This window comes from Glycocaulis albus (genome assembly GCF_014639075.1).
Taxonomy (GTDB): domain Bacteria; phylum Pseudomonadota; class Alphaproteobacteria; order Caulobacterales; family Maricaulaceae; genus Glycocaulis; species Glycocaulis albus.
In genome coordinates this window covers 56,315-148,382 of the sequence record NZ_BMFS01000007.1, presented here as the reverse complement: position 1 = coordinate 148,382, position 92,068 = coordinate 56,315, and the positions used below count along the sequence as shown (strand labels likewise).

The window sequence follows — 92,068 nt, the reverse complement described above, 5'->3', positions numbered from 1 at the left end:
CACCCCCACACCCCGGGCCCGCGCCCCGACACCCCCACGCCTTCCACCTCCCCCTCTCGTCTCCCGCCCACTGCTTTCGACCTATTGTATTATCGCGCTAACACGACGAGATGGGTGACGCGAAGCGTCGTGAGCCATCCCTGATCTCTGAACCGATGCGCGCCCAGGGGGGCAGGGCAGAGAGGTAGCTCGGCCAGGGTGTGGACTTCGCCCCGGAGTACCGGACGGTCTCCCCAAGTTCCGCCCCGCGCTTCCGATCCCCACCCCACGCCCCGACCGCTCCTTTCCCTCCCCGCTGCGCACACCCCATTGTGTTATCGCGATAACACGTTATATGGATGCCATGCCCCGCGCCCCGGCCCGTCCGGGTGGTGTGGCGCAGGATAAAACAAGGGAGGGCGGTCATGCGCCTCGACAGGGAAACAAGGACGCGGGACTTCAACGCGCTGTGCGAGGCGCTGCTGGCCGCGAAGGATGCAGGCGAGATGGCGCGCTTCCTGACAGACCTCACCACGCCGGGTGAGCGTGACGCGCTGGCCGAGCGCTGGCGGGTGGCGCAATTGCTTGAAGCCGGCAAGTCCTATCGCGAGATCAGTGCCGAGACCGGCGTTTCCACCACCACCGTCACCCGCGTCGCGCGCTTCCTCGCGCAGGAGCCCCACCAGGGCTACCGCCTGATCCTCGACCGCATGAAGGAAAAGACCCGATGAACGCCGGACGCCTCACCCTTGCCGTACAGAAAAGCGGCCGGCTCGCCGAGGGCGGGTTTGACCTGCTCAAACAGTCGGGCGTGAAACTCGCCTATGCGCGCGACGCGCTCATGCGCCGGGCGGAGAATGTGCCGCTCGACCTGATGCTGATCCGCGATGATGATATTCCCAGCTTCGTCGCATCGGGCTCGTGCGGGTGCGGCATTGTCGGCGAGAACGTGCTGGCCGAGGCCGCTGCCCGTTCACCCCGCGTGGCGGGCCTGGAGATCGTCCAGCGGCTGGGCTTTGCCAAATGCACGCTCAAACTCGCCGCGCCTCTGGAGGGTCCGGTGCAGTCGGTGGCGGACCTTGAGGGCCGCGCCATCGCCACTTCCTATCCCGCGCTGACGGCGAAATTCCTGGCAGAGCGCGGCATCACAGCCGAGATCGTGGAGATGGGCGGCTCGGTCGAGGTCGCGCCGCGCATGAAGATTGCTGATGCGATCTGTGACCTGGTTTCCACCGGTGCGACGCTGGAGGCCAATGGCCTCGCCGCCTTCGAGACGGTGCTGGAAAGCGAGGCCGTGCTGATCGCCAACCGCGAAGCGCTCAATGGCGGGGGCGCGACGCTGGAATTGCTGGTGGAGCGCTTCAAGGGCGTCATCGCCTCGCGCCAGACCAAATACATCCTCCTGAACGCCCCGAAGGACCGGCTGGACGAGATCCGCGCCGTGCTGCCCGGCGCCGATGCGCCAACCGTCGCGCCCGTGGTCGGCCGCGATGATGTGGTCGCCATCCATGCGGTCTGCACCGAGGAGGTGTTCTGGTCGACGCTCGAACAGATCAAGGCCGCAGGCGGGCGCTCCATCCTCGTCCTGCCGATCGAAAAGATGATGGCGTGATGGCTTTGCTGACCCGATATGTGTGGGCGGAGCTGTCTGCCGATGAACGCGCGGCCCTGATGGCCCGGCCCAGCGACAGCTCGGATGCGTTTGAAGTGGCCGCAAAGATTTTGGCCGAAGTGCGCGCCGAGGGCGAAACCGCCGTGCGCCGCTATGCGCAGGAGCTCGATCGTTATGCGCCGGCCGATTTCCGCGTGCCGGTGAGCGAATTGAAGGCCGCGGCGGACGCGCTGGACCCGGAGGACGCAAAAGCCATCCTCACCGCCGCTGACGCCGTGCGCCGCTATCACGACTGCCAAGGATATAAATCCTATAGCCTTGAAACATGGTCCGGCGGGGTGGCGCAGCGCCGCGTCACGCCGCTGGACGTGGCGGGGCTCTACGTGCCTGCGGGCACCGCGCCTCTGGTCTCAACGCTGGTCATGCTGGCCATCCCGGCGCAAATCGCTGGCGTCGGGCGCATCGCTGTCCTCACCCCGCCCATGAAAGGCGCTGGCCCCGACCGCACCATTCTGGGCGCGGCGGGCCTGCTTGGCCTTGATGAGGTGTATGCGCTTGGCGGGGCGCACGGCGTGGCCGCGCTCGGGTTTGGCGTTGCGCGCCTGCCCCGCGCCGACCGTATTTTCGGTCCCGGCAATGCCTATGTCGCGGCGGCCAAGGCGCTGCTTGCCCAGACGCCGGGCGGCGCGGCGGCCGACCTTCCCGCCGGACCGTCCGAGGTCATCATCATCGCGGACGATTCCGCCGATCCCGATTTTGTCGCCCTTGATCTTCTCGCCCAGGCTGAACATGACAGGCTGGCGCAGGTCGTCCTCATCGCGTTTTCCGAGCGGTTCATCGGCCTGGTGGAACGCGCTCTCAAAGCCCGCCTTGATGGTCTTCCGCGGCGTGACATTGCGCTCTCGGCGCTTTCCGCGTCCAAGGCATTCCTCGTAAGGGATGAAGCGGAAGCGGTGGCGGCGGCGAATGCCTATGCGGGCGAGCACCTCATCATCCAGACAGCCGATCCGGAAGCGATCTGCGGTGAGATCCGCCACGCCGGGTCCATATTCATCGGTCCATGGACGCCGGAGGCCGCTGGCGACTACGCCGCCGGGCCGAACCACGCCCTGCCGACCGCCGGGGCGGCCAGAGCCTATGGCGGGGTCAGCGTCGAGATGTTCCAGAAGACGACCAGCATTTTGCGTTTCGATGGCCACGGTGCGGCCGCCATCGCGCCTACTGTCGAGCGGCTCGCGGCCCTCGAAGGGCTCGATGCGCACCGGCTCGCCATGGCCGCGAGGCGGATCAAGGCGGAAGAGGAAGGGCTGTGACATGAGCGCCATTATGGACCTGTCGAAGGGCCCGGGGACAAGATTGGATCTATCCCGCAAAACCCTCCTCGCCCGGCTGGGGGATATTCTGGGCTGCGACCCTGCCGCGCTCGTCCTCGCTCCGAACGCCGCTGCGGCGCAGCAAGCGCTCACAGCAATGGATATATCCGTCGATACCAGCCGTCTGGCAGAGGGCCTCGCGGCGCTGGAAAGCCCGTCGAAAGAAGGCGTTACGCTCTACCGGCTGGGCCGCGAGATCAGCGATTATGTGGTGATAGATGCGCGCGTTCCGGCGCTGGCGGCGAGACTCACCCCGGAATCGGGCCTGCCATACCCCGTTTTCGGCCCTGAAATGCTGTCCCGCCTCTCGCCGGCCGCGATTGCATCGGCGAAAGCTGAATGGGATCAACATGTTTCGCTAATGTACGCCTGTGCTGCGCGAATGGGTGAATTGACCGGCGCGAAGGTGGATAGAGAGGGGGATAGGCTCACCCTGTCCGGCCTTGACCGGGGCGCGCTTGCCGCACGCCTCGCCGCTCTGGGGCTGAAGCTGGAAGAGACGCAAGGCGGCTTCACCGCCTGGGTACTGTCGCTCGCCGATGCGAAGGCCGTGGCGGCGTACCTGGGCGGTCTCAAGGCCCCGCGCACCGCCTCCATCCGCCGCACGACGAAGGAAACCGACATCGCGCTTTTCATCGATCTCGATGGTGAGGGCGGGCGTTTTGAAACCGGCGTCCACTTCTTCGATCACATGCTCGAACAGGTCTCGCGCCATGGCGGCTTCCGCCTCGATGTGGTGTGCGAGGGCGATATCGAGGTCGACACCCACCACACGATCGAGGATGTGTGCCTGGCGCTCGGCGAAGCGATCCGCGTCGCGCTCGGCGACAAGGCCGGCATTGCCCGCTTCGGCTTTGCCCTGCCTATGGACGAGACGCGCGCCGGTGTCTGGATCGACCTTTCGGGGCGGCCCTTCCTGCGCTTTGACGGCGAAATCCCCGGCGAGCGGGTGGGGGATTACCCGGTGGATATGTGCGCGCACGCTTTCCGCTCGATTTCCGAAACCTTGAAAGCGGCCATCCATGTCGAGGTGAGCGGGGATAATCCCCACCACATGATCGAGGCCTGCTACAAGGCGTTTGGCCGCGCGCTGCGCCAGGCCATCGCGGTTGAAGGCGCCGCTATCCCCTCCACCAAGGGGGTATTGTGATGGGTGGCACCGCTTTTCTATCCCGCGTTTCACCGGCGCAAGCCGGTGCCCAGATTTTTGGCTGGATCCCGGCGTTCGCCGGGAAAACGCAAAGGAAAGACTTTCAAACCTCGTCATTCCGGAAACGCCGTCAGGCGTTATCCGGAACCCAGCTATCTTTTTGTAAAGACTGGGTTCCGGGTCTCCCCCGGATCAAGGCCGGGCTCGCCCGGAATGACGAGGGTGGGGCGGGTGGAATAATGCAATGACCCTCGCCCTCATCGATACCTCCACCGCGAATATCGCCTCGGTGCGCTACGCCTTGAACCGGCTGGGCGTGGAGCCTGTCCTCGCCGCGACACCGGGAGAGGCGGCAGGCGCGAAGAAACTTATCCTGCCAGGTGTCGGCGCGGCTGGCCCCGCAATGCGTGCGCTGGAGCGCTCCGGCTGGGCCGATGCGCTGCGCAATGACACGCGTCCGCTGCTGGGCGTGTGCCTGGGTATGCAGCTTCTGTTCGGAGAAAGTGATGAGGATAGCGGCACAGGCAATCCCGTTTCCCTGCTGGGGCTTATCCCTGGCCGGGTGGAGCGCCTGGCCCCGTCCGATGCGGGGCCCTGGCCGCATATGGGCTGGAATACCCTCTCTTTTTCGCCCGGTTCAGACCCGCTTCTCACCGGGATAGAGGAGGGGGACCATGTCTATTTTGTCCACGGCTTCTACGTGCCCGAAGGCGCATCGACCCTCGCCACGACCAGCTACGGGGCGCGGATAAGCGCGATGGTGCGCCATGGACATATTGCCGGCTGCCAGTTCCATCCTGAACGCTCCGGCGCTGTTGGTGCGCGCATATTGTCCAATTTTATCAAGGGATAAGACGTGAAACTTTATCCAGCCATAGATGTCCTCGAGGGGCGGGTAGTACGCCTGGCAAAGGGGGATTTCGCCGCCGTCACCGACTATGGCGGTGACCCTGCCGCCGTGGCTCGCAGCTATCTCGAAGCGGGGGCAGAATGGCTGCATCTGGTTGATCTCTCCGGCGCGCGCGACGGCAGGAGGCGCCAGCTATCCCTCGTCGAAAGCGTCGCCGCGACCGGCATCAAGGTGCAGACCGGCGGCGGGGTCCGCACGGGGCAAGACATTGAATCGCTTTTGGCTTCCGGCGCATCGCGCGTGGTGATCGGCTCGCTGGCCGTCACTGATCCGGGAAAAGTTTCGGGCTGGCTTGTCCGCTATGGGGCTGAGGCCATTGCCGCCGCTTTTGATGTGCGCATGAAGGGGGATATCCCGGTGCCGGTCGTCAAGGGCTGGACCGAGGAAGCGGGGATAACATTGGGGGAACTTCTTCAGGCCTATCAGCGCCACGGGCTGCGCCATGCCCTGGCCACCGACACAGGCCGTGACGGCATGCTGGAGGGTATAAACATCGCGCTCTATCAAAACCTTGTCACCGCCCGGCCCGAGATTGCCTGGCAGGCCTCCGGCGGGGTGGCAAGCCTTGAGGATATCCGGCAGGCGAAAGCCCTGAAAATGGGCGGAGTGATTATCGGCCGGGCGCTCTTTGAGGGCCGCTTCACCTTGGAAGAGGCGCTGGCATGTTAGCACGGCGCATCATTCCCTGCCTCGATGTGCGCGACGGCAAGGTGGTCAAGGGCGTGCGCTTTAAAGACCACGAAATCGTCGGCGATATCGTAGAGCTGGCAAGGCTTTACGCCGGGCAGGGTGCCGACGAGCTCGTCTTCTATGACATCTCCGCCAGCCCTGAAGGGCGCGAGGTGGAGCCCGCCTGGGTGGGCCGCGTCGCGCAGGTGATCGACATTCCTTTTTGCGTTGCCGGGGGCATACGCTCGGTAGCCGCCGCCCGTGCGCGCCTGCATGCGGGAGCCGACAAGATATCCATCAACACGCCTGCGCTGGAAAACCCTAGTCTGATCAACGCGCTGGCCGACGAATTTGGCTCCCAGTGTGTGGTTGTCGGCATGGATAGCCGCAAAATTGGGGGGATATGGCGCCTGCACCAATATACGGGCGACCCGGACCGGACGCTGACCAGCGAGCGTGATACGCTGTCATGGATAAAAGAGGTGACAGAGCGCGGCGCAGGCGAGATCGTGCTCAACTGCATGGATCAGGACGGCGTGCGCCAAGGCTATGATATTGAACAGCTAATGGCCGCCAGAGAGGTGTGCCCGGTGCCCCTTATCGCGTCGGGCGGGGCGGGCGCCATGGAACATTTCGCCGATGTGTTCAAAAAGGCCAATGTTGACGGGGCGTTAGCTGCCAGCGTCTTCCACAAGGGCGTTATTGCCATCCCCGATCTGAAAAACTATCTCGCACAATCCGGTATCGAGGTGCGCCCGTGAACGATGATCTCTCCCCGCTTTCCGCGGACGCCATCGACTTTGAAAAAGCGGGCGGGCTGGTGCCTGCCATCGTCCAGCATGAGCGCACCGGCGAGGTGCTGATGCTGGGCTATATGAATGCTGAGGCGCTGGAGGCGACGCAGGAGAAAAAGCTCGTAACCTTCTGGAGCCGTTCAAAAAACCGGCTCTGGACCAAAGGCGAAACCTCCGGCGATGTGCTGCGCCTTGTCTCGATCGCGGCGGACTGCGACCGTGACGCGCTGCTGGTGCAGGCCCTGCCGGAAGGTCCGACCTGTCATCTGGGCACGCGCTCCTGTTTCGGAGACTATCCCGGCCCGGCGCTGGCTTTCATCGGCGAGCTGTCCGCCATCGTGGACAAAAGGGGGGAGAGTTCACCGGAGGAAAGCTACACTGCCCGGCTATTGGCCAGGGGAATCAACAAGATAGCGCAAAAAGTGGGCGAAGAGGGCGTCGAGACGGCGCTGGCGGGCGTTTCGGAGGATAACTCCGCCCTCACCGGCGAGGCGGCGGATCTGATTTTCCACCTCATTGTCCTCCTGAAAGCGCGCGGACTATCCCTCGGCGATGTGGCGCAGGAACTCAAGCGCCGCCACGAGAAACCGTGATGGCGCCTGGACTTGCCGCACCCCGGCTATTGCGCCGTGCGGTACGGGTTGCGGAATGTATCCCCGAAGAAGACCGCATTTGTCAGCACCCGTGCAGAGCCGCGGAAATAGGCCCGGTAATAGGGATTGTCGGCAAACAGGATCACCGAGCCGCGTCCGCGCCGCTCCGCGTAAACTGCGCCAAGTCCTTGTAACACCTCGATATTTGTCTGCGACGCATAGCCCGACAGCAGGCCGCTTTCCGCATAACGCACTGGAATCGCAAAGGGGTTGTCGCCCAGGGCAAAGGCCTGCGTGCTCTCGCGCTGCACCGGCAGACGGTTCGAGGTCAGCCCGTAGAGAAGCGGATGGGACAGATCCACATCCGTGCCGAAGATAGCGCCGGAAATACGCTCCTCGGTATCCCAGCGTGACAGGGTGGCATAGGCCAGCGGATTGGTCTCCGCGCTCTCCCCGCCCGTGGATGCATAGCTAGCGCTGGTGAGCTCGTTGCGGATAGCGAAGCTGGCGCCGCCCTGGATACCGATCAGCACACCGCCTGCGCGCGTCCATTCGCCCAGCCGCGTGGCGTCGGATTCCCCGAGCCCGCCATAGCTGCCATTGGGCAGAATGATGTGCGTGTAACGCGACAGGTCGGCGCGGGCGAACTCGCTGATATCAATCATGGAAACGGGCATGTTCAGCGCATGATCGAACAGATGCCAGATCTCGCCGGCTGCGCCCATATCCTGCCCGCGGCCGGTAAGCAGCAATATCTCCGGACGGCGTACATGGCTCAGCCCAAATCCGCCAAGGTCCGAGCCTCGCCGCGTGGCGCCGCTGGTTGCTGCGATCACGCGCACGCCGTCTCCAGCTGCCCTCTGGACAAGAGCGTGGACCGTGTCGGCATCCACGTCCTGCTGGCGCACCGGAATGACGACCGAACCGCGCGGGACAGACACCTCGCCATCCGCCGTGGTTACGCTGATGGCATCGGGCACCATGCGGGCGCGCACCCCGGCTTCCAGGAAGCGGTAGAGCGCGCGCGGCGCATAAAAGTTATTCCAGTCAATGAGATAGGCGTAATCGGTGCGGGCAGGGGCCGGCACGGCCCGCTCAACTGCCGTCACCCGCTCACCGGTCAGGTTCGGCGCAAAGAGTCCGGGCCGTACGGCAGCAAAATCAAGGCCATAGGCCAGAGGCTGCGTCCATCCGGAGACATCGTAGAACTCCGTCATGCCCTCTACGATTCGGGTTTCAAACAGGGCCTCGACCACGCGGAACTCGCGCTGACGCACGGGGACTACATAGCTGTTTGCAGGGTCGAAATCTGTACTGTTCAGACGGGTACGCTGGCTCAGGCGATAAACCTCGATGCCATGAACATCCAGCATCTCGAGGAAATCATTGAGCCTTCCGCTATCGGCTGAGCTGAAAACATAGGCCAGGTTAGGCGCCGCATTCGCCAGCCGCACACCCTCCCGGTAGAAGTCGCGCTGGAAGGACAGAAGCTGCTCGCGATTGGCTAGCCCGGCCCGGATCAGGGCAAGGCCCACACGCGCCTGCTGACCGATCTTGTCGTCGTAACGCAATGTTCCAAATTCGGTTTCCTGGACAAGGCCGCGTACCGAGCTCTGCTCGAACAGATAGGGGATCGAGCCGACCAGTCCGGGATAGCTGGAGCCGTAACCGAGATAGAAATCGTCAAACAGCTCCTCGCTGACATAGAGCGCGCCTTCTCCATCCAGCTGCTCGTTCAGAAAACTGTTCATGCGCTGGTTGAGAGCAAGCCCGTCCGTCGACAGTAGAGGGTGCAGGCCATCGGGCGGCCCCGGAGAAAAGAAATAGGTGGAATTGGTACCCATCTCGTGAAAGTCGGCGGCTATATTGGGCATCCATTCACGCGTCGCCTGCACCAGCGCCACAGCCTCGGGCTGGGTGACGGGCAGCCATTGGCGGTTCAGGTCAAACCAGTAATGGTTGGTCCGCCCCCAGGGCCATTCATGATAGTGCTCGCGGTGCTGCGGGTCGGCTACCGGCACGCGCGCCCGGTGCATGTTGGTCCAGCTGGCAAAGCGCTCGGTACCGTCCGGGTTGATCGGGCCGATCAGATGAATGACCGAACGGTCAAGCATATCAATTACTTCTGCGCCCTGACCTGCGGCGAGGAAATACAGAAGCGGCATGATCGCGTCATAGCTGGACGGCTCGGAGCCATGCACGCCGTGGGTGAACTGGATCACGACCGGGTGGTCTGCCGCGATGGTGCTCGTATTGCCGGCAGCAGAAATGGCCTGCTGCGCTTCGCGGATATCCTCCAGCCGGGCATGGTTCTCCGGCGAGGTGACCGTTACGCGCATGATTCTGCGGCCAAAATGGGAACGGCCCACGCTGTCTACCGTTACCCGGTCGGAGGCCGCGGCCACCGCCTGCATGTACGACGCGATCATGTCGGGTGTGTAGATGATCTCGCCGGTGGCAAACCCGGTCACGTCTTCGGGCAGGGGAATCGCAGGATCATACTCGACATTCTGGCCGATCAGCTCAGTTAACGGCTTGGGCTCATAGGCCTCGGCCACCGAAAGCCCTACACAACCCGCCAGTACACCCGTCAGCACCAACCGGCAAAACATCATGGTATCAACCCCCGCAAGAAACGGCGTAACCCTAGGCTGGCAAGGCCTTGCGTCAAGCGCGATGCGCGCCTGTCTGGCTGCTCCGGCGGTGCTGGCGGCGTGGCCGGCCATGGCGACTGCGCAGCCTGCCCCCGGCACGCCCGACGAGGTGATCGTGGTCAGCGCCACACGCACGGCACAGGCGCGTGACAGGTCGGCTGTTCCGGTAGCCGTGCTGGATTCCGGAACCATCCGCACCGTAGGCGCCCAGCACATTGCCGAGCTGCTGAACCGGGCGCCCGGTGTGTACGTCCATCGCGGTAATGGCGCAGAGCATCTGACTGCCATCCGCTCCCCTGTCCTGAGCGCCGGCGCCGGCGCGGGATCATTCCTGTATCTGGAAGACGGGATTTCCCTTCGCGCACCGGCCTTTGCCAATATCAATGGCCTGTTCGAGGCAGTCGACGAACTGGCCTCACGCGTTGAGATCATTCGCGGGCCGGGCGGCGCGGTATACGGCTCCAACGCCCTGCATGGACTGGTCAATGTCATCACGCCGGACCCCTCCATCGCGGCCCGGCGTGCCGAGCTGGAGCTCGGCAGCTATGGCCGCGCACGCCTGACGGCAGAAGTCAGCGGCCAGACACGCCTCGGCGACGGCTATATCGGCCTTTCCGTGCGTTCAGAGGATGGCTGGCGCGATGATGCCTCGCTCTTCCGTGCGGGCATTCAGACGCGTCTGGACTGGGGACAGGGCGCGACCCGCTGGAGCCTGCGCGCCAGCGCGATCCATCTGGAGCAGGAGACGGCGACCTTCGTGAACGGATTTGAGGCCTATCGCGATGAAGTGCTCTCGCGCCGCAATTCAAATCCGGAAGCCTTTCGCGATGCGCGCGCTTTCCGGGTGAGCGTTCACGCCGATCACCGGATCTCGGAGCGGTGGAGCTTTTCCGGCGCGGCGTATGGGCGCAGCAACGACATGGAATTCCGCCTCCACTTCCTGCCCTCGCGTGCCCTGGAATTTACCGGGCATGACAGCGTTGGCGTTCAGTCTGCCGTCACGCGCACTACCTCGCATGGCAGCCTGACTGTCGGCGCGGATGGTGAATGGACGCGCGGCTATCTGATCGAGGATCAGACGCTCCCCGGCTTCGGCGCGTTTCCGCAAGGCATTCATTACGATTACGAGGTGGACGCACTCACCGGCGCTGTGTTCGCGCATGGCCGTCACGCGCTTACAGACACGCTTGAGCTGGAAGGCGGGGCGCGTCTGGAAACCACCCGCTTCGACTACACGAACAATACCGCGAATGGAGCCATCGGCCGCTTTCTGCGCTTGCCGGACCGGTCTGACAGCTTCACGACATTTGCGCCCCATGCCGGGCTGGTATGGCGGTTTGCCGATGGCTGGCGAGCGTTTGCCCGCGCTGCGCGCGGCGTGCGCGCCCCGCAGACTGACGAGCTCTACCGGTTGCAGCCCGGACAGGAGATTGACGGCATCGAGCCAGAAGTGCTCGACAGTCTCGAAGCCGGGGTGCGCCTGTCGCGCCCGAACGGGCTTACCCTTGAGGCAACCGCTTTCACCATGGTCAAGCGCAATGTTTTCTTCCGTGATGCTGATGGCATCAATGTCACGGACGGACGCACCACGCATGAAGGGCTGGAGCTGGAAGGCGTCTGGCCGGTAACAGGCGCGCTGACAATTTCCGGCGCGCTGACCTGGGGCATCCACCGCTATGATTTTGACAGGCCGGTGGGGCAGGCGTCGGAGGCGATTGCGCGCGGTAACCGTGTCGATACCGCGCCGGAATGGCTGTGGAATGTCCGTGCCAGCTGGCGGCCCGCAGATGCGCTGCGCCTGGAAGCCGAATGGGTGCATGTGGGCGAGTATTTTGCCGATGCGGCCAATGATGCGGTCTATGCCGGGCATGATCTTCTGAACTTGCGCGGCGCGCTGCAGGTGCGTGACGGGGTTGAGCTTTTCGCCTCGCTGCGCAACGCCGCCAACACGCGCTATGCCGAAAGGGCGGATTTCGCCTTTGGCGGATACCGCTATTTTCCCGGCGAACCGCGTACGGTTTCGCTCGGCGTGCGGCTGGGGGGATAGCCGCCAGATGGCCGCATGCGCTAGCCTTTGGCGCTATGCCGGTCAGGGGAAAGGAAACGCCATGAGACACGCATTGATAACGGCTCTACTGGTGACGGCTCTGCCTGCCGCCGCGGTCTCACAGGACTATTTCCCGCCCGCCGGCTCCGAAAGCTGGGAGCGTGCGGCGCCCGCCGAGGCCGGGTTTGACGCTGAGGGCTTGCAGGCTGCGGTCGATTTCGCGATCGCTAGTGAAACGCGCAACGAGGCCCCGCTGGGCGATGTGGTCAGCGCGCGCGAACTGACCATCATGGTGCCGCTGCAATGGGCCGCCGAACCCTATTCCGATCCGCTGGGGCCACTGGCCGACCGCGGAGAACCCTCCGGCCTCATTATCCGTGGCGGGCGTATTGTGGCCGAGTGGGGCGAGCCGGAACGCGTCGACATGACATTCTCCGTCACCAAGACGTTCCTCTCCCATGTGGTCGGTATCGCTATTGATGACGGACTGATCGGCGATGTTCACATGCCGGTGTCGTCACAGGTCAGTGATGAGCGGTTTCATACCCACCACAACGCCCCGGTCACCTGGGACCAGATGCTGCGTCAGACCAGTGGCTGGTGGGGCGAGCTCTGGGGCAAGCCGGCCTGGGCCGACCGGCCGGGTGATAACGCCTTTGACGATCTGGTGGCCGGGCCGCCTGAACCCGGCAGTGCGTATCAATATAACGATGTGCGTGTGAACGCGCTGGCGCTTGCCGCCACCCATGTTTTCCGCCGCGAACTGCCCGATGTGCTGCGCGAGCGGATCATGGATCCGGTAGGCGCATCAGACGGCTGGGTCTGGCATGGCTATCACAACAGCTATGCTGACATTGACGGTGAGCGCCTGCTGTCGGTTTCTGGCGGCGGGCATTGGGGCGGCGGCATGTTCATTGACGCCTTCGACATGGCCCGCCTTGGCCTGCTGGATCTCAATCGCGGGGTTTGGGACGGCGAACGTCTGCTCAGCGAGGCATTCTACGCCGCAGCACTGACACCCGGTGAACACAATCCCGGCTATGGCTATATGAACTTTTTCCTCAATGCGCCCGGCACCCGCTTTCATTCGGGAACCATTCCGGCCAATGCCTATTTCCATCTGGGAGCCGGGACCAATGTGATCTTCATCAGTCCGGATCATGATCTCGTCGCGGTCGTCCGCTGGATAGACGGCGCGGCCATGCCGGAATTCTTCGAGCGCCTGATCGCCGCCATCGAGTCCTAGCCGGTGCCTTCCCGCCCTTGCAGGGGCGGGGGAGTATGGCTAGCAGTGACACGAAAAATTTTTCTGAAAGGAAACCCCATGCCCCGTCAGACTGGTGCCCGGCACCTTGCCGATGCCCTGCTTGCCAATGGTGCCGATCTGGCTTTCGGCGTGCCGGGGGAAAGCTATCTGGCGCTGCTGGATGCGATCTATGAAAAGGGCAAGGATTTCCGCTTCATCACCTGCCGCCAGGAAGCGGGTGCTGCCAACATGGCCGAGGCCCATGGCAAGCTGACCGGGCGTCCCGGCATCTGCATGGTCACGCGCGGTCCCGGTGCGACACAGGCCAGCGTGGGCGTGCACACGGCCTTTCAGGATTCCACGCCGATGATCCTGCTGATCGGGCAGGTCGCGCGTGACATGAAAGACCGCGAGGCCTTTCAGGAGATCGACTACACCCATTTCTTCCGCGACCAGTGCAAATGGGTCGCCGAGATCAGTGATCCTGCCCGCGTGCCCGAATACATGGCACGCGCCTTTGCCACGGCCATGAATGGCCGGCCCGGTCCGGTGGTGCTGGCCCTGCCCGAAGACATGCTGACAGAAGTGGCCGACGCGCCCGCCATCCGCCGTGTGGAAATCGCCCACGCCGCCCCGGCGCCCGGTGATATCGCGAAGCTGGAGAGTCTGCTGGTAAAAGCCAAGCGGCCCTTCGTGGTCTATGGCGGCACGAAGTGGAGTGGCGAGACGGTTGAGAAGGCGCGCCGCTTTGCCGAAAACAACGATCTGCCGGTGGCCTGCTCCTTCCGGTCGAAAGACCATTACAACAATATGGGCCCGAACTATGCCGGTGATCTCGGCGTCGGTCCCAATCCGAAGCTGGTGGAGCGGGTAAAGGCTGCAGACCTTCTGATCGTTTTCGGCCCGCGTCTCGGCGAGATGACGACCTCAGGCTACTCCATCCTGAAACCGCCCGTGCTGGAGGGGCAGACGCTTGTCCATATCCATCCCGGCGCGCAGGAGCTGGGCCGTGTCTACCAGCCTGATCTGGCGATCAACGCCACGGTGGCGGCCGCTGCGGACGCGCTGGCCCACATCAAGGTGGATTCGTCGGCCTGGGCGGGGGAGGCGGCCGCCGCGCACGAGGAGTTTCTGGCGTTCTCGTCGGTGGTGGAGGTGAAGCGCGGCTTCAACCTGTCAAAAATGTTCTGCTGGTTGTCGGACAATCTGCCCGAGAACGCCATCATCACGAACGGGGCTGGCAATTACGCGGCCTGGCTGCACCGCTTCTACCGCCACCGCCATTGCCGCACGCAGCTGGGGCCGACCTCCGGCGCGATGGGCTATGGTGTACCGGCCGGCATTGCCGCCAAGATCGCCCAGCCGGATGCGCTTGTCGTGTCAGTGAATGGCGATGGCTGTTTCCTGATGTGCGGGCAGGAGCTGGCGACCGCGGCGCAATATGGCGCCAACGTCGTCTTCATCGTCGCTGACAATGGCGCCTATGGCACGATCCGCATGCACCAGGAGCGCGAATATCCCGGCCGGGTCTCTGGAACCGAGCTGAAAAATCCGGACTTTGCCGCCTATGCCAGAAGCTTCGGCTGCGAAGGCATCCGTGTAGAGTCGTTTGACGATTTTCCCGCCGCGTTCGAGCAGGCGAAGAATTGCGGCAAGCCAGCGCTGCTGCACCTGATCTGCGACGTGGAAGAGATCGCGCCGGGCCGGACGATTTCGGGGCTGAGGGGGACGTAGGGCGGCGTAAGCTCGCTTTCCGCCTCCACTGTCGTCGTTCCCGCGCAGGCGGGAACCCAGAGCCACTTCGCAACTGACAGAGCTTTATGATCGTCTGGATTCCCGCCCGCGCGGGAATGACGAGGAAAAGGCGGCTGCGAGCTACTCCCGCTTCTTGCCGTCCAGCTCACGCGCGGCCTTGTCCGTTTCCGCCTTGCGCTTTTGTGTCTCAGCTTTCGTCTGGCCAAAGGCGGCGCGATTGGCGGCAGCGTGCCTGTCTGCCGCCTCTTTCGCCTTGCGCTTGCGCGCGGTACGCAGATTGACGATTTCGGCCACTAGCGCGGGCCAATCATCTGTTCGGGGCGCACCACCTCGTCAAATTCCTCCGAGGTGACAAAGCCGAGCTTGATCGCTTCCTCGCGCAGCGTGGTGCCGTTCTTGTGTGCGGTCTTGGCGACGGTGGTGGCATTGTCATAGCCGATCTTCGGGGCCAGCGCCGTTACCAGCATGAGCGAGCGCTCCATGATGTCGGCAATGCGTGCCTCATTGGCCTCGATTCCGTTCACGCAATTTTCCGTGAAGCTGATGGCCGCGTCGGCCAGCAGGCGCGTGGAGGTCAGCACGTTGTAGATCATCACCGGCTTGAACACGTTGAGCTGGAAATGGCCCTGGCTGCCGGCAAATGTCACGGCGGCGTTATTGCCCATGACCTGCGTGCAGACCATCGTCATCGCCTCGCACTGTGTTGGGTTCACCTTGCCCGGCATGATGGACGAACCCGGCTCGTTTTCCGGCAGGGCGAGCTCGCCAATGCCGCAGCGCGGGCCGGAGCCCAGCAGGCGGATATCGTTGGCGATCTTGAAAAGCGACACGGCCAGCGAATTGAGCGCGCCATGGGCCTCCACCAGCGCGTCCTTGGTGGAGAGCGCCTCGAACTTGTTGGGCGCGGTTATGAAGGGCAGGCCGGTGAGGTTTGCCACCTCCTCGGCAAACTTCACATCAAAGCCGGGCTTGGCGTTGAGGCCCGTGCCGACCGCCGTGCCGCCCTGAGCGAGCTCATAAAGGGCGGGCAGGGCCGCTTCTACGCGGCGAATGCCATTGTCGACCATGGCGACATAGGCGGAAAACTCCTGACCCAGCGTCAGCGGGGTTGCGTCCATCAGATGGGTGCGGCCGATCTTGATGATGTCCTTGAAGGCCTCAGACTTGGCTTTCAGCGCGTCGCGCAGCGTCTTCAGGGCAGGCACCAGCGTGCCGTGAAACTCGCGCGCAGCGGCAATATGGGTGGCCGTCGGGAAGGTGTCGTTGGAGGACTGGGAACGGTTCACATGGTCGTTCGGGTGCACCGGGTCTTTTGATCCCATCTCGCCGCCCAGCATCTCGATGGCGCGGTTGGAGATCACCTCATTGGCATTCATGTTGGACTGCGTGCCCGAACCGGTCTGCCAGACCACGAGCGGGAAGTGATCATCGAGCTTGCCCTCTGCCACCTCGAGTGCGGCGGCGGCAATTGCATCGCCGAGTTTCGCGTCCATATTGCCCAGCGCCATATTGGCCTTGGCGGCGCAGTGCTTGACGACGCCCAGCGCGTGCACCAGCGGGACGGGCATGGTCTGTCCGCCAATCTTGAAATTGATCAGCGAGCGGGCCGTCTGCGCGCCATAATACTTGTCGGCAGGAACCTGAAGCGGGCCAAAGGAGTCGGTCTCGGTGCGCATGGCAGACATGGTGTTCCTCAGCGGGTCTGATTTGTCCGCCCGGCTTGCCACAGGGCCAAAGCGCGCGGACACTGGTGAATATGACGAATCGGGTGTGTAGCATCGGGCGATGACGGATCAAGCCGCTGACCGCTATGTGCTGCAGGATGAGGGCCTCGAATGGTCCGGGAGGGGTAAGGTGCAGGTAGCCACACCAACAGGATCGCTTCACTTGCGCGTCGATGCGCTGACCTCGCAATCGCGCCGCTTCAAGACGCTGATCGGGGAGTTTTTCCGCACCGAGTTCAAGCGGGTACGCCCGAAATGGGGACCCTATGAGGTTACCATCATCATCGAGCGCACCGAAAACTCGCCCGTCCACGATGTCGACAATGTCGCCAAGGCGGTGCTGGATGCCCTGACGGGCGTCGTCTTCCATGACGACAGCCAGGTGGAACGCCTCCATGTCGAGAAGGTGATAGGCGAGCGCGCAAGGGTGCGCGTGCGTGCTGTTCCGCTGGTGCCCCAAGCCGCCTGATGTCGCCCAGCTGAGGGGAGGACCGGTCATGGCCCCCACCGATGCCCCGCCGGATACGCCCCGGCTTCCGCCTGTTCTGTGCTTTGCCATGGACGGGCGCGGTGCGGCCGAGCCGGCAAGGCTTGAAATGGCCGCCGAGGATGCCGGGTTGCCGGTCCGGCCGGAAACCAAGGGCAAGGCGCGTCCGCCGTTTGTCTGGGTGCATCTTCACCGGGGCGATCCGCAAACCCGTCCATGGCTGGAAAATGAGAGCGGGCTGGATCCGGTACTCGTTACGGCCTTGCTGGCTGAGGACACCCGTCCGCGGTGTACAGTGCATGGCGACGGGGCCATCATAATATTACGCGGCGTGAACCTCATGGAAGGCGCGCAGCTGGAAGACATGGTGTCGGTGCGGCTCTGGGTGGAGCGTTCACGAGTCATCGGGGTCTGGGTCCGGCCCTTGCGGGCGGTCGGGGACCTGGTCGGGGCGATTGAACGGGGGCTCGCGCCCGTCAGCCCGGGCGAGCTGGTCGCCAAGCTGGCGCAGAGACTGGCTGACCGGATGGAACCGACGGTTGCCGAACTGCACGACAATATCGACGATTTCGAGGATGCCTTGCTGGACGGTGAGGAGGTCGGGCGCGGCGCATTGGCCGATCTGCGGCGGCGCGCGATCCGCTTGCGCCGGCATATCGGGCCCCAGCGTGATGCGCTGACGACTTTGGGGATCGAGGATTTGAGCTGGCTCAACGAGCAGGACCGCTCGCGTATCCGCGAAGCGGCTGACAAGACCACGCGCATTCTCGAAGAGCTTGAGGTCGTGCGTGAACGGGCCGGAGTGGTCCAGGACCAGATCATGGAAGCCCGGGCGGAAAAGATGAACCGCTACACCCTGTTGCTATCAGTCGTGGCAGCCATCTTCCTGCCTCTCGGGCTGCTTACCGGGCTGCTCGGGATCAATGTGGGCGGAATACCCGGAGAGGCCAATCCCTGGGCTTTCGCCATTGTAACAGGCCTGCTGTTCGTGATCGCCGGATTTCAGGTGGCGCTGTTCCGCGCAATGAAGCTGTTCTGACGGCCCGTTGAGCGCCGTTGGCCCGGTCAGTCCTTCTTGCGGAAGGCGTCCAGGCTGACGACAGTGCCCTCTTCGCCGTCTCCGCCGCCACCGCTGGCAACAGCGCCGGGCACGGCTCCGTTTGCAGCGTCGGGTGCCTCATAGTCGAAATGCAGGTGGAAACCGACAGCCGGATCATGGAAGCGGGTGACCGCGCGATAGGGCACCTTGAGGTATTTCGGAACGCCGCCGAATTTCAGTGTCACTTCGAAGAAGTCGGCCTCGGCGGCAAGATCCCAGAACTGGTGCTCGAGGACGACGGTCATTTCGTCCGGATAGGCTTCCGCCAGGCTCGGATCGATATCGCATCCCGGATCGGAGGTCTTGAACGAAATGTAGAAATGATGGGCGCCGGGCAGACCCTCCGGGCTCGCCGCTCGGGTAAGCGCCTGACGGATCACGCCGCGCAAAGCATCCTGCGCCAGCCGGTCATACCGCATCAGGTCCTTGCTCACCGCGTCTCCCCCTGCCTAGAGCTTTCATGTCCGAGCCTAGCCGACGCGTTCCTTGCGTCAATCGGTCAGCACTGCTGCGCCACTCTTCAATAGCCGTGCGGTCCTTGCTGGGCTAGTTATCCGGATATGGAAAATCCCATGCCAGCCCAGCGTGACACCGATATGACGGACGGCTTTCGGCCAGCGCGGGTGACACCGCTCCTCAGGCCAACGAATCTGCTGAAAACCGGTCTGATGATGCGGGAGAACCCGCTTTCCATCCTTCCGGCGCTGCTTTTTGAGAAGACGATCCTGACGGGGCCGTATCTCGGGCGGTCGGTGCATCATCTGTCCGGACCCGCCGAAATGAAGTCCGTCCTCCACGACAATTTCAATGACTGGCGCAAATCCCCGCTGATACAGCGCATGCTGAAACCGGTGCTGGGCGATGCGATCCTCACCGCGCACGGGGAAAGCTGGCGGCGCCAGCGCATGACGTTGCAGCCGGCCTTCCTCAAGCGCCGTCTCGATCCGTTCGCCCCCATCATGGCTGAGGCCGCCGCGATGGCGGTGGAGCGGCTGAAGCATCCGCAAAAACCCGAAATCATGAGTGTCATGAGCGACGCGACCTTCGCCGTTATCGAGCGTGTGCTTTTTTCCGACGTGGAAGGGTTCGACAGGGGCGAGGTAAGGCTGGCTATCGAGGTGTTGCTGGAGGAAATCGGGCGCATGCGCCTGTCTGATCTGGCGCCGGTACCCGAATGGATGCCGCGCCCGATGACCGCGCGCGCCGCGAAGGCACGAAAGGTTTTCCGCACGGCGGTAGAGGGGCAGATTGCCCGGCGGCGGGCGGCGTCCGACCCCGGCAACGACCTTCTGGGGCTGCTCCTGACTGTTCGGGACGAGGAAACGGGCAAGGGCCTGTCTGACACGGATATCCGCGACAGCGTGATGACGTTTGTGGCAGCGGGTCATGAAACCACCGGCATCGCCCTGACCTGGGCGCTCTACCTGCTGGCCAACCAGCCAGAGGCACAGGTGCGCCTGCGCGAGGAGGCGAAAGCCGTGCTGGGCGGCGGGCCCGCAACCGCAGAGCATGTGGGGCAGCTCTACTTCACCCGGCAGGTGCTGGAGGAGGCGATGCGGCTTTATCCGCCCGCGCCGATGGTGGCGCGCCGTGCCGTCCGGGCGACGGAGATTTGCGGGCGTCCGGTCCGCAAGGGAGATGTGGCCCTTCTCGCCTTCTATTGCCTGCACCGCCACACAACGCTGTGGGACGAGCCCGACCGCTTTGACCCTGACCGTTGGCTGCGCGACCGGCGGCCAACAGACCGCTACCAGTTCCTCGCCTTCGGGGGTGGGCCGCGCGCCTGTATCGGCATGGGGTTTGCCATGATGGAGGCTGCCATCATGCTGGCGACGCTGGTGCGCGAGCTGGACATCTCGCCACGTCCCGATGCGCCGCCGGTCGAGCTGGCCATGCAGGTCACTTTGCGTCCCGCTGGCGGACTTCATTTGAATGTCAAACCGGCCTGATAATCCGGGTGCAACAGTCCCGGAGATTTAAGGCCGCGCGGCTTTCGTGGCGCGGGTGATGGCGTTAACGTCACAAACAGGTCGCAGATCAGGGGATGGCGGTATTGGAACGGCTGACCGAGCTTGAACATGAACCGGCACGCGCGCTCGCTGCCGAATACATGCAAGAGGCGGATATCCTGCTGGGCCGCCTGCCGCGAAGCGTGGCCAGACATTACCGCCGCGAGGTCGAGCTGCGGGTGATTGACGCCCTGAATGGCGGCCGCAATGCGAGCGCCGAAACGGTTGCGCGCGCGCTCGATCTTGTCGGTCCGCCCGGACATTACCTTCCGTCGGAGATAGCCGCCCAGGCCGCGCGCCTGGCGGCGCGATCGCTCAATCCTCGGCGGGTGGTGGAGGCTCTGCGCTACGGAGCCATGTCCGGGCCGGGTACGGCAGCAGCGGTCAGCGTGCTGGGTCTGCTCTATGCTGCGGCCGTTTTTGCGGTAATTGCCGGTATCGCCCGGCTGATCTCGCCCGACGCAGCAGGTATCTACCAGCTGGCCAACGGCGCCTATGTGCTGGGGCTGGGCGGTAACTACGCTGATGCGCGTGACGTGCTGGGCATCTTGTTCGTGCCGCTCAGCTGGGCCGTGGGGGCGGGCCTCTACACGGCGCTGACGCAGCTCTTGCCGGTGCTGATCGGGCAGCGATCCCGCAAACGATAACAAGGTGTTCAAGGTCGGATGAAGTGGGGGGCTTCTGTTGCCAGGCGCCCCCCGAACCCCGCCTGCGGCTTGCTAGAGCCGAGGACTTAAGATGCGAAATGATCGCGCTGCTTACGCAGCGAGACGCACTTCTTCAGCAAAGTTGTCGTTGGCAACTTTAACAATGGGCTGATAACGGAGCCCATGCGGGCGAAAGCAACGTCTTTACCCATCCGTCGATCCTGATCGGCCCCATGCTCACCGCCCAACGCAGCGGAAGAAGATTGGTGGAGCCGCCGGGAATCGCACCCGGGTCCGGTCTGGTTATTACACGCACGTTTATCGCCATAGACCGCCGAAGCGGACACCTTGAATATAGAGCGTTCGGGCGTGGTATGAAAGGGCATGACCCGTCTGACGCGCCTGATTTGTCTGCTGGCGGCTTTCATTCCGGGACTGGCCGCATGCACGCGGCCCGAACCGGTTGCCGCTCCAGATGCCGCTGACTGCCACCTGATAGCTGTCAGTTCCAATGGCTGGCACGCCAATTACTACCTTTCTTCGGAGGCGTTTGCGGAGGACGGACCCCTTCGCGCGGCCTTCCCCGGTGCGCGCTGGTTCGCCATCGGCTGGGGCGACGCGTCGGCCTATGTGACCGGCGTGAACCCGCTTAACAGTATCGCTGCCATTGGCTGGCCGACGCCGTCTGTCATGCATGTTGCTGCCCTGCAGCGCGACCCCAGAGATGCCTATTTGAGCGAGTATCGCGACGTGGCGCTTTCCGGTGAGAGCCTGGCCATTCTGGCAAGTGCGCTCGAGAGCGAACTGGCGCTGGACGGGCAGGGCTATCCGTTACGGGTAGCGGACGGGCTGGACCTGCGCGGGGGCGCCTTCCTGGCTGGCCGCTCGTCCTATCACGCCTTCCAGACCTGCAATGTCTGGACGGCGGCGCGCCTGCGCGAGGCGGGTCTGGACGTAGGCTGGGCAGGCGGGCATCTCCTGCCCTCCAGCCTCCTGAACCGGCTGGAGCGGACAGCGCCATCACGCTGCCCGCCCTCCGGGGAGGAAGCCCGCTAGCCGAGCGGGCCAGTCATCAGAAAGGCATTCAGCTTGTTGCCGTCCGGGTCCCGGAAATAGGCAGCGTAGAAATTATCCCCGCGCGGGCCGGGCTTGCCCTCGCACGTGCCGCCATGGGCAAGCGCAATATCGTAGAGCCGGTGAACCTGCTCTTTGTCCTTCGCTTCCAGCGCCACCATCACGCCATTGCCGACTGTAGCGGAATTGCCATCATAGGGCTTCGTTGCGGCGATGCCGGCCTGACCACCAGGCTTGCCCCAGGCCACGAATGTGTCGAACTCCATCATGCGCGGCGTGTCGAGTTCCTTGGCGAGGGCATCGTAGAAGGCACACGCCTTTTGGAGGTCATTCGTGCCGAGCGTTACATATCCGATCATTGAAATATTCCCTGTTTGTTCCGGTTCGGGCAAGTTGGCACCGGTGCGAGGGCAGGGCAAGCGGGATTTGATGTCCGGAGCATTAAATCCTGTTCATAAGTGCTGCTGATGGGGTTGTGCGGCGGCAAGCGGTGCGGTCGAATCGGATCACAGTGCAACATGCACCAAATCCGGAGCGCTCTATGGCCCTTGCCGAACATCATCCCGCGCAGACGAACCGCCACGGCATCGAGGCGGCATATCTCGATTTGTTGCGCGATGTGATGGCCAATGGCACGCCGTCAGACGACCGCACCGGGGTCGGTACGCGCACCGTGTTTGGCCGTCAGATACGCTGTGATCTCGCCGATGGTTTTCCGCTGCTGACGACCAAGAAAGTGCATTTCCGCTCCATCGCCATCGAGCTCCTCTGGTTCATCAAGGGGATGACCAATGTGAAATGGCTGCAGGAGCGCGGTGTCACGATCTGGGATGAGTGGGCAGATGAGAACGGCGAGCTTGGCCCCGTCTATGGCAAGCAATGGCGCCGCTGGACCGCCCCTGACGGGCGCGAGATCGACCAGCTGGCTGACCTTGTGGAGCAGATAAAGGCCAATCCGGCTTCACGCCGGCTTGTGCTCTCTGCGTGGAACCCGGCCGATGTGCCCTCCATGGCGCTGCCGCCCTGCCATACCCTGTTCCAGTTCCATGTCGCCAACGGGCGGCTCTCCCTGCAGCTGTATCAGCGCAGCGCGGACCTGTTCCTCGGCGTGCCGTTCAATATCGCGAGCTATGCCCTGTTGCTGGCTATGATGGCGCAGGCGACGGGGCTGAAGCCCGGCGAGTTCGTCCACACATTTGGCGATGCGCACATCTATTCAAACCATGTCGAGCAGGTGCAGCGCCAGCTGGCCCGCGACGCGCGCCCGCTGCCCACGCTAAGGCTCAACCCCGATGTCACCGATCTCTTCGCGTTTGAGTACGAAGATATCGAGATCGTCGGCTATGACCCGCATCCGGGCATTTCCGCGCCGGTGGCGGTGTGACCATCCCGCTTACAATCGTCGTCGCGGTCGCGAAGAACGGCGTCATCGGGCAGGGCAATGACCTGCCATGGCGCATCCCGTCAGACTTGAAGAACTTCAAGGCCACCACGCTTGGAAAGCCGGTCATCATGGGCCGCAAGACTTGGGACAGCCTGCCGCGCAAGCCTTTGCCCGGCCGGGCCAATTTCGTTGTCTCACGCAGCGTCACGGCACTGGAAGGCGCGCAAGTTTTCGCCAATGCGGGCGATGCGGTGGCGGCTGCGCGGAAGGTCGCGGCGAAGGACGGCGCGCAGGAAGTATGCCTGATTGGCGGTGCGGCGCTCTATGCAGCGCTCCTGCCGGAGACAGGGCGCATCTGCCTTACCGAAGTAGACCTCGAACCCGAGGGCGATGTGCACTTCCCCATGCTTAATCCGCTTGAATGGCGCGAGGTCAGCGCCGAGCATTTTGACCCCGCGCCCGGTGACGATGCAGGATTAGTGGTGCGGGTTCTGGAGCGGGTGTGACGCATCGCCCACTGCGCTGCGTGCCGGTTTTCCTTGAACCGGCGGGCTGATCCGTCCACATATCATCGCAACACGAGACGAATTCCATTCCGTTACGAGGAAATACATGCCCTGGAACGATAATGCAGGCGGCGGCGGGGGGCCTTGGGGCTCTGGCGGCGGCGGACGGCGCGGCAACAATAACAACCAGAATCCGTGGGGGCAGGGCCCCGGCGGCGGACGGCGCGGCTCTGGCAATGGCCAGGGTGGCGGCGAGCCCGATCTGGAACAGTTCATTGCCGGCCTGCAGGCCCGCATCCGGCGCATGTTCGGCGGCTCTGGCGATGGCAAGGGCTCTGGCGGTCCCGGCCTTGGCCTGATCGCAGCCGGTATCTTCTTTGTCTGGCTCGCCTGGCCCGGTTCGGCCTGGTATGTCGTCGGCCCGCAGCAGGCGGGCGTTGTCCTGCGCTTTGGCGAATATGTCCGCACGACGGGCGCAGGCCTGCAGTTCAAGCTGCCCGTACCGTTCGAGACGGTGCTTCTGCCGGAAGTGACGACCACCAATGAGGTCGCTGTCGGAGCGACGCCGCAGGAAGCCCTGATGCTGACGCGCGACGAGAATATCGTCGAGATCGACTTCGTTGTTCAGTGGCGCGTCGACCTGACCTATCCCGAGGGCGTGCGTGACTTCCTGTTCAATATCCGCGATCCGCAAGGTACGGTGAAGGCGGTTGCCGAAAGCGCGATGCGCGAAGTGGTCGGCACGACAGAGCTTCAGCCCATCATCACACAAGGCCGTACCGAAGTGGCCCGGCGCACCCGTCAGATCATCCAGGATACGCTTGGCAGCTATAATTCGGGCATACAGGTGCTGGAGGTCCAGCTGCGTGAAGCATCTGCACCGGCCAGCGTGATCGACGCCTTCCGGGATGTCGATGCCGCCCGCCAGGACGCCGAGCGTGCGGCGCTGCAGGCAACGGCCCATGCCAACCAGGTCGTACCGGAAGCCCGCGGTACAGCGGTGCGTCTCCAGGAAGAGGCTCGCGGCTATCGTGAAAGCGTGATCGCGGAAGCTGAAGGCCAGGCCTCACGCTTCAACCAGATCTACACCGAGTACCGTGTGGCTCCGGATGTTACCCGCCGCCGCATCTTCCTTGAAACCATGGAGCAGGTGCTGGGCCGGTCCGAGCTGATCATTCTCGACCAGCAGAGTGGAGGAGGCGCAGTGCCCTATCTTCCTCTCGACCAGCTGGGCCGTGACCGCAGTCCGGCCCGCACCCAGTCCGGTTCATCCTCCAGCACGGGAGGCCGCTGATATGCCCCGTTTCGTATTGATCAGCCTCGCCGTCATCCTCGCCATCGCGGTGATTGTCGGCCTGTCGGCGACTTTTACCGTGTCAGAACGCGAGTCTGCGCTGGTGCTGCGTCTGGGTAATCCTGTTGCCGTCATCAATGAGCCGGGTGACGAAGAACCCGGCCTCCATTTCAAGATCCCGTTCGTCGATGACGTTCTGCATTTCGACAAGCGCAATATCGAGTTCAACATGGCGCCGGCGGAGATTCTGGCCGCTGACCAGGAACGCCTCGTGGTGGATGCCTTCCTGCGCTACCGCATCGTCAATCCGCTGCGCGTTTACCAGACGGTGCGCGACGAGCGCGGCCTGCAACAGCGCCTGTCGGCCATCATGGACGACTCGCTGCGCGGTGTTATCGCGTCGATCCCGTCCAGCGAGGTCATCTCCGGCCAGCGCGCCGAAGTGATGAACCGGATCCGCCTCGCCGCCGAAGCGCAGGTCGCCACCCAGGATATCGGTATCCAGGTGATTGATGTGCGCATTCTGCGGGCGGACCTGCCTCAGCAGATCACTGACCGGGTCTTCGAGCGCATGCGTTCGGAACGTCAGCAGGAAGCGGCCCTTATCCGTGCGCAGGGTGAAGAGCGTGCCCGTCAGATCCGCGCCGAGGCGGACCGTGAAGCGGTGGTCATTCTGGCCAACGCCCGGGCTGAAGCCGAGCGCATCCGCGGTGAGGGCGATGGCCGCCGTACGGCCATCTTTGCCGAAGCCTACGGGCAGGACCCTGACTTCTTCGCCTTCTACCGGTCCATGCTGGCCTATGATCAGGCATTGCGCGACAATACGCCGATCGTGATCAGCCCGGATTCGGAATTCTTCCGCTACTTCCAGAACCAGGCGGGATCGCCCGACTAGAGGGAGATAAAGGGGCCATGCTCGTATGGATTGTCCTGGCCATCGGCCTTGTGCTGGTCGCCGAAGGCCTTCTTTACGCGCTGGCCCCCTCGCTTGCCCGGAAAATGGCCGAGACGGCCGCCAGCGTTCCGCCTGCCACGCTCCGCCTGGCCGGTATTGGCGCGGTAGCGGCCGGTGTCATTCTGGTCTGGCTGGGCCGGTCCATGGGCTGAATGCCACCTGCAATGGGGGGTGTTGGCAGGCAAACAACGCGTTAAGCTTGATAAAGTCCGCCTCGCTACCGGAGTCGCCCATGCGTGCCGTTCTGGCTGTTCTCGCTGCCGCTTTCCTGCTTTTCGTACCTCCGGCGCTGGCCCAGCCCCGTGAGGGGTTTGGCGATCTGGCCGATCAGCTGTCTCCGGCCGTGGTCAATATTTCCGCTGCCCAGCGCATGCGCGCAGATGCGAGCCTGCCAACCTTTCCCCCCGGTTCGCCTCTTGAGCGCTTCAACGATCTGCTGGGTGACAATCCACGCGTCGCAAACTCGCTGGGCTCAGGCTTCATTGTCGATGCGCGCGGACTGGTCGTGACGAACAATCACGTCATCGAGGAAGCGGACGAGGTGGAGGTCGTCTTCACGGACGGGCGTACCCTGCCGGCTGACATAGTCGGCGTGGATCCGGCAACAGACCTGGCTGTCCTGCGTATTCGCGGCGGTGGCGGCAATTTCCCCTTCGTGCGCTTTGGCGACTCCGACGCCGCGCGGGTCGGAGACTGGGTAATCGCCATCGGTAACCCGTTCGGCCTTGGCGGCTCGCTCACCGCGGGTGTCATATCCGCGCGGGGCCGCGAGATTGGCGGGCGCTATGACGACTATCTGCAGACAGATGTAGCCATCAATCGCGGCAATTCGGGCGGGCCGCTGTTCAACATGGACGGGCAGGTCGTGGGCGTGAACACGGCCATCTTCTCGCCGACCGGTGCGAGCGTGGGTATCAGCTTTTCCATCCCGTCCAACATTGCCGCGCCCATCGTCCGGCAGCTCGCAGAGTTCGGCGAGACCCGCCGCGGCTGGCTGGGCGTGAACGTGCAGGCTGTCACCGCCGACACCGCCGAGGCGCTGGGCCTGAACAGCCCGCGCGGCGCCATTGTCAGCCGGGTCGATCCTGACGGTCCGGCCTATGCCGCCGGCATGGAGCGCGGTGATCTCATTCTCGCCTTCAACGGCGAACTGGTGCCTGACGACAGGCGTCTGCCGCGCATGGTCGCTGATACCGCCATCGGGTCGCGTGTCAGCGTCGATGTTCTGCGCCGGGGCGAACCCTTGACACTGGAAGTCGAGGTGCAACGGCTTGATGAGCCGGACGCTGCGCCGCCGCGCCCGGTGGGATCCGACGCAGATACGCCCGGCATAACGCCTTCATCGCGTACGGTCTTCGGGCTGACACTGGCCCCGGTAACCGATGCGCTCCGCCGTACCCACCGCCTGCATCCCGACGCACGCGGGCTGGTTGTCACAGCCGTTGAGCCGGGGTCTGACGCCGCAGGCAAGGTGCGTGTGGGCGATGTCGTTGAAGAGATCGCGTGGACGCAGGTCAGCACAGTGGATGAGGCACGCCAGATTGCGCGGGCAGCGGCAGGCGAGACCGGCCGCCCGGTCCTGTTCAGCCTGAACCGTCAGGGCCAGTTCATTCTACAGAGCCTTCGGCCATAAGGCTTTGCCGGAGGTGGCCATGCCGCCCTTCATCCTGATTGGCGGCCCGACCGCATCCGGCAAGACCGCGCTCGCGGTCACGCTGGCCCGGCGCATCGGCGGCGAGATCATCAATGCTGATTCCATGCAGCTCTACCGGGGGCTGGACATATTGTCCGCCCAACCCGGTGAGGCCGAACGCGCAGGCGTGCCGCATCACCTGTTCGGCGTTGCCGATCCATCAGAGCGCTGGTCCGCGGGCCGGTGGGCGCGTGCCGCCCTTGATGTTGCGGGGTCTCTTCGCGCACGCGGCGCGCCAGCAATTTTCGCCGGTGGCACAGGGCTTTATTTCAAAACCCTGATAGATGGCATCGCCCCCGCACCGGACATTCCGGCCAATGTGCGCGCCGAGGTCAGCGCGCTGGAGCAATCGGGAAGCGCTGCGCTGCGGGCGGAGGCGGAGCGGCTCGACGCCGAAGGCGCCGGCCGGATCAAGCCCGGTGACCGCCAGCGCCTGGTCCGGCTGATCGAGCTGGTGCGGACTACAGGGCAGCCGCTGAGCGCGCTTCATGCGGATACGCGCCCGCTGATCGCGCCGGACAGCTGGACCGGCTTTGCGCTGCGTCCGGATCGCGACGTGCTGTATGCGCGCATAGAACAGCGGTTCGACAGTATGATGGAGGCCGGAGCGTTGGCCGAAGCGCGAGCCCTGCATGCGCGCGGGCTGGATCGCCAGCTGCCCGCCCTGAAAGCGGTTGGTGTCCGGCCGTTACTGGCGCACCTGGACGGCGAGCTTGGCCTCGCCGAAGCGGTCGAGCGCGCGAAGACCGACTCCCGGCGTTATGCCAAACGCCAGTTCACCTGGTTTGCCAACCAGCATGCCGACTGGACTCGCCTGGATGCGCCCGGCCATGACGAAAATTTTGCCCGCATGATTGCCAGCCTCGAGAATATGGATACGCCATGACCCTGCCCGACGCGCTCTACGACCGCGATATTGACCTTGCGCCGCTGCAGGCGTGTGCGCTGGCCATAATCGGCTACGGCAATCATGGCCGCTCCCACGCGCTGAACCTGCGAGATAGCGGCGTGGAGCACATACTGGTGGCGCTGCGGGACGGTTCACCGTCCCGAGCGAAGGCACGAAGCGACGGGTTTGAAGTGGTCAGTCTCGACGAGGCGGCCGCGCGCGCTGATTATGTATCCATCCTGGCCGCGGACGAGGCACATGGCGCGATCTGGGACAGCCATATCGCGCCTAACCGCAAGCCGGGGCAGGGGCTCATCTTCTGTCACGGCTTCTCCATCGAATACGGCCTGATTGACCCGCCAGCCGACTGTGACGTCATTCTGGCCGCTGCCAAGGGCCCCGGTGGCGCTGTGCGTGACAGCTTTGAACGGGGTGGCGGGCTGACAGGATTCTGGGCCGTTCATCAGGACGCGTCAGGGAGAGCCGGAGCGGTCGCGAAAGCCTATCTCAAAGGGCTCGGCTGCGGGCGTGCAGGAGTGTTTTCCACCAGCTTCCGCGAGGAGGCGCTGGCCGACATTCTCGGCGAGCAGGCCGTGCTGGTCGGGGGGATGTGTGCGCTCGCCCGGCAGGGATATGAAACGCTGGTCGCCGCCGGCATCAGCCCGCTCATGGCGTATATCGATACGGTCCACGAGCTGAAATATATCGCTGAGCTGATCCATACGCGCGGGATTGCCGGCATGTACGCGGCCATCTCGGACACCGCCGAGTTCGGCGCCCACGGCGTCGAGGCGCGGATTGCAGAGGCCGTAAAGCCGGTCTTCGAGGATATCGTTACCGACGTCACATCGGGTGATTTTGCCCGGCGCTGGGTCGCCGATTTTGAGAAGGACCGGGCGGGCCTGCATGCCGCGAGGTCCAGTGCCGGGCGGCACGAGCTGGAAGCGACGGGCCGGTATTTGCGAAAGGCTCTGGGGCTGGAATAGCTGCCAGCGGTATGCACCGTGCATGGCAACGTGACAGCGAACAGTCTATGAGAGTCTCATGAACCAGCTGACCCGTTTTGTGACGCGCATGGATGCGCAGGCCGCGCGCGCCATCGGCGTTTCCATCGCGCTGTTCGCCCTCGTCATGGCGATATTCCTGATCGGGCGCTTTGTCTTCAATATCGAGCCGGGCGATGTCCAGTCCTGGCTTGCAGACGCCGCGTCGCGCTGGTACGCCCTGCCGCTCACCATCCTTGCTTTCACGGTCCTGTCCTATGTCGGCGCGCCCCAGTTTGCGCTCTTCGCCGCGGCGGTTCTGGCGTTCGGACCCGTTGCCGGCTTCATCTATTCGTGGGCCGGCACCATGGTCTCGGCAGCGGCCAATTTCTGGACCGGGCGGTTTCTGGGTGCCGATGTCGTGCGCCGCTATGGCGGGGAGACGGTGAACCGCATCTCCGCCTTTGTCGGTAAGAACGGGTTCTGGGCAAGCGCCATTATCCGCAACGTGCCCTCTGCCCCCTTCATCGTCGTGAACATGGCGGCAGGCGTGTCGCATATGACGTTCCTCGCCTTCATGGGCGGGACCGGGCTTGGCATTCTGCCCAAGATTGCGCTTGTCACCTTTGCCGGCGGCGGGGTCATAGCGCTTCTCTCAGGCAGCGGTCTATGGGTGGCGGCCATCCTTGCACTGACGGCGTTTGGCTGGCTGGTGGCCATGCTGATGGCGCGCAAATGGCTGCGCTCGACCTCTACAGGACAGGCTGCCGAAGCTGTGTCGGATGTGCCCGCAGATACCAGCGACGGCACGTCGTCTCTTGCAATCCGCGACGGCGCATCGCACAAGGGTAAATAGCGCACCGCCTTTAGTGTTCGGGCGGCCCATAGCCACCGGCTCGCAGGTATTTTCAGGATGTTTTCTAGCGTTTTCGGGCTTCTTTCCGCAGATATCGCCATCGATCTGGGCACCGCCAACACGCTCGTTTACGTGAAGGGCCGCGGCGTCGTTCTGAATGAACCGTCCGTGGTGGCCTACAAGATCGAAAAAGGGCGCAAGCACGTTCAGGCCGTCGGTGCAGAAGCCAAACTCATGCTGGGCAAGACGCCGGGCAATGTAGAAGCGATACGCCCCATGCGTGACGGCGTGATCGCCGACTTTGATGTCGCCGAGGAAATGATCGCGCATTTCATCCGCAAGGTGCATAACCGGCGCAGCTTCGTCTCGCCGCAGGTCGTTATCTGTGTTCCGTCCGGTGCGACCGCCGTGGAGCGCCGCGCCATTCACGAGAGCGCGCTGGGCGCCGGCGCGCGCAAGGTTTACCTGATCGACGAGCCGATGGCGGCAGCGGTCGGTGCAGGCCTGCCGATCGATGAGCCCACCGGCTCGATGATCGTGGATATTGGCGGTGGCACCACCGAAGTGGCCGTGATGTCGCTTTCGGGCATTGTGTATTCGCGTTCGGTCCGCGTGGGCGGTGACAAGATGGACGAGGCCATCATCAACTATATCCGCCGCTCGGCGAACCTGCTGATCGGCGAAACCTCTGCCGAGCGTATCAAGAAGGAAATCGGCTCCGCCAGCCCGCCCCCGAAGGGCGAGGGGCTAACGCTGGAGATCAAGGGCCGCGACCTGATGAACGGCGTGCCGCGCGAGATCGCGGTCACCGAAGCCATGATTGCCGACGCGCTGTCAGAGCCCGTCGAGCAGATCGTCGAGGCAGTCAAGCAGGCGCTGGAAGCCACACCGCCGGAACTGGCTGCGGACATTGTCGACAAGGGCATCGTACTGACCGGGGGTGGCGCACTGCTGCGCAATCTGGATACTGAGTTGCGTGATCGCACGGGATTGCCGGTAAGCCTCGCCGACGAGCCATTGTCCTGCGTTGTGCTGGGCTGCGGCAAAGCGGTGGAAAATCTCAAGATTTGGCGTCCCATATTGTCAGAAGCCGTTTAGGCGGCGCGGGAATGATTCTCTAGAGGAGGTGCCGGGCGGTGGCGCAATGGCGTTCAGCGCGGCAGGGGGCAGATGACGCGGTCCGTTTTTCGCGGACCCTTCTCCTCATGTTCATGGCGATATCGGCGATCCTGATCGCGGCCGACCGGACCGAGGACCGGGTAGAGGCCGTGACGGTGTTCCGCGCAGCGTTCAACGATCTGTCCATTCCCGTGCTTGAAGCCGCTGCCCAGCCTCTGCGCGGGCTGTACAATATCGGCCCGTGGTGGCGCCGCCAGATCGAGCTGGCTGGCGAGATCCGGGAGCTGCGTCAGGAGATGTCGGAGTTGCGGGCCTGGCGCGACGTGGCGCTCAACTATTCAGAACAGATGCGCCGGCAGCAGGAACTGCTCAATCTCGACCCGCCTTTGCCGCGCCAGCGCATTACGGCCTGGGCCGTCACCGAAACAGGCGGGCCTTTCGTGCGCACGCGCCTGGTCGGTGTGGGCACCGAGGACGGTGTGGCGCCAGGCTACCCCGCATTGAACATTTACGGTGTGGTAGGGCGCACGATTGATGTGGGCGCGCGCTCGTCGCGTATCCTGTTGCTGACCGACCTGAACAGCCGGGTGTCGGTCATGGCCGACCGCTCCAATGCCAGGGCCATGCTGGTGGGTGACAATACCGACTTTCCGCGCCTGGACTATCTGGGCCGCGCGCCTGATCTCCAGGAAGGCGACCGGATCGTCACCTCGGGCGATGACAATATTCTGCCGCGTGGACTGCCTGTCGGCGAAGCCGTTCTGGACCGTAATGGCGCCTGGCGGGTTGTTCTCTATTCCAGCGCAACTCCGATCGACCTGATCTGGATCTGGCCTTTCACGCCCGTGGAAGCGCCCGTGGACGAGGCGCCCGCGGATAGCGTGCCTCCCGCCGCAGCGCCGCCCCAGCTTGGGGCAGAGCCGGAGCAGGCGCCGGCCAGCGATACGGATGTACCGGTCGTTGGCGCGTCGCAAAATGACACCGGGGACGAACCCGATAGCGGGGAGGGGCGGTAGATGCGCGCATCGCTGGAACGCAATTCCACCTGGCCGGTCCTCACTGCCATGGCACTGACACTGGCCCTGAGCCTGCTCGCGGTGGCCGCGCCCTTGCGCCTGCCCGAGGGGCAGGGATTCCCCGCGCCGTTCTTTCCGCTGATCGCGCTGTTTGTCTGGTCGGTCCGGCACCCGCACTTCGTGCCGCCCTGGCTGATCTTTATCACCGGCCTGTTCCAGGATCTGCTCACCGGTGGCCCGCTCGGCATGTGGGCCTTGTCCTATCTTCTGGCATTCGCCATCGCGCGCTTGCGCTCGACAGAACCGTCCGCACGCGAATTCATTCTGCTGATCGCGCGGTTCTCGGTCATGACCGGCATCGCCACCCTGGTTGCCTGGATTGCCGGCTCCTTGTCCATCGGCCAGCCTGCAGACCCCACAAGCCTTGTAACCGAAGCTGTGATAACGCTTATCGTGTTCCCGGCCTTTTGCTGGCTGTTTGCGCGCAAGCGCGAACGCACCACATTCTCATGAGGGTTTGACAAAAGAGCGACCATGCGCCGCGACAAGCAGGAAGCCCAGGCCCAGTTCAACCGGCGCACCTTCATGGTGGGTGCAGGCGGTGTTGCCGCGTTTGCCGGCATCGGTGCCCAACTCTACACACTGCAGATACTGCAGGAGGACGAGTACCGGGTTCTCTCCGACAACAACCAGTTTTCGTTCCGTATCCAGTTGCCGACTCGCGGCCGGATACTGGACCGCTTTGGTGAAACGATCGCGGAAAACCGGGACAGCTACCGCATCTATCTGATCCGCGAGCAGGCAGGTGATCCCGCGCTTGCCCTTGACCGTCTGTCGCGTTTCATGCCGATCAGCGATGCCCGCCGTGAACGCGTGCTGCGCGACCTCGCCCGTACGCCCCGCTTCCAGCCGGTAACGATCGCGGAAGGCGTGGACTGGGAGACGTTTTCGCGGGTCAATCTGCACCTTCCTGAACTGCCGGGTGTCATGCCGGATGTGGGCGAGGTGCGTACCTACCCCATGCCTGCGGCGTTTGCGCATGTGGCAGGCTATGTGCAGTCGGCTCCGCCCGAGATCGCCGGTGACGATCCGCTTCTGCGCCATCCCGCCTTCCGTGTCGGACGGTCCGGAGTCGAGATAGCGCGTGATGCCGAACTGCGCGGTTCTGCCGGCTCACTGAAGGTGGAGGTGAATGCCTTCGGCCGTGTCATCCGCGAACTGCCCGAACAGTCCCGGCCGGCGGAGCCGGGGCGCGATGTTGCTCTTACGATCGATGCCGAAGTGCAGCGCTTTGCTACCGACAGGCTCGGCACGCAGAGCGCGTCCGCCGTGGGAATTGATGTCCACACCGGAGAGGTCGTGGTGTTGGCATCAACCCCGTCATTCGATCCCAACCTGTTCGTTTTGGGTATCCCCTCGCGTGAGTTCAGCGATCTCAACGAGAACCCGCTTCGCCCCCTGTTCAACAAGGCGACGAACGGCCTTTACGCGCCGGCCTCGACTATCAAGGGTGTCATATCGCTGGCCGCGCTACGTCACGGGGTCATGCGTCCCGGCGAACGCGTGACCTGCCGGGGTTCGGTGCAGCTGGGCAACCGGCGTTTCCATTGCTGGCGGCGTGAAGGGCACGGTCCGGTCAATATGCACGACGCCATCAAGGTGTCGTGCGATACCTATTTCTACGAAGTTGCCTCCCGGCTGGGAATTGAGCGTATTCGCGAGGCGGCGCTGGAGCTCGGCTTCGGCCAGCTTTTCGAGGTTGGCATCCCGATGCTCTCCCAGGCCGGTGGCCTGTTCCCCAGCCCGCAATGGAAGCGCGCGCGCACCGGGCAGGGCTGGTCCATGGGCGACACCTATAATGTCGGGATCGGGCAGGGCGCGGTTCTAGCGTCACCTTTGCAGCTGGCCGTGATGACCGCGCGCATGGCGACGGGCCGCGCCGTGGAGCCTACCCTGTACCCGCGCAGCGCGCCTGCGCAGTTTGCCCGCCTGGACTTTGAAGATGCCCATATTGAGGCGGTTCATAACGCCCATGTCGGCGTCGTGCACGAGCCGGGCGGCACGTCATACTGGTCGCTTGGCGGACTCGGCGTTGAGGGCGTGCGCATGGCGGGCAAGACCGGCACCAGCCAGGTTTACTCGATCAGCGCAGAGGAGCGTGCGCGCGGTGTACGCGATCAGGATGACCTGCCCTGGCGCTTGCGCAATCACGGCCTTTTCATCTGCTATGCCCCGGCAGAGGCGCCGCGCTACGCGGTCGCTGTGGTGGTGGAGCACGGTGGAGGCGGGGCCCGTTCCGCTGCACAACCGGGACGCGATATTCTGCGCGAGCTGATTTTGCGTGACCCGGCCGGGCGTTCAGGCGTGATTGCTGCCCGGCACGCACCTATAAATCTGGCGCAGGGAGGCTAGCCATGCCGGTGTTTACCCAGCCAGTGCCGCGTGATCTCAGGGCGAAGCTGTTCGAGCTGAATTGGGCGTTCGTCCTGCTTATCGTGCTGACAGGATGTATCGGCGTCCTGATGCTCTACTCGGTGGCAGGGGGCGCTTGGGATCCCTGGGCCATCCGTCATGCCACACGTTTTGCCGCCGGCTTCCTGGTGATGCTGATTGTGGCGATGGTGCCGCCGCGCATGTGGATGAGCCTGGCCTATCCGGCCTATCTGGGTGCGCTTTTCCTGCTCGTCATGGTGGAGCTGTTCGGAGCGACCGCGATGGGCGCGCAGCGCTGGATCGATATCGGCCCGTTGCGCATGCAGCCTTCTGAGATCATGAAGATAGCGCTCGTTCTCGCACTGGCCCGGTATTATCACGACCTGCCGCCGGAAAAGGTATCCACACCGGGCGGCATGATCGTACCGGCATTGGCTATTGCGCTTCCCGTCGGCCTGATCGCCAAGCAGCCTGATCTTGGTACGGCGGTGCTCACCGGAGCCACGGGCGCAGTCATGGTGTTTCTGGCCGGGCTGAGCTGGAAAGTCATCGTGCCTGGAATGATTGCCGGCGTCGTGGGCGGCATCACCTTCCTGCGTTATGGCCTGGAAGAGTATCAGCGCGCGCGTGTGATGACCTTCCTCAATCCGGAAAATGATCCGCTGGGCGCTGGTTATCACATCATGCAGTCCAAGATCGCCCTGGGTTCAGGCGGTCTGACAGGCAAGGGGTATATGCAGGGCACACAGGCCCATCTGAATTTCCTGCCTGAAAAGCAGACCGATTTCATCTTCACCATGTTGGGCGAGGAGTTCGGCTTCATTGGCGGGATAGCCGTGCTTGCGCTCTATGCGCTGATCCTGGGCCATTGCCTGATGACCGCGATGGCGTGCCGCTCTGTCTTCCTGCGACTGGTGACGATGGGCGTCACCACGACCTTTGCTTTGTACGTTTTCATCAACGCCGCGATGGTGATGGGGCTGGTGCCGGTTGTGGGCGTGCCGCTGCCGATGATTTCCTATGGTGGCTCGGTCATGTTCACGGTGCTGATCGGGCTCGGGCTTATACTCGGCGCACACATTCACCGGGCGGCAGAGCCACCCAAAGGTGCAGGCATTTTCGGCTAAGCGCGCTTGACCTTGAAGGCTCGGTGGGGAAGTCTCCCCGCCAAATCATCCATAACAATCAGCTTCAAAAGCGGGGGAAATCACATGGCCATCGGCGGCGGCGCACACAGTACCTGGGGAACGCGGTTCGGATTCCTGATGGCGGCCATCGGCTCGTCAGTGGGCCTGGGCAATTTCTGGCGCTTTCCTTACGTGGCGGGCGAGAATGGCGGGGCTGCGTTTATCGTCATCTACCTGCTTTGCGTGGTGTTTATCGCCCTTCCGATCCTGATGGCCGAACTCTCTGTCGGCCGCCACGCCCGCCGCTCGGCCGTGGGTTCGGTCCGCAAGATGGCATTTGACGCCGGTGCTCCAGGTCTCTGGGCGGTAGCGGGCTGGGTGTCCATGGTGGCAGCCGTGCTCATCTTGTGCTTCTACTCGGTCGTTGCCGGCTGGGTGGTTGCCTATGTGTTCAAGATGGGAGCCGGGGAGTTTGTCGGCGCCGCGCCGGAAACGGTGGCTGCCGCCTTTGGTGAGCTGACCAGCGATACCAACACCGTAATCGGATGGCACTCGGCCTTCATGATCGTGACTGTCGGCATCGTATCGTTGGGTGTCACCAAGGGCATTGAGCGTGCTGTCACCATCCTGATGCCGATCTTCTTCCTGACGCTCATCGGCCTGGTGGTATATGCGGCCTTCACGGCGGACATGGGCAGCGCGCTGGAATACCTTTTCACGCCGGACTTCTCCGAGCTGGGCCCGCAAACCTTCCTCGCAGCACTGGGGCAAGCTTTCTTCTCGATCGGCGTCGGCGGCGCCATCATGATTACCTACGGCTCCTATCTGCCGCGTACCGACAATCTGGCGGGCTCTTCGGTAATCATTGCAGGCGCTGACACGATGGTTGCCATCGTGGCCGGCCTTGCCATTTTCCCGTTTGTGTTCGCCTTCGCGCTCAGCCCGGATGCCGGACCGGCCCTGTTCTTCCAGACCCTGCCTTCGGCCTTTGCCCAGATGCCCGGCGGTGAATATGTCGGCACGGCCTTCTTCATCCTGGCTTTCATCGCGGCGCTTACCTCATCCATCTCGCTGTTGCAGGTCGTGGTGGCCTTTGCCGAGGAACACACCGATTTCGGCAAGACCGGATCGGCCGTGTTCTTTGGCATCATCATCTGGCTGGTAGGCTGCGGCGCTGCTTTCTCGGGAGGCTATTTCAATCTGCTCGATGTACTGTCGGGCCAGGTCTTCCTGCCGCTGGGCGGCCTGCTGATCGCCCTGTTCACCGGCTGGGTGGTCACCCGCTCGCTGATGCGTCACGAGCTGGCCGGGGCCTCCGATACCGTGTTCGCGGTATGGCGGTTCATCATCCGCTTCCTGGCACCGATTGCCGTGTTTGCTATCCTCGCCGGCGGCATTGCATCGGCCTTCGGCGTACCGCTGCCCTTCCTTCAGGGGTAGGGTCTGTCCAACGCAGAACCCGGAGCGCAAGCCAGCGCGCTCCGGGGTTTTCCATTCGGTGAGTTTTCAGCCCAGTTTCGCGCCAAGCCGGTCAGTCGCGCGCACCAGCGCGTCGACTATTCCCGGTTCGCCTGCGGCATGTCCGGCATCGGGCACAATGTGCAGCTCGGCTGACGGCCAGTTCTGACGCAACGCCCAGGCCGCGCGCACCGGCGTCACCATGTCGTAACGCCCCTGGACGATCACGCCGGGAATGCTGGCGAGGTGGCCGGTATCGTCGATCAGCACGCCGTCGCGCTCAAGAAAGCCCTTGTTGACGAAGTAATGGGTCTCCATCCGCGCCAGTGCATCGGACCGGCGCGGGTCAGGGGCGATCGCGCCACTGTCCGGCACCAGGCTGATCAGCGCATTTTCCCACTGCGCCCAGGCCAGGGCATCCTCGCGGCGTGTGTCCAGGTCATCAATCTGCAGGCGGGCATGATAGGCACGCAGCACGTCTTCGCGCTCTGCTGCGGACAGCCGCCCTGTGAGCGCTTGCCACGCATCGGGGTATATCTGGTTGGCACCGTCCCGGTAGAACCAGTCGAGCTCGGCCTGCGTGCATCCGAACACCCCGCGCAGGATCAGTCCCATCACCCGTTCAGGGCAGGCGCGCGCATAGGCGAGCGCAAGCGTCGCGCCCCACGATCCGCCGAACACAATCCACCGGTCTACGCCCAGCGCGGCCCTTATGGTTTCCATGTCGGAAATGAGGCGCTGCGTATCGTTGGCACGGGTATCGGAAAACGGTCTCGACCGGCCGCAACCGCGCTGGTCAAAGATAATGATGCGATAGACATGCGGGTCAAAAAAGCGGCGCATGGACGGTGCCGCACCGCCACCAGGCCCGCCATGCAGCGCAATAATTGGAACGCCATCGGCCCGCCCGCATTCTTCATAGTAGAGCGTATGCCCTTCGCCGACATCCATCATGCCGGTACGGTAGGGCTCAATGGCAGGGTAGAGGCCGATCCGTTCCCGTTTGCGCAAAGTGTCCATGGGCGGCCCTATAAACAGTCAAGGATGCGATTTCGCTTTGAGTATCGGAACACTATGAGGTTTTATTCAATTGCGGAAGCGATACGCCTTCGTATCGCAGCACAGCCATCGGCCGGGGCCCTTGTGACCGTAACGCGCGCGCTACGTGGACTGACATTGATGTTGTCGGCGGCGGTACTGGTGACAGGCTGCGTCAGCCAGCCTGTTGATATCGCCTCACGTTCCCCTTCGGAGATGCCGGTCAGCGCGCAGGAAGATCTGCGGACCGCTGTTGCCGCCTTCCGTATGCGCCAGGAAGAGGCGGGCGGCTGGACGCTCGGTGCTGACGGTTCCGCCCGCGGCCTTTTGGGACGGCTCGTGGGCGGCGCACCGGAGCGCAGTGATGCGGCCGGAGACTATATTCGGCAGGCGGGCGATGCTCTGCCGTCCTATCTGGCTGGCGATATCGTTCTGGCCAGTGATCTGGCCGATGACGTCTCACAGGCAGCTCTTGTGGTTGCCAGCACCAGCACGCCGCTTCCGGAAAGCCAGCTGGTGCGTGATATCGCCTCGGTGGAGACAGTGCTGGCCTCCGCCCGGCGCGCCCGCACCTTCTTTCAGGCTGTATCGGTAGATGACCGCGCCGGACTGACCTCAAACCAGCGGGTGACGCTGAGTGAGGCGCTCTCCCGCCTTGATGACAGTATCAGCGCACTGGTAAACGCGACCGATGCGCTGGCGGACCGCCGCTGGGCGGCCAGCAACGCTCTGGCCAGCTGAGCCAATCCGGTCCATGCAGCCCGCCTTCGATCCTGATAATGTACAAGGCTTTCTCGCCCGGGAAGAGGGTGAGGCGCTCGCGCGTCACGTGCGTGCGCTTGCCGTCCAAGGGCCCGTTCTGGAAATCGGATCATGGTGCGGCCGCTCAAGCGTGTGGCTGGGGCAGGCGGCCTGGGAATCGGGCCGCATCGTCTACGCGCTGGACCACCATCGCGGTTCGGAAGAGCACCAGCCCGGCGAGGGCTATCACGACCCGGCGCATTTCGATGCGGAGCTGGGACGCGTCGATACGCTGCCTGCGTTCCGCCGCTCCATTGCCCTTGCCGGCCTTGAGCAGACGGTCATGGCGCTTGTCGGCCCCTCGGCCACCATAGGCGCGAACTGGGCGACGCCGCTGGCCATGGTGTTCATCGATGGCGGGCATGCGATGGACACCGCGCTGGCCGATTATCGTGCCTGGGCAGGCCATGTCGCACGCGGCGGCGTACTGGCGATCCATGACGTGTTTCCCGACCCTGCCGATGGTGGCAGGCCGCCCTATGAAATCTGGAAGCTGGCCGTGGCCTCCGGGCTTTTCGAGCCGCTGGAGCGGGTCAATTCGCTCGAATTTCTGCGCCGCCTGTAGTCCACGCATCCGCGCGGGCATGGCGCACCAGCAGGTCTGAACCCGGTGACAGCGCGTCCAGCGCATCAGCAGCCAGAATAACCGCGCCAGCCGTCCATGACGGGCGCTCCTTGGGCCAGACATCGCCAATCTCATACTGCCAGCCCATCCAGTAGCCGCCATTTGGCGCGGCCAGCGGGGCCAGCTCATTGACGAGCGCGCGTGCTGCCTCCCGCCGTCCGGCGCTCATGCAGGCCAGCGCCAGCTCGGCGGTTTCGGCAGCTGTCACCCAGGGTTCGCCGGTGACGCAGCGGCAGCCCAGATCGGCGACGACAAATGTGTCCCAGCCTTCATCCAGGCGTGCACGGGCTTCTGCGCCCGTCAGCACGCCGGTCAGTACCGGATAGTACCAGTCCATCGCGTAGGAAGAGCGGTCGATGCCCTTGCGGTCAAACCGTTCCGGCATGGCGGTCAGCGCGCGGGCTATGGCCGCACGGGCGCGTGCCCAGTCAGTGCGTGGCTTTTCAAGGATCTCCGCCATGCGCAGGCCGCACTCGAAGCTCTTGAACAGTGAAGAATTGCCTGCCCGCAAGGCATCAACCTCTTCGAGAGGCTGGCCGATATCGGGCGCGCGCCAGACCACGTCGCCATAACGGGTCTGCAAATTCATCACGAAATCGAGTGCCCGCGAAACCATGGGAAAATAGCGGGCAATCAGGCGCGGTTCGTCCAAGGCCAGCGCGCAGCGCATCACGGTAACGGCGGCATAGCCAGCGAAATTGGTGTCGCGCGCTGTCACGGGCACAGGCGGCGGTGCAATGCGCTCACCGCTTTCATCCATCGGGATGCCCGCGCCCAGCTCGCCCGTCCATCCGCCATCGGCTTCCTGCCGGGCCGCCAGAGCGTCCAGCGCGAGATGCACGCCTTCCACCCGTCCGGCCACGGCAAGGCCCATCGCGCTCTCGCCATGGTTCCACGGGTCCCAGACGCCGGTTTCCACCCACGGTATCGCCCCGTCACGCTGTTGCAGCGCTTCGATCCGGTCGGCGCAGGCGCGGATATCCAGCCCCGTGATGATGGAACGCGGGCTCATGGGCGGGCCTTGTCAAAATAGAGGGCGACAGACTTGCCCAGAAGCGGGTTCAGAGCCTTCTCGCTCCAACGCGTCAGGCGCGGCGCGGACAGCAAATCCCATTCAAGCAGCTTGCGATAGGCGGCCACCATGGCGCTCCGCTCGCGCCGCTCCCACAGGGCGCATTGCAGCCACCAGAACGGGCTGTGCAGGGCGTGCGCCCAGTGACGCTGGCGGAAGGTGTAGCCGAGTGCCTCCACCTGCTTGCGCAGCGCGCCATCCTTGAAGATACGCACATGCCCGCCCGGCGTGTTGTGGTAGTCCTCCGACAGCATCCAGCAGATCTTTTCCGGCCAGTAGCGCGGCACGGACAGGGCAAACTTGCCGCCGGGTTTGAGCACGCGGTCAATCTCGCTCAGTGCCAGTGGCACGTCGGGCAGGTGTTCGAGAACTTCAGAGCAGATGACAGCATCAAAGCTATTGTCTGCAAAGGGCAGGCGGCCCGCATCGCCCACGGTGAAGACCGCTGTGCGCGGGGGATTTTCCGGTGGCGGGGGCAGCTCGAAAAAGCCATCGATCGCCGCGCCCAGATCGGCAAAATCGAGGTCCAGCCCGGTCACGTCCAGCGCGCGTTCGTGCCAGTACAGCGCATGCAGGTGACGGCCGCGCCCGCAGCCCAGATCCAGTACGCGCTGGCCGTCGGCAAGGTCCAGCCGGTCGGGGTCGATTGTCATCATGCCGCAATCACTCCGGCATCGGTCAGGCCCAGCACATCGCGGTAGAGGCCAATGGAAATGCCTGCATGGAGATCCCATCGGAAAAGCGTGCGTACCCGGTTCAGGCCAGCCTGGCTCATTGCAAGGCGCATGCTTTCATCGTCCAGCACGCCGGCAATCGCCGCCGCCAGCGCCGCGTCATCGCCAACAGGGGTCACAATCCCCGCATCTCCCGCCACCTCCGGCAGAGCGCCGCCGTCCGACACAATAACCGGCGCGCCGCAGGCCATAGCTTCGGCGGGCGGAAAGCCGAAACCTTCAAAGCGCGACGCGGATACAAACACGCTGGCGCGCCGGTGCAGGCCGGCAATCTCTTCGCGCGTCAGGCCGGATACGAAATTCACCCGGTCAGACAGGCCTGTGCGCTCCAGCATGCGCTTGGTCGGCCCCTCGCGCAGCTGACCGATGACGGTCAGGCGTGCAGCCGGATGGCTGTCCTTCAGGCGCGCAAGCGCTGCGATCAGCACATCCAGCCCCTTGATGGGCACGTCGGCACTGGCGCTGGCAACGATCAGCCCGGGCTCGCGCTTTACCGACCGGTCAGGCGTGAAGCTCACATGGTCGATGCCGTTATAGGCGACGCGTACGCCGCTCGGATCCATGCCGGTACGCTCCGCATAAGACCGCCGAGCGGCATCGGAAACCGCGATGAAATGGGTGAGGGCGCGTGCCGCCCTTGCCTGCTCATCCACGAAGGAATGCCAGCGCCAGGACAGCGCCTTGCCCAGCCGGGTATGCGCGCCGGCCACCGCGAAATCGCGATCAATCGCAATCGGGTGGTGCAGGGTGGTGATGACGGGCAGGGTTTGCGCGATGCGCGCCATCGGCATGGCCAGCGTCTGGTTGTCGTGGATTATGTCAAAGCGGTGGCTCTCACGCGCGATGAACTCCTCCAGACGCAGCGCAAAGGCCGTCATCTCACCGAACGCGCCGGTATTGTGGGCCAGCCACTCGGCGCGGTCGGCCCGGCTGGCCAGATGCCGCCAGCGCAGCGCCAGCATGGCGTTATCGACAGCAAAGAGATCAAGCGAGGGCAGCTTGATCAGCTCGATACCGGCATCCAGCTCAGGGTAGGGCGGGCCGGAGGCCACGCTCACCTCGCAGCCCGCGGCTTTGAGCGCGCGCGTCAGCTCATGCACATAAATGCCCTGCCCACCGACATGCGGGTGGGAGCGATAGCTGGTCACCAGCACCCGCAAGGGGCGCTGTGACAGGGGATAATCAGCAAGGTCTTTCATTGGCGCGGGAAGCTAGACGGGCTAGGGTGCGTCGCCAAGCCCTTATGTGAACGCTGTTCACTTGGCGCTGCTGGATCCCGTCAAGCAATCTTCGGGCAACCGCTGGTTTGCTTGCACGGAGAGCGAGGGGATGGGAAGTTGCTTGAGAAAATAAAGAGTGCACTTTTAGTAATTGCCTTGTCACTAGTTCTCGTGTCGGTTCTAAGTTTTGCATTATGGTTTCATTATTTGCGACCTATGCAAAGCAGAGCCGAGTCGAGGCAGAATTTAGACGAATTTGTTGAGTGGGTTGAGCGTCAAGGCGGATCAAGTGTTGTAGTTTCGCGCGGAGTCGAGATTTTCAATCCGCTGTCGTGGGGCAGTGCGCCATGTGCTGTTGACGCGATGATCCCGATTCAAGGAGAATTTTTTGGTTATGTCCGCTACCGGAGTTGCGGTGAAACAGTGTCATTTGGCTACTCATTGCCGTCATGTGACGACCAAACTTGGCAACATTTTTCTGATCAGACTTGGGCTGCGCTTCGCAACGAGTTGGGGCAGCTGGACTTGTTCGGTCGGCCACTACCTGTCGCATTTCGTGACGTTGACCCCATCATCGCACGCAGTGTGATTGAGAATGTAGAGGCCAGTGCGATGATGGTGCATGAGAGCCGACTTTTGTGCCAATAAGTGAAATGCCCCTGCGCCAAAAGTTCCGTCGCGATTTTGAGTGGCTAGTAGGTGGCCACGGGGTGTAGTGGTTAGCAGGGCATGATCCACCCCCATTGCCCGCGCCGCCTGCGCCGCGCTACACCGCGCGGGTGATCAGCCCCGCCGCACTCTTCGCCCGCATCGATACGCGTTTTGCGCTGTTCTACGGTGCCTTTTATCTCGGTTTCGGGGCCTATCTGCCTTACATGCCGGTCTGGTATGCCGAGCGCGGCCTGACGCCCGAACTGATCGGTATCGCAGCCGCAGCTGGCATGGTGGGCCGTGTGGCCGTCGCGCCGCTGGGTGCGTTCTGGTCCGACCGGGCCATGCGCAGGCGCGATGCCATCCTGGCCTTTTCGCTGGCGGGGCTGGCCGTCTTCCTTGCCCACATCCCCGATTCCCCGGCTCTCGTTATTCTCGTGCTGGCCGGGCTCAGCGGTGCTGCCGTTACAGGCGTCATCCCCCTTGTGGATGCGTTTGCGATGGGTCAGGCCCGCAAGGAAGGCTTTGCGTTCGGTATACCGCGGGCATTCGGTTCGGCCCTGTTCGTGATCGGTAATCTGGGGGCAGGGGCGCTGATCTCCGCGTTCGGCGGAGAAGCCGTTCTGGTCTGGGTGCTGGGCGGTGCCGCCCTGACCGCGCTGACGGCCGCCTTCCTGCCCGCTGGCCGGATTGATGCCATGCCGGGAACAGAGCGGCCCGCATCGCCGCCTTTGCGCATACTGCTGGGCGCCGGACTTCCACTGGCCTTTGCGGCCTCCGCCCTTATCCAGGGCGCGCACGGCTTCTACTATGCCTTTTCGGCGCTGGCCTGGCGCGCTGATGGCGTGCCTGCCTGGGCAATAGGCGCCTTGTGGGCGACGGGTGTCGGCGCGGAGATCATCTTCTTTGCCGTCTGGGGACGGGTGCTGCGCGGGTGGAGCCCGGCGGCCATGATGGCGCTGGCGGGCATGATGGCCGTGGTCCGCTGGCTGGCGCTGGCCCTGTCGCCGCCCTTATGGTTCTTGTTCCCTTTGCAGGGCCTTCATGCTTTCAGTTTTGCCGCCGCCTATCTGGGATTTCTGCGCTATGCGGCCGACCATGCGCCCGAACGCCTGGCGGCGACGGCCCAGGCAGTGAATTCCGCACTGTCCGGCGGGCTGGTGCTGGCCGGTGCAACCTTTGTCTCCGGCCTCGCGTTTGCAGCGTTCGGCACGGCCGGCTTTGCGTTCATGGCCCTGCCGGCCGGGCTGGGCGGATTATGCGCATTGTGGCTCACCCGGCGTGGCCGATAAGCGTCATAGCGCGCATAATATCGCGTACCGGGCTTGCCAGCCCTTGGGAATGGGCGCGAAGCGCCCGATAACACGGGCAGCGGGGCTTTCCGCGCCGGAGGGTTATGGCTGCCAGACACACAGATTCGCTTGTTCAGCCGCGTCTCGCTGTCAGCGAGGCCGAAGGCCGCGCTGTGCTGGAGCCCTCCGGAGACTGGCTGATTGAGACCATCGGCCAGATGGACCGTCAGGTGCGGGCCGTCGAGCGTGATCACAGCGTCAAGGCGCTGCACCTTGATGTGTCCGGGCTGGGCCGCATCGACACCTCAGGGGCCTATCTGCTCGGACGTCCGCTCCGCCAGGGAGATGATCCGGTACCGGAAGGCCGGATAAGCGGGGACCACCCGGTCGCTGCGAGACTCATCCGGGAAGTACATGCGCGTATGGATCACTGCCCGCCGGAAGAGGCGTCGGGCTGGGGATTACGCAAGATGCTGACCCGGCTGGGTGCCGGTACCGAGCACGTTCTGGACGAGGCCTGGGATACGCTCGGCTTTTTCGGCCATACGCTGGTGACACTGGGAGCGTCCCTGCTGAACCCGGCAAGGCTGCGCTGGACATCAACGGTCCACCTGATGGAGACGGTCGGGATCAATGCCCTGCCGATCATCGCGGCCCTGTCTTTCTTCATCGGCGCTGTCGTGGCCTTCATGGGCGCAAGCCTGCTGGAAACCTTCGGCGCGTCGATCTTTACGGTCGATCTGGTTGGCATTTCGGTCTTGCGGGAATTCGGTGTGCTGATCACGGCGATCATGCTGGCGGGCCGGTCGGATTCGGCCTTCACCGCTTCGATCGGCTCGATGAAGATGCAGCAGGAAATCGATGCCATGCGCGTCATCGGGCTGGACCCTTACGAGGTTCTGGTGGTGCCGCGCGTGATTGCGTGTGTGGTGATGGCGCCCCTGCTAACGCTAGCGGCCATGCTGGCCGGTCTGTTCGGGGGCTTGCTGGTGTCCTGGGTCACGCTGGATGTGTCGCCCAGCTTCTTTCTCACCCGTCTGCAGAATGTGGTCGACTGGACGCACTTCATGGTCGGCATGTCGAAAGCGCCGGTCTTCGGACTGGTCATTGCCATTATAGGCTGCCGTCAGGGCATGAAGGTGGGCGGCGATGTCGAAAGTCTCGGCCAGCGCACGACCGCTTCAGTTGTGCAGGCCATTTTCATGGTCATCGTCATCGATGCGCTGTTCGCCCTCATGTATCTGGAGGCGGATATATGAGCACACGCCCCCTCATCGAGGTGCGCGGGCTGGTAACGCGCTTCGGCAGCCATGTCGTCCATGACGGTCTGGACCTTGAGGTCCGGCGCGGCGAGGTCATGGGCATTGTTGGCGGTTCAGGCAGCGGCAAGTCTGTCCTGCTCCACACCATACTCGGGCTCAAGGCTCCCGATGGTGGCGAGATATTCTTTGACGGCAGGCCCCTGTCGCGCATGACAGCGGCGGAGCGCGCGGCACTGGAGCGGCGCTGGGGCGTGCTGTTCCAGGGGTCGGCCCTGTTCTCGTCGCTGACGGTCAGGGAGAATATACTGGTTCCCATTCGCGAACATGTCAGCCTGCCACCAGCGCTGATGGACGAGATTGCCGATCTCAAGCTGGGGCTCGCCGGTCTGGGTACAGATGCGATCAACAAATACCCGTCCGAGCTGTCGGGCGGCATGAAGAAGCGTGCAGGCCTGGCGCGGGCTCTGGCGCTGGACCCGGACGTGCTGTTCCTTGACGAACCGACGGCCGGGCTTGACCCGATCAGTGCCGCGGCGTTTGACGAGCTGATCCGCGAGCTGTGCGAAACGCTGGGCCTGACCATACTGCTCGTCACGCATGATCTCGACACACTGCACGCGGTTTGCGACCGGGTGGCGGTCATCGCCGAGAAGCGTATCATTGCCGTCGATACGATAGCGCGGCTGGCCACCAATTCTCACCCCTGGATACAGGATTATTTCGGCGGCCCGCGCGGGCGGGCAGCATTGAGGAGCTGAACGATGGAAACCCGTGCCCACCATGCACTGGTCGGCCTGTTCGTGATCCTGCTGGCACTGGCAGGCGGCCTGTTTTTTGTCTGGCTGTCGCAGGCTTCGTTCGACCGCGAGTTCCGCCAGTATGATGTCGTGTTCGAAGGCCCGGTCAGGGGGCTTCGAACTTCATCAGAAGTGCGCTTCAACGGCATCCAGGTCGGCGAGGTCGTGGATCTTGGCCTGAACCCGGACGATACCAGCGAAGTCATCGCCCGCATCCGCATCGACGCCTCCACGCCGGTGCGCGTGGACAGTTTTGCCCAGCTTGAACCGCAGGGGCTCACCGGCCTGTCCTATATCCAGATTTCAGCCGGCGAATCCGGTTCGGCCCTGCTGGAGACCCGGTTCGGGGACCGTCCGGCGCGTATCTATGCGCGGCAGACGCAGCTGGATCTGCTCGTTCAGGGCGGGGAGACCCTGCTGGAAACGGTGCAGACCACCGGCGTGCTGGTGAACCGCCTGCTCAACGAGGAAAATCAGGAACAGTTCTCCACCCTGCTGGAAAACCTTTCCACCCTGTCGGGCCAGCTCGCTGAAAACGGCGCGATGATGGCGGAAATGCGTGAGACGATTGCGTCCATAGAACGGGCGGCAAACGATATGTCGACGGCTGCGGCGAGCATCGAGCAGTTCGGTGTGACCGCCGAGCGTTTCCTGTTAGATGAGGTCGGGCCCATGGTCGCCGAGACCGAGGCTGCGTCCATCGCGGTCAACCAGGCGTCCATGGAGACATATGACGCTCTTGTGGCCCTTCGTCCGGGGCTGGAGACATTCGCCACCGATGGCGTCTACCAGCTCAATGCAGCGTCGCATGACCTGCGCCAGCTCGTTGAAAACCTGGAACGCCTGACAGCTGATCTTGAAAACGACCCCGGCGGGCTCTTGACCCGGCGGCGGGGAGAGGAAGTCGAGGTGCCGCAATGATCACCAGAAACCTGTTGCTGGCCGGCGCTGCGCTGGCGCTTTCAGGATGCATCTCGCTCCTTCCGGAGTCGGAGAGCAGTGCGCTCTACCGTCTGTCGAACCATGTCCCAGCGGATGCGGTGATAAACCCCGATGCGCCAGTCGTGCGCATCGCCCGGCCTGTGGCGCCACGCGCCCTTTCCGGTGACCGGATCGCGCTGGACGCCGGGGAGGGGCGGGTAGCCTATATGGCAGGAGCAAACTGGGTCAGTGCGGCGCCGGTTCTCCTGCAGGAGCTGGTGGTGGACACATTTGACCGGCGTTCCACCGCCCTCGTCGCGGCAAGGCCGGATGATGGCGTCGCGACCAGCTGGGATCTGCGCATGGAGATGCGCCGTTTCGAGGCGGTCTATGATCAGGGCAGCAATGCCGCGCCGCGCATCGACATTGCCGTTCGCGCCCGTCTTATCGACACAGCGAGCCGGGAAGTATCCGGTGTGCGTACCTTCGAGGTTTCACGGCGGGCAGACGGCAACCGGCAGGGCCTGATCATCGACGCGTTCAGCAGGGCCGCATCGGACATGTCAGCTGAGCTGGTGGACTGGGCGTCAGGACAGGTCGCTGAGGCAGAGGGCGAGGCCGCCGGGGCACAGCCGCCCGGCTAGTCGCGCCGCTTGCCGCGTTTGGCTGTCCCGCCTGAAGGCGGCTCGTCATCCTCGTCCGGGTCCATGTTGGCCAGGAGGTCTTTCCAGCGCCAGCCGCCTTCGGGACGGGCCTGAGTGGCCAGCCGCTCGTCGCGCGGGCGTCCCGGCGGAGAACTCTCGTTCTCGTCATCGGTGACCTGGTCACGGGCGTCGAGCCGCACCTCGTCTTCATCCACCGGCGTGGATGGCCGTGCTGGCCGCCGGCGTACATTCAATGGATCCGGCACCTCATCCGGCGCGATATCGATCGGCTTGCGTCCGCCGGCGACAGAGCCCATGCGCAGCATGAAGTCCGACAGAAGTTCGTAATTATGCCGCACGCGCGCCTGGAACATGGCGTCGATCTCGCGCGCGCTTTCCGACGCTTCCTCCGCCGTCTGGTTCAGCTTGGCCAGTCCTTCCGACAGGGCGCGCTCAAGCTCAAGCGTCGCGCGGCGGGCCGCGGCGGGTGCGTCATCGAAACGTGACCGCATGTCACGCAGCATCATCTCCACGTGGTCGGCCTGCTTGCGCGCGGCCTCCAGGGTGTCGGCGAGCTGTTTGCGGACGGTCTCACCGGCTTCCTCCGACGCCTTTGCAGCCTTGTCGACAAGAAGCTCGGCTTCGCGCAGGCGCGCCTGGAAAGCTTCATCGGACCGGCGGGCAGCTTCGAACCCGGCTTCGCTGACGCGTTCCAGGGCGGCTTCAGCGGCGCTGGCCTGGCCTGAAAAGCGTTCTGCCGACTCCGTGGCGGCTTCGCGGGCTTCCCGTGCCGTTTCGGTCAGGCGCTTGAGAATCGCCTCATTGGCCTCTGCCGCCAGCCGTGTCTCGCTCTCGATCGTTTTGGACAGGGATGACGCGCGGGTGATGGCGTCGTTGATGGCGCGCGTGAACACTGCGCCGCTCTCCTCGGCCGATTTGCGCAAGGTTTCCGCACCGGAGCCGGCGGTCTTGGAGAGCGTGGCGAGCTCTGCCTTGTGAAAGTCGAGCGCCGCCGCAATTTTCTCCTGTTCCTTGCGCAGGGCCTCACTGGCTTCGGCAAGGCGCTCGCGATGCTTGAGATAGGCCGCGTCCAGCCCGTCGCCGCGGCTTTTCAGCGTGTCAGCCAGCTCGCGCATGGTGGTGGCGCGCTGCGCCAGAATTTCCGAGGCCTTTTCGGCAGACTTGACGGTCTCGTCACCGGCGCCAGACAGGCGCTCAGCGCCGGCGCGCAAGGTGAGGGCGCCTTCATTGGCCTTTTCGTTCGCCAGCTCGGCCGCCGCCGCAACCATTTCGCCCTGCTCCTGGATCGCGGCGGCGATCAGGGCTGCCTTGTCGTCAAGGCTGTCGGCGATCTCGGCCAGCTTCTCGCGTTCGCCCTTCAGCGAGCGCATAAGCGACTCCACCCGCTCCCGCGCAGCCTTTGAGGTGTCCTCAAGGCTGTCGGCATGATGCGTGATGACCTCTTCCATGGCCGCAAGGCGCGCCAGGGCGCTGTCCATCGCGGTGTTGATCCGCCCGACCTGCAGGCTTACGGCATCGGCCATCTGGCGAACTTCGCCTTGCAGGGCATCAGCTGGCGTCGAGAGCCGGGCGACCGCGCCTTCGACAGAGCGAATCTGCGCGCTCGCGCGGGCCACGGTCCGGCCGAGAAGCCCTGACAGCAGGAAAAGCAGGGCGGGTGCTCCCGCAAAGATGGCGATGCCCGCAAGCTGGGCGGGGCTCAGCGCCGCGAAATCATCGATCACATAGCCATAGAGATAGGCACCGGCACCCCCGAGCCATAGCGCAGCGCACGCAGCGCCGGCAAACGCGATCCATCCGCCTCCGCCTGCGGGCTTTGCAGGAGTTGTGCTCAGCGGCTCAGCGCCGCGTGTGGCCGGCACCTGCCCTTCCGCCGGATCTTTCAGCACGGCAGGCGTGGCCGGCTGGGCGGTCTTGGCGGCTTTGGCGGCGGAGTTATCATCGGCAGGCATTATTCGCCTCGATCACAGCACAAGGTGGCGTGCCAGCGTCAATACCGGCAGCAAAAGCTGGTTCTAGGGCGAGACGGGAAAAATTTAAAGCCGCAAGACCGGCGGAGGCGGCACGGATGGCAGGTGACCTGGCGCCGAAGCGCAGCCCGAGACGGGTTGGGCCTGGCCACTGCGAACGACGAAAACCAGATCGCCGTCTGCGGTCCGCAACTGCTCTACATGCATGTCCGATGCGAGCAAGTGAATGGCGGCTGCCTCGTCTGTGAAGCGGGCTTCCTCAAAGCTCTGCTGGCGAACCGGCGGCGCGCAATCCTCCGCGCGGTCATAGCCGATACCCACAAGCGCCAGAACGGCTCCCGCGATCCAGTGAAGTATGTCGATGGCCACGCCTAACATGGATTTGGTCCCTATCCCTGCGCCTGCTTATGAACCCCAACGCGGGACGGCTCAAGGCAATTTGCCCGTTCCGGCCATGAAATCTTGGTAAGGTTGAGTTTGCGCTCCAGGTTTTCTCCTTGCATGGCTCGGCGGGCAGGGTGAAGTTGACTGGCAAGCAGCAGGGGAGAGCTTTTCACCATGAATTCGGCACCAGTGACCGTGGCAGACCGTCACCAGAGTCTTGATGTACTGCGCGGCATCGCCGTGCTGGGTATCCTCATGGTGAATATCCCGACCTTCTTCATGCTGCCGGAATCCTATCAGTATCCGCCTGCCGATCCGGCCTTCGACGCAGCGGGCGCCGAGGCCTGGCTGTTCGTCCATGTCTTCTTCGAGATGAAGTTCATCACGATCTTCTCCGCCCTGTTCGGTGCGGGCATATTGCTGATGACGGGGGACGGACCGGATTCCTCGACGAAGGTTCACTACCGGCGGATGTTGTGGCTGCTCGCCTTCGGCATGGTGCACGCCTATGCGCTCTGGTTCGGCGACATTCTGGTCTCCTATGCAGTGTTCGGCATGATCGCCGTGCTGTTCCGCAAGATGAGTGTCGGCAAGCTGGTGTTCTGGGGCTTTTTCTGGATCACGCTTACCGGCTTGCTGATGGTCGGCCTGTTTGCATCGTTCATGCTGATGCCGGGTGATATCGACGCGGCCGACATCGGCATGGCGCAGAGCCCGGAAGCTGCGGCCAACATTATCGCGGCGTATCAGGAAGGCAGTGCAGGGCGCTGGGCACACAACGCCTTCATGGCCCTGATGGGCCAGCTGACCGGACTGGCCTTCTTTGGCGGGCGGGTGATCGGCGTCATGTTCCTCGGCATGGCGTTGTTCAAGTCCGGCTTCCTGACCCTTCAATGGGGCGTGGCACGCTATGGCATTGTCGCGCTGGTCTGCCTCGCCATCGGCCTGCCGCTCGCCTGGTATGGCGGTCAGCATGCGGTGGCGGAGAATTTCGATCTGCGCGGCATGTGGTTCCATACGGCAACCAACTACGTCGCGAGCCTGCTGGTCGCCCTTGGCTATGCCAGCGTGGTGATGCTGATCTGCAAGATGCCGGGTCTGGCCCTGCTGCGCGCGCCGTTTGCGGCGGCCGGGCGGATGGCCTTCACCAATTATCTCACCCAGACGATCACCTTGGTCATCCTGTCGACAGGCACGATCGGTCTTGGCCTCTACGGCACGCTGGGGCGCGAGGAACTCATTCCCATCGTTCTGACCATCTGGGTGGTACAGCTTGCGGTCTCGACGGTGTGGCTGCAGGTCTTCCGCTTCGGGCCGTTTGAGTGGCTGTGGCGCACGCTGACCTACTGGAAGCTGCAACCGATCACCAAGCCCAAGGCATGAGCGGGGTAAAGGCGGGAGACGCGTTCGCGGTTTACGGCCTGTTGCGCAAGGGCGCGTCCGGCTTTGCCGAGTTCGGGCTGGCGCGCGCCTTCAGGCCGCTCGGCCCGTGCCGGATACCGGGCGTAATCCATGATCTGGGCGGGTATCCGGGCCTGATCGCCGGACAGGGTGAGGTTATTGGCGAGCTCTTTGAAGTGACCGATGTGTCCGTCATTGCCCGGCTCGACGCGTTCGAGGACTACGACCCGCACAAACCTGAAGGCTCGCGCTATCTGCGCCGGCGCATCCGTCTCCTGTCTCCAGATGCCGAAGCCTGGGTCTATGTCTGGAACCGGCCGGTTTCAGGCTTTGCCCGCGTGGAGAGCGGCGACTGGCTGGAATGGGCGGGCCGCAAGGTCTGACCCGCCGGGCGATTACTGCAAATAGTCTGCGCGCACATCAACGCTGGAGCGCTTGCCGATGTGCTGGTGGCAGGTCCTCAGCCAGTCCTTCGCCGCCTGCCGGCCCGCATCGCGAAGACCGGTCAGGAAGCGCCAGCTCGTATCATACTTGCTCGCGGCGGAATAATCCTTGAGCGCCTCGTCGGCGCGGACGGCATGAATGTGCAGATTGCGCAGCCGGGCCTTTTCGGCGTCCTTCAGGAGATCATCCTCGATCAGGCGCTTGACGAAGGCGACAGCGCGCAGTTCAGCCATCAAGGAGGCATTGAACGTGATCTCGTTGACCCGGTTCATGATGTCATCGGCGGATTTGGGTGTGCCGGGGCGCTTTAGCGGGTTGATATGGACGATCAGCAGATCACCGGGCGTATCCGCATAAAAGAGCGGCCACAGGGCGGGATTGCCGGTAAAGCCACCATCCCAATAAGGCTCGCCATCAATCTCCACCGCCTGGCGGATGAAGGGCAGGCAGGCCGAGGCCAGCACCGCATCGGTCGTGATCCGTTGCCCGGTAAACACCTCGGCGCGTCCGGTGGTCACGCAAGTCGCCGTCACGAATAGCGGTATGCCGGTCTGTACGCGCAGGCGTTCGAAATCGATCTGCGCGTCCAGAATGTCTTTCAGCGGATCGAGATTGTACGGGTTGAGATCGTACGGGCTGGTCAGGCGCGAGAAGGCGTCGAAGAAGGGCATAAGCTTCAGGAAGGTGCCGCCCGGCATCATCGGCCGGAAGGCAGCGCCGCGCCTGGACACTTCATGCCAGAAGGCTTCAAGGCTGGCGCGCGCACCGTCACGCCCATCGTCCAGCCAGCCATGGGTGAGCGCTACAGCGTTCATCGCCCCGGCGCTGGTAGCCGTTATAGCTCCAGGGGTTATACGGCCATCTTCCAGCAGCGCGTCAAGAACGCCCCAGGTGTAGGCGCCGTGCGAACCACCGCCCTGCAGGGCGAGCGAGACCGCTCTGGCGGGCTTGGCCATCAGGCCGCCACCCAGCCGCCCTCCACCGGGAAGGCGGCGCCATTGGCCGATGCGCCGGACTCTGACACCAGGTAGAGCAGCAGCCCGGCCAGATGGTCGTATTCGACGAATTTCTTGGTCGGCTGCGCGCTCAGCATGACGTCACGCACGACTTCCTCCTCGGAAATGCCGCGCGCTTTTGCGGTGTCGGCAATCTGGCTTTCCACCAGCGGTGTGCGCACATAGCCCGGGCATATGGCATTGCAGGTGATGCCTGCTTCGGCCACTTCCAGCGCCACTGTCTTGGTCAGGCCGATCACGCCATGCTTGGCGGCCACATAGGCCGATTTGAAGGGCGAGGCGACTAGCCCGTGCGCGGAGGCGATATTCACGATGCGTCCGCCACCGGCCTTTTTCATCACCGGCACGGCGTGGCGGATAGTATGGAAGCAGGAGGTGAGGTTGATCGCGACAATCGCGTCCCATTTCTCCGGCGCCAGTTCCTCGACCGGCGCGACCTGCTGGATGCCCGCATTGTTGACGAGGATGTCGAGCCGGCCAAAGATCTTGACCGTCTCTGCGATCAGGCCTTCGATCTCGCGCGGCTCCAGCATGTTGGCGCCATTATAGGCTGCCTTTACGCCAAATTCCTGCTCCAGCGCGGCGCGGGTCTTTTCGATTTCGCCAGCCTCACCCAGCCCGTTGAGCATGATGTTCGCGCCACTGGCCGCGAGCGCGCGCGCCAGCGCGAGGCCGATGCCGGAGGTCGAGCCGGTAATGACCGCAACCTGGCCGCTCAAGTCGGCCTTCAGACCGCCCATGACTGTCTCCTTGGCCGTGAAGGCCTGCGTCGGGATTTGTTGCAGTGCAAAAGACGGTTTGCGCCGGTTTTGTCAAGGCCTGCGCGCCAGGCTTCACCCTTTCTTCAAAGGTGGCTGCGGGCGGGCGAACAGGAGCCGGTCCGGTGTGGAACCTGCCTTATCGAGCCGGTAACCCTCGACATTGAAACGCGAAAGCTGGTCCGGGTCCTCGATCCGGTTTTCGATGATCCAGCGGGCCATCATGCCACGCGCCTTCTTGGCATAGACCATCAGGGCGCGCAGCTTGCCGTCCTTCTCTTCCTTGAAATCGACCGTGATGACACGCGATTTCATCTTCGGCAGGCGGGCTGCCTTCGCATATTCGTTGGATGCCAGATTGACGATCACGCGGTGGGCATGGCCCTCCAGCGTGCGGGCTAGTTCGGCAGCGATATCGTCACCCCAGAATTCGTAGAGGTTCGCGCCCTTCTTCGTCTTCAGCCGGGTGCCCATTTCCAGCCGGTAGGGCTGGATGGCGTCCAGCGGGCGCAGGGCGCCGTAAAGTCCTGACAGGATACGCAGGCGGCCTTGCGCCCATTCCAGATCGTCCTTGGACAGGCTTGCTGCATCAAGGCCGCGATAGACCTCGCCGGCGAAGGCGAGGGCGGCGGCCTTGCCATCCTTGGCTCCTGGGTCAAATGCCTTGAAGCGCTCCACATTCAGCGCCGCAAGGTCATCGGAAATGTCCATGAGCTGGCGCAGCTGCGTGCGCGAGAGTTTCGACGTTGTCTTCGACAATTCCTCGGTACGCTTGAGAAGCTCAGGCCGGCTGGTCTCCAGCTCGGGCCGGGCCGGTTCGAAATCAAGCTGCTTGGCCGGAGAGAGAAGGATCAGCATGGAAGATGGGTCTCGCCTGTAGCTCTGGTGCGGGGAACTCTAGTGAGTGTATCTATCGAAATAGGGGCGTTGCCCGAAAATGCCAATAGCCGGGCGCGTGGTGCCTAGTCCAGCCCGGTGAGGATGCGCGGGTTCATGATATTGTGCGGATCAAGCACCGCCTTGATCGCGCGCATCACGTCCACTTCAACCGGCTTGCGCGCTTTCAGCTCGGCCTGTTTGAGGATCCCGATCCCGTGCTCTGCCGAGATCGAGCCGTGATGCTTGTCCACAAGGTCGTAGATCAGCCGGGTGGCAGGTGCTGCGCGCGCGATGAACTCCTCTCCCGTGCCGGGCTCACGCGCGGCGAGATTGAAATGCACATTGCCATCGCCGACATGGCCGAACGCGATCACCCGCGACCCGTCTACCAGCGCCTCGGCCTGCTGCGTGGCCTCGCGCATGAAGGCGGCCATGCGCGATACCGGTACCGAGACATCGTGCTTGGCGGCCTTGCCGTGTGCCTTCTCGCCTTCGGGGATATTCTCGCGCAGCGCCCAGAACTGCGCGGCCTGCGCTTCGGACTGTGCCAGTGCGGCGTCGGTGACCAGACCGGACTCAAAGGCGCTTTCCAGTGCGGTTTCCATCAGAATGCCGGAGCGTTCCTCTTCCGCGCTCGACAGCTCGATCAGCACCATCCAGTCCGGATTGCCTTGCAGTGGCGAGCGCGCGCCGGGCACGTGGGCGCAGACCAGCTCCATGGCGAAGCCGGAGATCAGCTCGAACGCGCTGACCGCGCCGCCCGTCCGGTCCTTCAAATGACCCAGAAGGGTTACGGCCGCCTCGGGGTCTTGCACCGCGGCAATCGCGACACTGACCGAGGCCGGACGCGGGAACAGTTTCAGCGTCGCTGCCGTGACGAGGCCAAGCGTGCCTTCCGCGCCGATGAAAAGCTGTTTGAGATCGTATCCGGTATTGTCCTTGCGCAGGCCCGACAGCCCGCTGAGCACCCGGCCATCGGGCAGGACCGCTTCCAGCCCCAGAACCAGATCGCGCATCATGCCATAGCGCAGCACCTGCACCCCGCCCGCATTGGTGGAGATCAGGCCACCAATCATGGCCGAGCCTTGCGCGCCGAGGCTTAAGGGGAAGAGCTTGCCGGCACCGCGTGCGGCCTCCTGCACGCTCTGCAGCACGGCGCCGGCCTCGACGGTCATCGACTCATTGGCCGTGTCGATCTCGCGGATGGCGTTCATCCGCTTCATGGAGATGACGACCTCGTTGGCCGGCGTGGAGGCCCCGACCAGCCCGGTTATACCGCCCTGGGGCATGACGGGGATGCGCGCGGCGTTGCAGGCCGCCAGCATGCTGGCCGCCTCCTGCGTGCTGGCAGGCTTCAGCACCAGCGGCGTGCCGCCCGCATAGCGCCCGCGCCAGTCCCGCGCATGGCTCTCCAGCTCTGCCGGGTCGGCTGACCAGGATTTCGGGTCGAGGCTTGCCGTGAGTGACGCAAGAGCCGGGGCGAGGGCGGTCATCGGGATCGGGTGCTCCTTACAGCTCGACAGGCAGGCGGGTCATGACGGCAGTCAGCTTCAGATTGGGCGCTTCATGCATGCGCCCTTCGAGATGGTAGAGATCACCGTCCACCCGGCCGTCATAAAGCACGTTGAAGCGGGCAACATCCCCTACCACTGATACGGTCTCGGGCCTGTGACGCACAAACAGCATGCGCGCAAGCGGGCCATCGGGCCCATCTTCCAGCCATCCTTCATAGTAATAGCTGCTATCCCCGCCGGTCGCGCGGCCATTGCGCACGGTGACCACGCCGCCGGACTGGTCCAGCGGGCTCCGGAAGCGCACCACATAGACGCCATCGGGTATCCATTGCGAGCGCGGGAAGCGTGGTTTTGCTGTCTGGGTGTCCATTTGGGATTCGCCTGCTGACGGGTTCAGACTTCAATTGTCCTTCGGGGCTGCCGCACGGGCAAGCCGGTCATTGATGGCTTCGCCCAGACCGTCATGCGGGATCGGCGCCACCGCGATCGGCCGCCCCAGTGCGTCGGCGGTGCGCAGATGGGCGAAGAGCCGGGCGGCAGCTTCGGCGAGATCACCGGACGCCGAGAGGTCCAGCACATGTGCGGCTGCCTTTCCGCGCCAGCGGCCGAAGGCCAGATAGGTCTCGGCAGGAGCAGGCTGTGTAACGTCCAGCCGCAAGGGCGCTTCCGGCGCGTAATGGCTCTTTAGCATGCCGGGCGCGGCGATGGCGGTATCGGCGCTGGCGCGCTGCAGGGCCGTGCCGGTCAGCGCCTCGATACGGCCGGCCTCCAGCGCTCCGGCGCGCAGCAGGACCAGACCGCCGGGCAGATCGGCCAGAATGGTGCTTTCCAGCCCCACCCGGCACGGACCGCCATCCAGAATGAGGCCAATACGATCACCCAGGCTATCGGCGACATGCTGCGCGGTGGTCGGGCTGATACTGCCCGAACGGTTGGCACTGGGGGCCGCCAGCGGGCGGTCAAGGCGTGCGACCAGCCCCGTCATGGCAGGCGAATCCGGCCAGCGCACCGCCAACGTGTCCAGCCCCGCCCGTGCCAGATCGCATACCGGGCTCGTGGCGCGGTGACGTCCCACCAGCGTCAGCGGCCCCGGCCAGACCTGCCGGGCAAGCTTAATTGCCGCAGGGCTCAGCTCCACCAGCTCCAGCGCACGCTCCAGACCGTCCACATGGGCGATGAGGGGGTTGAAGCGCGGGCGCCCCTTGGCTGCATAGAGCGCCGCTATGGCCGCCGGGCTGGTGGCGTCGGCAGCCAGCCCGTACACGGTCTCGGTCGGAACGGCTGCCAGAGCGCCGTCCGCCAGCAGGGATGCTGCCCGGTCAAGGTTCACAGCATCGTGTGCCGGCAGGGTGGGGGCGGTCGCTGTATCGCTCATCGCGGAAGGCTTGGCGCGTGTGTGGGGCAAAGGCAAGAGGTGTGCATCGCAAGCTGCGTCAAAGCGTCCCTGAAGAGGCGCCAGCGGCCATCACACCCTCGTCACATGGCGCTGCTAGGCCCATATCCACGCCAAGAAGAATCTCCCCGGAGCCTTTGATGACCGATCTCGCCGCACGACTCGATCCCGATTTCGAGCCGGAAACCAACAATTCGGGCAACCGGCCTTTTGCCGATGTGGTCAAGGCGCGCCTTGACCGGCGCAGCTTCCTGCGCGGCGGGCTGGGCCTGGCGGTCAGCGGGTTTGTGGCCGGGCCGGTGGCGGCCTGCGCACGCCGGCCCGAGGCGCAGGACGCATCGTCCGGTCCGTCGCTGGGGTTCAACGCCGTGCCGGTATCCTCTACCGACACTATCGTCGTGCCGGACGGTTATGAGGCGCGGGTCATCTATCGCTGGGGCGATGCGATCAGCGGTGATTTTCCGGCGTTCGCACCGGACAATTCCGGCGAGGATCAGGCCCATCAGGCCGGCATGCATCATGACGGCATGCACTTCTTCCCCATTGAAGGCGATAGCCCGTGGCAGGGCAGTTCCACCGACGGCTTTCTGGTGATGAACCATGAATATATCGAGACGCGCTTTCTGCATTACGCCGTGACGCAAGGTAGCGAGATCAGCTCCTGGGGCACGCCCGATCATGCCGGGCCGCGACCGGCCGATCATGTGCTGAAAGAACTTAACGCGCATGGTGTCTCGGTCGTGCGCATGCGCGCTGACGCGAATGGCAACTGGCGGGTCGTGGCCGACCCGCGCAACCGGCGCATTACCGGCCTGACACGTATGGAAATTGCGGGCCCGGCACGCGGCCATGCCAAGATGGCAACCTTTTACAGCCCGGACGGCACGCATACGCGCGGCACGCTGTCCAATTGTGCCCACGGCGTGACGCCGTGGAACACCTATATGGCCGCGGAAGAGAACTGGTCGGGCTATTTCGTCAATACCGATGGCGAGATGCCGCGCGAGCACGCCCGCTATGGCGTGCGCCCGGATGTCAGCCGCCATAACTGGCACCTGGCTGATGATGGCGGAGACGGCTATGTTCGCTTTGATGCATCCACCAAGGCCGATGCACCGGCTGGCGATTACCGCAATGAACCCAACATGTTCGGCTGGATGACCGAGATCGACCCGTTCGATCCGGATTCAACCCCGGTCAAGCGCACCACGCTGGGCCGCTTCGCCCATGAGGGTGTGGTCTTCGCGCCGGCAGAGGCCGGCCAACCTGTGGTCTGCTATTCCGGTGACGATTCCCGGTTCGAATATATTTACAAATTCGTCTCTGACGGCGCGTATCAGCCCGGCGTCACGCGAGGCGATATTCTCGATACCGGCACGCTCTATGTGGCGCGTTTCAATGATGACGGTAGCGGCGAGTGGCTGCCGCTCGTTTACGGTCAGAACGGGCTCGATGAGAGCAATGGCTTCACCGATCAGGGCGATGTGCTGATCAACACACGCACGGCAGCAGACATTGTCGGTGCGACCCCGATGGACCGGCCCGAATGGGGTGCGGTCGACCCTGAAACCCGCGCGGTCTATTTCACGCTGACCAACAATACCCGCCGCACGGCAGACCAGGTGGACGCGGCCAATCCGCGTGCGGACAACGCGTTCGGCTCGATCATCCGCTGGAACGAGGCCGATGGCGACCAGGCGTCCACCCGCTTCAACTGGGACATTTTTGTGCTAGCCGGGCCTGAAGGCGACAGCCGCGACGTCAATGGCGCGCCGCTGGATCAGGATGCTATTTTTGCGGCCCCGGACGGGCTCTGGTTCGACGCCGACCGGCGTCTGTGGATCCAGTGCGATATCTCCGACAGCGCCCTTAATTCCGGTGTCTATACGCCCTTTGGCAACAACAAGATGCTGGCCGCCAACCCGGATACGGGCGAGATCCGCCGCTTCCTCACAGGCCCTGTCGGCTGCGAGATCACCGGCGTCGTCACGACTCCCGATCAGCGCACCATGTTCATCAACGTCCAGCATCCCGGCGCGAACACCTCCGAGGCCGGTTTCGCTGCCGCCAATTTCGACAGTCACTGGCCCGATGGCGGGCGCACTCTGCCGCGCTCGGCCACGGTCGCGATCCGGCGTCTGGATGGCGGCAAGATCGGGGCTTAAGGCCGAACGCTGTCCAGAAAATCTGCCACCTCGGCCAGTACACCGGGATCGCGCAGGACACCGCGATGGCCGAGCCCCGGCTTGATGACGAGCCGTGCGCCGGGCCAGTCCTTCGCGGCGCTCTCGCCCGCGCTCACCGGCACGATCGTGTCGTTGTCGCCGTAGATGAACAGCGCCTTCGCTGTCATGGACGGCGCGTCCCGCGCGATATCGAAGCGGGCTATCGGCGTTTTCAGCACGTGCTCCACCCCGCCCTGCATCAGGGCGATGGCGCGTTTCGACAGGCCCATCGCGCCAGCCTGAAAGGCGATATTACCCGCCAGAGAGCAGGGCGAGGCCAGCGCCACGAAGGCCGCCGGCTTCACCAGCCCCTCACTCATCGCAACCACGCTGGACGCCGCGCCCATGGAGTGGGCGACGATGGCGAAAGGCTGGCCGAATGTGGCCGCTGCCGCACCCAGGCCCTCGGCAAAGAGCGGCAGGGTCGCCTTGTGCCCGTCCGATGCGCCGTGGGCGGGGCCATCGATGAGGACGACGCAGTAGCCGTTTTCCATCAGGTGCTGCGCGTGGCTGGAGAGGTCCGCCGCATCTGCCTCCCAGCCATGCAGGAAGAAGATGGCAGGGCCTTGCCCGCCGCTATAGATGCGCTGGCGGCCCAGCGGTCCTTCGATCCATCCCGCGTCCAGCGTGGCGAGAAAATCCCGCCCCGTATCGGTCTGCTGGCGCACGCGCGGGCGGACAAAGCGCTTTGCGGCAATGGCGCGGAAGCGTGCGGGCGCGATGGCGGCCATGAGATTGGCCATCAGGATTGCGGTTTTCATGGGATATCTCAGGCGCGGGCGCTATCGATCAGGGCGGTGAAGCTGGCGCGTGTCAGCCGCCCGGCCTCGTCGCGCCCCTGAACCACGGACCAGGACTGGCAGCCCACGCCAATCGCCTCGAACTGGAAGGCAAAACGCTTGGCGTCTGTGCTGGCGGCAAATCCGCCTTCGTGGATGGCGAGCTTGGCGAGCCGCTCCACCCAGTCGGTCCAGCCGCGCCGCGCCTGACGGGCTAGTTCTGCGGCCTTCGGCGTCAGGGCAGGGGCCTCGAAAGCGGCTTGCAATATCGGGCAGGGGCGCGACGGGTCGCGCAAGAGCCAGCCTGTCCAGTTCGTGCCCAGTGCGTCGATCCGGGCCAGCGTGCCGCTCTGCTGGCGGGCGGGTTCCACTACCTGCTGGCGGAATTGCTCGATAGCGGCCTCGATCACCGAGACCTGCAGGGCTTCTTGCCCGCCGAAATGGGCAAACAGCCCGCTTTTTGACATGGCGCAGGCCTTGGCGAGGTGACCAATCGACAAGGTGGCCAGCCCGCCTTTGGACATTTCTTCCAATGCGGTTTCGACGATGCGTGAGCGGGTGGATTTTTCCTGTGGCATACCGCTTATGTGCGAACGTTCGTTCGTATTGTCAAGCGGGTGTCACTTCAACCTTGGAATGGCCAGCCCCAACGCCGGGCCGGTGCTTACGGCCTCATTGCGGAAACGATAGAGCTCGGCCGGGCGTCCGCCCGTACGCGCCTCGAAGCGGCCCGTGCCTTCCACGAACCCGGCCCGGTCCAGCGCACGGCGGAAATTCTGCTTGTGCAGGGCAAAGCCGGCGATGCCCTCCACCATGCGCTGCAGTTCGGACAGGGTGAAGGTGTCTCCCATCAGTTCGAACACGACCGGGCGATATTTCACCTTGCCGCGCAGGCGCGAAATGGCGGTGGCGAGAATGCGCCTGTGGTCAGACGCCATGATCTGGCCGGTGCCGGCCGGGGCGCGTGCCGGTTCGCCCTGATCGCGGGCGGCCTCGGCGACGAGACCTGCCTCATAGAGCAGTTCATACCGGTCGAGCGCGCGTTCCTCGTTCCACACAAGGCCGTCCAGCGCGAAGTTCGTGCGCACGCGCTCCAGGCGCGCCGCGCGGCTGCCCGGCGCGCCTGCCTCGTCGGCCCAGCTGCGCAAGGCCGGCGCCAGCAGCTCGTCGATTACGGGCGGGCGGCCATGGCGGTGGTCCTCCCACGGGAAAAACTCGTTCCAGCTTGCCCAGCGCGCGCCCAGCCCGGAGAGCTCGCGCGCCTCGCGGGCAAGGCCCAGATAGCCAAGCGAGATCACGCGCGCCCCCGCCGCGCCGGTCAGGGCAGCCAGCGGGGCTTCACGGCCCCGATCGCCGAACGTGTAGAGCTGCTCGACATAGCCCAGCTCGAACCCGGTCTGGCCGCGCACCCATTCGCGCAGGCCGATCTCGAATGTGCGGTGAGCTTGCGGATCGAACGGGCCGAAGGGCAGGGCCGCCTCTGGCGTGGCAAGGCCTTGCGTGACCAGCACGCGCGGCTCGCCTTCCTCACTGGCGAAAATCACGGCGTTGAGGCCGACGACCAGACCGGTCGATGCCGGCAGCGGCGGGCGCGACGGGCTCATGAGCGTCCCGCCTTGCGCCCGGCCGGGCGGTCTTCCTCATCCATGGCGATCAGCAAGGTTTCGAAGCGGGTGACATAATCGCCCTGTACCGCCTCTGTCGGGCGCACGGGGATATCGACCCGCAATCCAAGCGGCGGCTTGCCGAAGAATTCGCGTGCCTCCTCGACCGAAAAGCCGGCCAGCTGGACCGCCTCGAAAAAGGCGCACAGCCGGTCGGCCTTCTTGATTGTGGTCTTCACATATTTCGGCAGATGGGCCGGCAGGCCAAAGCGTGTGTGCACGGCGCGCTCGAGCTTTGCCTCGAAGGCCTGGTAGTCAAATCCCAGCGCGCTCTTGAACGGCGAGATCATGTCGCCAATCACATATTCGGGCGCATCGTGAAGCAGCGCGGCCATACGCCATTTCGCCGGCCAGGCCGGCTCCATCTGGCCGCACAGGCGCTCCACGATCAGGCTGTGCTCGGCGACCGAAAAGGCATGTTGCCCCACCGTCTGGCCGTTCCAGCGCGCCACGCGCGCCAGCCCTTGTGCAATGTCCTCGATCTCGATGTCGAACGGGGACGGGTCGAGCAGGTCGAGGCGCCGCCCGGACAGCATGCGCTGCCAGGCTCTCGGCGCGGGGGTGGATGTCTTGCGTTGAGCCATGTGTGCAATCGTGTCGCGGGCCAGCTTCTCCCCTCCCGGTCTAGAAGGAATTGGCGTAAGTTCAAGCGCAAGCACACCTGAAAGGGAGGCCGCCATGAACCCGGAACGCATTCTCGTAGCCCTGCAGGGCGATGAGGCCGACGATACCCCGCTGGCCGCCGCCGTGGCACTTTCGCCATTGATCGGCGCAGACATACGCGCGGTGTTCGTGGAGCCGGACCCGGCCAGCTACATGCTGTGGACCGGGCCGGGCGCGGCCGGTGCCTCGGTGGTCACCAGTGCCATCGAGACCGTGCGCGAGGAAGCGGCCAAGGCCGCGATCGAGGCCGAGGCGCGCATGAAGCGTCATCTCGAAACGATGGACGACAGGGGTGTCAATGCCTCCTTCCGCCGGGTGACGGACAGCCCGTCCGAGGCGGCCCAGCAGGCGAGGCTGGTGCGCATGTTGGTCGCCTGCCCCGACGCGGCGGCAGGCAAGGGACCATTGTCCGGCTTCACGGCGTCCTGCCTTGTGGATGAGGCCTGCCCGCTCTTCGTGCCCCGCGGCGGGGCAATACCGCCCAGGAAGATATGCGTCGCTTGGGATGGATCGCGCGAAGCGTCCCGCGCTGCCTTCGCCGCTGAGCCCTTCTTCACCGCAGGGGTGGAGGTGACGATTCTGCACAGCCCGAAAAACCTCGATTATGCCGACCGCGCGGCGGCGGCGCCCAACCGGCTGGCCAACTGGCTGGCCCCGCGCGGTATCAAGGCGAAGTCACAGGCCGTCGAGGCCAAGGGCAGTCTGGGCGATGCGCTGCTTGAAGCTGCATCCGGCGCTGACCTGCTGGTCGCCGGTGCCTATGGCCAGTCGCGCCTTGCCCAGTTCATTTTCGGCGGCGTGACGCGCACCCTGCTGGGGGCGAAGGACGGGCCGTCCCTGCTGGTTGCGCACTAGAGCCGGGATGCAGCCGGCCTACGCCGATCTGCTGGCTTTCGCCCGCCAGCGCACACGCCTCGTCCACGAGGCGGAAGACCTTGTGCAGACTGCCCTGCTGGCCGCGCTGGAGGCCGGCCGGTCTGATCTGGAGGATACGCAGAACCGGCGCTGGCTGCGCGGCGTGATCCGCAATCAGGCCCGCATGGAGGCGCGCAGCGCCATGCGCCGCAAGGCGCGTGATGCAACACAGCTCGCGGCGGACGGCGACGCCCCGTCCGGCCCCGGCGGGGATGGGGACATGTTTACATGGGTGCGCAGCCTTGCACCCTCCCTGCGCCCGGTTGCGGCGCTCGCCCTGACTGGCCATACGCGCAGCGAGATCCGTGCCGCGCTAGGGCTGTCCGACACCGCCATGCGTCAGCGCCTGAGAGCCCTGAAACGAGCGGCGGCGGCCAGCGGCCTCGGGACGCCGGCGTTTGCCGGACTGCGGACCGATCTGGCTCACGGCCTCCTGCGCAGGGGCATGCCCGCCATGCTCGCGCGCCGCGGTGCCGCGTTTGGCACCTATGACCCGGACGGCAATCTGCTGATTTTCCGCACACCCGCGCTCACGAATGGTGCCGCTGCGGCAACAGGGATGTGTCCGCCCGCGATGTCCGCAGGCGCAAAATTGAAGGAATGACCCATGATACCCAAGCCGCAGGAAATTGCCGTCGTGTTCAACGTGGCCGATATCGAGCGCACGGAGGGCTTCTATCGCGACACGCTGGGCCTCGATGTGACGCGGCAGGAAGGGGCTGAGCCTTTCTGGCTGATTGCCGACCTGACAGCCGGATCGCAGCTCATCTTCTTCCAGAGCGATGATGTGCGCCCCGGCAATACGCCGATCGTGGTGTTCGACCTGAAGGCCGGGGGCATTGATGATCTCATCACCGCGCTGGCCGAGCAGGGCGTCACCATCGTGACGCCGGTCAGCGAGGCGCCAGGCGGCTGGTCTGCCGACTTTCTGGACCCGGATGGCAATGCGCTGGCCTTCTGGCAAAGGGCCGAAGTACCAAGATCGCTGAAAGGCTAGCTTGCGGCCAACACCCCCATCCCCGCGCGTTACCGGGCGGGGTTTATGGGACGGATGGCGCGGGCGGCCATGAAAAGACCGGACGCGAACGTTCAAACGGGCCCTCTCAAGGCCGCCCGCACGCAGGTGTTTCTTCAGCCGGGGCGGATACCTTACGCTGCTCCATAGCCGTAGCCTCCGTGACGCGCATCAGCCCTCCCGAGGGTCAGCCGGTCCAGCTGGACCTGTATAGCCGTCCACAAGGGTGAGACAGACCGCGCCCGCTACGGTTTTCCGCTCCGCCGGCCGCCTGAACCTGAGGATGAACCCCGCGTCGATGTCTCGCATTGGCCAGACTCTAGGCTGTATCGACATTCAGTTTTGGAGCGTGATATGCGCAAAAATCGTTCAGTATCAGGAGCAGGCCCGATGGAAGGGTGCTCCCCTTTCGAGGGGCTGCGACGCAAGAGTGGGCGATTTTCGCCATACCTCGAAGAGGCGCGGCGGATTTCATCCCTGACGGCGTCGAGCCGCCCTTGTGGAGGGATGCTCCACGGCGGCCGTCTCTCCTTGTCAGGCACAAAATCCGCTACACGTCACGCCCGAAACCTGAATGCCGATACAGCCTAGGGCGCACCCCGTCTCAGGTCACCGCTTCATCTCCCGGCCGGGACGCATTCCGGACCGCCGTCTTGCCGGAGATGAACACCCGCCATTATGCGGCAAGTTCACAGGAGGGGAGATAAGTGGGGATTTATCCCACACTTCCTCGCCATTCCCGCGCAGGCGGGAATCCAGAGATCGTAGAGCTCAGGCGGTGGATACGGCTCTGGGTTCCGGCTTGCGCCGGAATGACGAGGGGATAGGCATTCCCCAATGCGTTTTCCCGGCGCACGCCGGGATCCAGTTTTTCTCAAAAGCTCTGGGTTCCAGATAGCGGCTTCGCCGCTTCTGGAATGACGAGAGTGGGGCTCCTCAGACGCGTTTCACCGGCGCACGCCGGTGCCCAGTCCTTTTTTCCGCACCCCGGCTTATTGCCGGGGGAACGCACTGGAGGGCGATGGCGACAGGGGGCAAGCCCTACCCCTCCCGCTTGCGCTTAAAGCCCTTATGGAGTAAGGACGCGCGCGCTTTGCTTCTGCCGGTTTGGCAGGCAGGGCGTTTAACCGGGCACGATTTTGTCATCGGCCCTCCGGCTCCTCCAACCCCTTTCTTCAATGATCGACGGGCCCGGAGCGCCGGGTTCCGGTGGCAGAGACGTGTCCAGACCGTAACCATTCCGGCTGCGAGGGGGCGCTCCCCCAAAGCAGCAAGACCGCCGGAGACAACCGGCCGGCCGGAATACAAACGCATAAGCTGGAGACTGTCTTTTCGCATGAATGCTACATCTTCCTCTGCGGCTAGCCGCGACGATTTTGCCTCAATGCTCGAAGCGAGCTTTGCAGGCCGTGACCTTGTAGAAGGCTCTGTGGTGCGTGGCACCGTGACCGCCGTCGAACACGACATGATCGTGATCGATGTGGGTCTGAAAACCGAAGGCCGCATCTCGCTGCGCGAGTTCTCCGGCCCCGGCTCGACCACCCCCAAGCCCGGCGACGAGGTTGAAGTCTATCTGGAGCGCATCGAGAACGCGCTCGGCGAAGCGGTGCTTTCGCGTGACAAGGCCCGCCGCGAGGAAGCCTGGGACCGCCTTGAAAAAATGTTCGAGGCCAAGGAGCCGGTCAACGGCGCCATTGTCGGCCGCGTCAAGGGCGGCTTCACCGTCGATCTGGGCGGCGCATCGGCCTTCCTGCCCGGCTCCCAGGTGGATATCCGCCCCGTGCGCGATGTCGGCCCGCTGATGAACAAGGAACAGCCCTTCGCGGTCCTGAAGATGGACCGCCCGCGCGGCAATATCGTTGTCTCGCGCCGCGCTGTTCTCGAAGAGTCGCGTGCCGAGCAGCGCGCCGAGCTGGTCGGCAATCTGGCCGAGGGCGAAACCCGCGAAGGCGTCGTCAAGAACATCACCGATTACGGTGCGTTCGTGGATCTGGGCGGCATTGACGGCCTCCTGCACGTCACCGACATGAGCTGGAGCCGCGTTGGCCATCCCAGCGAAGTGGTCGAGGTCGGTCAGACCGTGAAAGTCCAGATCATCAAGATCAACAAGGACACCCAGCGCATCTCGCTCGGCATGAAGCAGCTTCTGTCCGATCCGTGGGATGCGGTGGCCGCGAAGTATCCGGTGGGCGCGACCTTTGAAGGCCGCGTGACCAACATCGCCGAATATGGCGCGTTCGTGGAGCTGGAATCGGGCGTTGAAGGCCTTGTCCACGTCTCTGAAATGAGCTGGACCAAGAAGAACATCCACCCCGGCAAGATCGTCTCCACCTCCCAGGAAGTCACCGTCATGGTGCTGGACGTGGACGAGGAGAAGCGCCGCATCTCGCTCGGCATCAAGCAGACCCAGCGCAATCCGTGGGAAATCTTCGCTGAAACCCATCCGGCCGGCACGGTCGTGAAGGGCGAGGTGAAGAACATCACCGAATTCGGCCTGTTCATTGGCGTCGGCGAAGACATAGACGGCATGGTCCACCTGTCGGACATCGACTGGGACCGTTCCGGCGAAGAAGCGCTGGCCGACTTCAACAAGGGCGACATGGTCGAGGCCAAGGTGCTGGACGTGGATATCGAGAAAGAGCGCGTCTCGCTCGGCATCAAGCAGCTGGCTGGCGACCCGATGGAAGACTCCGGCGGCTTCAAGCGCGGCGAGACCGTGACCTGCACCGTGACCGAAGTGACCACGGGCGGCATCGAGGTCTCCTTCGGCGAAGGCGGGCAGATGAAATCCTTCATCCGCAAGTCTGACCTGTCGCGTGACCGCGCCGAGCAACGCCCCGAGCGCTTCTCTGTCGGTGACAAGGTGGATGCGCGCATCACCAATGTCGACAAGGGCGCACGGCGCGTATCGGTCTCCATCAAGGCCCTCGAAATGGCCGAGGAGAAGGAAGCGGTCGAGCAGTACGGCTCGTCTGAGTCCGGTGCATCGCTCGGTGACATTCTGGGCGCCGCGCTGAAGCAGCAGGACACCAAGAAGGACGAATAGTCCGCATTGGTGACGTGACGGCAAATGGCCGGGCCCTGCGGGTCCGGCCATTTTCTTTTGCCGGTATCACTCTTTTTGCCTTGAAGTGATTGACCTTGGCCGGTACCCGTCCCAAGGTTTCTCCCTTCGTCATCCCGGGGACGCGAAATCATGATCAAGTCTGAACTGATCGAGAAACTGGCGGCTGCCAATCCGCATCTTTTCCAGCGTGACGTCGAGCGGGTCGTCAATTCGATATTTGAAGAAATCACCCAGGCGCTCGAACGCGGCGAACGCGTGGAGCTGCGGGGGTTCGGCGCTTTTTCCGTGCGCAACCGTCCGCCGCGCCAGGGGCGCAATCCGCGCACAGGCGACGCCGTGTCGGTGAAAGAAAAGCACGTGCCCTTCTTCAAGACGGGCAAGGAATTGCGCGAGCGCGTGGACGGCAAGGCGTAACCGCGTCGTGGCGGCACGCCGTTCGTCTAGGCGAGGCCCGGAAATCCGCCTAGGATTCCTTCCGGGTTCGCCGGGAGGGCTTTATCATGCTCAATGAATTCAAGAAATTTGCCATGCGCGGCAATGTGGTCGACCTTGCGGTCGGCTTCATTCTCGGCGGGGCGTTCTCCACCATCGTGTCGTCCTTCGTGAACGATATACTGATGCCGCCCATCGGGCTTCTGCTCGGCGGCGTCGATTTCTCGGAATTATTCCTCGCGCTGGACGGGGTGGAATACGCCTCGCGCGCTGCGGCCGCCGAGGCCGGAGCCGCCACCATCAATTATGGCGTGTTTATCAACGCGGTGATCAGCTTCGTGATTGTGGCGTTCGCGCTCTTCCTGCTCATCCGCGGCATGAACAGGATGATGGACAAGAAGAAGGACGAGGTGCCTGCCGAGCCTCCTGCCAAGCCGCGCAATGAGGAATTGCTCGAAGAGATCCGGGACCTGCTGAAGAAGTAGGCTCTTTGCGCGCCGGGCTGGCCGGGCTAAGTCGAGCGGCATGAGCGTGCTGGTGAAAATCTGCGGGATGAGTGACGAAGCCTCGGTGCGTGCTGCCGTGGCTGCCGAGGCCGATTATCTGGGCTTCATCATCTTCCCCAAAAGCCCGCGCGGTGTGACGCTGGCAAAGGCGGCAGAACTCGCCGCTCTGAAAGGGGCCGCGAAATCGGTCGCCGTGCTGGTAGATCCCGACGACGTCCTGCTGGGCGAGGTGCTGCGCGTGCTTCGCCCTGACATTATCCAGCTTCATGGACATGAAAGCCCGCAGCGTTGCCTTGATGCGCGCAGTTATGCAGGCGAGGGCGTATGGAAGGCCGTTCCCGTCAGCATGCCAGCCGATGTGGAAAAGGCTGCGCGCTACGCAGGTTACGCCGATGCCATCCTGTTCGATGCGAAACCGCCCGCAGGCGCGGACCGGCCGGGTGGCTGGGGCGAGGGGTATGACTATTCGCTCTTGAAGGGCTTTGACGCCTTGCCCTTCATCCTGGCCGGCGGCCTCTCGCCGGAGACAGTAGCGGCGGCGGTCTCTGTGTCCGGCGCCAGGGCCGTCGACGCGGTGTCAGGCGTGGAAAGCGCGCCCGGCCTAAAGGACCTGGCGCGAATTGCGGCCTTTGTCCGCGCAGCAAGGCAGACGGTAACGCGCTGATTGCGGCCACTCGGCCTGCCTTGCACCAATATTGTGCAAAGGCGCCTCAAATTCCGGCACGCCCGCCCCTGCTGCGCTGCAATACAAGTCCGGCCGCTGACAAGCTTCGACAGGCGGACGCACGTTTGGCGCATGTTTTCTGCCAAGGGGTGATCCGCAAATGGAAGACGCTGCCTTCTCCGCAGGCGATACCGCCTGGATACTGACCGCTTCGGCACTGGTGCTGATGATGACCGTTCCCGGCCTGGCGCTGTTCTATGGCGGCATGGTACGCCGGACGAGTGTGCTCTCCACACTGATGCATTCGCTCGCAGCGGCCGTGCTCGTCACCATCACCTGGGCACTGGTGGGCTACTCGCTGGCCCTGACAGGCGACGGAGCGTTCATAGGCGGACTCGACAGGCTTTTCCTTGCGGGCCTTCAGCCAGGCAATGATTCCGGCGGACTGCCCGAGCCTGTCTTCATCCTGTTCCAGCTGACCTTTGCCATTATCACCGTGGCCATCATCTCCGGCGCCGCAGCCGAGCGGATGAGTTTCACGGCCTGGGTCATCTTCGTGCCCGTCTGGCTGCTTGTGGTCTATGCGCCGATTGCCCACTGGGTGTGGGGCGGCGGCTTCCTGGATGAGGCGGGTGTGATCGATTTTGCGGGCGGCGCAGTGGTGCATATCAATTCTGGTGTTGCCGGCCTGGTGCTGGCGCTGGTGCTTGGCCCGCGCCGCGGCTGGCCGAAGGAAGGCCACCCGCCGCACAACCTGGTCCTCACCGTCATCGGGGCAGGCCTGCTATGGGTCGGCTGGTTCGGCTTCAATGGCGGCTCGGCGCTGGCTGCTGACGAGATTGCTGCCCATGCGGCGCTGGTAACCCAGATTGCAGCCGCCATGGCGGCGCTGGTCTGGTGCGCTCTGGAGTGGATCCTGCGCGGCAAGCCGACCGTTCTCGGCGCAGCCTCCGGCGCGGTGGCGGGTCTGGTGGCGATCACGCCTGCGGCGGGCTTTGTCGGCCCGCAAGCAGCGTTCGCGCTGGGCGCAGCCGGTGCTGTGGCAGCCTATTTTGCGGTCACGGCACTCAAGAGCGCCCTGAAATACGATGACAGCCTGGATGCGTTCGGCCTGCACGGGATTGCCGGGTTCGCCGGCGCGGTGCTGACCGGTGTCTTCGCGGTCGAGGCGATTGGCGGGACGGCGGGTGCCATAGAAGGCAACTGGCTGCTGGTCTGGACGCAGACCTGGGGCGCGCTTGCCGCTGCCGCCTGGTGTGCCATCGGCACGTTTGTGATTCTCTTCCTGATTGGCCGCGTGGTGAAGCTGCGGGTCGAGGAAGAAGACGAAGTTACCGGGATCGACATTGCGCTCCACGGCGAGAGCGCGTGACGATCTGGGTTTACCAGTCCTCCCTGACTGAAACCCCGCCAGTTCGTCTGGCGGGGTTCTTTTTTGATCAGGATGTCAGGGCCAGCGCGGTACGCAACATGGCCACCAGCGCGCGCGGTGATGTGGTTTCCTGATTGGAATGGTAGTTCACTGTAGGCACCTGCAGGCTGGCGCCAGTGAACTCGCCCTTCGACTGGGCGGTGATCTTGCCGAGCTCGGTCAGGCCAATACCCTTTAGCGGCTGTCCGCGCCGGGCGCGCGCCGCGTTCTCGGCCTCAATGAAGGCATCCTTGAAGATGATCGGCGCGCCTGCGCTGGCCGCGGCCCGTTCTACCCGCTCCACCATGGCCTCGTGAAAGCTGGCGCTGGCATCCCGGCGCCGCAGGATGACGGCGCCGGCCAGCATGGCCGCTGAATCCTCAAACGGGCTGGTATCCAGCACCACAACATCCTTGCGCCCAGGCAGGGCCTTTTCCGCCCAGTGCAGGAAGTGCGCGGCCGAGCGTCCGATTTCCTCTTCCGCCGTAAACACGACATGGCCGCCAAGCCCAAGTTCGGCGGCGATGCGCAGCACGGCGACCGATACCGGATTGTCCAGCTGGCCCGAGACCTGTCCGCCGGAACTGCGGTCAAGGGCGCGGCCAAAGCTTATCGGGGTACCCGGCGGCAGGGCCGGCAGGCCCGCAATCTCCAGCACAATACGTCCGTCGCTATCGAGCCGTGCGCCGGTGACATCGCCATAGGCGAGCCGTCCGCCGGTCTTGCGGTCATAGGCGAAGACCTCTTCGCCGCCATAGCGCTCGCTGACACGCGTTGCGAGAATTTCGGACGCGACGGCCTGTTCGCCGTATTTCTCGTTCTTCACCGCGTGGGCGGCATAGACAGGGGCGCCGTCCGGCGCAATCACGGCGCCGTGCCGGTCGACATGGGCGATGAAGACCGGGCCGGGCTTGCCGGTATCAATAACGCACAGATTCGCGTGGCGCTGCGGCTTGTAGCCGAGGCCCGCAAAATCGCGCGCGAGATGATCGAGAAACGGTGTCTCGTGGCCAACGACGCTCGGAAAGTCCAGATATTCGTTGGTCTTGGCCAGAATCCGCGCGGCGAGATCGGTCTCGCCGGCCAGGTTCATCTTACAGCTTCTCCACAAACACGGTGCCGGCGGAATACCCCGCACCGAAGGAGCAGATCACACCTTTGTCACCGCTCTGCAGGTCTTCGGAATGCTTGTGGAACGCGATGATCGAGCCGGCAGAGGAGGTGTTGGCGTATTCATCCAGAATGGTCGGCGCATCCTCGCCGCCAGCCTCGCGCCCGAATACCTTCTTCGCGATCATCAGATTCATGTTGATATTGGCCTGGTGCAGCCACACGCGGCGCATCTGGTCCGGCTCCAGCCCGAGATCGTCCATGTGCTCGCGGATCATGTCCGACACCATCGGCACGACTTCCTTGAACACCTTGCGGCCCTCCTGAACGAACAGCCTGTCGTCCTTGGGCGACCCGTTCTGCAGCGGCCGGTTGTCGCCGGTCGCGCGTTCGGTGCGGTTCAGGAAGCCGAAATTATTGCGGATATTGTTGGAGAACTGCGTTTTCAGGCGCGAGCCGATGATGCGCCATCCGCCCTCTCCCAGCTCCGCGCGCTCCAGCAGCACGGCTGTGGCCACATCGCCGAAGATGAAGTGGCTGTCCCGGTCGCGCCAGTTCAGGTGCGCCGAGGTGATTTCCGGGCTGACCACCAGTATCGCGCGGGCATTGCCCGCTGCAATCATGTCGGCCGCCGCCTGCATGCCGAACGTGGCCGAGGAGCAGGCGACATTCATGTCAAACCCGAAGCCGTGCTCCATGCCGAGGGCCATCTGGATCTCGATCGCCACAGCCGGGTAGGCGCGCTGCATGTTGGAGGCGGCCACGATAATGCCGTCAATATCGGCCGGCGTCCTGCCGGCACGTTCCAGCGCGTCGCGCGCCGCATGAGCGCCGATCTCGGCGAGAATCGCCAGCTCGTCATTGGAACGCTCGGGTATGTTCGGCATCATCCGGCTGATGTCGAGAACGCCGTCTTTCTCCACGACATAACGCGATTTGATGCCCGAAGCCTTCTCAATGAATTCGGCAGAGGAGGGGGTCAGCGCTTCCAGCTCGCCGCGGGCGATTTCGTCCGCATGCTCGGCATTATAGCGCTCGGCATACGCATTGTACGCGGCCACCAGCTCTTCATTGGATATGGAATGGGGCGGCGTCCACAGGCCTGTGGCGCGAATGACGGCTTCACTCATCGGTTTCCCCGAACGATTCCTGATCGCTATCTCTTTACCCTAGCCCCCACAGCGGTGCGGTGTCGACCATTGTCAGGCGGGCTGGCTGTTGGCCATAGCCGATTACGGGCCCGCGTGCATGTGACTTGCGCACAACAGGGGATGGTCTTTCAGAGGTGTTAGCCGTTACGCCCGCCGCTAATGACCCGGTGAATGGGCTGCGGGCGTTCGCGCACGACGCCGTCTCCGTCCGTGCACTGGTATTCCAGTACACCCGTGGCGCCATGGCGCCCGCCCATCTCGCAGTCACGGTCCAGCGCGTGCGCAGGCGGGCGGTTGGCGCAGGCGCCGATTGAAAGACCGCAAACGATCAGCATGGCGAGCTTCAGGGCAGGTTTCATGATGACCTCGACAGGGCTGCACACTCTTCATGGCGAAAACAGGTGACCAGATGGTCATTGACCATGCCGGTCGCCTGCATGAAGGCATAGACGATGACCGGCCCGCAGAACTTGAAACCTTCCGCTTTCAGCGCCTTGCTCATCGCCTGGCTGGCAGGTGTTTCGGCCGGGACGGCGTGCCGCTCGCTGAACCGGTTCTGCACCGGCTCGCCATCGACAAAGTCCCACAGATACTCGCTGAAGCCCTGTCCGCGCTCGCGCATCGCCAGATACGCTTTTGCATTCCCGATGGACGCCTCGATCTTGGCGCGTGAACGGATGATGCCGGGATTGTCCAGAAGGCGGGCAATATCGGCCTCGCCATAGCGGGCCAGTGCTTCGGGGTTGAACCCGTCAAAGGCCTCCACAAAGGCCTCGCGCTTGCGCAAGATTGTGATCCAGCTGAGCCCCGCCTGAAATCCATCGAGGATCAGCTTGGCAAACAGGGCCTCGTCATCACGTTCGGGCACGCCCCATTCAGTATCGTGATAGTCTATATAGAGCGGGTCGTCGCCCGGCCATGCGCAACGGTGGATCATCGGGTGTTTCCGCCTTCCTGTGGTCAGCCAAGCACCGAAGCGCGCGGCGTCCAAGTGAACAAACGCTAATGGTCCTTCAGGGAGCGCCCCTTGATGACCGCAGACGGACCGAAGCGCGCGCGGGCCTTGTCCATCGCGCGCTCGGCGGCCGCGCGTTTGGGGCCGTCAGGGTCGAGAAGGTCGCGCGCATCGCCGCTGGCAGGTTCCAGATCGCTGAATCCTATGCCGATAAGCCGGTAGCGCGGCCCTTTCGCCTCGGCGCGCAACAACTCGCGGCCCGTGCGGAACAGCGTATCGGCCAGCTGCGCCGGCTGGGAAAGCGTACGCCGCCGCGTCAGGGACTTGAAGCTCTCCGTCTTCAGTTTCAGCGTGACGACGCGGCCCGCAATCCCTTGCGCCTTCATCCTGTCGGCGACCCTGACGCAGAGCGGCCAGAGGCGCCTTTCCAGCTCGTCATGGGCGGCCACGTCATCGAAGAAGGTGGTTTCGGCTGAAACGCTCTTGCGCTCGCCGTCGCGGGCGACCGGGCGATTGTCGATCCCCTGCGCCAGCCGCCAGAGCCGCGCGCCCGATGGCCCATGGCGGCGAACCAGCGCTTCCTCTCCGCGTGCGATGACATCGCCCAGCGTTTTCAGCCCGTCCCTGTTCAGCGTGGCAGCAAAGGCCGGGCCGACGCCGAACACGCTTCCCACTGGTCTGGGGCGCAGGAAGTCTGCCGCTTCGGCCTGCCCGATCACGGAAAACCCGTCAGGCTTGTCGAGCTCGCTGGCCGTCTTGGCGAGAAACTTGTTGTAGCTCAGGCCAACCGACACGGTAACGCCGACCTCCGCCTTGATGCGTGCTGCCAGCTTCATCAGCGTGACGCTTGGTGGGCTGCCATGCAGGCGCTGCGTGCCTGTCAGGTCCAGAAAGGCCTCGTCGATCGATAGCGGTTCCACCGCCGGCGTAACGTCTTCCATCATCTGGCGGATGCGCTTGCCCTCGGCGGTATAGACCGCCATGCGCGGGCGGATCACAACTGCATCGGGGCAGGCCTTGAGCGCCTTGAACATGGGCATGGCGGACCGTACGCCGTGCAGACGCGCCACATAGCACGCCGTCGCCACCACGCCGCGCTTGCCGCCACCAATAATGACGGGCTGGTTGGCCAGCGACGGGTCATCGCGCTTTTCGATGGAGGCGTAAAACGCGTCGCAATCAATATGGGCGATGGAGAGCCTGTCCAGCTCGTCATGGGCAAACACCTTGCGCGAACCGCAAGCTCCGCATCGTGGCGGGTGTGCAGGCTCAAAGCAGGTCCGGCAATATCCGCTCATCGTGTTTCCAGCGGCCAGAGCCAGGCTGCCCCGCGCACGCCCGACGAATCACCGTGCCGATTCGCCACAACACGGGTGCGCAATTCGTCCGTGAAAACATGGGGCGCCAGACCGGCTTCCAGCTGTGCTGCAAGACCGGGCAGGTTGGACAGCCCGCCGCCGAGCACGATCACATCGGGGTCGAGTACGTTGACGACAGTAGACAGAGACCGCGACAGACGGTCCGCATGACGCGCCAGCGTTGCCATCGCCTTGCCGTCGCCATCGGCAGCCTTCGCCGCGATCTGGTCTGCGGTAAGGCTTTCGCCTGTTGCCTGCTCGTGGTCACGCGCCAGAGCCGGGCCGGAACACCAGCTCTCAACACAGCCGCGCCGTCCGCACCCGCATTGCGGGCCGGGTATCTCCGCTGCGGACGGGCGGGGCAGGGCGGTGTGGCCCCATTCGCCCGCGATAAGCCCGCCGCCTTCATGCAGGCGGCCGCCCATGACGATGCCGCCGCCGACCCCGGTGCCGGTGATGACACCAAAGACGCAATGCGCGCCGGCGCCGGCGCCATCCGTGGCCTCTGACAGGGCAAAGCAGTTGGCGTCATTGGCGCAGCGGACAGCCTGACCTAGTGCCGCCGAAAGATCGCGTTCAAGGGGCTGTCCATTGAGCTGGGAGGAGTTCGCGTTGCGTACAAGACCCGTACGCGGATTGATCGAGCCGGGATGGCCGACGCCGATGCTCACATCACCGCAGCCGGACGCTTGCCGGACTTCGGCGGCGAGCGTGCGAATCGATTCTATCATGGCGGTATAGCGGGTCGTGGAGGCGATCCGCTTGCGGACCAGAATGGCTCCGTCAGCCCCCAGCGCCGCGGCTTCGATCTTCGTGCCGCCCAGATCAACACCGATGCGGATCATGCGCAGTCCCCTGCCAGCTCTGGCCTCGCCACGTTCTTATCTTGTTCCTTACCGGGTTCCTAGCGCGCGACTCATCGTTGATTAAGGAAAATGGTGTCTACTCCGCAGTGGATGGAAAAAGGTCCACGCCAAAGGCGGGGCAAACGGGGGAAGCGCGCGGTCGCCATGCTGCAGGTCATGTCCAAAAAAGTTCTGATCGTTGAAGATAACGAGCTGAACATGAAGCTTTTTCATGATCTGCTCGAGGCCCACGGCTACGAAACCCTCCAGACCAGGGAGGGCCTGAAAGCCATTGATATGGCGCGTGAGCACCGCCCCGATCTCATCCTGATGGATATCCAGCTGCCGGAGGTTTCCGGCCTCGATGTCACGAAATGGCTCAAGAGCGACGAGGACCTTTCCGGCATTCCGGTGGTTGCCGTCACCGCCTTCGCCATGAAGGGCGATGAGGAACGCATCCGTGATGGCGGTTGTGAAGGCTATCTCTCCAAGCCCATCACGGTGACAAGTTTTATCGAGACAATCCGCAAGTTCATAGGCTAGGGGAGGCGCAAAACACGATGAGCGCGCGTATCCTGGTTGTTGACGATATCGAGACCAACCGGCGCCTGCTTGAGGCGCGCCTGTCGGCCGAATATTTTGACGTCGTGCTGGCCGCTTCTGGCGCCGAATGCCTTGAAAAGGCGCGCGACACCAAGCCGGACCTCATATTGCTCGATGTGATGATGCCCGGCATGGACGGGTTTGAAGCGTGCCGGCGCCTCAAGGCCGATACGGCTACCCGCCACATTCCGGTCATCATGGTGACCGCGCTGGATCAGCGCGAGGACCGGGTGAAAGGCCTGGAAGCGGGTGCGGACGAATTTCTCACCAAGCCGGTCAACGATGTCGCCCTGTTTGCCCGTGTGCGCTCCCTCCTGCGCCTGAAGGAAGTGCTCGACGAGCTGCGCCTGCGCCATGAGGTCGCGCTGACCGATGACGGCGTGGAGGAGGGCGATCTCGAAGGCCCCGCCATCGTCATTGTCGCTGCTGGTGATGACACGGCCGCCGAGCGGCTGTCTGCGAAACTGCCCAAGGGCTTTGCGCCTCGCCCGATTGGTGATCCGGCCGGCGTGGTCAAGGCCGCACGCGCGGGTGCAGAGCTGGTGCTGATTGACCTGGCGACGGCTCGGTTTGATGCGTTGCGCGTGTGTGCGCGCATTCGTTCCGACGCGGTAACCCGTCACACGCCGATCATATGCGTTGTCGATCCCGATACGCCTCAGGACATGGTCCGCGCGCTGGATCTGGGTGTCAGCGATGTGGTCACGCGACCCGTCGATCCGGGCGAGCTGGCGGCACGCCTGAACACCCAGCTAAAGCGCAAGCGCTATGCGGAACAGTTGCGCGAACGTCTGGAAGAAAGCCTGGAGATGGCGGTCATTGATCCGCTGACCGGCCTCTATAACCGCCGCTATATGGGCTCACGCCTGCGCCAGGCTGTCGATGCCTGGGAGGCGAGCGCCGAGACGGTATCGGTCATCCTGTTCGATATCGATCATTTCAAGCGCATCAACGACACATGGGGCCATCAGGCTGGTGACGAGGTACTGCGCGCGTTCACCGAGCGGATGAATGCCCAGCTTCGCGCGCTCGACATTGCCGGGCGCCATGGCGGCGAGGAGTTCATGGTCGTGCTTTCCGGTGCGACCCAGAGAGAAGCCGTGGAAGCAGCTGAGCGGGTGCGGGCGGCCATCGCCCGTACGCCGTTCCAGATTGCCAGTGCCGGAATCACGGTGGAGGCAACCACCAGTGCCGGAGTCGCCGAAATCATGCATGGCGATACGCCAGAGCGCCTTGTTGCGCGGGCTGATGCCGCGCTCTATCAGGCGAAGGCCTCGGGCCGCAATCAGGTCATGGCGGCACAGAAAAAGGCCGCGTGACGATCACGCGGCCTTCATCAAATCGGTAAACGTCGAAAGGGGGCAGATCTACTTGATCTTGCCTTCCTTGAACTCGACATGCTTGCGAGCGACCGGATCGTACTTTTTCAGCACGAGTTTCTCGGTCATGGTGCGCGCGTTTTTCTTGGTCACGTAGAAGTAACCCGTGCCAGCCGTCGAATTGAGGCGGATCTTGATGGTTGTCGGCTTGGCCATGTCACTCACCTGAAACTGGAATGCCGCGCCAGACCGGACCTGACGCTTCGCGAGCGCGCGAAAATACGCATGTTCGTAAGGGTGTCAATGGCGGTGATGCGTTCAGCTCCGCCAGCTCATGGACGCGGTTGCGGGAAAAGTGACTGAAAGCCAATGAAGCCGGATACTCTGGTATCGGCGTTGATCCCGCGAAGGGGTTGTTGGCGTCGTGTGCCCAGAACGAGGTTTATGGCAGACAACGTTACAAACGAGCTTTGCTGGAACATCTCAAGGCGCTGCGAACCCAGGTGGGAACGCTGCAGAACGATGTGTCCGATGTGAAGACCAGCCTTATTAGCCTGCGTCAGCACCTGATGCGTTCATGTCCACCGATGCCGCGCATGAAGGCGCGCTGGCTTCGTTGCAGGCGCGCCTGAACCGTATCGAACGCCGGTTGGAAATCTCCGAAACCTGATCACAAGCCCTGTTCAGCCCCGCCAGCTTTTCAACGCCATCGGCAAATAGACGGCAGCGATGACGCTGAGCGCGAGCAGGAAGCCGTGCGGATTGATCCAGTCCATGGCCAGGCCTCCCAGCGGCGGCCCGAAGAGTGACCCCGATCCATAGGCAAAGATGAAAGCCGCATTGGCAGCGGCGAGCTGGCTGGCCTTTACCCGCTCGCCGATCACAGAGAGCCCGACCGTGTAATAGGCGCTGGCAAGGCCGACATAGAGGAAGATGAGCGGGAAGAGGGCAAAGCCGAACCCGCTTGACGCGATGATAAGCAGCGGCACGGCCACGGCTGCCAGCGTGATCAGGGCCAGCGTGCGCATGCGTCCGGCGCGGTCGGCAAAATTTCCGATCGGGATTTGCAGGAAGAGCGCGCCCAGCGCCCCGGTCGTCATGAGCAGCCCGATCAGCGTGGTCGTCAGCCCGGTGCGCTCGCCATAGACGGGCATCAGCGCAAAGAAGCTGTTCTCCAGCGCGCCGAACAGAAACCCGGCAAGGATCGCCGCCGGTGCAAGACGCGCGGTGGTCAGAATGGCCAGCGGGCTGCCCTCATCGGCCTTGGGCGGCACCAGGTCCGGCCCGCGCAGGAATATCACCGGCAGCACACCGGCTGCGTAGATGGCGGCGCCGGCGATCCAGGGCGCCCATCCTTCTGCGCCCAGCAGCGCCAGCAGCAAGCCGCCAGAGCCGAACCCGGCTGACAGAACGGTCGCATAGACGGCCAGCAGGGAGGCGCGCCGTTCGGGCTTGGCCAGCTGGTTGATCCATGTCTCGCTGGCGATGAACACGATCGTGACGGCAATGCCGATAATGAAGCGCGTGCCAAACCACACCCAGACATCGCGCACGGCCGGGAAAACCAGAATGCCTGCTGCGATCACAGCCAGGCTGGCAGCCAGCAGGATGCGTGGGGCGATCCGCGAGAACAGGCCCGGAATGAACGGGGTCGACAGAATCATGGCCAGCGCGGCGGCAGCGGCATTGGCACCGGACATCGCGCCGGAGCCTGTCATCGCTTCGAGATTGAGCGAGATCAGCGGCATGAGCAGCCCGAACCCGCACCCGGCCAGCCCCCCGCACATGATCGCCACGAAGAGCGAGCGTGCGCGGGCGTGTGTGTCGCTGATGAGGAAGGAGATGGCCATGAGGCCAGTCTATAGCCGGGTCGTGCGCAGCCGTCCCGCCTGTTTTCGCACATGGAGGGGCTTGATGATGACGCCGGATGCCGCGGCCCTCGCAAGCGGCGCGAACGGTGCCAGTTCGGCAAGTTCGAGACGTGTCCCGGCGGCTTCTTCGTCAAGCCAGACCGCCCGCCCGCCCGGCGAGGCGGGAAACAGGGCCTGCACCGTGCGTGAGGCCGCAATGGCAAACAGGCGCACATGCCAGCGCTGGCCGCCCGGCAGGGCAAGCATGCTGCGGCCCAGATAGGCGAGGGTCTGCCGGTCAGGCGCAAGGCCGTGGCGTGCCGCCCGGCCCCACAGCCCGGCCTGAGGGGGCAGGCTGATGGCTCCGCTGGCTGGAGCCGCGAATGTAAGGCCCAGATGCGCATACGCCGCGCCCAGCGCTGCATCGGTGAATGCGCGCGGACTCAGGCTGCGAACGCCAAGGGCCTGCGCAGATATATCGGGGTCAACGCCCGCCGGAACGGCGTCGCGCGCACTGACCGGTGCAAAGGCCAAGGGTAGCGCGCCGGGCATGGCGGGCAGGGCAAACCGGCCCGTCAGCGTATCCACCACGAAGATTCCGGCTGCCGGGCGGGCACGTTGCCCCTGGCGTTGCGCACTCATAGCTCGTCGACGCGCGGGCCTTTCGGCGTCACGCGTGCGCATCGGACCGGGGCAGGGCCCTTCATGTGGCCAGCCAGCTCGGCCAGCACGAAACGGGTGATGATCGGCAGGTCCAGCGAGCCGGTATCGTCCAGTGACACCCAGCGCAGATCCTCCAGCTCGGCGGCCATGAAATCGTCGGCGGAAGCCGCTACCGCCTCTTCGGGAGCGCGGAAGAACCAGGCATCGAAACGGCGTGGACGGCCAGGCGGAGTGATGGCGCGTGCCACCAGATCCAGTGGTGCCGCCGCCGGAGCGAGCCCGGCCTGCGCAAAGGGCTTCCACTGCGGGCGCGCCTTCGTGATCGGCGCGGTCTCACCGATCAGAAGCCCCGTTTCCTCTGCGGTTTCACGAATGGCAGCGGCGGCAGCGGCGCGGGCGCGGCGCTCTGTCATGCAGCGGGTCAGCACGTCCAGCACCGGCTCGGCCGGTTCGCTGGCCAGCGGGGCATAGCCGTCCGTCCGGTCGACGCGTCCACCGGGAAACACGTATTTGCGCGGCATGAAGACATGCTCGCCCGAGCGTCGCCCGAACAGGATCTCGGTCGTGCCGTTGGCGCGCTCGCGGGTGAGAATGAGCGAGGCTGCCAGCGCGGGCTTGCGTACCGACGGGTGCGGCTTCACGCCGGGGCGTTCATGGCCTTCCGAATGGCGTGTGGGGTCGAAAGGATTGTCTTTAGCCACGTTTTTTAAGGTCTCTACCGCCGCCGTCTGGACTTGTTGCCTCTGTCCCGGCCCGCCGGCGGGCGACCGCCCTTGCGGCGTCCCATCGGCTTGCGGCCCGGTTCAGGCGGGGTCAGTATGTCCACCAGCAGGCCGCCCGTCACGGGTGTTGCTTCGCTAAGCCGCACATTGACGCTCATGCCGAGCCGGTAGGTCGCGCCGGTATTCTCGCCTATAAGGGCATGCGCGGACGGATCGTGATGGAAATACTCCCGGCCCAGGCGCGATACCGGGCAGAGTGCGTCGGCGCCTGTCTCGCTCAGGCGTATGAAGGCGCCAAAGCGGGTGACGCCGGTAATGCGCCCCTCAAACTCCGCGCCCACCCGGTCAGCAAGGAAACCTGCTATGAAGCGGTCGGTCGCGTCGCGCTCGGCGGCCATGGCGCGGCGTTCATTGGAGGTTGTCTCCTCGGCGATCACCTGCAGTGAGGCGCGCTCCTCGTCGCTCGTGCCGTCCCGGCCCAGCTTGAAGGCGTGGATCAGCGCGCGGTGAACCGTCAGGTCGGCATAGCGCCGGATCGGCGAGGTGAAGTGCGCGTATTTTTCCAGATTCAGCCCGAAATGGCCCAGATTGCGCGTGTCATAGATGGCCTGTGACTGGCTGCGCAGCACCACCTCGTTGACCGTCTCGTAGTGTGGCCCGCCCCTGGCGCGCTCCAGCACCTGATTGAAGCGCTTGGTCGTCAGGCGTTCACCGCGTGCCCAGCTAAGCCCCACGGTGGGCAGGAAGTCAGACAGCGCTTCGATCTTCTCGGTGCCCGGCTCGTCGTGCACGCGGTAGATGAGGGGCGTGCGCGCGGCCTCCAGTGCCTCTGCGGCGGCCACATTCGCCTGGATCATCATTTCTTCGATCAGCTTGTGGGCGTCGAAGCGCTCGCGCCGCTCCACCGCGATGACCGAGCCATCCTCGCCAATGCGTACCTTGCGTTCGGGCGCATCGATATCCAGCGGCTCGCGCACGGCGCGTGCCTTTTGCAAGGCTGCATAGGCGCCCCAGAGCGGCTCCAGCACGTGCTTTTTGAGCGTTTCGGCCTTACCCGTGCCCTTGCCATCAATGGCGGCCTGTGCCTCCTCATAGGAGAGCTTGGCAGCCGAGCGCATCCAGCCACGCAGGAAGCGGTGGGCGCGCTTGTTGCCATTCCTGTCGAACACCATGCGCACGGCAAGGCAGGGGCGGTTCTCGCCCTCCCGTAGCGAACATAGATCGTTGGACAGGCGCTCGGGCAGCATGGGCACCACCCGGTCCGGCAGATAGACCGACACGCCGCGCTTTCTGGCGCCCTTGTCTAGCGCTGAGCCGCCCTGCACATAGGCGGCGACGTCTGCAATTGCCACGATCACCACCCAGCCGCCCTTGTTGGCCGGATCATCGTCAGGCGCGGCCCAGACCGCATCGTCATGGTCCTTCGCGTCTGACGGGTCGATGGTGATGAGGGGGATGTCGGTCAGGTCTTCGCGGTCCTTGGCCGTCACCGGCTTGATGGCCCGCACTTCCTTTTCTTCGGCATCGCCAAAGCCTTGCGGGATGCCATGCTCGGCCAGCGCTATGACCGAGCCTGCGCGCGGACTGTCCGCGCTGCCCAGCACTTCCTCGATGGCCCCGGTCTTTAGCCCGTGCGCGCGTTCAGATGCCAGACGCACCATGACGAGATCACCGTCCTTCGCGCCGGTGCCTTCGCCCTTGGCCGGGATCAGCTCGTGCTTGGTGCGCCGGTCCACCGGCACCAGCCGCGCGCCGCCGCGCCCGGTTTCGCGGTAGACGCACAGAATGCGGTGCGCCGACCGGCCGAGCGTGCGCATCACCGTGGCGTAGTATTCATCGCCATCCTTTTCCAGACGCGCCAGAAACTTGTCGCCAATGCCCAGCGCGCTTTCGCGCCGGCCGCCCTTGCCCTGACCGGGGGCAAGCCGGATGACCGGGCTGTCGCCATCGGCGCGCACGGCGCGGCACAGCATCTCGCCATCGACATCGCGATCGACAATCTCCACCACCGTCACGGGCGGCAATCCGCCGCGTATCGTGTAGGATTTCTGGCCCGTCCGGGAGATCTCGCCGTCGTTCTCAAGGATTTTCAGCGCCGATTTCAGCGCGATCTTCGCATCGCCTTTCAGCGACAGGGCCCGCGCGACTTCGCGCTTGGTGAACCGGCCTTCGCCGAGCCTTATGGCCTCCAGCAGGGCTTCGCGGGTAAACCCGCCATCTTCGAACGGATCGTTTTCGCGGCTCACTTACTTCCTGCTTTCGCCTTTGAGGCGGCTGTCTTCTTCGCGGCAGGCTTTTTGGCCGGTGCCGCTTTCTTTGCCGCCGGCTTCTTGGCCGCAGCGGCCTTCTTCGCTGGCGTCTTGCGCTTGCTTTTGGCAGAACCGGCCTTGGCGTTGATCAGTTCCACCGCCTGTTCCAGCGTGACGTTTTCCGGCGTCACATCCTTGGGCAGGGTGGCGTTGACCTTGGCCCATTTCACATACGGGCCATAGCGCCCGGCCATGACCTGGATGGGCCCGCCATCAGGGTGTTCGCCCAGCTCTTTGAGCGGTTCGGCGCTGGCGCGCCCGCGCCCGCCATTGGCCTTCTTGTCCTCGATCAGCGTGACGGCGCGGTTGATGCCGATCTCGAAAACCTCATCGATGGAGGGCAGGTTGGCGTAGGTCTTGCCGTGCTTCACGAACGGGCCATAGCGGCCAAGCCCGGCCTCGATCATCTCGCCATCATCAGGGTGCGGGCCGACCTGACGCGGCAGGTCGATCAGCATCACGGCCTTTTCCAGCGTCAGTGAGGCCGGGTCCCAGCCCTTGGGCAATGAGGAGCGGCGCGGCTTGTCCTCTCCCTCCAGCTTCATTTCCAGATAGGGGCCGAAACGCCCGTCTTTCAGATAGATCGTCTGGCCGGATTCGGGGTGAGTGCCGATCTCGCCATCGCCCTCGATAACGGACTGACCTTCACCATTGCCGCCGAGCGGCCGGGTGAAACGGCAGTCAGGATAGTTCGAGCAGCCGACAAACGCGCCGTGCTTGCCAAGGCGCAGCGAGAGCGTCCCCTCATTGCAGGACGGGCACAGGCGCGCATCCTTGCCGTCCTCGCGGGCCGGGAAGATGAGCGGCGCGAGCGCGATATTCATCGCATCGATCACCTGACCGACGCGCAAGTCCGCAATGCCTTCCACGTTGGCGGAGAAATGCTCCCAGAACTGGCGCAGCAGCTCCTTGTAGGGCATCTCGCCGGCGGACACCTTGTCGAGCTGGTCTTCAAGGTCCGCCGTGAAGTCGTATTCGACATAGCGGGTGAAGAAGTTTTCCAGAAACGCGATAACGACCCGGCCCTTGTCCTCAGGGACAAAGCGTTTTTCTTCCATGCGCACATAGTCCCGGTCGCGCAGGACCGAGAGCACCGAGGCATAGGTGGACGGCCGGCCAATGCCCAGCTCTTCCATCTTTTTCACCAGCGTCGCCTCGGTATAGCGCGGCGGCGGCTGGGTGAAGTGCTGCTCGGTGAAGGTCTGCTCGGCCTTGGCTGAGGCGCCCTGTTTCACCGCAGGCAGGCGTGCTTCGCCGTCCTCGTCGGCATCATCGTCGAGGCCCTCGCGATAGAGCGCAAAGAAGCCGTCAAACGTGACGACCGAGCCGGTGGCGCGCAGGGCGAGATTGCCCCCGTCTGCTTCCAGATCAATCGTGGTGCGCTCCAGCCGCGCGCTTTCCATCTGACTGGCGACGGCGCGCTTCCAGATCAGCTCGTACAGCCGGGCCTGGTCGGATTCCAGACGCAGGGAAGAAGGGTGGCGCAGGAAGCTGGTCGGGCGGATGGCCTCGTGGGCCTCTTGCGCGTTCTTCGCCTTGGAGGAATAGGCGCGCGGCACGTCCGGCACGTATTGCTCGCCGTAGCGCTCGCCAATGGCCTTGCGGGCCTGATTAATGGCGCTGCCATCCATCGAAACGCCGTCGGTACGCATATAGGTAATGAGGCCGGTGGTCTCGCCGCCAATATCAATGCCCTCATAGAGGCGCTGGGCCACGCGCATGGTCCGGGCCGCATCAAAGCCCAGCTTGCGCGAGGCTTCCTGCTGCAGGGTGGAGGTGGTGAACGGCGCGGGCGGGTTGCGCTTTGTCGGCTTGGCCTCGACCGCCGCCACCGTGAAGCTGGCAGCCTTTACCGCAGCCTCGGCTGCGCGGGCCTGCACCTCATCGCCAATGCTCAGGCGAGTGATCTTCTTGCCGTCAAACAGCGAGAGGCGCGCGCGGAACGGGTCAGAGCCGTCAGCGCGTACATCGGCCTCGATGGACCAGTATTCCTGCGGCGTGAAGCGTTCGATCTCGCCTTCGCGCTCTGTAATCAGACGCAGCGCGACCGACTGGACACGTCCCGCCGAGCGTGCGCCCGGCAGCTTGCGCCAGAGCACTGGCGACAGGGTAAAGCCTACCAGATAGTCCAGCGCGCGGCGGGCGAGATAGGCTTCCACCAGCTCCATATCCACATCGCGCGGATTGGCCAGAGCGTCCTGCACGGCGCTTTTGGTGATCGCGTTGAAGGCGACGCGCTTGACCGTCTTGTCCTTCAGCGCGCGGCGCTTGGTCAGCGCCTCGAGCAAATGCCAGGAGATGGCCTCACCCTCGCGATCCGGGTCAGTGGCAAGGATCAGCGTGTCATGGTCTTTAAGCGCATCCGCGATAGCCTTGACCTTCGGGGCAGATCGGGAATCGATCTCCCACTCCATGGCGAAGTCTTCGTCGGGCCGTACCGATCCATCCTTCGCGGGCAGGTCGCGCACATGGCCGAAACTGGCCAGAACGGTGAAATCCTTGCCCAGATATTTGTTGATGGTCTTGGCCTTGGCAGGCGACTCAACGACGACGACAGTCATGAAATGCGATACGCCCTTTGCATGAGGGATGGGGGCTGGCCGCCCGGCGCGCGAAAGTGGGGGCGGTTACCGCGCAAGTCAACATGGGCCGGTGCCGCACGAGCAAGTAACACGTTTAACGTGTAATTATTGCAATTGCAGTTTAAAGAAATTTCTGCAAACTGCCGCTCAAGCAGACAGAACGGGTTCCCCTCAAATGACAGACGACCCAGCTGACTTTCCTGCCGGCGCATCCTCGACCCTTGTGGCCGATTATCTCGTGGACTTGTTGCGCTCCATGGCCGCTCTGGCGGATGCGGCCGAACTCGTCCGGTCGAAGGCGGCCATTGATGAGGCGCTGGACGCGGTTTTGTCAGAGAAAGCTGGCAGCGACACCGGCCGGGTGGCATCAGCAGGCTAGCCGTACCAGTCCGCCGGGATCCACCTCGCAGCGTCCGGCCAGCTCCAGTTCGACCAGAGCCGCAGCCACGACGCGGGCTGGCGCACCGGACAGGCGCACCAGCTCGTCGCGCGATATCGGCGCAGGCGAGAGCAGGGCGGCAATGCGCTCGCGCACCGCATCCGTGGCGCTGTTGTCGTCCGGGTCCAGCAAAGGCTCATCCTCATAGCCGCTAAGCTCGCGCTCCTGCACATTGTCACGGCGCAGGCCAGACAGGATGGTGATCACATCGTCTGCCGACTCGATCAACGCCGCGCCCTCGCGCAGAAGCCGGTTCGTGCCCTTGGCGCGCGGATCGAGCGGAGAGCCGGGAACGGCCATCACCTCGCGCCCCTGCTCGGCGGCATAGCGCGCGGTGATAAGCGAGCCCGAGCGCTCGGCGGCTTCAACAACGATGACGCCCATGGAGAGGCCGGATATCAGCCGGTTGCGGCGCGGAAAGTCGCGCGCCTGCGGGGAGTAGCCGGGTGGTGACTCGCTCACCAGCAGGCCCTCGCCGGCAATGGCCGCGTGCAGATCGCGGTGTTCGGGCGGGTAGATGCTGGTCAGACCGCCGGCCAGCACCGCAACGGTTCCGGTATTCAGGCTCGCCGCATGGGCCGCACCGTCTATGCCGCGCGCCAGACCGGAGACGACGACCACGCCATGCTCACCCAGCCCGCGCGCGAGATCACCGGCAAAGCGCAAACCCACGCCCGACGCGCTGCGCGCGCCCACGATGGCGCACGCGGTGCGATCAGCAAGATCAAGCGGGCCCAAAGTGGTGATGACGGGCGGGGGCGGATCGAGCGCGGCCAGTCCTGCAGGGAAGTCCGGCTCGCACGCACACAAAAGCCGCGCGCCGATCCGGTCCAGCCAGTCCTGCTCGGCTTCGGCTTCATCGCGTGAGGCAGGAATGAGCGCGGTCGAGCGCCCGCCCTTTTTGGCCAGTGCGGGCAGGGCATCCAGAGCGTCTTCGGCGGTTTTGAAACGCTTGATGAGCTCGTTGAAGGTGACGGGGCCAACCCCGCGCGTGCGCGCCAGTCTCAGCCAGGCGGTGCGCCCGGCGGGACTGAGCGGCGTGCGCTTCACGCCTTCTTGGCCCCGATGCGCGGTTCCTCACCGCGAACGAGGCGGGCGATATTCTCCTTGTGCCGCCACCAGAGCAGGGCGGCCAGGAACAGCGCCAGCACCGCCACGTCAGGCCGGCCAAAGGCCAGCGCCAGCAAAGGTGCGACGGCCGAGGCGGTCAGCGCGCTAAGGGACGAAATCCGGAATACCAGCGCCATGCCGAGCCATGTCGCGCAGACCAGCAGGCCGACCGGCCACAGCACCGCGAGCAGCACGCCAAGGAAGGTCGCCACGCCCTTGCCGCCCTTGAAGCCCAGCCAGACCGGGAAGCAATGGCCCAGAAACGCCGCGCCACCCGCGATGAGGCCCGCCATTGGTGACACGGCGAAGGTGAAGATCAGCGCGGCGATGCCCGCCTTGCCGCTATCAAGCACCAGAGTAGCCAGCGCGAGATCCTTGCGGCCGGTGCGCAGCACGTTCGTTGCGCCGATATTGCCTGAACCAACGGTACGGATATCGCCTAGCCCTGCGATCTTCACCAGCACCAGGCCAAAGGGGATGGAGCCGAGCAGATAGCCGCCAATCGCGGCAAGGATCAGAAAAGCTTCGGCTGGCAAGGGCCTACTCCGCAAAACCCGGACGGGAAGACACCATGGCCCCGTCGACGACGCTCATCAAGACACGACCCTGGAGACGGCGGCCTGAGAAGGCACTAGGCGCGGGGCTTTCAAGACCGTCCTTGCCGTAAACATTGGGCGCTTGCGGATCGAACAGCACCAGATCGGCGGGCGCGCCTTCTTCCAGACGCCCTTGCGGCAGGCCCAGCAGCTCGGCCGGATTGCTGGTCAGCGCCTTCAGGCCTGCCGTCAGCGGCAACTGGCCGTCCGCATCCAGCGTGCACAGGACAGGGATCAGCGCTTCAAGGCTGGATGATCCCGGTGCAGCGTCAGAGAACGGATTGGCCTTGGCCTCCAGCGCGACCGGCGTGTGGTCAGACACGATCACGTCGATCAGCCCGTCCGCTATGGCGGTCAGTAGCGCCTGGCGATCAGATTCACTGCGCAGGGGCGGGTCGAGCCGGTAGGCCGGGTCCAGCCCGCCCATATCGACCTCGTTGAAGAGAAGGTGAGTGAGTGGCGCGCTGGCAGCGACATCCAGTCCGCGTTTGCGGGCGGCTTTCATTGCATCGAGCCCGTCAGCGGTGGTCAGGCGTTCAAAGAGAATGCGCGCGCCGGTCAACTCGGCGAGCGCCGCGAGGCGCTCCACGCCAAGCCGCTGGGAAATGCCCGGACGCGCAGAGAGGCCGAGGCGCACCGCCATCGCGCTTTCATGGGCGACCGTGCCGTCCGACAGATGCAAGTCCTCAGCCGTCAGCCCCACCCAGGCATCAAAGGCGCTGGCATAGCTGAGGAGGTTGCGCAGGAAGCGTGTGTCCGCGATGAGTTCGCCGCCATCGGAAACCAGCGGCGCCCCTGCGCGCAGCATCAGGCCGATCTCGGCCATCTCACCCGCCCCGGTATGCGTGCGCGCCGCGCCGAGCAGGCGTATCGGCGCCTGCAGGGCGCGATAGCTGATCCAGTCAATGTCTTCAGGCCGGGTGAGGCCCGCCCCACTGGATGAGGACAGGACCAGCGTGCCAACGCCTCCGGCGGCAGCGGCGCGGATGGTGGTGTCGAGATTTTCAATGCCGGAGCGGCCGGGTTCAGCAGCACGCGCGCCGATATCAATCAGGGCAGGGCCGAGCACCGCGCCGTCTGCCTCGATTACCTGATCGTCCGCATCCGGGGAGAGCCCGGGGCCGATAGCGTCGATCACGCCGTTCTCAATGCGCAGATCGCCTTGCGCGTCGCGCCCCGATGCCGGGTCGATCAGGCGTGCGCCCGAAATGAAGATACCGCCGCTCATGGCACCATCTCCTGCATGCCGCGCCCCGCGAGCAGTTCGAGCACCGCCATGCGCACGGCAACGCCTGCCTCCACCTGATCGAGGATGACGGAGATGTCCGTGTCGTCGGCCAGCGCGGAATTGATTTCGATGCCCCGGTTCATCGGCCCGGGATGCATGACGATGCAGTCCTGATTGGCGAGCGACAGGCGGGTATGGTCGAGGCCATAGATCGCCGCGTATTCGCGTGCAGACGGTATCAGGCCGGCGCTCATCCGCTCGCGCTGCAGCCGCAACACCATCACCGCGTCGCAGCCCTCGATGGCCGCCTCTACCGAATGGAACACAGATGCGCCCCAGCGGTCTGCATCGGCGGGCAACAGGCTCGCCGGGCCGCACAGGCGGATGTCGGCATTCATCAGCGAGAGCAGGGCGACATTCGAGCGCGCGACGCGTGAATGGAGAATATCGCCGACAATCGCGATGCGTTTGCCGCCCACGTCTCCGAGGTGCTCGCTTAACGTAAACAGGTCCAGCAGGGCTTGCGTGGGATGCTCGTTCGCGCCGTCTCCGGCATTGATGGTGGAGATGCCCGTCGTGCGCTGGAAGAAGTCTGCCGCGCCAGGGCTCTGGTGGCGCACGACCAGCAGGTCAGGCTGCATGGCCGCAAGCGTGTTGGCCGTGTCAGCCAGGCTCTCGCCCTTTTTCAGTGACGCATTGCCAGCCGAGAAGTTCACCACATCGGCGCCGAGGCGTTTGGCGGCGATCTCGAAGCTGGCGAGCGTACGCGTGGATGCTTCGAAGAACAGATTGATGACCGTCAGCCCCTTGAGGCTGGGGTGTTTCTTGTCGTCTGTGCGGTTGCGGGCGAGATGGGCGCGGGCGCTGTCGAAAACGAGTTCGAGATCAACGCGGTTGAGAGCGGACGCCGCTATCAGTCCGCGATGGGGGAAGGTGTAGCTGTATTCACCCTGTCCCATTCAAGCGCTCCGCCTCGATTGCGGTTGCGCGGTATAGTGGTGCGCGGCCCGCCCGGCAATAGACCCTAGGCCAAAAGCGTCAGCGCGGTGAAGACGGGAAGGGCAATTGCGCTGACCAGAACGGTCAGCGTGATCATGCCGGCGGTAAGTCCTGTCTCACCTTCGAATTCGGTGGCCACCGCGTAGACAAAGGCCGCTGAAGGCCCTCCGGTGGCCAGCACCAGCAGGGTTTGCGCATCCCCGTTCACGCCGGCAAGGCCTGCACCGGCGAGCACAGCGAGCGGAATGGCGAGCGATCTTATGGCCGCTGCGCTGAACAGAAGGCGGATACGGCCTTTGAGCGCCGCAAAATCGAGCCCCGCGCCCATGCAGATCAGCACCAGCGCCAGCGATCCATAACCGGCAAGGTCCAGCGGGGAGAGCAGGGTGTCGACCGTCTCTTCTGTCATCAGCGGTGGCAATAGCGGCCAGACCAGCGCCGTGGCGACGGCAAGGAGGCAGGCAATCAGGACCGGGTCTCGGGCCAGTGCAGGCAGGGCCTTGCGCATGCCGCCAT

At 64.2% G+C, this 92,068-nt stretch carries 91 protein-coding genes and 1 other RNA gene (1 of these 92 only partly in view); 53 read left to right on the top strand and 39 right to left on the bottom strand.

All coding sequences use genetic code 11. From position 1 onward, the window contains the following. Positions 1-404 precede the first annotated feature (404 nt). The 8 genes from IEV75_RS09085 to hisIE all read left to right on the top strand — a co-directional run bounded on the left by IEV75_RS09085 (position 405) and on the right by hisIE (position 7,080). Positions 405-710, top strand: a complete 306-nt coding sequence (locus tag IEV75_RS09085) for a YerC/YecD family TrpR-related protein (RefSeq protein WP_188452246.1) — start codon at positions 405-407, stop codon at positions 708-710. Further along, the gene (gene hisG / locus IEV75_RS09080; protein WP_188452245.1) at positions 707-1,591 is read left to right on the top strand and encodes an ATP phosphoribosyltransferase; all 885 of its coding nucleotides are present in this window, start codon (positions 707-709) and stop codon (positions 1,589-1,591) included. Before IEV75_RS09085 ends, hisG begins: the two co-directional genes overlap by 4 nt. Then, on the top strand, positions 1,591-2,904 hold the full coding sequence (gene hisD / locus IEV75_RS09075; protein WP_233351815.1) for a histidinol dehydrogenase: 1,314 nt from the start codon (positions 1,591-1,593) through the stop codon (positions 2,902-2,904). The genes hisG and hisD overlap by 1 nt, the downstream gene beginning before the upstream one ends. 43 nt (positions 2,905-2,947) lie before the next feature. Further along, a complete protein-coding gene (gene hisB, locus IEV75_RS09070) occupies positions 2,948-4,114 on the top strand; it encodes an imidazoleglycerol-phosphate dehydratase HisB (RefSeq protein WP_233351814.1) in 1,167 nt (388 codons plus the stop codon). Positions 4,115-4,358: 244 nt separating this feature from the next. Then, complete coding sequence (hisH, locus tag IEV75_RS09065) at positions 4,359-4,967, top strand: imidazole glycerol phosphate synthase subunit HisH (RefSeq protein WP_188452244.1); 609 nt, start codon at positions 4,359-4,361, stop codon at positions 4,965-4,967. Positions 4,968-4,970: 3 nt separating this feature from the next. Continuing rightward, positions 4,971-5,693: a 1-(5-phosphoribosyl)-5-[(5-phosphoribosylamino)methylideneamino]imidazole-4-carboxamide isomerase gene (locus IEV75_RS09060; protein ID WP_188452243.1), complete on the top strand. Its 723-nt coding sequence runs from the start codon at positions 4,971-4,973 to the stop codon at positions 5,691-5,693. Next, on the top strand, positions 5,687-6,454 hold the full coding sequence (gene hisF / locus IEV75_RS09055; RefSeq protein WP_188452242.1) for an imidazole glycerol phosphate synthase subunit HisF: 768 nt from the start codon (positions 5,687-5,689) through the stop codon (positions 6,452-6,454). Before IEV75_RS09060 ends, hisF begins: the two co-directional genes overlap by 7 nt. Beyond that, positions 6,451-7,080 carry a bifunctional phosphoribosyl-AMP cyclohydrolase/phosphoribosyl-ATP diphosphatase HisIE gene (hisIE, locus tag IEV75_RS09050; protein ID WP_188452241.1) on the top strand — a complete coding sequence of 210 codons (630 nt, stop codon included), beginning with the start codon at positions 6,451-6,453 and terminating at the stop codon, positions 7,078-7,080. Before hisF ends, hisIE begins: the two co-directional genes overlap by 4 nt. Positions 7,081-7,106: 26 nt before the next feature. Here the strand turns inward: hisIE and IEV75_RS09045 are convergent, their stop codons facing one another. After that, on the bottom strand, positions 7,107-9,695 hold the full coding sequence (locus IEV75_RS09045; RefSeq protein ID WP_233351813.1) for a M14 family zinc carboxypeptidase: 2,589 nt from the start codon (positions 9,693-9,695) through the stop codon (positions 7,107-7,109). Between the two features lie 61 nt (positions 9,696-9,756). Here IEV75_RS09045 and IEV75_RS09040 point away from each other — a divergent pair, with 61 nt between their 5' ends. From IEV75_RS09040 to IEV75_RS09030, 3 genes are all read left to right on the top strand, one after another. Then, positions 9,757-11,781 (top strand): TonB-dependent receptor, encoded by a 2,025-nt coding sequence (locus IEV75_RS09040; RefSeq protein WP_188452240.1) that lies wholly within the window; start codon positions 9,757-9,759, stop codon positions 11,779-11,781. A gap of 61 nt (positions 11,782-11,842) precedes the next feature. Next, complete coding sequence (locus IEV75_RS09035) at positions 11,843-13,027, top strand: serine hydrolase domain-containing protein (RefSeq protein WP_188452239.1); 1,185 nt, start codon at positions 11,843-11,845, stop codon at positions 13,025-13,027. Positions 13,028-13,105: 78 nt separating this feature from the next. Further along, positions 13,106-14,761 (top strand): thiamine pyrophosphate-binding protein, encoded by a 1,656-nt coding sequence (locus IEV75_RS09030; protein ID WP_188452238.1) that lies wholly within the window; start codon positions 13,106-13,108, stop codon positions 14,759-14,761. Between the two features lie 141 nt (positions 14,762-14,902). Here the strand turns inward: IEV75_RS09030 and IEV75_RS09025 are convergent, their stop codons facing one another. Continuing rightward, a complete protein-coding gene (locus IEV75_RS09025; protein WP_188452237.1) occupies positions 14,903-15,076 on the bottom strand; it encodes a DUF4169 family protein in 174 nt (57 codons plus the stop codon). Next, positions 15,076-16,467 (bottom strand): class II fumarate hydratase, encoded by a 1,392-nt coding sequence (gene fumC / locus IEV75_RS09020; protein WP_188452236.1) that lies wholly within the window; start codon positions 16,465-16,467, stop codon positions 15,076-15,078. The genes IEV75_RS09025 and fumC overlap by 1 nt, the downstream gene beginning before the upstream one ends. 100 nt (positions 16,468-16,567) lie before the next feature. Here fumC and IEV75_RS09015 point away from each other — a divergent pair, with 100 nt between their 5' ends. After that, on the top strand, positions 16,568-16,975 hold the full coding sequence (locus tag IEV75_RS09015; protein ID WP_188452235.1) for a RusA family crossover junction endodeoxyribonuclease: 408 nt from the start codon (positions 16,568-16,570) through the stop codon (positions 16,973-16,975). Positions 16,976-17,003: 28 nt separating this feature from the next. After that, entirely contained in the window at positions 17,004-18,032 is a 1,029-nt protein-coding gene (locus tag IEV75_RS09010; protein WP_217979433.1) for a zinc transporter ZntB, read from the top strand. A 26-nt stretch (positions 18,033-18,058) separates the two neighbouring features. On the opposite strand, the gene IEV75_RS09005 is transcribed toward IEV75_RS09010, so the two are convergent. Continuing rightward, positions 18,059-18,511 (bottom strand): SspB family protein, encoded by a 453-nt coding sequence (locus IEV75_RS09005; protein ID WP_188452295.1) that lies wholly within the window; start codon positions 18,509-18,511, stop codon positions 18,059-18,061. A 153-nt stretch (positions 18,512-18,664) separates the two neighbouring features. Here IEV75_RS09005 and IEV75_RS09000 point away from each other — a divergent pair, with 153 nt between their 5' ends. Both IEV75_RS09000 and IEV75_RS08995 read left to right on the top strand, forming a co-directional pair. After that, positions 18,665-20,041: a cytochrome P450 gene (locus IEV75_RS09000; protein ID WP_188452234.1), complete on the top strand. Its 1,377-nt coding sequence runs from the start codon at positions 18,665-18,667 to the stop codon at positions 20,039-20,041. Positions 20,042-20,136: 95 nt separating this feature from the next. Beyond that, positions 20,137-20,748, top strand: a complete 612-nt coding sequence (locus IEV75_RS08995; RefSeq protein ID WP_188452233.1) for a hypothetical protein — start codon at positions 20,137-20,139, stop codon at positions 20,746-20,748. A 22-nt stretch (positions 20,749-20,770) separates the two neighbouring features. Here the strand turns inward: IEV75_RS08995 and ssrA are convergent. Then, positions 20,771-21,132, bottom strand: a transfer-messenger RNA (tmRNA) gene (gene ssrA / locus IEV75_RS08990). Here ssrA and IEV75_RS08985 point away from each other — a divergent pair. Next, a complete protein-coding gene (locus IEV75_RS08985; RefSeq protein WP_188452232.1) occupies positions 21,133-21,804 on the top strand; it encodes a DUF2459 domain-containing protein in 672 nt (223 codons plus the stop codon). Here the strand turns inward: IEV75_RS08985 and IEV75_RS08980 are convergent. Further along, a complete protein-coding gene (locus tag IEV75_RS08980; RefSeq protein WP_188452231.1) occupies positions 21,801-22,181 on the bottom strand; it encodes a VOC family protein in 381 nt (126 codons plus the stop codon). The genes IEV75_RS08985 and IEV75_RS08980 overlap by 4 nt on opposite strands. A 182-nt stretch (positions 22,182-22,363) precedes the next feature. On the opposite strand from IEV75_RS08980, the gene IEV75_RS08975 reads away from it, so the two are divergent. The 15 genes from IEV75_RS08975 (at position 22,364) to IEV75_RS08905 (ending at position 37,517) form a co-directional block, all read left to right on the top strand. Then, a complete protein-coding gene (locus IEV75_RS08975) occupies positions 22,364-23,206 on the top strand; it encodes a thymidylate synthase (RefSeq protein ID WP_188452230.1) in 843 nt (280 codons plus the stop codon). Beyond that, the gene (locus tag IEV75_RS08970) at positions 23,203-23,712 is read left to right on the top strand and encodes a dihydrofolate reductase (RefSeq protein ID WP_188452229.1); all 510 of its coding nucleotides are present in this window, start codon (positions 23,203-23,205) and stop codon (positions 23,710-23,712) included. Before IEV75_RS08975 ends, IEV75_RS08970 begins: the two co-directional genes overlap by 4 nt. Before the next feature lie 106 nt (positions 23,713-23,818). Next, a complete protein-coding gene (gene hflK, locus IEV75_RS08965) occupies positions 23,819-25,006 on the top strand; it encodes an FtsH protease activity modulator HflK (protein WP_188452228.1) in 1,188 nt (395 codons plus the stop codon). Position 25,007: 1 nt separating this feature from the next. After that, positions 25,008-25,901 (top strand): protease modulator HflC, encoded by an 894-nt coding sequence (gene hflC / locus IEV75_RS08960; protein WP_188452227.1) that lies wholly within the window; start codon positions 25,008-25,010, stop codon positions 25,899-25,901. A gap of 17 nt (positions 25,902-25,918) precedes the next feature. Further along, on the top strand, positions 25,919-26,113 hold the full coding sequence (locus IEV75_RS08955) for a DUF2065 domain-containing protein (RefSeq protein WP_188452226.1): 195 nt from the start codon (positions 25,919-25,921) through the stop codon (positions 26,111-26,113). 80 nt (positions 26,114-26,193) lie between these two features. Continuing rightward, a complete protein-coding gene (locus tag IEV75_RS08950) occupies positions 26,194-27,594 on the top strand; it encodes a Do family serine endopeptidase (RefSeq protein WP_188452225.1) in 1,401 nt (466 codons plus the stop codon). 19 nt (positions 27,595-27,613) lie between these two features. Next, the gene (gene miaA / locus IEV75_RS08945) at positions 27,614-28,540 is read left to right on the top strand and encodes a tRNA (adenosine(37)-N6)-dimethylallyltransferase MiaA (RefSeq protein ID WP_188452224.1); all 927 of its coding nucleotides are present in this window, start codon (positions 27,614-27,616) and stop codon (positions 28,538-28,540) included. After that, on the top strand, positions 28,537-29,529 hold the full coding sequence (ilvC, locus tag IEV75_RS08940; RefSeq protein WP_188452223.1) for a ketol-acid reductoisomerase: 993 nt from the start codon (positions 28,537-28,539) through the stop codon (positions 29,527-29,529). Before miaA ends, ilvC begins: the two co-directional genes overlap by 4 nt. 58 nt (positions 29,530-29,587) lie before the next feature. Continuing rightward, complete coding sequence (locus IEV75_RS08935; protein WP_188452222.1) at positions 29,588-30,382, top strand: TVP38/TMEM64 family protein; 795 nt, start codon at positions 29,588-29,590, stop codon at positions 30,380-30,382. A 57-nt stretch (positions 30,383-30,439) separates the two neighbouring features. Next, entirely contained in the window at positions 30,440-31,480 is a 1,041-nt protein-coding gene (locus IEV75_RS08930; protein WP_127566449.1) for a rod shape-determining protein, read from the top strand. Between the two features lie 107 nt (positions 31,481-31,587). Beyond that, positions 31,588-32,517, top strand: coding sequence for a rod shape-determining protein MreC (gene mreC / locus IEV75_RS08925; protein ID WP_233351812.1), 930 nt, complete (start codon positions 31,588-31,590; stop codon positions 32,515-32,517). Beyond that, positions 32,518-33,030 (top strand): rod shape-determining protein MreD, encoded by a 513-nt coding sequence (gene mreD / locus IEV75_RS08920; protein WP_188452220.1) that lies wholly within the window; start codon positions 32,518-32,520, stop codon positions 33,028-33,030. 21 nt (positions 33,031-33,051) lie between these two features. Further along, a complete protein-coding gene (gene mrdA, locus IEV75_RS08915; protein WP_188452219.1) occupies positions 33,052-34,929 on the top strand; it encodes a penicillin-binding protein 2 in 1,878 nt (625 codons plus the stop codon). Positions 34,930-34,931: 2 nt separating this feature from the next. Beyond that, a complete protein-coding gene (rodA, locus tag IEV75_RS08910; RefSeq protein WP_188452218.1) occupies positions 34,932-36,077 on the top strand; it encodes a rod shape-determining protein RodA in 1,146 nt (381 codons plus the stop codon). An 84-nt stretch (positions 36,078-36,161) separates the two neighbouring features. Beyond that, entirely contained in the window at positions 36,162-37,517 is a 1,356-nt protein-coding gene (locus tag IEV75_RS08905) for a sodium-dependent transporter (RefSeq protein WP_188452217.1), read from the top strand. A gap of 66 nt (positions 37,518-37,583) precedes the next feature. On the opposite strand, the gene pip is transcribed toward IEV75_RS08905, so the two are convergent. Further along, a complete protein-coding gene (gene pip, locus IEV75_RS08900) occupies positions 37,584-38,555 on the bottom strand; it encodes a prolyl aminopeptidase (RefSeq protein WP_188452216.1) in 972 nt (323 codons plus the stop codon). Positions 38,556-38,609: 54 nt separating this feature from the next. Here pip and IEV75_RS08895 point away from each other — a divergent pair, with 54 nt between their 5' ends. Continuing rightward, positions 38,610-39,314: a hypothetical protein gene (locus IEV75_RS08895; RefSeq protein WP_188452215.1), complete on the top strand. Its 705-nt coding sequence runs from the start codon at positions 38,610-38,612 to the stop codon at positions 39,312-39,314. Between the two features lie 13 nt (positions 39,315-39,327). After that, a complete protein-coding gene (locus IEV75_RS08890; protein WP_188452214.1) occupies positions 39,328-39,939 on the top strand; it encodes a class I SAM-dependent methyltransferase in 612 nt (203 codons plus the stop codon). Here the strand turns inward: IEV75_RS08890 and IEV75_RS08885 are convergent. The 3 genes from IEV75_RS08885 to IEV75_RS08875 are packed head-to-tail and all read right to left on the bottom strand — an operon-like array spanning position 39,908 to position 43,004. After that, complete coding sequence (locus IEV75_RS08885; protein ID WP_188452213.1) at positions 39,908-41,011, bottom strand: hypothetical protein; 1,104 nt, start codon at positions 41,009-41,011, stop codon at positions 39,908-39,910. The genes IEV75_RS08890 and IEV75_RS08885 overlap by 32 nt on opposite strands. Beyond that, positions 41,008-41,727, bottom strand: coding sequence for a class I SAM-dependent methyltransferase (locus IEV75_RS08880; RefSeq protein ID WP_188452212.1), 720 nt, complete (start codon positions 41,725-41,727; stop codon positions 41,008-41,010). Before IEV75_RS08880 ends, IEV75_RS08885 begins: the two co-directional genes overlap by 4 nt. Next, on the bottom strand, positions 41,724-43,004 hold the full coding sequence (locus IEV75_RS08875; RefSeq protein ID WP_188452211.1) for a glycosyltransferase family 4 protein: 1,281 nt from the start codon (positions 43,002-43,004) through the stop codon (positions 41,724-41,726). Before IEV75_RS08875 ends, IEV75_RS08880 begins: the two co-directional genes overlap by 4 nt. A gap of 138 nt (positions 43,005-43,142) precedes the next feature. Here IEV75_RS08875 and IEV75_RS08870 point away from each other — a divergent pair, with 138 nt between their 5' ends. The 6 genes from IEV75_RS08870 (at position 43,143) to IEV75_RS08845 (ending at position 48,592) form a co-directional block, all read left to right on the top strand. Beyond that, entirely contained in the window at positions 43,143-43,673 is a 531-nt protein-coding gene (locus IEV75_RS08870; RefSeq protein WP_188452210.1) for a hypothetical protein, read from the top strand. A 95-nt stretch (positions 43,674-43,768) separates the two neighbouring features. Then, complete coding sequence (locus IEV75_RS08865; RefSeq protein ID WP_233351811.1) at positions 43,769-44,968, top strand: MFS transporter; 1,200 nt, start codon at positions 43,769-43,771, stop codon at positions 44,966-44,968. Between the two features lie 104 nt (positions 44,969-45,072). Then, positions 45,073-46,227 carry an MlaE family ABC transporter permease gene (locus tag IEV75_RS08860; RefSeq protein ID WP_188452209.1) on the top strand — a complete coding sequence of 385 codons (1,155 nt, stop codon included), beginning with the start codon at positions 45,073-45,075 and terminating at the stop codon, positions 46,225-46,227. Further along, the gene (locus IEV75_RS08855; RefSeq protein ID WP_188452208.1) at positions 46,224-46,988 is read left to right on the top strand and encodes an ABC transporter ATP-binding protein; all 765 of its coding nucleotides are present in this window, start codon (positions 46,224-46,226) and stop codon (positions 46,986-46,988) included. Before IEV75_RS08860 ends, IEV75_RS08855 begins: the two co-directional genes overlap by 4 nt. A gap of 3 nt (positions 46,989-46,991) precedes the next feature. Next, on the top strand, positions 46,992-47,948 hold the full coding sequence (locus IEV75_RS08850) for an MlaD family protein (protein ID WP_188452207.1): 957 nt from the start codon (positions 46,992-46,994) through the stop codon (positions 47,946-47,948). Then, positions 47,945-48,592, top strand: coding sequence for an ABC-type transport auxiliary lipoprotein family protein (locus IEV75_RS08845; RefSeq protein WP_188452206.1), 648 nt, complete (start codon positions 47,945-47,947; stop codon positions 48,590-48,592). The genes IEV75_RS08850 and IEV75_RS08845 overlap by 4 nt, the downstream gene beginning before the upstream one ends. Here the strand turns inward: IEV75_RS08845 and IEV75_RS08840 are convergent. Further along, on the bottom strand, positions 48,589-50,565 hold the full coding sequence (locus IEV75_RS08840) for a hypothetical protein (RefSeq protein ID WP_188452205.1): 1,977 nt from the start codon (positions 50,563-50,565) through the stop codon (positions 48,589-48,591). The genes IEV75_RS08845 and IEV75_RS08840 overlap by 4 nt on opposite strands. A gap of 84 nt (positions 50,566-50,649) precedes the next feature. Beyond that, complete coding sequence (locus IEV75_RS08835; RefSeq protein WP_188452204.1) at positions 50,650-50,961, bottom strand: hypothetical protein; 312 nt, start codon at positions 50,959-50,961, stop codon at positions 50,650-50,652. A 180-nt stretch (positions 50,962-51,141) separates the two neighbouring features. Between IEV75_RS08835 and IEV75_RS08830 the strand changes: the two genes are divergently transcribed. Together IEV75_RS08830 and IEV75_RS08825 are read left to right on the top strand one after the other, a co-directional pair. Further along, the gene (locus tag IEV75_RS08830) at positions 51,142-52,350 is read left to right on the top strand and encodes a DUF418 domain-containing protein (protein WP_188452203.1); all 1,209 of its coding nucleotides are present in this window, start codon (positions 51,142-51,144) and stop codon (positions 52,348-52,350) included. Then, positions 52,347-52,751: a gamma-glutamylcyclotransferase family protein gene (locus tag IEV75_RS08825; RefSeq protein WP_188452202.1), complete on the top strand. Its 405-nt coding sequence runs from the start codon at positions 52,347-52,349 to the stop codon at positions 52,749-52,751. The genes IEV75_RS08830 and IEV75_RS08825 overlap by 4 nt, the downstream gene beginning before the upstream one ends. Positions 52,752-52,763: 12 nt before the next feature. Here IEV75_RS08825 and IEV75_RS08820 read toward each other — a convergent pair whose 3' ends face one another. The 6 genes from IEV75_RS08820 to IEV75_RS08795 all read right to left on the bottom strand — a co-directional run bounded on the left by IEV75_RS08820 (position 52,764) and on the right by IEV75_RS08795 (position 58,354). Continuing rightward, positions 52,764-53,768, bottom strand: coding sequence for a patatin-like phospholipase family protein (locus IEV75_RS08820; RefSeq protein WP_188452201.1), 1,005 nt, complete (start codon positions 53,766-53,768; stop codon positions 52,764-52,766). Further along, the gene (locus IEV75_RS08815; protein WP_188452200.1) at positions 53,768-54,568 is read right to left on the bottom strand and encodes a 3-hydroxybutyrate dehydrogenase; all 801 of its coding nucleotides are present in this window, start codon (positions 54,566-54,568) and stop codon (positions 53,768-53,770) included. Before IEV75_RS08815 ends, IEV75_RS08820 begins: the two co-directional genes overlap by 1 nt. Positions 54,569-54,661: 93 nt before the next feature. Beyond that, complete coding sequence (gene yaaA / locus IEV75_RS08810) at positions 54,662-55,444, bottom strand: peroxide stress protein YaaA (RefSeq protein ID WP_188452199.1); 783 nt, start codon at positions 55,442-55,444, stop codon at positions 54,662-54,664. 104 nt (positions 55,445-55,548) lie between these two features. Further along, positions 55,549-56,958: an FAD-binding oxidoreductase gene (locus tag IEV75_RS08805; RefSeq protein ID WP_188452198.1), complete on the bottom strand. Its 1,410-nt coding sequence runs from the start codon at positions 56,956-56,958 to the stop codon at positions 55,549-55,551. Between the two features lie 16 nt (positions 56,959-56,974). Beyond that, positions 56,975-57,349, bottom strand: coding sequence for a GrlR family regulatory protein (locus IEV75_RS08800; protein ID WP_188452197.1), 375 nt, complete (start codon positions 57,347-57,349; stop codon positions 56,975-56,977). 30 nt (positions 57,350-57,379) lie between these two features. Continuing rightward, on the bottom strand, positions 57,380-58,354 hold the full coding sequence (locus tag IEV75_RS08795; protein WP_188452196.1) for an L-threonylcarbamoyladenylate synthase: 975 nt from the start codon (positions 58,352-58,354) through the stop codon (positions 57,380-57,382). A gap of 158 nt (positions 58,355-58,512) precedes the next feature. On the opposite strand from IEV75_RS08795, the gene IEV75_RS08790 reads away from it, so the two are divergent. Next, positions 58,513-60,537, top strand: a complete 2,025-nt coding sequence (locus IEV75_RS08790) for a PhoX family protein (protein ID WP_188452195.1) — start codon at positions 58,513-58,515, stop codon at positions 60,535-60,537. Here the strand turns inward: IEV75_RS08790 and IEV75_RS08785 are convergent. The 4 genes from IEV75_RS08785 to IEV75_RS08770 are packed head-to-tail and all read right to left on the bottom strand — an operon-like array spanning position 60,534 to position 63,624. Beyond that, positions 60,534-61,358 carry an alpha/beta fold hydrolase gene (locus IEV75_RS08785; RefSeq protein WP_188452194.1) on the bottom strand — a complete coding sequence of 275 codons (825 nt, stop codon included), beginning with the start codon at positions 61,356-61,358 and terminating at the stop codon, positions 60,534-60,536. The genes IEV75_RS08790 and IEV75_RS08785 overlap by 4 nt on opposite strands. Positions 61,359-61,366: 8 nt before the next feature. Continuing rightward, positions 61,367-61,954: a TetR/AcrR family transcriptional regulator gene (locus tag IEV75_RS08780; protein ID WP_188452193.1), complete on the bottom strand. Its 588-nt coding sequence runs from the start codon at positions 61,952-61,954 to the stop codon at positions 61,367-61,369. A 42-nt stretch (positions 61,955-61,996) separates the two neighbouring features. Then, positions 61,997-62,980: an NUDIX hydrolase gene (locus IEV75_RS08775; RefSeq protein WP_188452192.1), complete on the bottom strand. Its 984-nt coding sequence runs from the start codon at positions 62,978-62,980 to the stop codon at positions 61,997-61,999. After that, entirely contained in the window at positions 62,977-63,624 is a 648-nt protein-coding gene (locus IEV75_RS08770; protein WP_188452191.1) for an HD domain-containing protein, read from the bottom strand. The genes IEV75_RS08775 and IEV75_RS08770 overlap by 4 nt, the downstream gene beginning before the upstream one ends. 94 nt (positions 63,625-63,718) lie before the next feature. Here IEV75_RS08770 and IEV75_RS08765 point away from each other — a divergent pair, with 94 nt between their 5' ends. From IEV75_RS08765 to IEV75_RS08730, 8 genes are all read left to right on the top strand, one after another. Continuing rightward, the gene (locus IEV75_RS08765; protein WP_188452190.1) at positions 63,719-64,558 is read left to right on the top strand and encodes a universal stress protein; all 840 of its coding nucleotides are present in this window, start codon (positions 63,719-63,721) and stop codon (positions 64,556-64,558) included. Positions 64,559-64,565: 7 nt separating this feature from the next. Continuing rightward, on the top strand, positions 64,566-65,222 hold the full coding sequence (locus IEV75_RS08760; RefSeq protein ID WP_188452189.1) for an RNA polymerase sigma factor: 657 nt from the start codon (positions 64,566-64,568) through the stop codon (positions 65,220-65,222). A 3-nt stretch (positions 65,223-65,225) separates the two neighbouring features. Continuing rightward, entirely contained in the window at positions 65,226-65,615 is a 390-nt protein-coding gene (locus IEV75_RS08755; RefSeq protein WP_188452188.1) for a VOC family protein, read from the top strand. 1,354 nt (positions 65,616-66,969) lie between these two features. Next, a complete protein-coding gene (gene rpsA, locus IEV75_RS08750) occupies positions 66,970-68,679 on the top strand; it encodes a 30S ribosomal protein S1 (RefSeq protein ID WP_188452187.1) in 1,710 nt (569 codons plus the stop codon). A 150-nt stretch (positions 68,680-68,829) separates the two neighbouring features. Further along, a complete protein-coding gene (locus IEV75_RS08745; RefSeq protein ID WP_188452186.1) occupies positions 68,830-69,114 on the top strand; it encodes an integration host factor subunit beta in 285 nt (94 codons plus the stop codon). An 86-nt stretch (positions 69,115-69,200) separates the two neighbouring features. Continuing rightward, positions 69,201-69,617 (top strand): large conductance mechanosensitive channel protein MscL, encoded by a 417-nt coding sequence (mscL, locus tag IEV75_RS08740; RefSeq protein ID WP_188452185.1) that lies wholly within the window; start codon positions 69,201-69,203, stop codon positions 69,615-69,617. Positions 69,618-69,657: 40 nt separating this feature from the next. Beyond that, positions 69,658-70,302 (top strand): phosphoribosylanthranilate isomerase, encoded by a 645-nt coding sequence (locus IEV75_RS08735; protein WP_188452184.1) that lies wholly within the window; start codon positions 69,658-69,660, stop codon positions 70,300-70,302. Positions 70,303-70,462: 160 nt separating this feature from the next. Continuing rightward, positions 70,463-71,674 carry an ammonium transporter gene (locus IEV75_RS08730; protein WP_188452183.1) on the top strand — a complete coding sequence of 404 codons (1,212 nt, stop codon included), beginning with the start codon at positions 70,463-70,465 and terminating at the stop codon, positions 71,672-71,674. A gap of 67 nt (positions 71,675-71,741) precedes the next feature. Here IEV75_RS08730 and IEV75_RS08725 read toward each other — a convergent pair whose 3' ends face one another. The 6 genes from IEV75_RS08725 to IEV75_RS08700 form a co-directional block, all read right to left on the bottom strand. Then, positions 71,742-72,806, bottom strand: coding sequence for a zinc-binding metallopeptidase family protein (locus IEV75_RS08725; protein ID WP_188452182.1), 1,065 nt, complete (start codon positions 72,804-72,806; stop codon positions 71,742-71,744). A 1-nt stretch (position 72,807) separates the two neighbouring features. Continuing rightward, the gene (locus IEV75_RS08720) at positions 72,808-73,953 is read right to left on the bottom strand and encodes a beta-ketoacyl-ACP synthase III (protein ID WP_188452181.1); all 1,146 of its coding nucleotides are present in this window, start codon (positions 73,951-73,953) and stop codon (positions 72,808-72,810) included. A gap of 158 nt (positions 73,954-74,111) precedes the next feature. Beyond that, on the bottom strand, positions 74,112-74,333 hold the full coding sequence (locus IEV75_RS08715) for a hypothetical protein (protein ID WP_188452180.1): 222 nt from the start codon (positions 74,331-74,333) through the stop codon (positions 74,112-74,114). Then, on the bottom strand, positions 74,330-74,911 hold the full coding sequence (locus IEV75_RS08710; protein ID WP_188452179.1) for a DNA-3-methyladenine glycosylase I: 582 nt from the start codon (positions 74,909-74,911) through the stop codon (positions 74,330-74,332). Before IEV75_RS08710 ends, IEV75_RS08715 begins: the two co-directional genes overlap by 4 nt. A gap of 65 nt (positions 74,912-74,976) precedes the next feature. Then, a complete protein-coding gene (locus tag IEV75_RS08705; RefSeq protein WP_188452178.1) occupies positions 74,977-76,227 on the bottom strand; it encodes a DNA polymerase IV in 1,251 nt (416 codons plus the stop codon). Beyond that, a complete protein-coding gene (locus IEV75_RS08700; protein WP_188452177.1) occupies positions 76,224-77,132 on the bottom strand; it encodes an ROK family protein in 909 nt (302 codons plus the stop codon). The genes IEV75_RS08705 and IEV75_RS08700 overlap by 4 nt, the downstream gene beginning before the upstream one ends. Positions 77,133-77,309: 177 nt before the next feature. On the opposite strand from IEV75_RS08700, the gene IEV75_RS08695 reads away from it, so the two are divergent. Beyond that, complete coding sequence (locus IEV75_RS08695; protein WP_188452176.1) at positions 77,310-77,675, top strand: response regulator; 366 nt, start codon at positions 77,310-77,312, stop codon at positions 77,673-77,675. A 17-nt stretch (positions 77,676-77,692) separates the two neighbouring features. Beyond that, positions 77,693-79,054 (top strand): PleD family two-component system response regulator, encoded by a 1,362-nt coding sequence (locus IEV75_RS08690; RefSeq protein ID WP_188452175.1) that lies wholly within the window; start codon positions 77,693-77,695, stop codon positions 79,052-79,054. A 48-nt stretch (positions 79,055-79,102) separates the two neighbouring features. Here IEV75_RS08690 and rpmG read toward each other — a convergent pair whose 3' ends face one another. From rpmG to topA, 6 genes are all read right to left on the bottom strand, one after another. Continuing rightward, on the bottom strand, positions 79,103-79,270 hold the full coding sequence (gene rpmG, locus IEV75_RS08685; protein ID WP_009800672.1) for a 50S ribosomal protein L33: 168 nt from the start codon (positions 79,268-79,270) through the stop codon (positions 79,103-79,105). Between the two features lie 467 nt (positions 79,271-79,737). Continuing rightward, on the bottom strand, positions 79,738-80,904 hold the full coding sequence (locus IEV75_RS08680) for an MFS transporter (RefSeq protein WP_188452174.1): 1,167 nt from the start codon (positions 80,902-80,904) through the stop codon (positions 79,738-79,740). Between the two features lie 9 nt (positions 80,905-80,913). Continuing rightward, positions 80,914-81,546: a hypothetical protein gene (locus tag IEV75_RS08675; RefSeq protein WP_188452173.1), complete on the bottom strand. Its 633-nt coding sequence runs from the start codon at positions 81,544-81,546 to the stop codon at positions 80,914-80,916. Continuing rightward, on the bottom strand, positions 81,543-82,268 hold the full coding sequence (locus IEV75_RS08670; RefSeq protein ID WP_217980375.1) for an NUDIX domain-containing protein: 726 nt from the start codon (positions 82,266-82,268) through the stop codon (positions 81,543-81,545). The genes IEV75_RS08675 and IEV75_RS08670 overlap by 4 nt, the downstream gene beginning before the upstream one ends. Positions 82,269-82,282: 14 nt before the next feature. Further along, positions 82,283-84,535 carry a ribonuclease R gene (rnr, locus tag IEV75_RS08665; RefSeq protein WP_188452172.1) on the bottom strand — a complete coding sequence of 751 codons (2,253 nt, stop codon included), beginning with the start codon at positions 84,533-84,535 and terminating at the stop codon, positions 82,283-82,285. Beyond that, positions 84,532-87,159 (bottom strand): type I DNA topoisomerase, encoded by a 2,628-nt coding sequence (gene topA / locus IEV75_RS08660; protein ID WP_188452171.1) that lies wholly within the window; start codon positions 87,157-87,159, stop codon positions 84,532-84,534. The genes rnr and topA overlap by 4 nt, the downstream gene beginning before the upstream one ends. A 196-nt stretch (positions 87,160-87,355) precedes the next feature. Between topA and IEV75_RS08655 the strand changes: the two genes are divergently transcribed. After that, positions 87,356-87,559, top strand: a complete 204-nt coding sequence (locus IEV75_RS08655; RefSeq protein WP_188452170.1) for a hypothetical protein — start codon at positions 87,356-87,358, stop codon at positions 87,557-87,559. Here IEV75_RS08655 and dprA read toward each other — a convergent pair. From dprA to IEV75_RS08630, 5 genes are all read right to left on the bottom strand, one after another. Further along, a complete protein-coding gene (dprA, locus tag IEV75_RS08650; RefSeq protein WP_188452169.1) occupies positions 87,548-88,669 on the bottom strand; it encodes a DNA-processing protein DprA in 1,122 nt (373 codons plus the stop codon). The genes IEV75_RS08655 and dprA overlap by 12 nt on opposite strands. Beyond that, complete coding sequence (plsY, locus tag IEV75_RS08645; protein ID WP_217980373.1) at positions 88,666-89,265, bottom strand: glycerol-3-phosphate 1-O-acyltransferase PlsY; 600 nt, start codon at positions 89,263-89,265, stop codon at positions 88,666-88,668. The genes dprA and plsY overlap by 4 nt, the downstream gene beginning before the upstream one ends. A 4-nt stretch (positions 89,266-89,269) precedes the next feature. Next, entirely contained in the window at positions 89,270-90,553 is a 1,284-nt protein-coding gene (locus IEV75_RS08640) for a dihydroorotase (protein WP_188452168.1), read from the bottom strand. Beyond that, entirely contained in the window at positions 90,550-91,512 is a 963-nt protein-coding gene (locus tag IEV75_RS08635) for an aspartate carbamoyltransferase catalytic subunit (RefSeq protein WP_188452167.1), read from the bottom strand. The genes IEV75_RS08640 and IEV75_RS08635 overlap by 4 nt, the downstream gene beginning before the upstream one ends. Positions 91,513-91,577: 65 nt before the next feature. Next, a protein-coding gene (locus tag IEV75_RS08630) for an AEC family transporter (protein WP_188452166.1) crosses the window boundary here: on the bottom strand, positions 91,578-92,068 show its 3' portion. Its footprint extends 448 nt past the window's final position; the window shows 491 of its 939 coding nt (coding positions 449-939); the start codon falls outside the window, past its right edge — the gene reads right to left on this strand; it ends in the stop codon at positions 91,578-91,580.

Coding starts and splice junctions, on each gene's coding strand:
- IEV75_RS08825 (WP_188452202.1), top strand. CDS start 52,347: ATGAGCGGGGTAAAGGCGGGAGACGCGTTCGCGGTTTACGGCCTGTTG.
- IEV75_RS08875 (WP_188452211.1), bottom strand. CDS start 43,004: ATGAAAGACCTTGCTGATTATCCCCTGTCACAGCGCCCCTTGCGGGTG.
- IEV75_RS08840 (WP_188452205.1), bottom strand. CDS start 50,565: ATGCCTGCCGATGATAACTCCGCCGCCAAAGCCGCCAAGACCGCCCAG.
- IEV75_RS08880 (WP_188452212.1), bottom strand. CDS start 41,727: ATGATGACAATCGACCCCGACCGGCTGGACCTTGCCGACGGCCAGCGC.
- IEV75_RS08835 (WP_188452204.1), bottom strand. CDS start 50,961: ATGTTAGGCGTGGCCATCGACATACTTCACTGGATCGCGGGAGCCGTT.
- IEV75_RS08830 (WP_188452203.1), top strand. CDS start 51,142: ATGAATTCGGCACCAGTGACCGTGGCAGACCGTCACCAGAGTCTTGAT.
- mreD (WP_188452220.1), top strand. CDS start 32,518: ATGCGCGCATCGCTGGAACGCAATTCCACCTGGCCGGTCCTCACTGCC.
- IEV75_RS08980 (WP_188452231.1), bottom strand. CDS start 22,181: ATGATCGGATATGTAACGCTCGGCACGAATGACCTCCAAAAGGCGTGT.
- IEV75_RS08710 (WP_188452179.1), bottom strand. CDS start 74,911: ATGATCCACCGTTGCGCATGGCCGGGCGACGACCCGCTCTATATAGAC.
- IEV75_RS08885 (WP_188452213.1), bottom strand. CDS start 41,011: ATGAGCCCGCGTTCCATCATCACGGGGCTGGATATCCGCGCCTGCGCC.
- mreC (WP_233351812.1), top strand. CDS start 31,588: ATGTTCATGGCGATATCGGCGATCCTGATCGCGGCCGACCGGACCGAG.
- IEV75_RS08680 (WP_188452174.1), bottom strand. CDS start 80,904: ATGGCCATCTCCTTCCTCATCAGCGACACACACGCCCGCGCACGCTCG.
- IEV75_RS08845 (WP_188452206.1), top strand. CDS start 47,945: ATGATCACCAGAAACCTGTTGCTGGCCGGCGCTGCGCTGGCGCTTTCA.
- IEV75_RS09015 (WP_188452235.1), top strand. CDS start 16,568: ATGACGGATCAAGCCGCTGACCGCTATGTGCTGCAGGATGAGGGCCTC.
- hisG (WP_188452245.1), top strand. CDS start 707: ATGAACGCCGGACGCCTCACCCTTGCCGTACAGAAAAGCGGCCGGCTC.
- IEV75_RS08780 (WP_188452193.1), bottom strand. CDS start 61,954: ATGCCACAGGAAAAATCCACCCGCTCACGCATCGTCGAAACCGCATTG.
- IEV75_RS08895 (WP_188452215.1), top strand. CDS start 38,610: ATGAGGTTTTATTCAATTGCGGAAGCGATACGCCTTCGTATCGCAGCA.
- IEV75_RS08855 (WP_188452208.1), top strand. CDS start 46,224: ATGAGCACACGCCCCCTCATCGAGGTGCGCGGGCTGGTAACGCGCTTC.
- mrdA (WP_188452219.1), top strand. CDS start 33,052: ATGCGCCGCGACAAGCAGGAAGCCCAGGCCCAGTTCAACCGGCGCACC.
- IEV75_RS08785 (WP_188452194.1), bottom strand. CDS start 61,358: ATGAAAACCGCAATCCTGATGGCCAATCTCATGGCCGCCATCGCGCCC.
- IEV75_RS08800 (WP_188452197.1), bottom strand. CDS start 57,349: ATGGACACCCAGACAGCAAAACCACGCTTCCCGCGCTCGCAATGGATA.
- IEV75_RS08765 (WP_188452190.1), top strand. CDS start 63,719: ATGAACCCGGAACGCATTCTCGTAGCCCTGCAGGGCGATGAGGCCGAC.
- IEV75_RS08760 (WP_188452189.1), top strand. CDS start 64,566: ATGCAGCCGGCCTACGCCGATCTGCTGGCTTTCGCCCGCCAGCGCACA.
- IEV75_RS08775 (WP_188452192.1), bottom strand. CDS start 62,980: ATGAGCCCGTCGCGCCCGCCGCTGCCGGCATCGACCGGTCTGGTCGTC.
- yaaA (WP_188452199.1), bottom strand. CDS start 55,444: ATGCTGATCCTTCTCTCTCCGGCCAAGCAGCTTGATTTCGAACCGGCC.
- IEV75_RS09010 (WP_217979433.1), top strand. CDS start 17,004: ATGGCCCCCACCGATGCCCCGCCGGATACGCCCCGGCTTCCGCCTGTT.
- IEV75_RS08720 (WP_188452181.1), bottom strand. CDS start 73,953: ATGAGTGAAGCCGTCATTCGCGCCACAGGCCTGTGGACGCCGCCCCAT.
- pip (WP_188452216.1), bottom strand. CDS start 38,555: ATGGACACTTTGCGCAAACGGGAACGGATCGGCCTCTACCCTGCCATT.
- IEV75_RS08790 (WP_188452195.1), top strand. CDS start 58,513: ATGACCGATCTCGCCGCACGACTCGATCCCGATTTCGAGCCGGAAACC.
- rpmG (WP_009800672.1), bottom strand. CDS start 79,270: ATGGCCAAGCCGACAACCATCAAGATCCGCCTCAATTCGACGGCTGGC.
- IEV75_RS08955 (WP_188452226.1), top strand. CDS start 25,919: ATGCTCGTATGGATTGTCCTGGCCATCGGCCTTGTGCTGGTCGCCGAA.
- IEV75_RS08755 (WP_188452188.1), top strand. CDS start 65,226: ATGATACCCAAGCCGCAGGAAATTGCCGTCGTGTTCAACGTGGCCGAT.
- IEV75_RS08640 (WP_188452168.1), bottom strand. CDS start 90,553: ATGAGCGGCGGTATCTTCATTTCGGGCGCACGCCTGATCGACCCGGCA.
- IEV75_RS08770 (WP_188452191.1), bottom strand. CDS start 63,624: ATGGCTCAACGCAAGACATCCACCCCCGCGCCGAGAGCCTGGCAGCGC.
- IEV75_RS08805 (WP_188452198.1), bottom strand. CDS start 56,958: ATGACCGCCCTCGCCCCGGCTCTTGCGTCACTCACGGCAAGCCTCGAC.
- IEV75_RS08850 (WP_188452207.1), top strand. CDS start 46,992: ATGGAAACCCGTGCCCACCATGCACTGGTCGGCCTGTTCGTGATCCTG.
- IEV75_RS08975 (WP_188452230.1), top strand. CDS start 22,364: ATGGCCCTTGCCGAACATCATCCCGCGCAGACGAACCGCCACGGCATC.
- miaA (WP_188452224.1), top strand. CDS start 27,614: ATGCCGCCCTTCATCCTGATTGGCGGCCCGACCGCATCCGGCAAGACC.
- hisF (WP_188452242.1), top strand. CDS start 5,687: ATGTTAGCACGGCGCATCATTCCCTGCCTCGATGTGCGCGACGGCAAG.
- hflC (WP_188452227.1), top strand. CDS start 25,008: ATGCCCCGTTTCGTATTGATCAGCCTCGCCGTCATCCTCGCCATCGCG.
- IEV75_RS09045 (WP_233351813.1), bottom strand. CDS start 9,695: ATGATGTTTTGCCGGTTGGTGCTGACGGGTGTACTGGCGGGTTGTGTA.
- ilvC (WP_188452223.1), top strand. CDS start 28,537: ATGACCCTGCCCGACGCGCTCTACGACCGCGATATTGACCTTGCGCCG.
- fumC (WP_188452236.1), bottom strand. CDS start 16,467: ATGTCTGCCATGCGCACCGAGACCGACTCCTTTGGCCCGCTTCAGGTT.
- IEV75_RS09085 (WP_188452246.1), top strand. CDS start 405: ATGCGCCTCGACAGGGAAACAAGGACGCGGGACTTCAACGCGCTGTGC.
- IEV75_RS09005 (WP_188452295.1), bottom strand. CDS start 18,511: ATGCGGTATGACCGGCTGGCGCAGGATGCTTTGCGCGGCGTGATCCGT.
- rodA (WP_188452218.1), top strand. CDS start 34,932: ATGCCGGTGTTTACCCAGCCAGTGCCGCGTGATCTCAGGGCGAAGCTG.
- IEV75_RS09035 (WP_188452239.1), top strand. CDS start 11,843: ATGAGACACGCATTGATAACGGCTCTACTGGTGACGGCTCTGCCTGCC.
- IEV75_RS08735 (WP_188452184.1), top strand. CDS start 69,658: ATGAGCGTGCTGGTGAAAATCTGCGGGATGAGTGACGAAGCCTCGGTG.
- IEV75_RS08695 (WP_188452176.1), top strand. CDS start 77,310: ATGTCCAAAAAAGTTCTGATCGTTGAAGATAACGAGCTGAACATGAAG.
- IEV75_RS08860 (WP_188452209.1), top strand. CDS start 45,073: ATGGCTGCCAGACACACAGATTCGCTTGTTCAGCCGCGTCTCGCTGTC.
- IEV75_RS08690 (WP_188452175.1), top strand. CDS start 77,693: ATGAGCGCGCGTATCCTGGTTGTTGACGATATCGAGACCAACCGGCGC.
- IEV75_RS08905 (WP_188452217.1), top strand. CDS start 36,162: ATGGCCATCGGCGGCGGCGCACACAGTACCTGGGGAACGCGGTTCGGA.
- IEV75_RS08635 (WP_188452167.1), bottom strand. CDS start 91,512: ATGGGACAGGGTGAATACAGCTACACCTTCCCCCATCGCGGACTGATA.
- IEV75_RS08730 (WP_188452183.1), top strand. CDS start 70,463: ATGGAAGACGCTGCCTTCTCCGCAGGCGATACCGCCTGGATACTGACC.
- IEV75_RS08815 (WP_188452200.1), bottom strand. CDS start 54,568: ATGGGCGGTCTGAAGGCCGACTTGAGCGGCCAGGTTGCGGTCATTACC.
- rpsA (WP_188452187.1), top strand. CDS start 66,970: ATGAATGCTACATCTTCCTCTGCGGCTAGCCGCGACGATTTTGCCTCA.
- IEV75_RS08675 (WP_188452173.1), bottom strand. CDS start 81,546: ATGAGTGCGCAACGCCAGGGGCAACGTGCCCGCCCGGCAGCCGGAATC.
- IEV75_RS08950 (WP_188452225.1), top strand. CDS start 26,194: ATGCGTGCCGTTCTGGCTGTTCTCGCTGCCGCTTTCCTGCTTTTCGTA.
- IEV75_RS08995 (WP_188452233.1), top strand. CDS start 20,137: ATGGCGGTATTGGAACGGCTGACCGAGCTTGAACATGAACCGGCACGC.
- IEV75_RS08935 (WP_188452222.1), top strand. CDS start 29,588: ATGAACCAGCTGACCCGTTTTGTGACGCGCATGGATGCGCAGGCCGCG.
- IEV75_RS08890 (WP_188452214.1), top strand. CDS start 39,328: ATGCAGCCCGCCTTCGATCCTGATAATGTACAAGGCTTTCTCGCCCGG.
- IEV75_RS08930 (WP_127566449.1), top strand. CDS start 30,440: ATGTTTTCTAGCGTTTTCGGGCTTCTTTCCGCAGATATCGCCATCGAT.
- IEV75_RS09000 (WP_188452234.1), top strand. CDS start 18,665: ATGCCAGCCCAGCGTGACACCGATATGACGGACGGCTTTCGGCCAGCG.
- IEV75_RS08985 (WP_188452232.1), top strand. CDS start 21,133: ATGACCCGTCTGACGCGCCTGATTTGTCTGCTGGCGGCTTTCATTCCG.
- IEV75_RS08725 (WP_188452182.1), bottom strand. CDS start 72,806: ATGAACCTGGCCGGCGAGACCGATCTCGCCGCGCGGATTCTGGCCAAG.
- hflK (WP_188452228.1), top strand. CDS start 23,819: ATGCCCTGGAACGATAATGCAGGCGGCGGCGGGGGGCCTTGGGGCTCT.
- IEV75_RS09030 (WP_188452238.1), top strand. CDS start 13,106: ATGCCCCGTCAGACTGGTGCCCGGCACCTTGCCGATGCCCTGCTTGCC.
- IEV75_RS08655 (WP_188452170.1), top strand. CDS start 87,356: ATGACAGACGACCCAGCTGACTTTCCTGCCGGCGCATCCTCGACCCTT.
- IEV75_RS08715 (WP_188452180.1), bottom strand. CDS start 74,333: ATGAAACCTGCCCTGAAGCTCGCCATGCTGATCGTTTGCGGTCTTTCA.
- IEV75_RS08745 (WP_188452186.1), top strand. CDS start 68,830: ATGATCAAGTCTGAACTGATCGAGAAACTGGCGGCTGCCAATCCGCAT.
- topA (WP_188452171.1), bottom strand. CDS start 87,159: ATGACTGTCGTCGTCGTTGAGTCGCCTGCCAAGGCCAAGACCATCAAC.
- hisH (WP_188452244.1), top strand. CDS start 4,359: ATGACCCTCGCCCTCATCGATACCTCCACCGCGAATATCGCCTCGGTG.
- IEV75_RS08795 (WP_188452196.1), bottom strand. CDS start 58,354: ATGAGCGATACAGCGACCGCCCCCACCCTGCCGGCACACGATGCTGTG.
- IEV75_RS09040 (WP_188452240.1), top strand. CDS start 9,757: ATGCGCGCCTGTCTGGCTGCTCCGGCGGTGCTGGCGGCGTGGCCGGCC.
- IEV75_RS08700 (WP_188452177.1), bottom strand. CDS start 77,132: ATGATCCGCATCGGTGTTGATCTGGGCGGCACGAAGATCGAAGCCGCG.
- mscL (WP_188452185.1), top strand. CDS start 69,201: ATGCTCAATGAATTCAAGAAATTTGCCATGCGCGGCAATGTGGTCGAC.
- IEV75_RS08820 (WP_188452201.1), bottom strand. CDS start 53,768: ATGGCCAAGCCCGCCAGAGCGGTCTCGCTCGCCCTGCAGGGCGGTGGT.
- IEV75_RS08705 (WP_188452178.1), bottom strand. CDS start 76,227: ATGAGCGGATATTGCCGGACCTGCTTTGAGCCTGCACACCCGCCACGA.
- hisD (WP_233351815.1), top strand. CDS start 1,591: ATGGCTTTGCTGACCCGATATGTGTGGGCGGAGCTGTCTGCCGATGAA.